Genomic DNA, 115,343 nt, shown 5'->3' with positions numbered 1-115,343 from the left:
AAGTGCGCGCCACCCAGGTCATGGGCGGCGTGCGCGCACGGACCTCGAATCTCAACCTGGAAACCAAATCATGAGCACCAGCACCATCGTCGTTCCTCCGGGCACGGCCGGCGGCCGCGCCGACATCGCCGACTGGCGTCCCGAGGACGAACAGTTCTGGGAAAGCACCGGCCGGCACGTGGCATGGCGCAACCTGTGGCTGTCGGTGCCTGCCCTTCTGTGCGCCTTCGCCGTCTGGGGCATGTGGGGAATCATCACCGTGCAGATGAACAACCTGGGCTTCCCCTTCACCCAGGCCGAACTGTTCACGCTCACCGCCATCGCGGGCCTGGCCGGCGCCACCATGCGCATCCCGGCCGCGTTCCTGATCCGGCTGGCGGGCGGCCGCAACACCATCTTCCTGACCACGGCGATGCTGCTCGCGCCGGCCATCGGCACCGGCATCGCGCTGCAGCACAAGGAGTGGCCGCTGTGGGTGTTCCAGCTCATGGCACTGTGGTCGGGCGTGGGCGGCGGCAACTTCGCCAGCTCGATGTCCAACATCAGCACCTTCTTTCCCAAGCGCCTGCAGGGCACCGCGCTGGGCCTTAACGCCGGCATCGGCAACTTCGGCGTCACCACCATGCAGATCGTCATCCCGCTGGTGATGACCGTGGGCCTGCTGGGCAGCATCGGCGGCGAGCCCATGACCCTGCTCAAGGACAGCGGCTGGATCCTGGGCAAGATCACCGCCGGCACGCCCACCTGGATCCAGAACGCGGGCTTCGCCTGGGTGCTGTCGCTGGTGCCGCTGTCGATCCTGTGCTGGTTCGGCATGAACAACCTGAACACCGTCTCGCCCGATACCGGCGGTGCGATCCGGGCCTTCATGAAGATCACCTGGCTCTACACGCTGTCGTTCGCCCCGGCGATCGCGGGCCTGTACCTGTACCTGCCGGCGCCCACGGGCCTGGGCCTGCTCAACATGTGGGTGGCCATGCCGCTGATCATCGTGGTCACGCTGTTCACCATGAAGCTCGCCGCGTTCGGCACGATGAAGGAAAACATCGCCAAGCAGTTCGAGATCTTCCGCGACAAGCACACGTGGTCGATGACGGCGTTGTACATCGTGACCTTCGGCTCCTTCATCGGCTTCTCGATGGCGCTGCCGCTGTCGATCGCGGTCATCTTCGGCATCAGCCACGTGCCCGACGCCGCCGGCGTGCTGCAGCACACGCTGAAGAACCCGAACGCGCCTTCGGCCTTCACCTACGCCTGGATCGGTCCCTTCGTCGGCGCGCTGATCCGCCCGGTGGGCGGCTGGATCTCGGACAAGGTGGGCGGCTCGATCGTCACGCAAGTGATCTCGGCGGTGATGGTGGTGGCCTCGGCCGCCGTGGGCTACGTGATGCTGCTGGCCTACAGCTCGCCGCAGCCGGAACAGTATTTCCTGCCCTTCATGCTGTTGTTCGTGCTGCTGTTCGCAGCCAGCGGCATCGGCAACGGCTCCACCTTCCGCACCATCGGCGTGATCTTCGACCGCGCCAAGGCCGGCCCCGTGCTGGGCTGGACCTCTGCCATCGCCGCCTACGGCGCATTCATCGCGCCGGTGGTCATCGGCGCCCAGATCAAGGCCGGCACGCCCCAGTACGCGATGTACGGCTTTGCCGTGTTCTACGCGCTGTGCCTCGTTCTCAACTGGTGGTTCTACCTGCGCCGCGGCGCCTACGTGAAGAACCCATGAGCCAGCCAATCGATTCAACGAAAGACAAACGATGAGCCACTTTCTCGACCGCCTGACCTACTTCGCGCAGGCGCGCGAATCCTTCGCCGACGGCCACGGCCAGGTCACCGGCGAAGACCGTACCTGGGAGGACGCCTACCGCACGCGCTGGGCGCACGACAAGATCGTCCGCAGCACGCACGGCGTGAACTGCACAGGCTCCTGCTCGTGGAAGATCTACGTCAAGGGCGGCATCGTCACCTGGGAAACGCAGCAGACCGACTATCCGCGCACCCGCTGGGACATGCCCAACCACGAGCCGCGCGGCTGCGCCCGCGGCGCCAGCTACAGCTGGTATCTGTACAGCGCCAACCGCGTCAAGTACCCGATGGTCCGCGGCGCCCTGCTCAAGGCCTGGCGCGAAGCGCGCAAGACGCTGGCGCCCGTCGAGGCCTGGGCCTCCATCGTGCAGGACGAGGCCACGCGCCACAGCTACCAGAGCGTGCGCGGCCTCGGCGGCTTCGCCCGCTCGGGCTGGGACGAGGTCAACGAGATCGTCGCGGCCAGCAACATCCACACGATCCGCCGCTACGGACCGGACCGCATCATCGGCTTCTCGCCGATTCCCGCCATGTCGATGGTGAGCTACGCCGCGGGCAGCCGCTACCTGAGCCTGATAGGCGGCGTGTGCATGAGCTTCTACGACTGGTACTGCGACCTGCCGCCGGCCAGCCCCCAGGTGTGGGGCGAGCAGACCGACGTGCCGGAATCGGCCGACTGGTACAACTCGAGCTACATCATCGCCTGGGGCTCCAACGTGCCGCAGACGCGCACGCCGGACGCGCACTTCTTCACAGAGGTGCGCTACAAGGGCGCCAAGACGGTCGCGATCACGCCCGACTACTCCGAAGTCGCCAAGCTGTCGGACCTGTGGATGCATCCGAAGCAGGGCACCGATGCCGCGGTCGCGATGGCCATGGGCCACGTGATCCTCAAGGAGTTCTACTTCGACAAGCGCACCGCGTACTTCGACGACTACGCGCGCCGCTACACCGACCTGCCGATGCTGGTCATGCTCAAGGAACACACCCTGCCCTCGGGCGAAAAGGTGATGGTGCCCGACCGCTACCTGCGGGCCTCCGACTTCGACGACCGGCTCGGGCAGCCGAACAACCCGGAATGGAAGACCGTCGCGCTGGCCGAGGACGGCCGCGTGGTGGTGCCGCAGGGCGCCATCGGCTTTCGCTGGGGCGCGGACGGCCGGGCCGATGCCGGGCAGTGGAACCTCGAGGCCAAGGAGGCGGAGCACGGCGGCGACGTAAAGCTCACGCTGTCGCTGCTCGACGATGCGGGCACGGCCGTCCAGCCGGCGCAGATCGGCTTCCCCTACTTCGGCGGCATCGAGAGCGCGCACTTTCCGAACAACGCGCAGAGCGACGTGCTGGTGCGCACGGTCCCGGTCCGGCGCATTGCGCTCGGTTCGGAAGGCCGGACCGCGCTGGTCGCCACGGTGTTCGACCTGCAGGCCGCCAACTACGGCGTGGCGCGCGGCCTGCCGGGCGAGATGGCGGCCGCCGGCTACGACGACGATGCGCCCTACACCCCGGCCTGGCAGGAAAAGATCACCGGCGTGCCGCGCGACCAGGTCATCACCGTGGCGCGCGAGTTCGCGGCCAACGCCGAGAAGACGCACGGCAAGTCGATGGTGATCATCGGCGCGGCCATGAACCACTGGTACCACAGCGACATGAACTACCGCGGCGTCATCAACATCCTGATGATGTGCGGCTGCATCGGCCAGAGCGGCGGCGGCTGGGCCCATTACGTGGGCCAGGAAAAGCTGCGCCCGCAGACCGGCTGGACCCCGCTGGCCTTCGCGCTCGACTGGATCCGCCCGCCGCGGCAGATGAACTCCACGAGCTTCTTCTACGCGCACACCGACCAGTGGCGCTACGAGAAGCTCGGCATGGAGGAAGTGCTGTCTCCGCTGGCCGACAAGGCTGCATTCGCCGGCACGATGATCGACTACAACGTGCGCGCCGAGCGCATGGGCTGGCTGCCGTCGGCGCCGCAGCTGCAGACCAACCCGCTGCAGGTGGCGCGCGACGCGCAGGCCGCCGGCCTCGACGGCGCGGCCTACACGGCCCGTGCGCTGAAGGACGGCACGCTGCGCATGAGCTGCGAAGACCCCGACCATCCGTCGAACTGGCCGCGCAACATGTTCGTGTGGCGTTCCAACATCCTGGGCTCCTCAGGCAAGGGGCACGAATACTTCCTCAAGCACCTGCTGGGCACCACGCACGGCGTGCAGGGCAAGGACCTCGGGCCCGACGACGCCAAGCCGACCGAAGTGGTCTGGCACGACAAGGCGCCCGAAGGCAAGCTCGACCTGCTGGTGACGCTCGACTTCCGCATGAGCACGACCTGCCTCTACTCGGACATCGTGCTGCCGACCGCCACCTGGTACGAGAAGAACGACCTCAACACCAGCGACATGCACCCCTTCATCCATCCGCTGTCGACCGCGGTCGATCCGGCCTGGCAGGCGCGCAGTGACTGGGAGATCTACAAGGGCTTCGCGCGCACCTTCAGCGCCATGTGCCCCGGCTATCTCGGCGTCGAGAAGGAAGTGGTGCTCACGCCGCTGATGCACGACTCGCCCGCAGAACTAGCCCAGCCCTTCGGCGTGGCCGACTGGAAGCGCGGCGAGTGCGAGCTCATCCCCGGCAAGACCGCGCCGCAGATAGCGGTGGTCGAGCGCGACTATCCGAACCTCTACAAACGCTTCACCGCCCTGGGCCCGCTGCTCAAGAAGATCGGCAACGGCGGCAAGGGCATCGGCTGGAACACGGACGTCGAGGTCGACGAACTCGGCAACCTCAACGGCCGCGTCACCGATGCCGGCGCCACGCAGGGCATGCCGTGCATCGACACCGACATCGACGCCTGCGAGGTCGTGCTGCAGCTGGCGCCCGAAACCAACGGCCACGTGGCCGTGAAGGCGTGGGAGGCGCTGGGCAAGCAGACTGGGCGCGACCACACGCACTTGGCGATCTACCGCGAGGACGAGAAGATCCGCTTCCGCGACATCCAGGCGCAGCCGCGCAAGATCATCTCCTCGCCCACCTGGAGCGGCATCGAGAGCGAGAAGGTCTCCTACAACGCGGGCTACACCAACGTCCACGAACTGATCCCATGGCGCACCCTGACCGGCCGCCAGCAGTTCTACCTGGACCATCCGTGGATGCGTGCCTTCGGCGAAAGCCTGGCGGTCTACCGCCCCCCGGTCGACCTGAAGACCACCAAGGACATCCACAACATCCGCAGCAACGGCAACAAGGAGATCCAGCTCAACTTCATCACGCCGCACCAGAAGTGGGGCATCCACTCCACGTACACCGACAACCTGCTGATGCTCACGCTGAACCGCGGCGGTCCGGTGGTGTGGCTGTCGGAGGACGACGCCAAGAGCGCCGGCATCGTCGACAACGACTGGGTGGAGCTGTTCAACATCAACGGCGCCATTGCGGCGCGCGCGGTGGTGAGCCAGCGCGTCAATCCGGGCATGGTGATGATGTACCACGCGCAAGAGAAGATCATCAACACGCCGGGCTCCGAGATCACCGGCACGCGCGGCGGCATCCACAACTCGGTGACCCGCATCGTGCTGAAGCCCACGCACATGATCGGCGGCTACGCGCAGCTGAGCTACGGCTTCAACTACTACGGGACCATCGGCACCAACCGCGACGAGTTCGTGGTGGTGCGCAAGATGAACAAGGTCGACTGGCTCGACACGCCCGCGGACGTGGCCGACGCGGCCACCGCAGCGGCGGCCTGAACGAGGTACCCACGATGAAAATACGCGCGCAAATCGGCATGGTCCTGAACCTGGACAAGTGCATCGGCTGCCACACCTGCTCGGTCACCTGCAAGAACGTCTGGACCAGCCGGCCCGGCGTCGAGTACGCCTGGTTCAACAACGTCGAGACCAAGCCCGGCATCGGCTACCCCAAGGAATGGGAGAACCAGGGCAAGTGGCAGGGAGGCTGGGTGCGCAAGCCCGACGGCTCGATCGAGCCGCGCCAGGGCGGCAAGTGGAGTTTGCTCATGCGCATTTTCTCCAACCCCAACCTGCCGCAGATCGACGACTACTACGAGCCCTTCACTTTCGACTACGAGCATCTCCAGTCGGCGCCCACCATGAAGGCGCCGCCGACGGCGCGCCCGCGCAGCCTGATCACCGGCAAGCGCATGGAGAAGATCGAGTGGGGCCCGAACTGGGAAGAGATCCTCGGCGGCGAGTTCGCCAAGCGCAGCAAGGACGCCAACCTCGACAGCTTCGACGCGGTGCAGAAGGAGATGGTCGGCCAGTTCGAGAACACCTTCATGATGTACCTGCCCAGGCTGTGCGAGCACTGCCTGAACCCGGCGTGCGTGGCCTCCTGCCCCTCGGGCTCGATCTACAAGCGCGAGGAAGACGGCATCGTGCTGATCGACCAGGACAAGTGCCGCGGCTGGCGCATGTGCGTCTCGGGCTGCCCCTACAAGAAGATCTACTACAACTGGCAAAGCGGCAAGGCCGAGAAGTGCATCTTCTGCTACCCGCGCATCGAGGCCGGCCAGCCCACCGTCTGCTCGGAAACCTGCGTCGGGCGCATCCGCTACCTGGGCGTGGTGCTGTACGACGCCGACCGCATCCAGGAAGCGGCCAGCGTGCCGGACGAGAAGGACCTCTACGAGGCCCAGCTCGGCATCTTCCTCGACCCGCACGATCCGGAAGTGATCGCGCAGGCCCGGCGCGACGGCATCCCCGAGGCCTGGCTCGAAGGCGCCCGGAACAGCCCGGTCTACAAGATGGCGATGGAGTGGAAGGTGGCGCTGCCGCTGCACCCCGAGTACCGCACGCTGCCGATGGTCTGGTACGTGCCGCCGCTGTCGCCCATCACCGCGGCCGCCAACGCCGGGCATGTGGGCGCCAAGGGCGCGATTCCCGACGTCACGCAGATGCGCATCCCGGTGCAGTACCTGGCCAACCTGCTGACCGCGGGCGCCACCGAGCCGGTCATCCGTGCGCTCGAGCGCATGCTGGCCATGCGCACCTACCAGCGCGGCAAGCATGTCGACAACTTCGCGGACCCGGCCGTGCTGGCGCAGGTCGGCCTGAGCGCCGCGCAGGTGGAAGAGATGTACCAGGTGATGGCCATCGCCAACTACGAGGACCGCTTCGTCATCCCCACGACGCACCGCGAGTACGCCGAGAACACCTTCGACATGAAGGGCGGCTGCGGCTTCTCGTTCGGCAACGGCTGCTCCGACGGCAGCTCCGAGACCAGCCTGTTCGGCGCCGCCAAGCGCCGCACGATTCCCATCCATGCCAAGGTCTGACGCCGGGAGCGCCACGATGAAAACCCAACGCCACACCCTTCGCGCACTCGCGCTGCTGCTCGGCTATCCCGATGCGCAGGCGCGCGCCCTGATGCCGCAGCTGGCCGATGCGATGGACGCCGAGGCGGCGCTGTCGCCGGCGCGCCGAAAGGAGCTGCGGGCCCTGGCCCGCGCCCTGGTCTCGGTCGATCCGATCGAAGCCGAGACGCAGTTCGTGGAACTGTTCGACCGCGGCCGCAGCACCTCGCTGCACCTCTTCGAGCATGTGCACGGCGACTCGCGCGAGCGCGGCCCGGCGATGATCGACCTGGCCCAGACCTACGAGAAATGCGGGCTGCTGCTCGGTCCGCACGAAGTGCCCGACCACCTGTGCGTGGTGCTCGAGTTCGCTTCGACGCAGCCGCCGGCGGTGGCGCGTGCGTTCCTGGGCGAGATGGCGCACATCCTTGCGTCCATCTTCAGCGCGCTGCGCAAGCGCGAGAGCGCCTATGCGAGCGTGCTGGCGGCAGTCATCGAGCTGGCCGGCCACAAGGCCGAAGCGGTGGCGGTGGCCGACGACCAGCCGATCGACGAGAGCTGGGCCGAACCCATCGTCTTCGACGGCTGCAGCACGAAGGGCCAGGCCCGGCCCGGCGATGCGCAGCCCATCCACATCGTTCGCAAGGCGGCAGCGGCCGCCGCCAGTGGAGCCCCCGTATGAATGCGCTCAACAATTTTCTCTTCGGCATCTATCCGTACATCTGCCTGAGCGTCTTCTTCATCGGCAGTCTGATCCGGTTCGACCGCGACCAGTACACCTGGAAGAGCGACTCCTCGCAACTCTTGCGCGCCGGCCAGCTGCGCTGGGGCAGCAATCTGTTCCATGTGGGCGTGCTGTTCCTGTTCTTCGGCCACAGCGTCGGCATGCTGACGCCGCACTTCCTGTACGAGCCCTTCATCGGTGCCGGCAGCAAGCAGCTGATGGCGATGATCTCGGGCGGCATTGCCGGCCTGCTCGGCTTCATCGGCATCACGATCCTGCTGCACCGCCGGCTCGGCGACGAGCGCATCCGCCTCAACTCCAGGACCAGCGACATCGTGCTGCTGGTCCTGCTGTGGCTGCAGCTGGCGCTGGGCCTGGCCACCATTCCGCTGTCGGCCCGGCATCTGGACGGCAGCATGATGGTGCTGCTGGCCGAATGGGCGCAGCGCATCGTCACCTTCCGCGGCGGCGCGGTGGAACTGCTGGACGGCGCGAGCTGGGTGTTCAAGGCGCACATGTTCCTCGGCATGTCGATCTTCCTGATCTTCCCATTCACGCGGCTGGTGCACGTCTGGAGCGGCTTCGCCACGGTGGCGTACGTCTTCCGGCCCTACCAGGTGGTGCGCAGCCGCCGCACGCTGGCACCGCGCAAGCCGGCTTCGGCAGCCGCTCCGAGTGCCGCGCCTCATTCGCCGCCGAAGACGGCGCCGGCCGGGGCCGTGGCCAAGTCGACGGGGGTGGCATCGTGAGCGCCGGCGGATGCGGCGGCGGCGCCTGCCAGTGCCGCGAAACCGCGGCGCCCGTGCCGGCTTCAACCCCGGTGGCCGTCGAGGCGGCAGCGACCGAGGCTGCTGCGATCGAGACCGCATGCGCGGCGATCAACGGCGTCGCGCTGCACCTGCCGGGCGAACGTCCGGACGAATACAGCCTGCGCGAGCTGGCCTGGGCCGAGCTGCTGCGGCAGGAGGCCGTCGCACGCCGGCTGCTGCCGCCTTCGGATGCGCGCCTGGCACCACGGCTGGGCATCGGCGAGCAGGCGGTGATCCAGCAGATGCTCGACGACGAGATCGAAGTGCCCGCGGCCAGCGAGGACGAATGCCGCCGCTACTACACGGCGCGAAGCGCGCACTTCGCCATCGGCCGCCGCGTGCATGCATGCCACATCCTGTTTGCCGTGACGGACGGCATCAACGTCGCGGCGCTGGCCGCGCGCGCCGAGCAGGCCCTGCTCGAACTGCGCCACAGGGATGCCGCGCCCACCCGCTTCGCCGAACTCGCGCAGACGCTGTCGAACTGCCCGAGCGGCGCCGACGGCGGCGACCTCGGCTGGATCGGCCCGGACGATTGCGCCGACGAGCTCACGGCCGAGCTGTTCCACAACACCGAACGGCTCGACGCGCTGGGCCTGCATCCGCGCCTGGTCCACAGCCGCTACGGCTTCCACATCGTCGAAGTGCTCGCGCGCGACGCCGGGCGCCAGCAATCGTTCGAAGAGGTGAGCCAGCGCATCGCGGTGCAGCTCGCCCAGCAGTCGCGCGCCAAGGCCCTGCACCAGTACATGCAGCTGCTGGCCGGCCGCGCCGAGGTGAGCGGCCTGGTCCTCGAAGGCGCGGACTCCCCGCTGGTGCAATGACCGCACAGGAACCGGACGACCTGCTCTTGCGTCTGCGCAGGTTCCGGTCCGACTATTTCCCACGGCACCAGCAACGCTTCCAGGACCTGGTCGCCGAAGGCCAGCATCCGAAGACGCTCTTCATCGGCTGCTCGGACTCGCGGCTGATGCCTTACCTGCTGACCGGCACCGGCCCTGGCGAACTCTTCATCATCCGCAACGTCGGCGCCTTCGTGCCGCCCTGCGACGGAACGCACGGGCTGCATGGCACGGTGGCCGCGATCGAATTCGCGCTGCTCGAACTGAAGGTCGAGCGCATCGTCGTGTGCGGCCACAGCCACTGCGGCGCGATCCGCGCGGCTTACGAAGGCGTGGCGGACGAAGCGGTGGCGCTCAAGTCATGGCTGCGGCTGGCCGACGAGGCCCTGCTGCCGGTGCGTCCCAGCCCCGCGGCGCTGCGCCGCAGCGAACAGCGCGCAGTCGTGCTGCAGCTCGAGCGCCTGATGGACTACCCGATGGTGCGCAGCCGCGTCGAGCGCAACGCGCTCACGCTGCATGGCTGGCACTACGTGATCGAGGAAGGCGAAGTCCATGTGTTCGACGCACAGGCGGGCGACTTCCTGCCGGCCTCGCTCGCCTCCAACGCCGGTACCGGCCCCTATCAACCTTATGTGGAACATGATGGATCGATCCTCTGACGAGACAGCAACCGCCCTGCAAGCGCTTTCGCGCGATTCGGGCCTGCGCAACTGGCGCCTCAAGGGCGTCGAACGCCTCCCCGTCATCCAGGGCGGCATGGGTGTCGGCGTGTCGGCCGGCGGGCTCGCCGGCACGGTCGCCGGGCTGGGCGGCATGGGCACGATCTCCGCCGTCGACCTGCGCCGGCTGCATCCCGACCTGATGGCGCTCACGGCCCACCTGAATGCGGAGCCGGACGCCGGGCAGCGCATCGATGCCGCCAACCTGGAGGCGCTGGGCCGCGAGATTGCGCGTGCCCGCGAGCTCTCTGGCGGGCGCGGCCTCGTGGCCGTGAACGTGATGAAGGCGCTGACCGCCTACGAGGCCTACCTGCGCCATGCCATGGCTTGCGGCATCGATGCGCTGGTGGTGGGCGCGGGCCTGCCGCTGGACCTGCCCGAGATCGCGCGCGACCATCCCGAGGTGGCGCTGATCCCCATCCTCTCGGACGCGCGCGGCGTGCAGCTGGTGGTGCGCAAGTGGGAGAAGAAGGGGCGCCTGCCCGACGCCATCGTGATCGAGCATCCCCGGCTCGCGGGCGGCCACCTGGGCGCCGCCAAGGTCGCCGACCTGCAGGACCCGCGCTTCGACTTCGACGTCGCCATTCCGCAGGTGCTCGAGTTCTTCAGGACGGCCGGCATCGAGGGCCGCATTCCCCTCATTGCGGCCGGCGGCATCGGCAGCCTGGAAGACATCCGGCGCCTGCAGGGCATCGGCGCTTCGGCGGTGCAGCTGGGCACCGCCTTCGCTGTGACCACCGAATGCGATGCGAACCCGGCCTTCAAGAAGGTGCTGGCCGACGCCCAGCCCGCCGACATCGTCGAGTTCGTCAGCACGGCGGGCCTGCCGGCACGCGCGGTGCGCACGCCGTGGCTCGACAAGTACCTTCGGCTGGAGCCGCGGCTGCAGCACAAGGCGCACAAGAAGGAAAGCTGCACCATGCGCTTCGACTGCCTGGCGCACTGCGGCCTGCGCGACGGCACCCCGAGCTGGGGCCAGTTCTGCATCGACAAGACACTGGGGCACGCACTGGAAGGCCACCTCGACCGCGGCCTGTTCTTCCGCGGCGCGGGGGCGCTGCCGTTCGGCAGCGAGATCCGCCCGGTGCGCGACCTGATGCGATGGCTGCTCGGCGGCATCCGCCCCGCCGTTCCGACGGTGGGAGCCGCGGCATGAAGCGCGAGGACGCCAGGATGGAACCGCTCGCCGTGCAACCCATCAGCCGCGACGTGCTGCGGGAAAAATACCTGAAGCCCGGCGAAGCCGATGTCGAGGATCTGTTCGCGCGCGTGGCGCGTGCGCTGGCCTCGGTCGAGGCCGAAGGCGAGCGCGCTCAGTGGGAAGCGCGCTTTCTCGGCAACCTGCGCGCCGGCGCGATCGGCGCCGGCCGCATCATGAACGCCGCAGGCACCGAGCTGGAGGCCACGCTGATCAACTGCTTCGTGCAGCCGGTGGGCGACTGCATCCAGGGCCAGGACGCCGGCGGCTATGCGGGCATCTACGAGGCGCTGCGCGAAGCCGCCGAAACCATGCGCCGCGGCGGCGGCGTCGGCTACGACTTCTCGCGCATCCGGCCGCGCGGCGCGCAGGTGCGGACCACTGCGTCCACGGCATCCGGCCCGTGCAGCTACATCGACGTGTTCGACCGCTCCTGCGCCACGGTGGAGAGCGCGGGCGCGCGGCGCGGCGCGCAGATGGGCGTGCTGCGCATCGACCACCCCGACGTGCTGGACTTCATCACGGCCAAGCGCACCCCCGGGCGCTGGAACAACTTCAATGTGTCGGTGGCGGTGACCGACAAGTTCATGCACGCCCTCGCGAACGACGAGGAATGGCCGCTGGTGCACAGCGCCAGGCCGGGCGCCGAACTGATCGCGCGCGGCGCGGCCCAGGCCAGCGATGGCAGCTGGGTCTACCGCAGCCTGCCGGCGCGGGATCTGTGGGACCTGGTGATGCGCTCGACCTACGACTTCGCCGAGCCCGGGATCCTGTTCACCGACACCATCAACAACGACAACAACCTGCGCTACTGCGAGCACATCGAGGCGACCAACCCCTGCGGCGAGCAGCCGCTGCCGCCGTACGGATGCTGCGACCTCGGGCCGATCGTGCTGACGCGCTTCGTGGACCATCCCTTCGGCATCGGCGGTGCGGCGCAGTTCGATTTCGCGCGCTTCGGCGAAGCCGCGGCGCTGCAGGTGCGGGCGCTCGACAACGTGCTGGACCTCACCTTCTGGCCCCTGCCCCAGCAGCGCGCCGAGGCCATGGCCAAGCGCCGCATCGGCGTGGGCTTCACGGGCCTGGGCGACACGCTTGCCATGCTGTGCCTGCGCTACGACCAGCTCGAGGGCCGGGCCATGGCGGTGCGCATCGCGCGCTGCCTGCGGGACGCCGCCTACGCCGCCTCGGTGGCGCTGGCGCGCGAGAAAGGCGCCTTCCCGCTGTTCGACGCGGAGCGCTACCTGGCGCGTGGCACCTTCGCCAGCCGCCTGGACCCGGCACTGCAGGAACAGATCCGCATGCACGGCATCCGCAACAGCCACCTGGTCTCGATCGCGCCGACGGGCACCGTGAGCCTGGCCTTCGCCGACAACGCCTCGAACGGCATCGAGCCGGCGTTCTCCTGGACCTACCGGCGCAAGAAGCGCGAGGCCGACGGCAGCACCTCCGAGTACGACGTCGAGGACCACGCCTGGCGGCTGTACCGCTTCCTGGGCGGGGATACCGGGCAGTTGCCGGCGTACTTCGTCTCGGCCCAGTCGATGCCCGCGGCCGGCCACCTGGCCATGATGGAGGCGGTGCAGCCCTTCGTCGACACCGCCATCTCGAAGACGGTGAACGTGCCCGCCGACTATCCCTACGAGGATTTCAAGGGCCTCTACCAGCAGGCCTGGACTGCCCGCCTGAAGGGGCTGGCCACCTACCGGCCCAACAGCATCCTGGGATCCGTGCTGGAGCTCGCGCCGGCCGCGCAGCCACAGGCCCGCCCAGCCGCAGAGGGCATCGCGGCCGATCCGATGCGCGCGATGATCGAGAGCCGCCCCAAGGGCGCGCTGGATGCCGTCGCCGAGAAGATCGAGTACTGGACGCAGCAGGGGCGGCAGACGCTCTACCTGGTGGTGTCGTTCCTGCCGCTGGCCGACGGCCGCGAGCGGGCCGTGGAATTCTTCATGCCCGTGGGCCAGAGCGGCGAATCCCAGCAATGGATCACCGCGAGCATGCGGCTGCTGTCGCTGGCCGCGCGCGGCGGCTTTCTCGAACGCGCGCTGGCCGACATGCGCAAGGTCGCGTGGGACCGCGGGCCGGTGCGCCTGGGCCATCACGTGAAGGCCGACGGCACCCAGGTGCCCATGTGGCACGACTCCGAAGTGGGCGCCATCGCCTATGCGATCCAGCAGCTGATCGCGCGCCGCAGCGGCCAGGCGAGCGCGGCGCCGGACGCGCCGGCACCCTCCGTGGCCGCCCCTGTCCCGATGGTGGGGGCCAAGTGCCCCGAATGCGGCGCCCACGCCATGATCCGCAAGGATGGCTGCGACTACTGCACGCAGTGCGGACACCTGGGAAGCTGCGGATGAGCCCGGCCGCCGGCGTTCCGGCCGATTCGCCCATGACCGCGAGGCAGCTGGCCGCGCTCCTGCACGCGCGCCGCACCGTGCTGCCCAAGCGGCTCGGTGCGCCGGGGCCCGATGGTGCCGAGCTCGAGCAGATCCTCGGCGCCGCCGCCTCGGCCCCGGACCATGGCGGCCTGGTGCCATGGCGCTTCGTCATCGTTCCGCCGCCGCAGCGCGAACGGCTCGCCGACGTGTTCGCGCAGGCCCTGCTGCAGCGCGACGCCGCTGCCACGCCCGCGCAGCAGGGCCAGGCGCGCGAGAAGGCCTTCCGCGCGCCGCTGCTGATGCTCGCGGTCGCACGGATGGGCCCCGGCAACGAGGAGATCCCGGCCGCCGAGCGCATCCTGTCGGCCGGATGCGCCATCCAGAACATGCTGCTGGCCGCCACCGCCCTGGGCTACGGCTCGGCGCTGACCACCGGCAAGGCGCTGCAGTCGGACGAACTGCGCGCCCTGTTCGCGCTCGACCGGCACGACGAGCCGCTGTGCTTCATCAGCGTGGGCTCGGTGACGGTCCAGAAGGCCGGTCCCGCGCGGCCCGCGCTCGAGCGCTATGTCAGCGAACTGAGCTGCGTGCCACAGCTTCCTCCGTGCGACTGATGCATTCCGTGCGCGGTGCGCTCAACGGGCTGCTGCTCGGCCTGAACACGCTGCTCGCATTCACGCTGATGGTGCCGCCGGCATTGGTCAAGCTGCTGGTGCCGGCCGACCGCGTGCGCACCGGCTGCGACCGGGTGCTGAACGGGCTGGCCGGCGGCTGGGTCGCCGTCAACAACGCCTGGATCGCACGCGCGTGCCCCGCGCCATGGCAGATCCGGGGCATCGAGGGCCTCAACCCCCGCGGCTGGTACCTGGTGTCGAGCAACCACCAGAGCTGGGTCGACATCCTGGTGCTGCAGCGCGTCTTCCACGGGCGCATTCCCTTCCTCAAGTTCTTCCTCAAGCGCGAGCTCATCTGGGTGCCGGTGATCGGGCTGGCCTGGTGGGCGCTCGACTTTCCGTTCATGAAGCGCGGCCGCGGCACCGGTCGCGCCGACCTTGCGACCACCCGGCGTTCCTGCGAGAAGTTCAGGCGCGTGCCGACAGCCGTCATCAACTTCGTCGAGGGCACGCGCTTCACTACGGCCAAGCATGCCGCGCAGAACAGCAGCTACCGCCATCTGCTCGAGCCCCGCTCCGGCGGCCTTGGCGTGGCGCTGGCCACGATGGGCGAGCAGTTCGAGGCGATGCTCGACGTGACCATCGTCTACCCCGAGGGGACGCCGAGCTTCTGGGCGCTCTTGTGCGGCGGCGTGCGGGCCGTGGCGGTCGATGTCCGCCAGCGCGCCATACCACCCCATCTGCTGGGCACGGATCCGTCGGGCGACAAGGCGCGCCGCGCGCACACCCGCAAGTGGATCGAGGCCCAGTGGCAGGACAAGGACCGCCTGATCCAGGAGCGGCTGGCGGCGCGCCGCGGCGTTCGAAAGTAGCCGGGGGGCACCTCAGCCGAATCGCAGCGGCCGGCCCTCGGTGTCGAGCGCGAGATAGCCGCCGAAGGCACCGCTTCGCACGCCCTCGACCATGGCCTCGAGCGCGCTGTCGATGCGTTCGGGCGAGGGCGGCTGGCCGTTGGCGCCCGACAGGCCGGCCGCGAACATCACGCGCCAGAGCAGGCTTGCGCGGCGCGATTCGGCCACCAGCGCGGCAAAGGTGCTGAGCTCCGGCAGGCTTTTTTCAACGCAGGCCACGGGCGTCAGCGAACCGCCCTGCCCCGCCTCGAAGCGGGCGCGCTGCGCCGCATCGGCATCGCCGGGCAAATCGGCTTCGGCGAACACGAACAGCAGACGCTGGGGCTCTGGCTGGGCCGCCGCGGCCTGCAGCAGCTGGTCGAAAAGAGAGGATGAGGAAGAAGGCATGCCGCGAGCGTCGCCGCTGCCTTCGCTCCCGATGTTGATGCAGATCAAGCTGCGCCGCACACGCCTTCCTAGCATAGGTGCATCTGAAATACACCTTTCGAGCCTCGTCGCTCCCAGCAGGAAAAACCCATGAAATCTGCAGCCTCCTCCTCGTCCGTGATCGATGTCCGCAGGCTCGAGCCGCGCTTTCGCCACGCGCACATCTTCTCCACCTTTGCCGCCCTGGACGTCGGCCACGCGATCGAACTGGTGAACGATCACGATCCCCAGCCGCTGTATGCGCAGTTCCAGTCGCAATGGCCCGACCGGTTCGCATGGAACTACCTCGAGGCGGGCCCCTCGGTCTGGCGCGTGGCCATCACCAAGGTGCCGGCTTTCGACGCACACGCGAGCGGCGGCTGCTGCGGCGGATGCGGCGGCGCCTGAGCACCATCGATCCGGATTCCGAAGAAGGAAACATCATGAGCAACAACAACCGGCTGTGGCGCTGGCTGGCCTTCATCTTCGTGCTGTCGTTCGGCGCACTCGGCTACCTGGGCGTGCAGATCTACCTGACCGCGCCACCAATCCCGAGCGCGGTCACCAGTTCCGACGGCGAGGTCGTCTTCACCGGCGAGCAGATCCAGCGCGGCCAGCAGGTCTGGCTGTCGACCGGCGGGCAGCAGCTGGGCTCCGTGTGGGGCCACGGCAGCTACGTCGCGCCCGACTGGTCCGCCGACTGGCTGCACCGCGAGGCCGTGGCGCTGCGCAACCGCCACGCCCAGGCCTTTCGCAAGGACTTCGATGCGCTGAGCCCGGCGGACCGCGGCGCGCTTGCGGCCACCGTGGTCGAGCAGATTCGGCGCAACACCTACGACGCCGCCAGCGGCGTGATCACCGTTCCGGCCGACCGCGCGCAGGCGATCCGGGAGGTGGCGGCCCACTACGAGGCGCTGTTCGGCGACGACCGCGCGCTCGCCGCGCTGCGCAGCCAGTACGCGATGACGGTGGGCACGCTGCCCGAGCGCGCCGACCGCCAGGCGCTCACCGCCTTCTTCTTCTGGACCTCCTGGGCCGCGGCCACCGACCGCCCCGGGGAAACGGGCCTGAGCTACACCAGCAACTGGCCGCACGAGCCGCTGGTGGGCAACACCATGACCAGCTCGGCCGCCGTCTGGTCGATGGCCAGCATCTGCCTGCTGCTCGCAGCGATCGCGGCCATGCTGTGGCTGCACGGCAGCCAGCGGCACGAAGCCGAGGCGCAGCCGCCCCAGGCGGACCCGCTGCTGGGTGCCGTCGCAACGCCCTCGATGAAGGCCACGCGCAAGTACTTCTTCGCGGTGATCGGCCTCATGCTGCTGCAGATCGCGATGGGCATTGTCACGGCGCACTACGCGGTCGAGGGCGAGTCCTTTTTCGGCCTCCCGCTGGCCGAACTGCTGCCCTATGTCGTGAGCCGCACGGTGCACACGCAGATCGGCATCTTCTGGATCGCCACCGCATGGCTGGCCACGGGCCTGTACATCGCGCCGCTGCTGTCGGGGCGCGAACCCAGGCTGCAGAAGCTCGGGGTGGACGTGCTGTTCTGGGCCCTGATCGCCATCGTGGTCGGCTCCACGCTGACCGGCTGGCTCGGCACGCTGCAGCACCGCGGCGTCGACTTCAGCTTCTGGCTGGGCAACCAGGGCCTCGAATACACCAGCATGGGCCGCTTCTGGCAGGTGCTGCTGTTCGTCGGCCTGCTGTTCTGGGTCTTCCTGCTGGGCCGCGCGCTGTGGCCCGCACTGGTCAAGCCTTCGGCATCGCGCGGCCTGATCGCGATGGTGTTCCTGTCGGCCACCTGCATCGGCGGCTTCTACTCGACCTCGCTGGTCTGGGGACAGCACACCCACTACTCGATGATCGAGTACTGGCGCTGGTGGCTGGTCCACCTCTGGGTGGAAGGCTTCTTCGAGGTGTTCGCCACCGCCGTCGTCGCGCTGATCTTCACGCGCCTGGGGCTGGTGCGCACCGAGAGCGCCAACCGCGCCATCATCGCCGAGACCATCGTGTTCCTGTTCGGCGGCATCCTCGGCACGCTGCACCACCTCTACTTCACCGGCACGCCGACCTCGGTGATCGCCGTGGGCGCCGTGTTCTCGGCGCTCGAAGTGGTGCCGCTGACGCTGATCGGCCTGGAGGCCCTGCAGACCTGGCGCCGCTCGCAGGCGATGCCCTGGCTCGCCGCCTACAAGTGGATCGTCATGTGCTTCGTGGCCGTCGGCTTCTGGAACACGATCGGCGCCGGCGTGCTCGGCTTCGCGATCAATCCGCCGGCCTCGCTCTACTACGTGCAGGGGCTCAACATGACGGCCGCCCATGGCCATGCCGCGCTCTTCGGCGTCTACGGCATGCTGGGCATCGGGCTGATGCTGTTCTGCCTGCGCGGCCTGTATGACCGCCAGCTGCACGCCGACCGGCTGCTCAGGCCCGCGTTCTGGAGCCTCAACATCGGCCTCGCGATGATGGTGTTCCTGTCGCTGCTGCCCGCCGGCATCTACCAGGCCTGGGCCAGTGTCACGCAGGGCCTGTGGTACGCGCGCTCGGCCGAGATCGTGCATTCCCGCGTGATGGAGACACTGGTGTGGATGCGGGTGCCGGGCGACATCGTCTTCGCCGTGGGCGCGGTGCTGCTCGCAGCCTATGCGCTGCGCCTGCTGCGCCATCCGGCGGCGCAAGCCGCGCCGCAGCCATCGGTGCGCGGCAAGGGCCGAAAGGGCCCGGCCCTCCAGGCCGGCCACGTGGGCCACGCGGCCGAACAGTGACACGACGCCATTGCAGCCATGAAGCTCACCGCCTTCACCGACTACAGCCTGCGCGTGCTGATCTACCTGGCCGCGCAGCCCGAGCGCCGCGCCACCATCGGCGAGATCGCCACCGCTTTCGCGGTGTCCGAGCATCACCTGACCAAGGTGGTGCACTTCCTGGGCAAGGAGGGGTGCCTGGCCAACGTCCGCGGCAAGGGAGGCGGCCTGGCGCTCGCGAAGCCGCCCGAGGCGATCAACATCGGCGACGTGGTGCGCCACACCGAGGGCGGTGCCATCGTGGAATGTTTCGGGGAAGGCGGCGGCGCGTGCCGCATCACAGGCCTGTGCCGCCTGCAGGGCGTGCTGGGCGAAGCCGTGGCGGCATTCCACGCGGTGCTGCAGCGCTACACGCTGGCCGACCTCGTTCACAACCGGGAGGCGCTGGCCACGGTGTTCCTGGCAGGCCGCATCGGCATGGCGCAAGCCGAACGGGAGGGTGCGTGAACTCGCCGGCGGACACGGCGCCGGCCGCGGCCCGCTTTCCGTACGACGGGCCGGAACATCTGCGCGCGCCGCTGGCCGCGGCGCTGTCGCGCGTCGTCGATCCGGAGATCTCGATGAACATCGTCGATGTCGGCCTGGTCTACGGCGTCATGGTGGACGCCGCGACGGCGCATGTGCGCATCACGATGACCTCCGCGGCCTGCCCGGTGATCGAGCTCATCATGGAAGAGGCGGAAGCCGAGCTGGACAAGGTCGTCCCGCCCGAGCTGCAGATCCGCGTCGAGCTGGTGTGGGAGCCGCCGTGGAGCCCGGAGCGCATGAGTCCCGGCGCCAAGCGGTTCATGGGATGGTAGGCGCTGCAAGCCCCGCCGCCCGTACGGGACGGCCAGCAAAGACATCGCCGGCGCGCCGCTGGATTCCGGCGCGTGCGCTGTTCGGCGCGCTGGCCGGCGTGTCGCTGGTGGCAGGCATGGCGGGCGGGCTCTGGCGGCTCGGTGTCGCCGTGCCGGACCCGCATTCCTTCACCTGGACAGGCCAGGTGCTGCTGGTGCACGCCGCATTGATGGTCTGCGGCTTCCTGGGCACCGTCATCGGCATCGAGCGCGCCGTGGCCGTCAAGCATCGCTGGGCATTCGTGGCGCCGCTGGCGTCGGGCACCGGTGCCCTCTGCCTGGCCTTCGGGCCGCAGGCCGCCGGCGCGTGGCTCGGCGTGGCGGCGGCGGTGTCCTTCCTGGCGGTCAACGCGTTGGTCGTGTGGCGCCAGCGCGCGGCGCACACGCTGCTGCTCGCGGTCGGCGCGGCCGCGTGGGTGGTGGGCAACCTTCTGTTCGCCGCCGGCCGCGACGGCAGCGCCGTCTTTCCGTGGTGGTTCGCCTTTCTGGTCATGACCATCGCGGCCGAACGGCTCGAGATGACGCGGCTCATGCGGCGGCGCCCGGCCGCCACCGTGACGCTGCATGCCGTGCTGGCGCTGCTGCTGGCAGGCGCCGCGTGCTCGGGCACGGCCCCGCGCGCCGGCGGACTCGTCTACGGTGCGGCGCTTGCGCTGCTGGCCGCGTGGCTTGCGGTGTTCGACGTCGCGCGGCGCACGGTGTTCACGCACGGCATCAGCCGCTACATGGCGGTCTGCCTGCTGGGCGGCTATGCCTGGCTCGGGATCGCGGGCGTGGCGTGGGCCGCGACCGCGCTCGGATGGCCCGCGCGCGACGCCGCGCTGCACGCGCTGGGGCTGGGCTTCGTCATCAGCATGGTGATGGGGCACGCACCCGTCATGCTGCCGGCCATCGCGCGCATCAAGCTGCGCTTCGGCGCCTTCTTCTACCTGCCGCTGGCGGCGCTGCACCTGTCGCTTGTCGTGCGGCTCGCGCTGGGAAGCTTCAGCGATCCGCTGCGCGCCGCCGGCGCTTCGCTCAACACGGCCGCGATCGTCTTCTTTGCCGTCACCGTGGCCGGCGCGGCCGTCGCGTGGCGCATTCAACATGGCGCCGAGGGCGCCCGAAAGGCCAGATGATGGCAACCTTCATTCCACTCGAACCTGCACGACCCCCGTCGATCCAGCCTCCGGCCTTTGCGCTGTGGCAGCTCGGCTTCCGCCCCTTCTACCTGCTCGCCAGCGGCTTCGCGGCACTGTCCATCGCGCTGTGGGCCATGCAGTTCGCCGGCTGGCTGCCGCGCGCCTACCTGCAGGGGCCGATGTGGCATGCACACGAGATGCTGTTCGGCTTCGCGCTGGCGGTGATCGTCGGATTCCTCTTCACCGCGGGCCGCAACTGGTCGGGCCAGCCCACGCCCGCGGGACTGCCGTTGGCGGCGCTGGCGTTGCTCTGGGTGGTGGGCCGGGTGCTCGTCCTCACGCCCTTCGCCTGGTCGGCCGCGGTGGCCAACGCGGCCTTTCCGCTGGCCTGCGCGCTGGCGCTGGCGCGCCCGCTGCTGGCCGCGCGCAACCGCCGCAACTACTTCTTCGTCGGCCTGCTGCTGTTGCTCGCGGGCGCCGCGCTCGCCTTTCACCTGTCGGCGCTCGGCGTGATCGAGGTGCCGGCGTGGCTGGGCATCCAGGTGGCGCTGGACGTGCTGCTGTTCATCATGGCCGTCATGGCGGGCCGGGTGGTGCCGATGTTCACCAACAACGGCATCTCGGACGCTGGCGCCACGCGGCACGCCCTGGTCGAAAAGGCCGCGCTGGGGCTGGTGCTCGCGCTGCTGCTGGCCGACGCTACAGGCCTGCCACCGATGGTCGGGGCCGCCGTCGCGTTGGCGGCGTCACTAGCGCATCTGGTGCGCTGGCTGCTCTGGCGGCCGTGGAAGGCGCCCGCCAACACGCTGGTGCTGGTGCTGCATGTGGCCTATGCGTGGATTCCGGCGCACCTCGCACTGCGGGCACTGGCGCTGCACGGCGCGGTGCCGGCATCGCTCGCCACCCATGCACTGACCGTGGGCGCCGCGGGCGGGCTCATCATCGGCATGATGGTCCGCACATCGCGCGGCCACACGGGCCGGGTGCTGCGCGCCGACCAGGTCGACACGGCCTGCTTCGTGCTGGTGCTGCTCGCCGCGCTGGTGCGGATACTCGTGCCGCTGGCCGCGCCGGCCCACACGGTCGGCGCGGTCCTCGTTTCCGCGGCGTTCTGGAGCCTGGGTTTCGGCCTGTTTGCCGTGCGCTACTGGCCCGTGCTGACGCGGGCCCGGGTGGACGGCAGGCCCGGCTGAGGCACCTCGCCGCCGCTCAGCCCTGCGCGCGCCAGCGCGCCTCGAGCGAGGCGATGTCCACCGCGTCCTCGGTGAAGACTTCGATGGCCAGCGCGCGCTCGTCGAGCGCCAGCGGCTCGTGCGACGCGAGCTGGCGCTCCAGCACCTCGAGGCTGGCCTCCGACGCGTCCGTGCCCGAGGTGCTGCGCTCGGCCACGCGGCGGCGCAGCACGGCCTCGGCGGTGCGGCAGTCCAGGATCGCGAAAGGCAGGTCGAGCTCGGCCGCCAGCCCCTGGAAGCTGCGCCGCTCGGCGCTGCGCAGGAAGGCCGCATCCACGATCACCGGATAGCCCGCCAACAGCGCGTCGCGCGCGCAGGCGCGCAAGCGCTCGAAGGTCCGTCGCGTGGCCTCCGCGCCGTAGATGGCCAGGCCCCGCTCGGCGGAGCGGGCGAGCGGATCGAGGCCGAACAGGCGCTTGCGCTCCACGTCCGAACGGATGCGCACCGCGCCCGCGGCGCACAGCAGCTGCGAGGCGATGGTCGACTTGCCGGAACCCGAGAAGCCGTGCGTGATCAGCAGGCGCGCGCGCCCCCGCGGGCTGTGCGCCAACTGCACGGCGCACGCCAGGTAATCGGGCTTCGATACGGCGGCCGAGGCCGGCGCGGCCTGCGGCCCCAGGCCCGCGGCCATGGCACGCACCAGCGCCCGGTACACCTCGTAGAAGCCGAGCACCCGCAGGCCCGCATGATCGCCGCTGTGCTGCAGCCACGCATCCAGGAATCGGAACGCGAGATCGGGGCGGCCCTGCGCCTTCAGGTCCATGGTGAGGAAGGCGATGTCATTCATCACGTCGATCCAGCGCATCATCGGGTCGAACTCGATGCAGTCGAAGGCGGCGAGTTCGCCGTCCACTAGGACCACATTGGCCATGTGCAGGTCGCCGTGGCATTCGCGTACCGCGCCACCCTGCTGGCGCACGGTCCAGGCCATGTGCAGCACCTGCGTCTGTTCGCCGATCCATGCAGCCAGTGCCGCGAGACGGCCGTCGCTGCGCTGTGCGAGCAACTGGTTCACGACATCGGTGGCCGCACGGGCGATGGACTCCGGGGCGCCGAACGCGGACGGCGGCACGACGCGTTCGGCCGCGCCCTGCAGCGCCGCCAGCCGCCGCGCGAAGCCGTCGAGCCAGGCCGACTCCAGCCGGCCGGCCGCCAGCAGGTCGCACAACAGGGACGCCTGCGGAAAGCGCCGCATGCGCACCACGTGGTCGATCGGCACGCCGTCGCCGCCCAGTCGCGGTGCCTCGCGCGTGCCGCACACCGGCACCACGTCCAGGTACAGCGACGGCGCGAAGCGCCGGTTGAGGCGCAGTTCTTCCTCGCAGAAATGCTTGCGCGCCGCGATGCTTGCGAAGTCGACGAAGGGAAAGTGCACCGGCTTCTTGAGCTTGTAGGCGAGCGTCGCCGTCAGCAGCACCCACGAGATGTGCGTCTCGACCAGCTCGACGCGCGCACCGGTCTCCCGCTGCAATGATTCGCGCAGTGCCTGCACCAGTGTCGTGTCCATCTGTCTCGCCTTATCCGGCGGCGATGCGCAGCAGCGAAGACGCCACCGCGCCGCCGGCCGCCTCAATGCGCCATCAGCACCGGCACGGTCATCTGCGCGAGGATCTGCCGCGTGACGCCGCCCAGCACCCGTTCGCGAAACCGCGAATGGCCATAGCCGCCCATCACGAGCAGGTCGGCACCGAGGTCGGAGATGCGCGACAGCAGCGCATCCGCGATGTCGATCTCGGTCACCTCCCGCTCCGCCCTCGCCTGGATGCCGTGCCGCAGCAGGAACTGGATCATCTCCGGCATGAGGAGCCGCTGCTCGTCGTCCTCCTCGTCCGGATGCCGATACGAAACCAGCGTCACGCGCGATGCGCGCCGCAGCGCCGGCAAGGCCGCGTGGATGGCGATGGTGGATTCCCGCGAACCGTCCCAGGTGACCACGGCGTTCTTCGCGGGGGCGCCGAAATCGCTGGCGCAGGGCACGACCAGCAGCGGGCGCCCGGCTTCCATCAGCACCTGCTGGGCCAGGCTGCGCACAGCGGCGTGCCCCGCATCCGATTCGTCGTCCTGGCCGAGCACCAGCAGATCGCTCGCGCGGCCGTGCCGGACCACGGCGTCGACGGCCGCGCCATCGACGAGGCGAAGCTCGTATGACAGGTGGCCCGATGCATGGATGCCTTGCCTGAACTTCCGGCTGATCGCCTCCGCGCGCAGCCGCAGGCGGCTGGCCGCATCGGCGATGTAGTCGGTCACGCCCGTGGCGACGGCATCGGCCGGAACCGCGCCGCCGTACGGGCCCGTGGGTACCAGTCCGACCAGGTGGCTTTCGTGGGCCTTCGCCCACTGGGCCGCCAGCGCGGCGCGCACCGGACTGCGGCCGGAGCTGTCCAGGTGAACGAGGATGGTTCTGTAGTTCATGGGACAGCCTGCTCGGTGATGCGCGGCGCCCGGCGCGGGATGGGGGCGGTGCGCGGATCTTCGGGCGCGCACCGGACGGGCACCTTGATGCCGATCAAGCCGGCGCCGCGGCGCCTGCGCCTTGGCATCGCCACAACCCGGATGAAGCCCCGCACTTGCGCTCGATCAAAACCGCGGACCGAGCGCTGGCAATACATCGGACGAACCGATGAACCAAAGGCGAACGCTGGAGATTCAAAGGTGGCCGCGGACGAAGCCGATGCCCGCGTGGCTCCAACGCATGCGCCAGCTTCCGGTGCCGCGATTCGCCCAGCATGCCTTCGTCCTTGCCCAGCCAGGGCTCGACGGTCTTCAGGGCGCTCGCTTGTTCCGGCGACAGGCGGCGCAGGCGGCCGAGTTCCACGGCGCAGGTCTTCTTCAGCGAGCGCGTGTAGTTCGACAGCACGTCGTAGTGGTGGCGGATGACCGCCTGCACGGTATCGAGATCGACGTTCGCCTTGGGCGCGGCCAGGCGCGGGGTCGGCGCCACGTGCTTCACCTTCGCCAGGCCCAGCGCCTGCAGCGTGCGGATGTAAAGCCAGCCGATGTCGAACTCGAACCACTTGCTCGAGAGCCTGGCCGAGGTGGGAAAGGCGTGGTGGTTGTTGTGCAGTTCCTCCCCGCCGATCAGGATGCCGATCGGCGAGATGTTGGTGCTGGCGTCCCGGGCGGGCCAGTTGCGGTAGCCCCAGTAGTGGCCGATGCCGTTGACCACGCCGGCGGCCCAGAACGGGATCCAGGCGATCTGCGTGAGCAGGATCAGGCCGCCGGGCAGCGCGCCGAACAGCACCATGTCCACGACGCCCATCAGCACGATGCCCAGGATCCTGTGCTTCGAATAGAGCCTCCGCTCGATCCAGTCATCGGGCGTGCCGTGGCCGTAGCGCTCCAGGGTCTGTGCGTTCGCGGCTTCGCGCACGTAGAGGAACACGCCGCCCCACAGCACCCGGTTGAGCCCGTACACCTGCGGGCTGTGCGGGTCTTGCGGGGTCTCGCATCTGGGGTGGTGCTTGCGGTGCACCGCAGCCCACTCCTTCGTCGACCTGGCGCTGACTTTGCCGGATTCGACGCGCTCGACGCCCGCGCGGGTCGAGACGGACGGCGATGGCCAGGGGCGTCATGGCTTCTTTCGGGCCGGCGTGGCCGACAGCGCCGCATTCAAGGTGTGTAAGGCGTCGGCCACCACGGCGCGCCGGTCGACGGGGCCGACAATGGAGCGCGCCGCGGCGCTCGGCGCATCATCGACGGCCGGAAAGCAGGACGCGAGGGCCGTCGCCGACCGGGCCGCGGCAGTGCGCCAGAAGGCGTTCACCGGCGCCGCGGCCAGGGCCTGCCAGTCCTCGGCCTGCCGGATCGCGTCCACCTCGGCGCGGGTCTCGGCCGCACCGTCGCGCAGCGCCTGCGATCCGAGCGTCAGGCATTGCGCCGCGCTGGTCTCGAACATCTCGAGCGCATGCAGCCAGACGCTCCACTGCGCCTTGCAAAGCGCCAAGGGAAAGGTGAATTCGGTGCTCATGGCGATGTGTCCTTCGGGAACTGCGGTTCGCATGACGGATGCTGACGACATGGAGCCCCGGATGCCTTGCGCGGGATCAAGTGCGCACCCGAGCGGATCGCCGGCGGGCCGGCCAAGACCACTGCACGCCCCGCGGAAGGGAAGCCCTGCGCACGAACGAACAAGGTCGGGAATGAAATGCCACCGATACCGACCATTGACACAGTGTTTCCGACTGACGCCCGGCATTGATGGTGCGGCCAAGCGCGAGTTCTAAATTGCAATGGCGCGATTCGTCTTCCGATTGCAATGACCGATGCAAGCGCACAAGGAGACCCAGATGGACACACCCCATGCATCCAGCGGCTACGAACTGCGGTTTCGTCCCCTGCTCGCCAATCACCGCGCCTTCGCCTTTCCCTGTGACGCGGTCGGCCATGTCGACATGGACGCGCTCAGCGAGCCGATGCTCAACAACTACCTGTACGCACGTGCGATGATGGGGCTGGAGCTTTCCTGGCCCGAAGTGCGCCTGAGCCCGTCGCACTGACGCCGGGCGGCATCGGCCGTCTCGTGCCCGTCCGCCCTGCGGCCGATGAACAAGCAACGAGCGGCCGGCAGCAGTCAGGCGGCGGTCGCCAGCTGTGCCGCGCCGCGCGCCGAGCGGCGGCGAATCCACTTCTCGGCCTCCACCGCGCCCCGCACGCCGGCATTCACCTTGATTCAACGCAAGGCAGCACCTCTCTCCAAGGCAAGGAGTTGACGGCCATCAAGGGGCGCGATGCTTTGGCAGATAGCCTCCCCTCATGACGCATTCGCTGCAGCTTTCCTCGACCATTTCCGGTCCGCGGCCGGGCGACACGTTCCTGGCCGGCGACCTGTCGTCCGTCCTGTCGCATGCATCCCGGCTGAAGGCTGCATCGCGCGCGGGCAGCACCGGCGAGCGGCCGCTGCTCGGCAGGAACATTGCCTTGCTGCGCCCGCGGCCACCCGAACCGGAGATGCCGTTGCTTCAGCGCGCCGCGCTGGACCTGGGCGCGCGGGTGGCGCATGTGCGGCTCGGTCCCGCCAGCGAGCCGGTGGGCACCAAGTTCCGCGGGCTGGCGCAGATGCTCGGCCGGCTGTACGACGCGATCGACTGCTCGGAACTCGCGCCTGCCGAGGTGCGGTTGATCGAGCAGTACGCGGGCGTGCCGGTCTACGACGACCTCGAAGGCCCGGCCCATCCCGCGCGGGCGCTGGCGGACCTGATGACCCTGCGCGACCATGGCTGCGTGCCGGGGACGAACACGCAGATCGCCTTTCTGGGCGACCCGCTGTCCGTGCGCGCGAGGAACTTCTTCGAGCTCGCCCGCCGGGAAGGTCTGTGTCTGCGCATGCTTGATCTTTCCGGCGCAGCGGGCGACGCGGTCTTTTCGGTCGACGCCGTCGACCCGGACCATTGGGTGCTTCATGCGCCTTCGGGCCCGATCGGCGCGGCGCAGTGCGCGCAGAACCACCGCTTCGCGCTCCAGGCGATGCTCCTGGCCACGATGCCGGCCTGAGCGCGACGGTGCATCGTCGCCGGGCGTCGCCGGAAAGAGCGTTCCATGCGATCGGCCGTGCCGGCCGGCCAGGCGATGGCGCGGGCGCTCACGCCGCGCCGGTACGCCGAACCGGCAGCGCGTTGAGCGGAATGCGCAGGTAGGACACGCCGTTGTCGTCGGCCGGCGGCAGCCGGCCCGCGCGCACGTTGACCTGGATCGACGGCAGGATGAGTGTCGGCACATCGAGCGTGGCGTCGCGCGCGCGCCGCATGGCCACGAACGCGTCCTCGGCGATGTCGTCGCGCACATGGATGTTGCGCGCGCGCTGCTCGGCCACCGTGGTCTGCCATTGCGCCGGCCGCGATGGCGGCGGGTAATCGTGGCAGACATACATCGAGGTCTCGGGCGGCAGTTCCAGCAGCCGGCGCATCGACGCATACAGCTGGCGCGCATCGCCCCCGGGGAAGTCGGCGCGCGCGCTGCCGAGATCCGGCATGAAGAGCGTGTCGCCGACGAACACCGCCCCGCCGATCAGGTAGGCCATGTCGGCAGGCGTGTGGCCGGGCACCAGGAGGGCGGTGGCCTCTATGGCGCCGATGCGGAAGCTCTCGCCGTCCCTGAACAGGTGGTCGAACTGGCTGCCGTCGGGCAGGAAGCCGCGCTCCAGGTTGAAGAGCTCCTTGAAGGTGGCCTGCACCGTGCGGATGTGCTCGCCGATGGCAACGCGCCCGCCGACCCGCTCTTGAAGATAGGCAGCTGCAGAAAGGTGATCGGCGTGGGCATGGGTCTCCAGGATCCAGTCGACCTGCAGCCCGTGCTCGGCCACGCAGGCCAGCACCCGGTCCACGGATGCGGTGCCGGTGTGGCCCGACTTGAAGTCGTAGTCGAGCACCGGATCGATCACGGCGGCGCGCAGCGTGGCCGGATCCCACACGAGGTAGGACACGGTGCCCGTCTGGGGATCGAAGAAGGCCTGGACCGAGGTTGGGGTGTTGTTCATGGCGAGCTCCGATGCCGATCGATAATCTACCGACAAATAATATATATTTTTATATAATGTAGTCAACCATGAAATCAAAGCGCCACCCCGTCTTCGATCCCGAGATCCTGCGCGGCGCGGCTGCCCGCGCGGTCGGCATGCTCAAGGTCCTGGCCAACGAGGACCGCATGCTGCTGCTGTGCCAGCTCTCCCAGGGCGAGATGTGCGTGAGCGAACTCGAGGCGCAGCTCGACATCCGCCAGCCGACGCTGTCCCAGCAGCTCGGCGTGCTGCGCAACGAAGGCGTGGTCACCACGCGCCGCCAGGGCAAGAACGTCTTCTACGCGGTGGCGGACCCGGCGCTGCTGGAGATCCTCGCCCTGCTCTACCGCATCTACTGCCCGAAGGAAAAATGACCATGACCATCGACTGGCCTGCATTCACGCCCTGGGCCGCGCTGGCCGGCGGTGCGCTCGTCGGCGCGGCCGCCGCGATGTTCGTGCTGCTCAACGGCCGCATCGCCGGCATCAGCGGCATCGTCGGCGGCCTGCTGCGGCCGGTCGGCGGCGACGTGGCCTGGCGCCTCGCGTTCGTGGCCGGCCTCGTCGCAGCGCCGGCGGCCTACGCGGTCTTCGCGGACTGGCCCGCGCCCCGCATCGATGCCGGCTACGGGCCGCTCGCCGTGGCCGGCCTCCTGGTCGGCGTGGGCACGCGCTACGCGTCGGGCTGCACGAGCGGCCACGGCGTCTGCGGCCTGTCGCGGCTGTCGCCGCGCTCCATGGCGGCGACCGCGCTCTTCATGGGTGCCGGTTTCTTGACCGTGCTCCTGACGCGCCATCTGCCGGGCCTCTGAGGAGAACCGCCATGATCGTCTTCACTTCGTTTCTTGCCGGGCTGGTGTTCGGCTTGGGGCTGATCGTCTCCGGCATGGCCAACCCGGCCAAGGTGCTCGGCTTCCTGGACGTTGGCGGACGCTGGGACCCGTCGCTCGCCTTCGTGATGGGCGGTGCGATCGCCGTGGGAGCCATCGCGTTCGCGGTGGCCAGGCGACGCACACGCTCCTTCCTCGGCGCGGCGATGCGGCTGCCTGCCTCGCGCGCGATCGATCGCCGCCTGGTCCTCGGCAGCGTGCTGTTCGGCATCGGCTGGGGCGTGGCCGGCTTCTGCCCGGGTCCGGGACTGGTGGCCGCGGGCATGGGGGAGGTGAAGGCGCTGGTCTTCGTCGCCGCGATGCTCGCGGGCATGGCGGGGTACGAGCTGATCGAGCGCAGGAGATCCGCCACTGCGGCGGCGGGCACGGTGCAATGAACCTTGCCTCGGCGCGTCTGCGCCGCCGCAGTGCTCACTGCAGCATGGCGGGCGCGGGCACGGGCGCAAGGCAGCGCTGCACGAAGGCCGACAAGGCCCCCACGTCCGGAATCTGCACGTCGCGGCGCCCCTTCTCCACGAACTCGATCACCTTGTCGCGCGCCAGCCTGGACAGCGCCCGGCTCACGCTCTCGAGCGTCATGCCCAGGTAGTTGCCGATCTCGGCGCGCGTCATGCGCAGCGTGATCTGGTCGGTGCGCATGCCGCGCTCGGCGAGCGACTCGGCCCAGTAGCGCAGGAAGTCGGCCACGCGGGCGTCGGCCGGCAGCGTGCACACCGACATCAGCGAATCCCGGTCATGGGCAATCTCGCGGCTCATCGCAGTGTGGAACACCTGCAGCAACGCGGGCTCGGCCAGGCAGGCGGCCAGCAGCGCCTCGTAGGAGACGACCCAGACCTCGCCCGTGTCCATCGCCACGGCGTCGCAGGAATAGTGGTTGGCGGCGATGCCGTCGAAGCCGAGCCAGTCGCCGCGGAACTTCAGGCCCACCACCTGTTCGCGTCCATCCGCGGACAGGTTCACGATCTTGAAGAAGCCCGAGTTCAGGATGTAGAGATTGCCGAACGGCTCGCCGGCCTGGTAGATCACGTCGCCCGCATGCACGACGCGGCGCTGCGGGTTGAGGCGCTCCTTCAGCAGCTGCTGCGTCTCCACCAGCTTCTGGCTGGCCCGTTCATGGACCGCCAGGCCGGCTTTCGGCACGGCGCGTGCAGCCAGGAATCCGTTCATCGCGGGTGCGGCAGCTTGGGTCAGGGACGGGTTGAACATTTGAAGAGCTCCTGGTGTTCTGTGTGGGTCGCGGGTCGATGGACGAATGCTAGAAAGCGCCCGGCAACACAGTGACAACGGCCGGAATCGGTGGGTAACGCTCGGTGAATGCTTTGTGTCCGGCGTGTATCAATGCCGGCGCGGCCGGGCTTGATCTGTATCAAGCCCGGCCTGCCCCCGCCCGGCTAGCCTCTGCGCACTCACACCCAGGGGGTTCATGCTCTTTCCCTTCGAGAACCACAATGTCTCGGCATTCCATGCGCTGTCGCCCGCGGAGGAGACGGCGCTGGTGGGCCGTGCGCGCCTGCTGCAGGCGGCATTCCTGCGGGGCGCCCTGTCGCCGCAGCTCAAGGGAAAGAAGCTCGGGATCCTCTGCGACGAAGGCGCCGACGGCACCGAAAGCCGGCTGCTGTTCCAGCACGCGGCCGAGGAGCTGGGCGCGCACGTGGCACGCATCCGCCCCGCGCTCTCGAACCTCGGCAGCCCCGGCGAAGTCCGGCACACCGCGCGCATCCTCGGCCGCTTCTACGACGCGCTGGAGTGCCAGGGCATGGCGCCCGAGGTCGTGCGGCAGATCGGCCTGGAGGCGGGCATTCCCGTCTACGACGGCCTCGCATGCGTAAGCCACTCCACGGCGCGGCTCGCCGAGCTGCTCGACGAGCGGACCTCGCCGGCCGACAACCGGCGCTTCGTGCTGCAGGCGCTGCTGCTGGGCAGCGTCGCCTGAGCCGGCGCGTGAATTGATCCAGCGCAATACCCCGGGCTCGCAGCGTTCCTAGAGTGGCTGCACGGTCGTCGACGGCTTCCCGCGGGACCGTTCGAACTTCATCCACTGCAAGGAAACCTCATGAAAACCGATGCGCAATTGCGAGACGACATCCAGGCGGAACTGGCCTGGGACCCGTCGTTCAAGGCCTCCGATGTCGGCGTGATCGTCAAGGACGGCGTGGCCACCCTGACCGGCCACCTAGCGAGCTTTGCCGAGAAGCACGCCGTCGAACGCGCGGTGCAGCGCGTGCACGGCGTGAAGGCCGTGGCCGTCGAGATCACGGTCAAGGTTCCGTTCGACAACGAGCGCACCGACGCCGACATTGCGATGGCCGCCGAGCGGGCACTCGAATGGAACGTGCTGGTGCCGGACGGCAAGATCCGCCCGATGGTGGAAAAAGGCTGGCTCACGCTGAACGGCGAGGTCGAGTGGGAGTACCAGCGCCGGGCCGCGGAAAGTGCCGTGCGCAACCTGATGGGCGTGCGGGGCGTGTCCAACCTCGTCAACGTCACGCCCAAGGTCAGGCCGGCCGACGTCGAGAAGAAGATCCACGAAGCGCTCGCGCGCCAGGCCGACCGCGAAGCCAGGCACCTGGCCATCACGGTGAACGGCTCGCAGGTCACGCTGCGCGGCAAGGTCCATTCCTGGGCCGAGCGCAATGCGGTGCAGGGCGCGGCCTGGGCGGCGCCCGGCGTTTCGCTGGTCGTGAACGATCTCGCGGTGGACAATTGAGCCGCGTCGCACTGGTCACCGGCGAACCTCCGGCATCGGAGCGGCCACGACCACTCAGCGCACCAGCAGCACGGGCACCGTGCAACGGGCCAGCACCTTCATCGCCACCGAGCCGAGCACGAGGTTCGCCAGTGCGCCGTGACCGCGCGACCCCATGATCACGAGGTCGAACTTTCCATGCGTCGCAAAGGCGGCGATCTCGTCCGCCGGATGGCCCACCTTGTGGGCGAACGCCGCCTCGATGCCATACACGGCGAGCGCCGCACGCACGGGATCGAGAACGTCGCGCGCCTCGCCGTCGTAGAAGTTGTGCACGAGGTCCGGGCCGGCAAATGCCGCGGCGCGATGCGGCACTGGAAGCACCGCATTGAAGACCGTGAACGCATGGCCCGCGTTCGACCACTCCTTGTGCGCGGCCAGGTAGTCGAGCATGCGGGCCGTGTATTCGCTGCCGTCGACGGCGAGAAGGATTTTCATGGTGCTCCTTTGCGGATCCTGTTCGAGATGGCCGGAATCTTCGCCGCCGGCGCGGCAAGCGGGCTTGCTCCAGATCAAGGCCGCGGTGCCGCGCGCGGCCTACATTGGCCTTTCCTAAACACACACCAAGGACCGCCATGAACCAGATCCTCCGCCGGCGCCCCGCGATCCGCGACCAGGGTCCGGAGACAGCGGAGTTCGATGCCGTGGGTGCCGGTGTCGCCGATCCGGGACCAGCGCCTGGCCGGTCCCAAGCGCAGCTTCGTGGCCGAGATCGGCCGCCTGCTCGGACGCACTCCCATCCTCGACACCGCGTTCACCACGTGCGAAGTCGACAGCGGCAGTTTCGCCGCGCGGCTGCAGGGCTTCGGCACGGCGGTGCGCGCCGCCGAAGGCACGCAGCCGGCGGTCCGGCCCGCCACCCTCTCGCCCCAGGCTTCCTGACCAGGTATTCCGTGCCATCGATCCCCCGCTTCATCCTCGCCCCGGCGTGTGCCGGCCTGTTCGCGCTGCTCGCGGCCTGCGCCACGGCGCCCTTGCCGGTCGCGGCGCCGGCGTCCGTCGCCGCGCGGTCCGGCGGGGCGCCGCCGGCACCGGCCTTCTCCTCGCTGGTGGCCAGCCGAAGCGCCTCGGTGGTCGACATCAGCACGCTGCGCATCGGACGCGACCAGAATCCGGAGGACATCGAGCTCGAGATCGCGCCCGAGCGCGACTTTGCCGACCGCCTCGCCTGGCCGCTGCCGGCCAGCGTGCACATCAGCCAGATCCGCGACCTGGCCTCCGGCGTGATCATCAGCAGCGACGGCCTGATCCTCACGAGCGCGCACGTGGTCGCGGACATCGACGAAGCCCAGGTCCGGCTCGACGACGGCCGGCGCTTTGCGGCGCGCGTGGTCGGCGCCGACAAGCGCACCGATGTGGGCCTGCTGAAGATCGATGCCGGCGGCCTGTCCGCCGCCGTCATCGGAGACTCCTCGCGGCTCGCGCCCGGCGACTGGGTGGCCGCCATCAGCGCGCCGTTCGGCTTCCATGGCAGCGTCACCGCGGGGGTGGTCAGCGCCGTCGACCGCCTCGTGGGCGGGGCCGGCGACGTGCCCTTCATCCAGACCGATGTCGCCATCAATCCGGGCAGTTCCGGCAGTCCGCTCTTCGACAGCCGCGGCGAGGTCGTCGGCATGAATTCGATGATCTACAGCGGCAGCGGCGGCTACATGGGCCTGTCGTTCGCGGTGCCCATCAACCTCGCGATGCGCATCGCCACGCAGCTGCGCGCGGGCGGCACGGTCCGGCGCGCCCACCTGGGCGCGGAGTTCCAGGAGATGACGCCCGAGCTGGCCCAGTCCTTCGCGCTGCCCGCGGCTTCGGGGGCGCTGGTGGTCCGCGTCGATGCGGACAGCCCGGCGCAGGCTGCCGGCCTGCTGCAGGGCGACATCGTCACGGCCTTCGACGGCATTGCGGTCTCGCGCCTGACGGACCTGCTGCGCCAGATCGAGGACCGCATTCCGGGCGACCGCAGCCGCATGGAGATCTGGCGGCACGGCGCGCAGCACACCGTCTGGGTCACGCCTTCGCAACAGCGCGTGGCCCGGACCGCCTTTGCGCCTGCGGCCCCGCCCGAATGGAACGACGGCCTGGGCCTGAGCCTGGGCGAGGTGTCTGCGGCACAGATGGCGCAGTTGCGCATCGGCAGCGGCCTGCTGGTGCGCGACGCCACCGGGCTCGCGCGCAGCGAAGGCATCCGCGCCGGCGATTTCATCGTCGCCGTCAACGACATGCGCCTCGATCGCGTCGATCAGTTCAGGCAGGCACTGGCGCGCGCGCCGGCCGGCCGGCCGATCGCATTGCTGGTGCTGCGCGACGGACGGCAGGCGTATGTCGCCGTGCGCATGCCGCAGCAGCGGGCGGCCGCGGCCTCCTCTTTTCCTCGACCGCCGATTTCAACGAGAACGCCATGAAACACCTGAACGCAAGCGACCGCGACATGCTGGCCCGGAAGCTCGAATTCCTGAAGAGCCAGGCACTGGATGATCTGCGCGCAAGCGCCCCCGGCGTTCCGCCAGCCGCGGCCGACGACGCGCACGAGGTCCGAAGCCATGCCGACGAGGCCGAGACCGAGCGCCAGGACGACGTGCGCTTCGCGGAGATCGAGGTCGACCGCCGGCGGCTGAGCGAGATCGAGCAAGCGCAGCAACGCATGTCCGAAGGCCGCTACGGCATCTGCACCGACTGCGGCGAAGACATTCCGCGCGAACGGCTGCTGGCGCAGCCGATGGCCATCCGCTGCGCCGCCTGCCAGGCCGCGGCCGAGCGGGCCCGGCACCGCTGAGCGCCATCCGGCACCGACCGCCGCCCGGTTCCCTGCCGCTGGCTTGACATGGCGCAAGTCCGCGCGCGCGGGCCGGCCGAAGAATCGACGTGTCCGCCAATCGGCCGGTGGCGGACGCCCCTTCAGTCCGGCCGAGAGGAAGACAGCGCCATGTACCACCGCATTCTTGTTCCCATCGATGGCAGCCCCACGGCGGAACGCGGCTTGCGCGAGGCCATCCGCCTGGCGGCCGAGCAGAAAGGAAAACTGCGCCTGCTTCACGTCATCGACGACTTTCCGATGCTGATGGAGATGTCGACCATCTCCAGCTTCGACGCCGGCCTGCAGAAGATGCGGGCCTACGGGGAATCCGTGCTGGCAGCCGGCAAGGCCGCCGCATCGCACTCCGAAGTGGAAGCCGACACCGTCCTGCGCGAGGTCACGCGGGGGCGGATCGCCGACGTCGTGATCGAAGAGGCCAAGACCGCCGCATGCGACCTGGTCGTGATGGGCACCCATGGGCGGCGCGGCTTCAGCCGCCTCGCGCTCGGCAGCGACGCCGACCTCGTCGTGCACGGCAGCCCGGTGTCCGTGCTGCTGGTGCGCCAGGAAGCAGGCGGCTGAGCGCCCCGGTGCCGCAGCCCCCTCCATCTACAGGAATCCAATGAAATCCGATACACAACTCAGGGCAGACATCCAGGCCGAACTGGCATGGGATCCGGCCGTCTCCGCGGCCGGCTTGGGCGTCATCGTCAACCACGGCGTGGTCACGCTGACGGGCCATCTCGGCAGCTACGCCGAAAAGCTCGCGGCAGAACAGGCCGTGCTGCGCGTCGGCGGCGTGAAGGCGCTGGCCGTCGAGACCTCGGTGAAGCTGGCCGCCGGCCTCGAGCGCACCGACGCCGACATCGCGCAGGCCGTCGGCCACGCACTCGAATGGAATGTGCAGGTGCCCCGCGACGCGGTCCGGCCGATGGTCGAGGGCGGATGGGTCACGCTGACCGGCGAAGTCGACTGGGACTACCAGCGCCGGGCCGCCGAATCGACGGTCCGCAACCTGCTGGGCGTCACCGGCCTCACGAACCTGGTGAAGATCAGGCTGCAGGTGTGCTCCGCGGACGTGGAGCGGCAGGTGCAGGACGCGCTCGTGCGCGTGTTCCACGACGCGCCGCGGCAAGTCGCGGTCGACGTGAACGGCTCGCAGGTCGTGCTGCGCGGCAAGGTGCGCTCCTGGGCGGAGCTCGAGGCGGTCCGCGGCGCCGCATGGTCCGCGCCCGGCGTGGTTTCGGTGGTCAACGAACTGGCCGTGGAGGCCTGAGGAACAGAAGCGATGCAAACCATGAAAGCCGCCGTCGTACGGGAATTCGGCCGCCCCCTGCAGATCGAGGACGTACCCGTTCCCGAGGTCGCGCCCGGCCAGGTGCTCGTGAAAGTGGTCGCGTCGGGCGTGTGCCACACCGACCTGCACGCCGCCGACGGCGACTGGCCCGTGAAGCCTTCGCTGCCCTTCATTCCCGGCCACGAAGGTGTCGGCTTCGTCGCGGCCGTCGGTGCCGGCGTGAAGGACGTGAAGGAAGGCGACCGCGTGGGCGTGCCCTGGCTGCACACGGCCTGCGGGCACTGCGAACACTGCATCACCGGCTGGGAAACGCTGTGCGACCACCAGCAGATGACCGGCTACACCGTCAATGGCGGCTACGCCGAGTACGTGCTCGCCGACCCCGGCTACGTCGGGCGGCTGCCTGCCAACGTGGGCTTCACCGAGATCGCGCCGGTGCTGTGCGCCGGCGTCACGGTCTACAAGGGCCTGAAGATGCTCGACTGCAAGCCGGGCGACTGGGTGGTGATCTCGGGCGTCGGGGGGCTCGGGCATCTTGCGGTGCAGTACGCGAAGGCCATGGGCTTTCACGTGGTGGGCGTCGACATCCACGACGGCCAGCTGCAGCTGGCGAAGGCGCTCGGCGCGGACATGGTCATCAACGCCGCCACCGAGGACCCGGTGGCGCAGTTGCAGCGCACCTTGCGCGGCGCGCACGGCGTGTTGGTCACCGCGGTGTCGCGCAGCGCCTTCGGCCAGGCCCTGGGCATGCTGCACAAGCGCGGCACCATGGCCCTCGTCGGCCTGCCGCCCGGCGACTTTCCGCTGCCGATCTTCGACATGGTGCTCAACGCCAAGACGGTGCGAGGCTCGATCGTCGGCACGCGCAAGGACCTGCAGGAAGCACTGGAATTCGCCGGCGAAGGCAAGGTGCGGACCGTGTGCACCGAGGACAGCCTCGACAACATCAACACCGTGCTCGACCGCCTGCGGCAGGGCCGCGTCGAAGGACGCGTCGTCATGCGGATCACCGATGCGCCATAGGAGGGCCCGGCACTGGGCACGCTGACCGTGGCGGCAAGAATGGCGTGCCGCGCACCGGGCGGTGCGTGCTACGCTTGTACAGTTCTTAACATTGCTGTGACATTCGAATCCACGCCTTCCGAATGAAATCCGCCTTTCACATCGCGGTACTCGACGACGAGATCGACATCACGCAGCTGCTGGCCAACTACCTCCAAAGCCATGGTTTCCGCGTGACCCAGCTGCACGACGGCAGGTCCCTCATGACGCTGATGGACAGCGACCCGGCCGACCTCGTGCTGCTCGACCTCGGTCTGCCCGGCGAGGACGGCTTCTCCATCGCCCGGCGCATGCGCGAGAACTGGCGCTGCGGCCTGGTCATCGTCACCGGCCGCGGCGATGCGGTGGACAAGGTCGTCGGCCTGGAGGTCGGCGCGGACGACTACGTGACGAAGCCCTTCGACCTGCGCGAGCTGGTGGCGCGGGTCAAGGCCGTGCTCCGGCGCCTGGCGCCCGACGAGGCACCGGCGGCCGGCGTGCCCGCCCCGGCCGCGCCGGCCGGCCTTGCCTCGACCGACAGGCTGCGCTTTGCCGGCTGGCAGCTCGACCTCGCGGCCCGCAGCCTCACGAACCCGCAGGGACAGAGCGTGGCGCTCACCGGCGGCGAATTCGACCTGCTCAGCGCATTTGCGCGGCACCCCGGACGCGTGCTCTCGCGCGACTTCCTGCTCGAGCAGACGCGCGGACGCGAGGCCGCGCCCTTCGACCGCACGATCGACGTGCAGGTCGGCCGGCTGCGCAAGAAGATCGAGGCCGACCCGGACGATCCGCAGATCGTCAAGTCGGTGCGCGGCGCGGGCTACATCCTGGTTCCGCCCGTCGTCCAGGGCTGAGTCCATGAACACGCCCCCTTCTCCCCCGGCCGCCCCCACCCTGCCCGGGCTGCCTTCGGGCGTCGAGGAGAGCAGCGTCTTCCGTTCGCTCTTCATTTCCTACCCGGACTCGCTGCTGCTGGTCGACCAGGCCGGCCGCATCGTGCTGGCCAACCCCGCAGCAGCCACCCTGCTGGGCTACGCGGTCGACGAACTGGTGGGCCTGAACGTCGACGCGCTGGTGCCGGACAGCATCCGCCCGCGCCACGCCGCCTACCGGGAAGCCTACGGCCAGGCGCCGCGCCCCCGGCCCATGGGCACGCAGATGGAGCTGGTCGCCAAGCGCAAGGACGGCAGCGAGGTGATGGTGGAGATCGCGCTCAGCCCGCTGCAGAGCCAGGGCTTGCCCTTCGTGGTGGCCGCCATCCGCGACATCGGCGCCTATCCCCGCGTGAAGCAGGCGCTGCAGCGGGCGCGCTACAGCGACCACCTCGCGCAGCTGGGCCGCCTGGCCGTGGACACCCGCGACCTGCAGGTGGTGCTCGAGCACGTGCCCGCCATGGCCGCCCAAGCGCTGGAGGTCGAGGTGGCCATGGTGCTGCTGCTGGACAGCAGCCGCCTCGAATTCCGTGTGGCCAGCGGTGTGGGCCTGGTGCCCGGGGAAGAAATCGGCGTGCGCATTCCCAGCCATGCGAACACGCCGCCCGGCTTCGTGTTTGCCGAGGGACGGCCGGTGGTGGTGCCCGACTACGGCAGTGAGCGGCGCTTCGCGGTGCCGCAGGCCTACCTCGATGCCGGGCTGGTCAGTGCGCTGGCCGTGCCCTTCTACGACCGCGGCCGTTTCATCGGCGTCCTGACCGTGCGATCGCGCGAAGCCAAGCGCTTCGGCGACGAGGAGCTGCGCTTCCTCGAATCGCTTTCGAACCTGCTGGCCACCAGCCTGCAGCGCGTGCAGACCGAAGAGGCGCTCAACCATGCCCAGCGGCTCGAAAGCGTCGGCCAGCTCACGGGCGGCATCGCGCACGACTTCAACAACCTGCTCACCGTCATCCAGGGCAACCTGCAGGTGCTCGAGGAACTGCCCGCCATCGCGCAGGACGGCTATGCCCAGCAGTTGGTGGGCGCCGCGGCGCGGGCCTCGCGGCGCGGCGCCGAGCTCACGGGCAAGCTGCTGGCCTTCTCGCGCCGGCAGATGCTGCAGCCCAACGCGGTGGACACGCATGCGATGCTGCACTCCCTGGCCGACATGCTGCGGCGCACGCTCGACCAGCGCATCGGCATCGCGATCGAGGCCGCGGCGGATTGCCCGCCAGTGCTCGCCGATCCGGGCCAGCTCGAATCGGCATTGCTGAACATCGCCATCAACGCCCGCGACGCCATGCCCGAGGGCGGCACGCTGCATTTCCGCGCCCAGGCCTGCGGTGCGCTGCCGCCGGAGGTGCACAACGAACTCAGCGACCACGACGCGCACGGCAGCTTCGTTGCCATCTCGGTGGCCGACAGCGGCACCGGCATGACCGAGGAAGTGAAGGAGCGCGCCTTCGAGCCCTTCTTCACCACCAAGGAGGCCGGCCGGGGCACCGGCCTGGGCCTGAGCACCGTGTACGGCTTCGTGAAGCAGTCCAAGGGCGCCGTGGCCATCGCGACGCGGCCGGGCGCGGGTACCACCGTGACGCTCTATCTTCCGCAGTTGTACGACCCGGCCCCTGCGGCCGCGGAGGAAGAAAACGGCGACCAGGCGATTCCTGCCGGCCTGCGGGTCCTGCTGGTCGAGGACGACGCCGAAGTGCGCAGGGTCGTCCACACCTTTCTCATGACGCTCGGCTGCAGCGTGGTGACCGCGGGCAATGCCGAACAGGCGCTGCTGAGCATGGAAACGGATGCGGATTCCTTCGACGTGCTGCTGAGCGACATCGCGCTCGGCCCCGGCATGCGCGGAACCCGGCTCGCGGCCGAGGCGCAGCAGCGCTTTCCGCGGCTCGCGATCCTTCTCATGTCCGGCTTCTCGTCGGAACTGCTCGACGCCGACCGGGACGTGCCGCAAAGCTGGGAGCTGCTGCGCAAGCCCTACACGCGCGGCGAACTCGCGCGCGCATTGGCCAGGGTGCTGGCGGCGGCCCGGCCCTAGCCGCCGGCCGGGCGTTCACAGCTCGCGCGACTCGCGGTAGTCGGGCACGGTGCACGGCCAGCCGTAGCGCTCCTCGATGGCCAGCCGCAGCGCGTCCGCGGCCACGGGCTCGCCGTGCGTCACGAACACGCGGCGCGGTGCCTTCTGGGACGAGAGCCATGCCAGCAGCTGCTCGCGGTCGGCATGGGCGGACAGGGTCTCGAGGTTGGCGACCTCGGCCCGCACCGGCACATAGGCGCCATGGATCTTCACCGCGTCCGCGCCGCCCACCAGCGCCGCGCCGCGGGTGCCGGCGGCCTGGAAGCCCGCGAACAGGATCGTGTTGCGCGCATCGGGCGCGTAGGCCTTCAGATGATGCAGCACCCGCCCGCCCGTCGCCATGCCGCTGGCCGACACGATGATCGACGGATAGCTCAGCCTGTTGAGGCGCTTGGACTCCTCCAGCGTGTTGACGATGATCGTCTTCCCGCTCATGTCGGCGCATTGCGCGGCGCTCATGCGGTGCTCGTCCAGGTGCGCCTTGTAGAGGCGCGTGGCATCCGCGGCCATCGGACTGTTGAGGTACACCGGCATGTCCGGAATGCGGCCTTCGCGCTTGAGCATCTGGATGCAGTACAGCAGGGTCTGCGCGCGTCCCACCGCGAACGCCGGCACGACCAGCACGCCGCCGCGTGCGGCAGTGCGGTTGATCACGCCCGCGAGTTCGCCGAGGGTGTCCGCGTCCAGGTGCCGCCTGTTGCCATAGGTGGACTCCACCACCACGTAGTCGGCCGGCACGGCCTCCTGGGGCGGCCGCATCACCAGGTCGTCGCTGCGGCCCAGGTCGCCCGAGAACAGGATGCTGCCTTCCTTCCATTCCACACGCAGGCTGCCCGCGCCGAGGATGTGGCCGGCCCGCGAGAGCTGCCACGACCAGCCGGGCCAGGGCGAACATTCCTCGTCGAAGGCCACGCACTCGAACCGCTTCAGCGCGGCGCGTGCTTCCTGCTCGGTGTACAGCGGCAGCGCCGGCGTGTGCTTCGAACGGCCGTGCCGGTTGGCGAAGTCGGCCTCCTCCTCCTGCAGCCGGCCGGAATCGGGCAGCAGCAGTTCGCACAGGTCGCGCGTGGCGGCCGTGCAATACACCCGTCCCTTGAAGCCGAGCTTCACGAGCCGCGGCACGAACCCGCTGTGGTCCATGTGGGCATGCGTCAGCAGCACGGCATCGACGGCCGATGCGTCGAAGGGCAGAGCGTCCCAGTTGCGCAGCCGCAGCTGCTTCAGCCCCTGGAACAGCCCGCAGTCCACCAGCAGCCGCCGGCCTTCGTGCGTCAGCAGGTACTTGGAACCGGTCACGGTGCCGGTTCCGCCCAGAAAATCGATGCGCATGGCTGCTCCTGCGTGGGGGGTCGGTGCGTCGTCAGTGCGACATCAGCACGGGCAGCGTCATCGACGCGAGCATCGTGCGCGTGGCGCCGCCCAGGATCCATTCGCGCGCCCGGCCGTGGCCGTAGCAGCCCATCACGAGCAGGTCCGCGCCCAGGTCCGCGGCCATCGACAGCAGCCTGTTGCCGGCATCCCCCTCGCCGGTGCCGTCCGCATGCAGCGAGACGTCGGCAATCCCCTGAGCGGCAAGATAGCGCTGCAGTTGTTTCAAGGATGCTTCGGCGCCTTCGCCATAGCAGGCTGCATGCACCTTCGAGGCGGCGCGCAGCCAGGGCAGCGCGGCCGACACCGCGCGCGCGGCCTCTGGGGTTTCCTTCCATGCCAGCAGCACGGTGCCGGGCACCGCAACCAGCGGACCCGCATAGGGCAGCACCAGCGCGGGCCGCCCGCTTTCCACCAGCAGGTGCGGCAGGAAGTCACCGGGCAATTCGGAGGCCATGGGGTCTTCGGGATTGCGCTGCCCCAGGATCACCAGGTCGGCGTAGAGCGCACGGCGAGCGAAACCCCATGGCGCGTCGCGCTCCTGTTCGGTCCAGTGCATGCGGGGCGAGCCGGCGGCCTGGGCCGTGAAGCTCGCGTACATCCTCTGCCACGCGGCCTTGTCGCCCTCCCGCATGATCGCCACGGCCTCTGCGGCGCCTTCCAGCGCAAACGGATAGCGCATGAGCGTGGACAGGGTGCACGGCGCGCCGGTCACCTGCGCATCGAAGGCCTCGGCCAGGCGGCGCGCAAGCGCGATGCGTTCCGCCGTGCGGGCCGAGCCGTCGAGGTGCAGGAGGATCGATTTCGGGGTCTGCATGGCGGAAGCTCCTTCGGAAATACGGCCCACGTGCGGGCGTATTCGCAGACCTTAGGCCCCGCGGACGGCGCGGGCCTTGCGCCATATCAATCCGAGCGACGGCAGGGTCGTCTGGATTGCCGGAAAATGGCTTCCTCCAGGCATTTTGTCCATTTTTGCTATTTTTGCCATAATGGCACTCAAAGGAGCACACCATGGCCGCCATCCTGCCCAACCTCGATGAACTGCCCCGCCAGAACGCATCCCACGTCAAGAACCGCTGGGGCGACGTGGTCCGCCAGGTCCAGAAGACCGGCAGCCTGGCCGTGACCAACCATTCGACGGTGGAGATGGTGCTGCTGACCGCGGCCACCTACAACCAGCTGGTGGAAGACGCGCAGGCGCTCAAGGCACGCGAGCAGTCGGTGCTCGACGAACTCGGGCGCCGCTTCGACGTGCGACTGGGCGTGCTGCAGCAGCCGGAAGCGGCGGCGCAGATGGGCAAGCTGTTTGCCGCCAAGGGCAAGCTCGGGCGCCGCCCGAAGGCGGGCGACACCTTCTGATGACGGCGGCCACGCGCCCATTCATCCTGGTGCTGGCCGGCGTCAACGGCGCGGGCAAGAGCTCGGTCGGCGGCGCCCTGCTCGCCGAGCATGGCCTGACCTGGTTCAACCCGGACACCTGCGCGCGGGAGCTCATCGCGCAGCTCGGGATCACGCCCGAAGAGGCGAACGCCCGCGCATGGAACCTCGGCCGCGAACGGCTGGAAGCGGCCATCGCGCAAGGCTCCAACTATGCCTTCGAGACCACGCTGGGCGCGAGCACCATTCCCGCGCTGCTCGCCCGCGCCGCATCGAGCCACGACGTGGTCATGATCTTCTGCGGGCTGTCCTCGCCCGAGCAGCACATCGCCCGCGTGCGGGCGCGCGTGGCGCGCGGCGGCCACGACATCCCCGAGGCCAAGATCCGCGAGCGCTGGATCGCATCGCGCGCCAACCTCATCAAGCTGCTGCCCAAGCTCACGCGGCTGCAGGTCTTCGACAACAGCGCGGAGGCGCCGCCCGGCGGCGACATCGCAGACCCGGTGCTGGTGCTGGAGCTGAGCGCGGGCGAGCCCGTCTTTCCGCAGCCGGGCGACCTGGCCGCGCTCGCGGCCACGCCGGCCTGGGCGCGGCCGATCGTCCAGGCAGCGATCGAACTGCTGGGCTGACGAATCACCGCGGTGTGTCCGGTCTTTCGGAAGTTGGTGGACATGCGCATGGGCTTGGTTTTTGACTCGATATCGATGCCCGGGAGCATCGACGGTCGCGAAGGTGCGGGAACGAATGCGACCACCAATCCGGCGGCTCTCAGAATCCTGACCTTGTCGATGTCTTGGGCGAGGTGATCGACTTCGGCAGGCGGGTCGACGCGATGCTTCGGAGCTGGTCCAGTGATCGCCCCGATGTGCGATCGATGAGATGCCGCCGGCCTCGAGGACCCCCACTGCAGGTGGGTGCCAAAGGCAACCTCTACCAGCGCCGACGAGCATCTTCTGCAGTATTGCTCCCCGACGTGAAAGGTCGATGACGGTGCGATGAGCGGCCAGGCTTGGCGGCGCAACGACGCAAAACTCGCCCGGCCCATTGCGGCGTGCATTTGTTCACGCATGGCGCACCCAGTCGCATGCATTGCTACTTTCGGGTGCTTAAGCGGCCTCGAACAGGACGTACATAATCAAACGACGGACCGCCTGCCGCAGAGACGGTCATCCACGGGAGGGCCCATGTCAATTCACGGTGGCGCGCGCACGCGCGCAGGCTTGTCGCATGGACAGCCAGCAGCAGCCAATGTGCAGTGGAAGACCATGGACAATGCTCCGCGCGTCATGGTCTCGTCCGGCGATCTGTTCATGCCAGTTGATGGCGCCTGAGTTCTCTTTTCCATCATGAGTTCCCAAAAAATCATCATCGACCACGACCTCTGGCGCAAAGGCGCGGGAGGCGCGCCCGCGGGGCTGGTCGGGCAGGCCGACAGCCTGGCCTATGCCGGCCTCGATCTCGACCTGGCCCAGTTCGCCCATTCCACTTTCGCTGGCAGCAGCTTCGCGGCCACGACCTTCAAGCAGGCCGTCTGGCGCTCGTGCGGCTTCACGGGCTGCAACTTCACCGGCTGCGACTTCGAAGGCATCGCGCTCACCGACTGCGTCTTCACCGGCTGCGTGTTTTCTCGATCCCAGCTGCGGCACAGCCGGCTCAGCGGCTGCCGGTTCAGCAACTGCCAGTGGGATGCCCTGAACTTCGACAGCAGCCACTGGACCCGGGTCGCCATCCTGGGCTGCACCGGAACCAGCGTGCAGGCCGACGGTCTGTCCGGCGAGCAGGTCGACTTCACGGGCAGCCATTTCGAGCAGCTGGAGTTCCGCAACGCGCGGATCAACTGACGCGCCTTCTTTCCAAGGTGCGGGGCGCTATATTGCGAACAGCCCGTGCCCGCCGGCACGGGGCAGGATCATTCGCTCGAGGGGCTGGCGCCATGCGTCGCGCAAGGGCAAACCAGGAGACATTTTGGATCTGCGCGATCTGCAGTATTTCGAGGTCATTGCCGAACTCGAGCACATGGGCCGCGCGTCCGAGCGGCTGCACCGGACCCAGCCCGCGCTGACGAGCTGCGTCAAGCGTCTCGAGGAGGCCTGTGGCGCGGCACTGTTCGAGCGAACGGGGCGTGGCATCCGCCTCACGGCCGCGGGCAAGGCCCTGCTCAAGTGGGCGCAGCGCACGCGCTTCGACGTGGAGAGCGCGCGCCGCGAGATCGGCGACATCGGCCGCGGCCTGGCCGGCAACATCCGCATCGGCATCGTGCCCACGGCCGCGCAGTTTCTGCTGCCGCCGGCGGCACGAGAACTGATTGGCGAGGCGCCGGGCATCACGCTTCGCACGACAGTCGCCCTGGGCGACATCCTGACGCCGCTGCTGCGGGCCGGCGAGATCGACCTGATGGTCGGCACCGAGGGCACGCAGGAGCCGGGCTTCACCTCGAAGCTGCTTGCCGAAGACCCGATCGTCGTGGCCGCAATCAGTTCGCACGAGATCTTCAAGAAGACAAGGCCGACGCTCAAGGACCTGGCGGGCTACCGCTGGGTGCTGCAGCCGCCCGGTGCGCCGACGCGCGACTGGCTGGACCAGACCTTCGACCGCAGCCACCTGCCGCGGCCCCAGGTGCAGGTGGAAAGCACGATGCTGCTGATGCTGCCGAGCCTGATCGCCGAGACCGGCCTGCTGAGCTTCATCTCGCGGCTGCACCTGCAGGAAGGCCGCTCGGGCGCGGCGCTGCGAGAGGTGAAGGTCCGGGGCGTGACCATGCGCCGCCGCATGGTGGTCACCTACCGCGAGAGCGGGTACCTCTCGCCGGCGGCGCAGCGCCTGGTGGTGCTGCTGTCCAAGCACGGTCGCTTCCGTTCCCGCTGATACCCCAAGCGGCATTTATCGATTCCAAGAAATTATCGATTGGACCGTTGAAGCTCCAGCGCGAATACTTGCCTCCATCGAACGCACCGGACCCGCTTCACAGGGCCGGGCAGTTCGGCCACTGGAGACAAGTTCATGCCCTCTTTCCCGCTTCGTGCCGGCGCTTCGCGTCGTCTCGCCATCGCCGCCGCAAGCCTGGTTGCCGGCGCCACCCTCCTCGCGCCCGCCGGGGTTCTTGCGCAGGCCTCGTATCCGTCGCGGCCGATCCGGCTGATCGTGCCCTTCCCGGCCGGCGGCGGCACCGACCTGATCGCGCGTGAGGTCGCCAACAAGGTCGCCACCAGCAACGGCTGGTCGATCGTCATCGACAACAAGCCCGGCTCGGGCGGCAACCTCGGGGTCGATGCGGCCGCCAAGGCCGCGCCCGACGGCTACACGCTGGTGCTCGGCCAGACCAGCAACCTGGCGATCAATCCCACGCTCTACGCCAAGCTGCCCTACAACCCCGAAAAGGACCTGACACCGGTCGGCCTCGTTGCCAGCGCGCCGCTGGTGCTGGTGGTGGCGGCCGACTCGCCGTACAAGACGCTGGCCGACGTGGTGGCCGCGGCCAAGGCCAGGCCCGAGACGCTCAACTATGCGAGCTCGGGCAGCGGCACGGTGGCGCACCTGGCGACCGAGCTGTTCCAGAAGACCGCCAACGTCCGGTTCACCCATGTGCCCTACAAGGGCGCCGCGCAAGGATCGACCGACCTGATCGGCGGCCAGATCCAGATGTACATGTCCTCGGTGCCCACGCTGATCGGGCACATCAAGAGCGGCAAGATGCGCCCGATCGTCGTCACCTCGCGCAAGCGCACGACCGATCTCCCGGATACGCCGACGGTGGACGAGTCGGGCTACAAGGGCTTCGAGGCCGCCACATGGTTCGGCATCGCAGGCCCGGCCGGCCTGCCCAAGGACGTGGTCGCCAAGCTCAACGCGGCGTTCAACAAGGCGCTGCAGGACCCCGAGGTCAAGCGCAAGCTCGCGAGCCAGGGTGCCGAGGTGAAGGGCAGCACGCCGGAAGAGTTCGGCGCCTACATCCGCGAAGAAACCGTGCGCTGGGGCAAGGTCGTCAAGGACTCGGGCGCCAAGGTCGATTGACCACAAGTCGCCGCGGATCGAGACTCGCCATGCAGACGCTGGATGAAGAGAAGGTGACGGCACCGTTCTCTGCGGGACAAGGCCGCACGCAGGTCCGCGTGCCCGCTGGTGCATGCGATTGCCACGTGCACGTGTACGACGGGCGCGTTCCCGCCGTGCCGGGCGCGCGACTCATGCCGCCGGACGCGAGCGTCGCGGACTATCGGCAACTGCAGCAGCGCACCGGGACCGAACGGGTGGTATTCGTGACGCCATCGACCTACGGCACCGACAACCGCCCGATGTGCCAGGCGCTGGCCGGCTACGGCGAAGGTTCGCGTGGCGTCGCCGTGATCGACGAATTCGCCGGTGATGCGGAACTCCAGATGCTGCATGCCGCGGGTGTGCGCGGCATTCGCCTCAACCTCTCGCTGGGGGTCGCGAATTCGCCGCGGCAACTCGAAGCGCTGGCGGCGCGTGCAGCGCCGTACGGATGGCACCTCCAACTGCTGGCTGCGCCGGATGCGCTGGCTGCACTCGAAAGCCGGCTCTTGCAATTGCCGGTCCACCTCGTCTTCGACCATCTGGGGCGCATCCCGCCGTCGCTTGCACGACGGCATCCGGCCCATCGGCTGATCCATCGCCTGCTCGACGCAGGCCGCGCCTGGGTGAAGCTGTCGGGCGGCTACATCGTGAGCGAAGCCGGCCCGCCAGCCTATGCCGACGTCGCGCCGCTGGCGCGCGGCTACCTGCAGGCCGCTCCCGAGCGCGTCGTATGGGGAAGCGACTGGCCCCATGCGTCGGCCACTGCGGGTCACCAACCGCTGCCCGACGACGCCCAGCAGATGGAACTGCTCGCGCAGTGGGCCGGCGACGCAGCTGCCCTGCGGCGCGTGCTGGTCGACAACCCGGCCGTGCTCTACGGCTTCGATCGCGCTCCCCGCAAAGGACAATCATGACTCTGTACCCCCTGTTCCGCCGGCGCGCACTTGCCGCCATCGCCCTGTCGCCTCTGGCCATTGCAACAGCCCCTGCCAAGGCGCAGGGCGATTGGCCAGCTGGCCGGCCCTTGACATGGGTGGTGCCCTATCCGCCGGGGGGCACGACGGATATCCTGGGCCGCGCGATTGCCTTGCGCCTGGGCGCGTCGCTCGGCGCAACGCTGGTCGTCGACAACAAGGCTGGTGCCACGGGCACCATCGGTTCCGCCTTCGTCGCAAGGGCCGCGCCCGACGGCTACACCCTGCTCGGAACCTCGATCGGACCGCAGGCCATCGTGCCCAACCTGGTGCCGAAGATGCAGTACGACCCGATCAAGGCCTTCGAGCCTGTCGCGCTGATCGGAACGATCCCGCACGTGCTGGTGGTTGGCAGCAGCCAGCCATTCCGCACGGCGAGCGAACTCGTGGCGCAGGCCAAGGCCCGGCCCGACGCATTGACTTTCGCCTCGGGCGGCACCGGCACCATCTTGCAGATGCAGGGCGAACTGCTGCGTTTGCAGACCGGCGCACGCATGACGCATGTGCCCTACAAGGGCGATACGCCAGCCCTCCAGGACGTTCTCGCGGGCCACGCGAGCTTCATGTTCGCGCCAGTGGCCGCGGCGCTGCCGCACATCCAGGGCGGCCGGCTCCGTGCACTGGCCGTGACCTCGGCGGCGCGGCTCAAGGCCCTGCCCGACGTGCCGACCATGGGCCAGGCGGGCTTCAAGGACTTCGTGGTGGAGCAGTGGCAGGCAGTCTATGCCCCCGCTGGCACGCCCGCAGCGGTGGTGCAGCGCCTCAACAAGGAGATCGTGCACGTCCTGAAAGACGCCGAGCTTGCCGCCATGGCCGACCGGCTCGGCATCACGCTGGTCGGCAGCACGCCGCAGCAGCTTGCCGATACGCAGAAATCCGACCTCGCCAAGTGGGGCCGGGTCATCAAGGACGCCGACGTCCGGATGGACTGAGTCCGTCCACCCCTACCTGTTCCATCCCCGAAAGAAAGCCCATGTCCTCCAACCCTCCCGACATCATTCGCAATTTCGAGCGCGTACCCGCGCACATCGTGGCGCAAGCCGCGCAATTCCAGCCTGCCATCCTGGCCGACGTGGCCGGCCGCCGAGGCGCGATGCACGGCCGCATCAAGGCGCTGCGCCCCCGCATGAAACTCGCCGGCCCCGCCTTCACGGTCGAGGTGCGTCCCGGCGACAACCTGATGATCCATGCCGCCATCGCGATGGCCAGGCCCGGCGACGTGCTGGTGATCGACGGCAAGGGCGACCAGGGCTCGGCGCTCATGGGCACCATCATGATGACGGCCTGCCAGAAGCTCGGCATCGCTGGCGTGGTGATGGACGGCGCCTGCCGCGACAGCCTCGAGATCGACGAGATGAACTACCCGGTGTTCTGCGTGGGCACCAACCCGAACGGCCCGACCAAGAACATCGCCGGGCGCATCGGGCATCCCGTCTCGGTCGGCGATGTCACGGTGCGCGCGGGCGACTTCGTGATCGCCGACGGCGACGGCGTGGTGGTGGTGGAGCGCGAGAAGATCGAGGCGCTGCTGCCCGCGGCGGCCCGGAAGGTCAGCGACGAGGCCGCGCGCATTGCCGCGATCAAGGAAGGCGACACCGCGGCCAAGTGGCTGAACGGCGCGCTGCGCACGGCCGGCGTGCTCAAGGAAGGAGAGGTCCTGTGAGCACCATCCTCGTGACCGGCGCCGACCTGGCGCCGCAGGCCGTCGCGCTGCTCGAGGGCCACGAGATCGTCTATGCCGGCAAGGCCCCGACCGAGGACGACCTGGTGGCGCTGTGCCGCGCGCATGATCCGGTGGCCATCATCGCGCGCTACGGCAAGGTCGGCGCCGCGGTGATGGACGCGGCGCCCTCGCTGCGCGTGATCTCCAAGCATGGCAGCGGCACCGACACCATCGACAAGGCCGCGGCCCAGGCGCGCGGCATCGAGGTGGTCGCGGCCGTGGGCGCGAACGCCGCCGCGGTGGCCGAGCAGGCGCTGGCCCTGCTGCTGGCCTGCGCCAAGTCAGTGGTGCAGCTCGATGCCCGCATGCATGCCGGCCACTGGGACAAGGCCACGCACAAGAGCCTCGAGCTTGGCGGCCGAACCATCGGGCTGGTCGGCCTGGGTGCGATCGGACTGCGCTTTGCCCGCATGGCCGATGCGCTGGGCATGCGCGTGATCGGCTTCGATCCCTATGCCGGGAATCTTCCGCCCCATGTCACGGCCGTCGACCTGCCGACGATCTGGCGCGAGTCCGATGCGATCTCGCTGCACTGCCCGCTGACGGAAGACAACCGCGGCCTGGTCAACGCCGACACGCTGGCCCGGTGCAGGCGCGGCGTGATCCTGGTCAACACCGCGCGCGGCGGCCTCGTCGACGAGGCGGCGCTGCTGGCCGCTGTGCGTTCGGGCCAGGTGGGCATGGCGGGCCTGGACAGCTTCGCGGTGGAGCCGATGGCCGCGGGCCACCCTTTCCAGGGCGAGAAGAACTTCGTGCTGAGCCCGCACATCGGCGGCGTGACCGGTGACGCTTATGTGAACATGGGCATCGGCGCGGCGAAGAACGTGCTGCAGGTGCTCGCCCGGCAGCCGGTCGCGGGCTGAACCGCCGCGGCGCCGCGTCCGCCGAATGGCGTGCCTGGCAAACGCGCCGCAGCTTCCAACAACGAGAGACAAGCCATGAAGATCTATTTGATGACGGTGTCGCTGGCCGTTTCGGTGGGGCTGTGCACGGCACTGCCCGCCGCTGCACAGACCGCCTGGCCCGCCAAGCCGGTCCGAATCCTCGTGGGCTTTTCCGCGGGGGGCCCGACCGACACCGTGGCGCGTGCATTCGCCGAGCATGCCGCACGCGCGCTCGGCCAGCCTTTCGTGGTCGACAACAAGCCGGGCGCCAACACGATCCTGGCGGCGGAAGCCGTGGCCGGCGCCGCACCGGACGGCTACACATTGCTGCTGGGCGCGACCAACCACACGATGATCCCGGCGCTCTACAGCCATCGGGTGAAGTTCGACACGGTCCGCTCGTTCGCCCCGGTGTGTTCGCTGGCAGTAAGCCCGACGGTGCTGGTGGTCGGGCCGTCGATGGCCGCCCACACGGTCGGCGAGTTCCTGCAGGAGGTGAAGGCAGCGCCCGGCAAGCGCACCTATGCCACGCCGGGAAGCGGCAGCTCCGGCCATTTCGCGAGCGAGCAGTTCACGCGACTGACCGGCACGTCGATGAACCACATTCCCTACAAGGGCGCGGCCCAGGCCACGACCGACCTGATGGGCGGACAGGTGGACAGTTCCTTCGCAACCCTGGGGTCGGTCCTCCCGCAGGTGCAGGCCGGCAAGCTGCGCGCACTCGCCGTCGCCGCGCCCAGGCGTTCGGCACTGCTGCCGGGCGTGCCGACCTTCGAGGAGGCCGGCATCCAGGGCTACGCCGCCGACGCCTGGTACGGCTTGCTGGCGCCGGCGCAGACGCCGCCCCAGGTCCTGGCCGCGCTGCGGCGCGTGGCGACCGAATTTGCCGGCGCGCCCGCAACGGTGGAGAAGTTCCGGATGCTCGGAATGGAAGCGCGCAGCACCTGCGCCGACGCGTTCGGCGCGCAGCTCGCCCGCGAAGTGAAAGCCTACGACGAGCTCGCGCGCGCCCTCGACCTGAAAGCAGAGTGAGCGGATGCGCTGCGCTCTTTTCCACCCGATCATTCATCGAGACCACACATGAAAACCTTCATCCGCCGCGTGCTGGCGATCTGCGTCCTGGCCGCAGGCTCGGCCCATGCCGCCTTTCCCGAACGTCCGATCACCCTGGTCGTCCCCTACGCGCCCGGCGGTTCGGCCGATGCGCTGGCGCGCGTGCTCGCCGTGCGCATGGGCGCGAAGCTGGGCACGAGCGTGATCGTCGACAACCGCCCCGGCGCGAGCGGGACCATCGGCGCGAGCTTCGCCGCCAAGGCCCCGGCCGACGGCTACACCGTGCTCTACGACGCCACGCCCTACTCCATCAATCCGCACCTGTTCCCGCGCATGCCGTATGCGAGCAATGCGCTGCAGCCGCTGGCGCTGGTCTCGCTGGCGCCGAACCTCCTCATCGTCAGGGCCGAATCGCCGATCAGGGACGTGAAGGACCTGGTCGCCAGGGCCAAGGCCGCGCCGGGCAAGCTGAACTTCGCCTCCGGCGGCAGCGGCACGGTGCAGCGGCTGGCGGCGGAGCTGTTGCGCCAGCGGCTCGACCTCGACATGGTGCACGTCGGCTACAAGAGCGGCGGCCCCGCGATCGTCGATGTGACCGGCGGCCAGGTCGACTTCATGTTCAGCACCATCGCGGCGTCCTATCCGCTGGTCTCCTCGGGCAAGCTGCGGGCTCTCGCAGTCTCGTCGCCCGAGCGCTCCAAGCGCCTGCCGGACGTGCCGACGGTGGCCGAATCGGTCGTGCCGGGCTACGAGGCCTTCGAATGGAACGGGCTGCTGCTGCCGGCCGGCACGCCCGAACCGGTGGCCGCGAAGCTGCACAAGGCGCTGGTCGACGTACTGAAGGAAGACGAGGTGAAGCAGCGCTTCGCCGACGTCGGCGTGCAGGCCGTCGGTTCCACACCGGCCGAGTTCGCGGCCTTCCTGAAGAAGGAAGACGCGAAATGGGCCGAGGTGATCCGCAAGGGCAACATCAAGCTCGACTGACACGCCGATGGCCGATCTCCCGCTCACGCATCCCGTGCCGCATTCGGTCGGGCTCGAGCGCCCTTCGCGCGCGCTGCCCGCGGGTGCCTGCGACAGCCACATGCACATCTTCGATCCGCGCTTCGCGCCCTCGCGGCACTGGAAGCGGCAGCCACCGCGCGCCGAGGTCGCCGCCTATCGCCAGCTCCAGGAGCGGCTGGGCACGTCGCGCACTGTCGTGGTGAACCCGTCGACCTATGGCACCGACAACGCCTGCATGCTCGACGCGCTGGCGCAGCTCGGCACGAGCGCGCGCGGCGTCGCGGTGGTCGGCGCCGAGGTGGACGACGCGCAGCTCGAGCGCCTCGCGGCGCAGCGCGTGTGCGGATTGCGCGTGAACTTCGTGACGCCGCAATCCTGGGGCGCCACCACGCCGGACATGCTGACGGCGCTCGCGCGCAAGGCGGCGCGCCTGGGATGGCACATCCAGGTCTTCGTCCACCCCGGGCAGCTGGTCGAACTGGCGCCGCTACTCGAGGCCCTGCCCGCCCCGCTCGTGGTCGACCACATGGCGCGCATCGATCCCGCCGAAGGGCCGGCCGGCGCCGCCTTCGCCACGCTGCGCCGGCTGCTCGACAGGGGCAACACCTGGGTCAAGCTGTCCGGCGTCTACATGCGCTCGCGAGAAGGCGCCCCGGCCTACGGCGACGCGCAGGCACTGGCCCGTGCGCTGGTCCGGGCTGCGCCGGAGCGCATGCTCTGGGGCAGCGACTGGCCCCACACCACCGAGGCGCCGGGCACGGTCGACGACGCCGGCCTGCTGAACGTGCTGCGCGCCTGGTGCGGCGACGATGGCGTGATGGACCGTATCCTCGTCGACAACCCGGCGAGGCTCTACGGCTTCGGCCAACCCTGATTGCGGCCCGTGCCGCGACGGAGACTCCCTTGTTCCTTCTTCAGCCCCCCGAAGTTCGAGACCTCGAAGTGTTCACGCGCATGCCTGATGACTTGCGCCGGCGCGAACCCAGCGCCTGGGCCGACGCCAACCGGGGCGGCCAGGCCACCGACTCATTTCTCGAAGGGCCGGTGTTCGACGATGCCGGCAACCTGTACGTGGCCGACATCCCGTTCGGACGCATCCTTCGCATCGACCCGGCCGGCGCATGGACGCTCGTGGCCGAATACGACGGCGAGCCCAACGGCATGAAGTTCCTGGACGCGCACACGCTGCTCGTCACCGACTACAAGAACGGCCTGATGCGCGTCGACGCGCGCACCGGTGCCGTCACGCCTCACCTGCAGCGGCGCAACACCGAGCGCTTCAAGGGCGTGAACGACCTGGTGCTGGACGCGCAGGGAAACATCTACTTCACCGACCAGGGCCAGACCGGGCTGCACGATCCCACGGGCCGCCTCTACCGGCTGCGGCCCGACGGCCAGCTCGACCTGCTGCTGGGCAACGTGCCCAGCCCGAACGGCGTGGCGCTCTCGCCCGACGGCAGGCTGCTCTACCTCGCGGTGACGCGCGGCAACGGCGTCTGGCGCGTGCCGCTGCTGGCCGACGGCAGCGTCGCCAAGGTGAGCCAGTTCTTCACCTCGTACGGCCCGAGCGGCCCTGATGGCCTGGCGGTCGATGCAAAAGGGCGCGTGATCGTCGCCAACCCGGGCCTGGGCTACGTCTGGCTGCTGAACGCCCGTGCCGAGCCGGTCGTCGTGCTTCGGGGACCGGCGGGGGCTTCCACGACCAACCTTGCCTTCGGGGGCAAGGACCGCAGCACGCTCTACGTGACCGATTCCACGCACGGGAACATCCTGACGGCGCAGCTCGATGCGCCGGGATTGATGCTGCACCGCGGACGGCCCGAGGCCTGAGGCCTTCGAAACGTCACGCGCCTTCGTCGAAACGGCGAAACGAACCGCGCCTTCGCCGTTCTGCTCTCTACCGCCTGCCAGCCTTCGCTTCTACATTTTCTCCATGGAGCCTGAGCTCCTTTCTGGAGAAACAAAATGTCGAAGCTGCAAGTCAAGAATGTTCTGGTGCTGGGTGCGGGCAAGGTGGGCAGCACGGTGGCGGACATGATCGCCGAATACCACCGCATCCCGGTGACGCTGGCCGACCAGCGCACCGGCACGCCGTCCAATGATCCGCTGGTGCGGCAGATCACGCTGAACGTCGAGGACGAGGCGGCGCTGGCCGGCGAACTGGCCTCGCACACCGTGGTCATCAACGCGCTGCCGTTCTTCCTGGCGGCGCGCGTGGCCACGCAGGCGGCGCGACTGGGCGTGCACTACTTCGACCTCACGGAAGACGTGGCGGCCACGCATGCGATCCGCCAGCTGTCCCATGAAGCCACGTCGGTGCTGATGCCGCAAAGCGGCCTGGCGCCCGGCGTGATCGGCATGCTCGGCGGCCACCTGGCGGGGCACTTCGACGAGCTCTACGACCTGCGCCTGCGCGTCGGCGCGCTCACGCGCAATGCCACCAACAGCCTGCGCTACAACTTCACCTGGAGCATCGACGGCGTCATCAACGAATACTGCAACGCCTGCGATGCGATCGTGAACGGCCAGGTCGTGTCGGTGCAGCCGCTGGAGGGCCATGAGACCTTCACGCTCGATGCGGAAGCCTTCGAAGCCTTCAACACCTCGGGCGGACTGGGCACCCTCTGCGAGACGCTGCGCGGCAAGGTGCGCAACCTCGACTACAAGACCATCCGCTATCCGGGCCACCGCGATGCGATGAACTTCCTCTTGCACGACCTGCGCCTGATCGAGCGCCGCGACCTGCTGCGCCAGGTGCTCGAACATGCGGTGCCGCACAGCCGCGAAGACGTGGTCATCGTGTTCGCCTCGGCCTCGGGCATGCGCGGCGGCCGGTTCGAACAGGAAACCCGCCTGGGCCGCGTGTTCGGCGCCAGGCTTCGCGGCAAGGACCGCACCGCCATCGAGCTCACGACGGCCGCCGGCGTGGTCGGCGTGTTCGAGCTACTGCAGCAGGGCACGCTGCCCCGCGCCGGCTTCGTCGGGCAGGAGCAGGTGCCGCTCGAGGCCTTTCTCTCGACCCGCGTGGGCCACTACTACCAGGGACTCGGCGTGAGCGCCTCCAGCCCTTCGCGGCCGGAACTCGCCGAAGCCTGAGCGCTTCGCGCAAGCCGAGGCCGGGGCGCGCAAGGCCCCCGCCCGGCCCTGTCTCTCTTTCCTTTTGAACCCGGACTGGAGTTTTGCCATGCGTGGTGCAGACGTGCTCGTGCAGATGTTGATCAACTACGGCGTCGACGTGCTCTTTGGTGTGCCCGGCGACACCAACGTGCCGTTCTACGAGGCGCTGCAGCGCCGCCAGGGCGACATCGAGCATGTCATGGCCCGCGACGAGCGCTCGGCCGGCTACATGGCCGACGCCTACGCGCGGCTGACCGACAAGCCCGGCATTTTCGAATGCCCCTCGGGCGCCGGCGCGATGTATTCGCTGCCCCCGCTGGCCGAATCGAATGCGTCTTCGGTGCCGGTCATCCTGCTGACCATCGACCTGCCCTTGCCGGGCGAGGGCCGCGGCATGATCACCGAGCTCGACTGCGCCAGGCTGTTCGAGCCCGTCACGAAAATGTCGGTGCAGGTGAAGTCGCCCGAGAAGCTCCCCGAGATCGTTCGCCGCGCATTCCGCGTGGCCTGCTCCGGCACGCCCGGCGCCGTGCACCTGCAGATTCCGGAAGACATGCTGCTGGCGGAGATCGACCCCGATGCCATCTCGCTGCACGCCGAGCCCGAATGCAGGACCTTCCCGGCCTTTCCGATGGCGCCCGCGCCCGGCAAGGTGGGCGAGCTTTTCGCCCTGCTGCGGAAAGCCTCGAAGCCGCTGTTCGTCGCGGGCGGCGGCGTGAACCGCTCCTGCGCCGGCAGTGCGCTCACCGAGGTGGCCGCGAAGCTCAACGTGCCCGTGGTCAACACGATCACGGGCCAGGGCGCGCTGCCCGACGACCACCTCCTGGCCATCGGCGTCATCGGCGACAACGGCTTTCATCCGCATGCCAACCGCGCGCTCGAGGAATCGGACCTGGTGATCTTCGTCGGCTCGCGCATGGGCTCCGTCGTCACCGTGGGCTGGACCTTCCCCAAGTCGACGCTCAACAAGCGCGTCGTGCAGATCGACATCAACCCCGAGCGCCTCGCCAACAACTACGAGAACCTGCTGTCGATCGCCGCGGACGCGCGGCTGGTCCTCACGCAGATCCTGAGCGAAGCGCCCGTCGATTTCGATGGATCGAAGCACACGCCCTGGGTCGACCACCTGAATGCCTACCGCGCAAACTTCTGGGACCACGCCGAGGGCGTGCTCTCGCTGGACGACGTGCCGCTGCGGCCCGAGCGCGTGGTGCGCGAGTTCGGCAGGCAGCTCGAGAAGTACGGCCAGGCCGTGCACATTCTTTCGGATGCCGGCACGCCCACTCCCTACATGACGCGCTTCCTGCGCATCGGCGACCGCCGCACGCGCTTCGTGATACCGCGCGCCTTCGGCGGCCTGGGCTCGGCGATTCCCGCGGTGGTCGGCGCCTGGTATGCCGACAAGACGCGCCGGCCGATCGGCATGTTCGGCGACGGCTCTTTCAACATGGCCGTCGGCGAGTTCGAGACGCTGGTTCGCAAGAAGGTGCCGGCGCTGCTGATGCTCTTCAACAACGGCTGCTTCGGCTGGATCAAGGGGTTGCACCGGCTCAAGGGCCACGATGAATGCTTCGGCGTGGACTTCCTGCCGCCGCGCGGCCAGGCCATTGCCGAGGCCTTCGACATCAAGGCCTGGACGGCCGCCACGCCCGGCGAACTGATGCAGGCGCTCGATGAAGCCTTCGCCTACGACGGCCCCTGCCTCATCGACATCCACATCGAATCGCTCGCGGACCGCGTGCCGCCCGTGTATTCCTGGCTCGCGAAAAAGAAGCTCGATCCGCTGGCACTCGCGCCGGAAGACGTGGCCTATCTGTAGATCGGATCGCGGCGCCAACGGTTCACGATAGACTTTTCGGCGAATGAACCGATTGGCCTGAATGAAGAACACTGTTGCCGTGCTCGGCGCCGGAATCGTCGGCGTGTCGTGTGCCCTCGAGCTCCAGCGGCGGGGTTTCGACGTGACGGTCTTCGACCGCGCCGCGCCGGGCCGCGAAACCTCCTACGGCAATGCCGGCGTGATCGCTCGCAGCTCGCTGATGCCGTTCAACCATCCGGGGTTGTGGTCCTCGCTTCCCAGGCTGCTGAAGAACAACGCCGCGGGCTTTCGCTACAACCCGCTTTTCCTCGCGAAGAACCTGCCGTGGGCGCTGAAGTTCCTGGCCAACACGCGCGCGGCAGTCTTTCATGAAACGACCGCGGCGCTCGATGCACTGATCCGGCTTTCGACAGCGCAGCACCTGCGGCTGCTGGGCGAAGCGGGCGCGGCGCACCGCCTGCGCACGAACGGGTGGCTCTTTCTCTATCGCAGCGAGGAAGGCTTTCTCGGCAGCCAACTCTCGCGGGACACCTTCAAGAAGTTCGGCATCGCCACGCAGCTGCTCGATGCGCAAGAACTCGCGCAGCTGGAGCCGCATCTGAAGCCGCTGTTCCCGCGCGCGCTCTGGATCCAGGACACGGCGTCGGTGGACAGCCCGGGCCAGGTGGTCGAAGCCTATGCCAGGCTTTTTGTTGCGCGCGGCGGCCGCATCCGGCAGGCATCGATCGGCGGACTGCGCCGCTCGGAAGCAGGCGATGCCTGGCAGCTGAGCGAAGACGGCGGCACGCGCCACGAGGCCTCGCGCATCGTGCTCGCGCTGGGGCCGTGGACCCGGGAGTTCGCGAAGAAGGCCCTGGGCCTGTCGGTGCCGATGGCGTACGAGCGCGGCTACCACATGCACTACCGCGCTGCCGGCGGGGCCATGCTCGGTCGGCCGGTCTACGACACCGGCGGCGGCTATGTGCTGTCGCCGATGGAACAGGGCCTGCGCCTGTCCACCGGCGTGCAGCTGGCCGACCGCGAGGCACCCAAAAACCTCGCGCAGCTCGATCTGGCGGAGCGCGCCGCACGCGAGGCGTTTCCGCTCGAGGCGCGCCTTGACAAGGAAGCCTGGCTCGGCAGCCGCCCCACGCTGCCGGACAGCCGGCCGGTCATCGGCGAATGCCCGGGCCGCCCAGGCCTTTGGCTCGCATTCGGCCACCAGCACATCGGCTTCAACACCGCCCCGGGCACGGCCGCGCTCCTTGGCGCGATGATGGCCGGCGAAGCCTGCGCCTTCGATCCCGCGCCGTTCCGGCCTTCACGCTTCCTGGGCTGAAGCCGCCAGCGCATCCGCACCCGAACAAGACGGAGTGCACCGATCTGGCACCCCGGTCGTGCCCATGTGCGACCAGGACATTCAGGCGCCGCCCAACGGAAATGGTCGTTTCGCATGCCCGCGGTGACGGTATGACGAAAACTTCGCGCGATCCTGACGAACTGCCGCATTGCTCGTGACTATCATGGCTCCTAGACTTCATTCGCGAGTCGAAGCCTTCCTTCCTATTCAAATGGCGAGCTTTTTGCTTGGAGACCCCATGACTACAAAACGAGCGATCCTTCGCACCCTCCTCGCGCTGACGAGCGCATGCACCCTCACCCTCAGCCTCGCCCAGGAGCCGGAAAGCTCGATGACCCGCGTCCAACGGACCAAGGTCCTGCGGGTGGGCGCGATCGCCGGGGCCATTCCGTACTTCAGCAAGGATCTGGTCACGGGCAAGTGGGAAGGCTTCGGGCCCGACTTCTCCGAGAGCCTGGCCAGGAAGTTCGGCGCCAAGGTCGAATACGTGGAAACGACCTGGGGCAACGCGGTGCTCGACCTGCAGTCGAACAAGATCGACGCGATGTTCGGCATGGCGCCGACGCCGGCGCGCAAGGAGGTCGTGAACTTCTCCGACACGCTGTTCGACAACACCTACACCGCCGTGTGCAAGAAGGGCTTTCCGACCAAGACCTGGGAGCAGCTGAACGCGCCCGAGAACAAGATCGTGGTCGACGTGGGCTCGAGCCATGACCAGCTCGCCACGCGCATCCTCCCGAAGGCCGACGTCCAGCGGCTGGAGAACTCGGGCTCCGCAACGCTCGCGCTGCAGGCCGGCCGCGCCGACTGCCAGATCCTGGTGATCCTGCTGGCGCAGCCGCTGCTGGCCAAGCGCGCCAACGTGGGCGTGATGCAGATCCCCACCCCGATCTACACCGCTCCCGTGAGCATCGGCCTGCGCAAGGAAGCCGATCCGGCCATGCAGGCGGCCGTCAATGCCTGGCTGGGCGAAGTTCGCGCCAAGGGCGAGGTCCGCAGCGTGATCCTGAAGAACATGGAAAAACTCGCCGGCGTTCCCGCCAGCGCCTTCCCTTCCGAAATCAAGTTCTGAGCCCGGGCCATGGAATACGCCGAATCGCAGGGGGCGCCCCGCTCGCGCTCTCGCCTGGGCATGGCCCTGATGGTGGTTCTCGCGCTGGCCGGTGCCTGGGCGCTGGTCAAGCACTTCGCCGGCGCAAGCGCGGCCTCCGCCGGCTACGACTGGGACTTCGCGGTGCTCTGGAAGTACCGCTCGCTGCTCATCAGCGGATTGCTCTATACGCTGCTCTTCACGGTGGTCTGCGTGGTGCTCGGGCTGCTGGTGGGCGTGGTCACTGGCCTGGGGCGCCTGTCCACCAACCCGTACATCACCGCGCCGCTGCGCGCCTACATCGAGGTGTTCCGGTGCACACCGGTGCTGGTGCAGCTCGTGTGGTTCTACTACGCGCTGCCCGTGCTCACCGGTCTCGAGCTCTCGGCCACGGCCGCCGCCACCCTGTGCCTGACGCTCTATGGCGGCGCGTTCTATTCCGAGATCGTGCGCGGCGGGATCATCTCGATCGAGTCCGGCCAGACCGAAGCCGGCAAGGCGCTGGGCATGACGCGCCTGCAGCTGCTTCGCCGCATCCTGCTGCCGCAGGCGTTCAAGAAGATGGTGCCGCCGCTGATGAGCCAGTCGATCATGCAGCTGAAGAACACTTCGCTGCTCTCGGTGCTGGCCGTGCCCGACCTGCTGTACCAGGGCCAGGTGATCGCGCACGACACCTACCGACCGCTGGAGCTCTACACTTTCATCGCGATTGCCTATTTCGCCGTGCTGCTGCCCATCACGATCTGGGCCAAGCGCATGGAATACGGCGTTGCCAGGGAAGCCTGACATGACGACACCCACCGTGATCGAGATCGCAGGCCTTCGAAAGTCCTTCGGCGCCCACGTGGTCCTCAAGGACATCTCGCTGAAGATCGAACGTGGCCAGGTTGTCGCGATGATCGGGCCTTCGGGCTCCGGCAAATCCACGCTGCTTCGCTGCATCAACCTGCTGACGGTCCCGGACGGCGGACGCATCGCCGTGGGCGACCAGGCGATCCAGTTCAGCGGACGCGACACCGCGCTGCCGAGCGAGCGCAAGCTCGCGAAGTTCCGCGCCTCCACCGGGATGGTGTTCCAGCACTTCAACCTGTTCCCCCACATGACCGCGCTGCAGAACGTCATGGAAGGCCCGGTCACGGTGCTCAAGACGCCGAAGGCGCAGGCCGCGGCCGAGGCCCGGGCGCTGCTGCAGAAGGTGGGCTTGCTCGAGCGCGCCGACTACTACCCCGACAAGCTCTCGGGCGGGCAGAAGCAGCGCGTGGCCATTGCCCGCGCACTGGCCATGAAACCGAGCGTCATGCTGTTCGACGAGGCCACCTCGGCGCTCGACCCCGAGCTCGTCGGAGAAGTGCTGACCGTCATCAAGGGCCTCGCGAAGGAAGGCATGACCATGATCCTGGTCACCCATGAGATCGGCTTTGCGCGCGAAGTGGCGGACCAGGTGATCTTCATGCGCGACGGCGTCGTCGCGGAGTGCGGGCCGCCCGGCATCGTCATCGACAACCCGCAGCAGGAGTCGACGCGCGCGTTCCTCGGCCGCTTCAAGGCGTCCGCCGGCGCGTCCGAGCCCGCCGTTGCCGCCGCCGTCATCGCCTAGTGGGCGGCGAGGCTGCTCCCGCAGAAGCCGGTGCATGGCAGCAGGGGCACTGCCACTGCGGCGCGGTGCGCTTCGAATTCTTGCTGGCTTCGCACAAGGGCGTGAGCTGCAACTGCAGCTATTGCGTGCGCAAGGCGGCACTGCACCACCGCGTGCCGGCCGGGAACTTCCACCTGCTCGCGGGCGCGCAGCAGCTGTCGAGCTACCGCTTCGGGACGATGCGCGCACGCCATCTCTTCTGCAGCATGTGCGGCATTCATACGCACTGCCATCCGCGATCGGCCCCCGAGGAGGTCAATGTCAACCTGCATTGCGTCGACGCGCTGCTGGATGCGCACATCGAGCTTTCCCTGCACGACGGCCGCGGCTGGGCCGCACTGCCGTAGCATGCCGGTGAAACTCCAGAACTTCATGAGACAACGCGATGGACGGAAGACTTGACGACCTCGACCGGCACCTGCTGAGCCTGCTCCAGGCCAATGCCAGGGAGCCCGCCGCCAATCTGGCGCGAAAACTCAAGATCGCGCGCACCACTGTGGTCGCGCGCATTGCGCGGCTCGAGCGCGAAGGCATCGTGGCCGGCTACGGCGTGCGCCTGGGCCACAAGCTCGAGCATGCGGCCGTTCGCGCGATCTGCGGGCTCAGCGTCAACGCCAAGAATGCGCCCGCGGTGATCCGGGCGCTCGAGCGCGTGCCCGAAGTCGAGGAGCTTTCGGCCGTGAGCGGCCAGTTCGACTACATGGTGTTCCTGCGCTGCGACACGCCGGAAAAGCTCGATGTCCTGCTCGACCAGCTCGGCCAACTGGACGGCATCAACCAGACGCAGACCTCGATCGTCCTGAGCCGGAAGATCGACCGGCGCAGCGCCCTTCCCTCGGTCTCCTGAGTTTTGTTTGACATGAATGCCGCTGCGCCTGGTTTTCTTGGTGTGCTGATGCTCGACACGCGCTTTCCGCGGCCGCCGGGCGATGTCGGCAATCCGCAGACCTATGCGCGCGCCGGCATCCCGGTGCGCTTTCTCGCGGTGGAAGGTGCGTCACCCAGGCGCATCGTCGAAGAAGCCGATCCACGCCTGGTCCAGCCCTTCGTCGACGCCGCGGTGCGGCTGGTGGCGGAAGGTGCGTCGATGATCACCACCAGCTGCGGTTTCCTGGCCGCCTACCAGGACGTTCTTTCCCAGGCGGTGCCCGTGCCGGTGCTGACCTCGAGCCTGCTGCAGGTGCGGCACTGCGTCCAGCCGGGCATCGTCACCTTCGACGCGCAATCGCTGACGCCGCAGATCCTGCAGGCTGCCGGCGTGCCCGCGGGAACGCCGGTCATGGGCGTGCGCCCGGGCTGCGAATTCCATCGCCGCATCCTGGACAACGACACCGTGCTCGACCTGGCCGAGGCGCAGCGCAATGTCGTCGAAGCGGCCGTGCATCTGGTGCAGGCCTTCCCCTGCGTCGAGCGCATCGTGCTCGAATGCACGAACATGCCGCCGTACCGGGAAGCCGTGGCTGCGGCGGTCGGGCGCGAAGTGCATGACATCGAGACGATGATCCTGAAGGCGTGGCGCGACCGGTCACCGGAGTGATTCACGCCTTCCCCAGCGCCGCAATCGGCGCATGGCGCGCCATCAGCTCGTCGATCCAGTCGATGAACACCCGCAGCTTCGCGCTGGGCCACGTGGGGCGCGGCCATGTCATGCGGCAGCCAGAGGATGCCCATGCCCGCCACGCCGGCCGCGAGGTAGGCATTGCCGTCGTCGACCGCGACCACATGGCGGCCCTGCAGTTCGATGTGCTTGGCGCCCCGCTGCGTGCGCAGTGCGGCGACCTTGCCGCTGCGCGTGCTCAGGTAGCCCGCGATGCGGTGGCGGGCGTCTTCGATCTCGCTCTGGTGCACGGGCGTTCCGGCGCGCTCCAGGTAGCACGGCGCCGCGTAGACGCCGAGCCGCAGCTCGCCCACGCGGCGCGCCGTCAGCGATGAATCGGTGAGCCCGCCGCCGCGCGGCACGCAACCGACGTTGTCGCCGATCACGTCGACCAACCTGTCCCTCACGCTCGTTCCGCGTTCGGTGCTCCTCATCCCAAGGCTTCGGCGCAATACCCGATCCGCGCGCGGTGCCCATGATCATCCGCGATGCGGCAGGTGTAGCAGGGAGACCGAAAACAAATAGGGCCCCGCGAATCCGATCGGGCACGGCTGCCGTATGGACAGTTGCCGCCGCCATTCCGGCATCGGTTCAAACCACAGGAGCCTTCCATCATGCGCAACCAATTCCACCGCCTTGCCTCCATCACCCTGGCCGTTGCCATCGCGGCCGGGTCCACCCTTGTCTCCGCGCAGGTCATGGTCGGCGGTGCGCCGATGTTCGCGACCAAGGACATCATCGACAACGCCGTCAATTCGAAGGACCACACCACCTTGGTCGCCGCGGTCAAGGCAGCCGGCCTGGTCGAGACCCTTAAGGGCCCGGGTCCGTTCACGGTGTTCGCGCCGACGAACGCGGCCTTCGCTGCCCTGCCTGCCGGCACCGTCGACTCGCTGCTCAAACCCGAGAACAAGACCAAGCTGGCCGCCGTGCTGACCTACCACGTGGTGCCCGGCAAGCTCGACGCCGCCGCACTGGGCGGCCAGATCATGGACGGCAAGGGCTTGGCCACACTGAAGACCGCGGCCGGCGGCACGCTCACCGCCAAGGAAAGCGGCGGCAAGATCATGGTCGGCGACGAGAAGGGCGGCTGGGCCACCGTGAGCACCGCCGATGTCTACCAGTCGAACGGCGTGATCCACGTGGTCGACAAGGTACTGCTGCCCAAGTAAGCAAGGAGAGCCGGTGCAAGGACGAAGCGAAGTCGTCCTGCACCCGCAGCCTGCGCTGGGGGCTTGTTACATGGGCCGGTAGAAGATGTAGTCGGCCTGGTACTGGACCACCTGCTTCTGGCCCATTGAGGACGCGCCGCAGGCCATCGCCGGCGCGGTGCCGCCCCGCGTCGCGACGCGCTGGATGTAGCTGACGCCCTGCATGGCGCCGTTGCCCATGGCCGGGTTGGCCTTCACGAGCTGGTAGGGAATGTTGCCGTTGCCGTTCGGTGCGACGGCGACCTGCGCGCCCGTAAGCTTCGAGCCGTCCATGCTCTGCCAGGTGGCCGGCGGCCCGAAGTACTTGCCGATCTGCTTGCCGCTGCGGTCCATCAGCTTGGCATCGGGCCCCACGAAGACCCATTCGTGCTGTCCGGGTGCGTTCGCCTTGGCGCGGCATTCGTAGGTGATGTCGCCGGCGCCCACGGTTTCCAATGCGACGCGATGGCCGGCGGGCACCATGACCGCGTCCGGCAGGCCGGCTTGCGAATAGACCATCGACTTGTCCATGCCGGTGCCTGCGCATGCGGCCAGGCTGATGGCGGCGGCGAGAACGCCGAGGGTGTGAAGGATCGTCATGATTTGCCTTTCAGGGTTGTGATGCGGGATGACCCGGCGGTCGCTCTGGTTCGTTCGCGAACGCGCGGCCCCGTCCCTCTACGCAGCGCGGTCCCGATCGGATTCAACTTTCCGGTGCACGCTGAATCCGTTCGCCGTTCTGCGTCGTATGGCTCCTTGTGACAACCGATGCGCCACAATCCGCCCATGCCCGACTCCAGCCCCGACGCCGAACTGATGGCACTCATCGACCTTGTAGGCCGCCGGGACGAAAACGCGCTGCGCCTGCTCTACGAGCGGACCTCGCCCAAGCTATTCGGCTTGGCGATGCGCGTGCTGCGCCAGCGCGAATGGGCCGAGGACGTGCTGCAGGAGTCCTTCCTCACGATCTGGCGCGTAGCCGGCGACTACCGCAGCACGCTGAGCCCGCCGCTGGCCTGGATGGGACTGATCGTGCGCAGCCGATCGCTTGACTTGTTGAGGCGCCGCAGCGCCGACCGGGCGCATTTGACGCAGGAGTTCGACGAGCAGATGGCCGAGACATTCGAATCCAGCGCCGCGAACCCGATGGACACCACCGATGCCAGCGAACAGGCCTGGGCGCTGCACCAGTGCCTGAGCCGGCTCGAGGACGGCCAGCGCGAGGTGCTGAGCCTGGCCTACCTGCGCGAACTCAGCCACAGCGAGCTGGCCGGGCAACTCAAGCTGCCGCTGGGCACGGTCAAGACCTGGATCCGGCGCGGGCTCGAGAAGCTGCGCAGCTGCATGCAGCAGTTCACATGAGAGGGGCATCGCCATGAAGTTTTCCGCCCATCCCGAACTGCTGGAACTACTGGCCGCAAGCTATGCGCTGGGCACGCTGCGCGCTGCCGCGCGCCGCCGCTTCGAGACCTTGGCGCGCGAGCAGGCGCCGGTGCGCGCCGCCGCGCTGGCTTGGCAGAGCCGCCTGGCCAGCATGGCGGAATTGCAGCAACCCGTGGCGCCCGACCCTGTCGTCTGGACACGTATCCGCAATCTGATCGCGGCCGAGCAACAGCAGCAGGCCATCGGACGCCAGCGCATCGCCGCTGCGGCACCGGCACCGGAATCGGTACCGGCGCGCGGCGGCTGGCTGCGCAACCTCGCGCTGTGGCGTGGCGCGGCGGCCGCCGGCGTCGCGGCGGCCGTGATCGCCACGGTGGTCGGGCTCCGGTTTGGCGAGCAGCTGCGCAACGCGCCGGCCGAGCAGTACGTGGCAGTGCTGTCGGATGACTCCGCCAGCGCATCCATGCTGGTGACCTTCGATCCGAAGAAGCAGCGGCTGCTGCTGCAGCGCCTCGGCAACTACCGCGAGGGCGAGGACAAATCGCTGCAGCTGTGGGCCCTGCCCCCGGGCGGCGCGCCGCGCTCGCTCGGTGTGCTGGGCCGCGACCGGACCCTGAGCCTGCCTGCGCACGAGGCCGATATGCGTGCGGTGCCGGCACTGGCCGTGAGCCTCGAGCCGCGCGGCGGCGTGCCCGGCGAGGGCGGTCCGACCGGGCCGGTGCTCTTCAAGGGGGCGCTGATCGAGAAAACGCTGTGAGCCGAGCGCGGCGCTACGCTTCCGCGAGCGGCCGTATTACCGAGCACAGGCTGACGGCGTAGCGCATGCATATGCGCAGCCGCCGCTTGCCGAGGTCTGCTTCAGACTGAGGATTACGGTAGGGGCCTCCAGCAATGGGCGTCCCTACCGTGATCCTCGGCCAAATTCTGTCATCAGGTAATCGCTTGCGCTGGTTGCTTGACCGCGATGATTGAGGTCGGCTGCACCAGGCCCCCCCGTGAAGTGGTGTCCCATGTGCGCGGGAAACAGAGTTTCGGTCACCGTGACGCGCTTTCCCTTGAGGGTCTTGAATTTCGCCATCTTCTTTTGGTCCAGCGCCGTCTGCATCAGGACGTCGTTCGACTGGGTCGGGATCGGCACCGGCTCCTTGGACCGTGACCGGCTGAATTAACTGAAGAGCCGGTACGGCGACATCTCGACCGTCGACCTCTTCTCCATAGGCAGCGAGCAACCAGCTGCGGGGGCACAGAGGCAGGTTCGTAGCGAACAACCTTGCCAGCGCAGTGGGCCGTCTTCGCCGGGGCGGTAGTTGGCTTGGTGCTGTTGCAAGAGTGGGGGGCGCAGTCGCCCGCCGCCTCGCCGACCGTCACAGCGACAGCAAGCTTCGAGCGTGTGATCGCGTTGCCCTAAAAGTCCGTGACGTGCGCCACGTTGATCAAATGGCCGCACATGTGCACGGTCATTCCTGCTTCGAACTGGAACCGCCGGACCGGCTGCGATCTCGCGGGCGGCGGTGCGCACAATGGCCACCGCGACTCGAGACAGAAGCGCGGATGAATCGCCCAGACCTGCGCGCTCGAACGCAGCGGCCGTCGCTTGCCGGCTATTCGATGCGGAACACGAACTCCTGCGTCGCCAGCACCTCTGCGTCGCCCGTGGTCTGACATTCGTAGCGCATCACGGCCGCGCGCACGGCCGAGTGGTACACGCGCGGTCCCGACAGGAAGCGCACCTCCTGCACGTGGCCGCCCTTGATGCGCACCTCGGCCTTCACCACGCCGCCGATGCCTTCGTCCAGTGCCTTGCGCGGCATCTCGGGCTTGACCTGCCGCGGGCACGCCACCGCGATGTCGGTGGAGGTCGCCTTCGGCGGGGCCGGCGGCGTGGGCGGCGTGGGCGGTGCGGCCGGCGGCGGTGCCACCGGCTCGATGTTCTGCACGGCGGTGATCGCGGGCGTGGACGTGGCCGGCGGTGTCACCGCAGGCGGCGGCACGTAGGCCGGGCGCGACGGCGGCGGTGGCTTGAGCGTCTCCTGCCGCACGATCTTCTTGGGTGGCGGGGGCGGTGGTGGGGGGGGCGGCGGTGGCGGCTTGATCTCGCTGATGATGGTCGCCTCCATCGGCTTCTTGATCGCCTCCACCGTCTGGCGCGCGAGCCCCGACACGAGCGCATAGCCCACGCCGACATGGAACAGCACCATCACGGCGATGCCGACCGGCCCGAAGCGGGACTTGGGATTGAAATCCTTGCGGGAGCGCTTCATGGGATGAACTGCTCCGCGCCTACGATGCCCAGCTTGCTCACTCCCGTGCGCTGCGCCGAGGCCATCACACCGGCCACCACTTCGTATTTCGCGCGCCGGTCGGGGCGCAGGTGCACCTCGGGCTGCACGGCCTGCGCGGCGACCTGCTCGAAGCGCCGTTCCATCTCCGCGCGGTCGGCCAGCGGCTCGCCGTTCCATTGCACGACGCTGAGCGCATCGATGTCGATGCGCAGCACTTCGGGCTTGAGGTCGCTGGGCGGCGGGTTGCCCGTGGGCATGTTCAGGTTCACCGAATGCAGCTGGATCGGGATGGTGATGATCAGCATGATCAGCAGCACCAGCATCACGTCGATGAGCGGCGTGGTGTTGATGTCCATCAGGGGCCCGTCGGAGGGCGCGCTACTGCGCCGCCCCTGCTTTTCTTTTCTTGGCATGGCTTGTCTCGCTGTCTGCTCGTCAGTTCCGCGCCGGCGGCTCGGTGATGAAGCCCAACTTGGCGATCCCGGCCGCCTGGCAGGCGTAGATGATCCGGCCCACTGGCTCGTAGTCGGAATGCCAGTCGCCGCGGATGTGCACCTCGGGCTGCGGGTTCATCGCCGCCACCTTGGTGAGCCGCGCGACCAGCGCGGGGGTGTCGCGCACCGGCATGTCGTACCAGTAGGTGCGGCCGGCGGCGTCCACCGAGATCACGACGGTCTCGGGCTTGCTCTCGCGCACCTCGTTGCGCTCTTTCGGCACCGCGACGGGCACCGAGTAATTGACCACAGGGATAGTGATGAGGAAGATGATCAGCAGCACCAGCATCACGTCGACCAGCGGCGTGGTGTTGATGGCCGCAATGGCCTGTTCCTCGTCTCCCCCGGAAGCCGGGATGTTCATCGCCATGGCGCGATCCGCTTGCGTGTGCGCGGGCGTCAGACCGCGGCGCTGCCGGCCAGGATCACGGAGTGCAGCTCACCGCTGAACTCGCGCACGTCGTCCATCACGGTGATGTTGCGGCGCAGGAGCCAGTTGTAGCCCAGCACCGCGGGCACGGCCACCGCAAGGCCGATGGCGGTCATGATGAGCGCCTCGCCCACCGGGCCGGCGACCTTGTCGATCGATGCCTGTCCCGCCACGCCGATGGCGGTGAGCGCGTGGTAGATGCCCCAGACCGTGCCGAACAGGCCGACGAACGGTGCCGTCGAACCCACGGTGGCCAGCAGCGACATGCCGTTGCTCAGACGGCGCTGCACGCGCTCGGTGGCGCGGTGGATGCACAGGTCGACGAAGTCGGCGAAGTCGACCTTGCCGCGCAAGCCGTCGTGCTTCTGCGTGGCCTGCATGCCGGCGTCGGCAATGAAGCGGAACGGGCTGCCCTCGGCCAGCCGCGCGGTGCCGGCCTGCACGGTGCCCGCGTTCCAGAACTCGTTGTCGACCGCGCGCGCCTGGCGGCCCATGCGCATTTGCTCGAGCAGCTTGGTGACGATCACGTACCAACTGCCCATCGACATGATCGCCAGGATGGCGAGCACGGCCTTGGCGACTGCATCGCTCTGCGACCAGAGCGCGCCCACGCCGTAGGGGTTGTCCATCTTGGCCGCGGCAGAAGGTGCAGCGGCGGGCTTCTCGGGCACGGCCACCGGCGCCGGCGCGGCGGCAGCACTGGCCGCGGCCTGCGGTGCCGGCGGCGTCTGGGCGCCCGCGATTTGCGGCGCGCTGCCCAGGCCGAATGCCAGAACGAAAGGCGCGGCCACTGCCGCGAGCCGTGCAAGAAATGTCTTCGTCATCGTTGTCTTCTCCGAAAAAATTGGTTCTCTGCAGGCCGCGGTTCACCAGCCCCGCGCCTTGTCCCAAACCGCCTGCACCCCGCTGTCGGCGCCTTCGACCACGTGGTAGCGGTCGTAGGGCGCGGCGGTCATGCAGGCGTGGTGCGGCAGCACGCGCACGCGGGCGCCGACGGGCAGTGCGCGGAACATGGCCTGTGCATCGGGATTGCCCTCGCAGGCAATGAGCCCGTGTTCCTGGTGCAGCTCGGCCACGCACACCCCGGGCAGCGGCACGGTGTCCTCGGCCTGGCACACCAGCCCGAAGCCCAGGCCTCTGCGGAACTCGGCCGCAGACTGGTCCTTCGACAGCGCGAGCGCGCCGGCGTCGATGAGCACGCGGCGCGAGCGCAGGTTGTGGCCGATCACGGTGGCCAGCACCGACAGCGCGATATCTTCCACGCCGCAGATGCCGCGCGCCACCTGGTCGAGGTCGCAGAAGGTGTAGACGCCGGGGCGCATCTCGGTGACGCCTTCGAGCGTCAGCGCGCACACGGCCGTGGGCGTGGAGCCCACGCTCACCACCTCGACCGGAATGCCGACCGCGCGCAGCCGTTCGGCCGCATGCACGGCGCCGGCGCGCTCGGCCTCGGCAATGGCGCGGATCGCCGTGCCGCCCTGCACGTGGTAGCTGTGGCCCGCATGCGTGAGCACGCCGGCGAGTGTCAGCGATTCGCTGCGCTGCACTTCGCGTGCGAGCGAGAGCAGTTCGTCGTCGTCCGGCCCGACGCCGCCGCGACCGCCGCCCGTGTCGATCTCGAGCAGCATGCGGAAGCGGGCGCCCAGCGTTCGCGCGCGCGCGCCGGCCGCCTGCACGGCTTCAATCGAATCGGCCAGCAGCGTCACGCGCGCGCCGCTCGCGCGCTGGATGTCGTACAGCGCCTCGATCTTGTTCGCGTCGATGCCCACGGCGTATGTCAGGTCGGTGAAGCCGTGGCGCGCGAAGTACGCGACCTCGGCCACGGTCGACACCGTGAGGCCGCCGGCCTGCCCGCGCGTGGCGCGCCGCGCCACTTCCACCGACTTGGCGGTCTTCAGGTGCGGACGCAGCGACACGCCGTGGCGCGCCGCGCGCTGCGCCATCGCCTCGCAGTTGCGTTCGAGCACGCCGACGTCGAGCACCAGCGCGGGCGTGGTGAGTTCGCCCAGCGGCGTCATCGGCCGTTTCCGGACGCGATCTGCGCCATCACGCGATCGATTTCCTCGGCCACGCGCTGCACCAGCGGTGGCAGCAGCACCAGCGTCATGTGCGCGGCACCTTCGATGCAGGCCAGGCGGCGTTGCGTCGACAGCGCCGCATTCGATTCCTGGAACTCGGGCCAGCGCTGTTGCACCGCGGCGATCGCCGGGTCGGCACCGGCCGGCAGCGGCTGCTGCTTGGCCCACAGCACGGCGAGCGGACGCGCGCCGAAGTCGGGCGACGCAGCCGCCTGGCGCGCGACGTGCGGCAGGCCGCGCACTTCGGCCAGCATGGCGTCGAGCGCTTCGGGCGTGTAGGTCGCCTTCATCTGGCGCAGCACTTGCGGCATGTCGGCGAACAGGGCCTCGATGGGCGCCTGCTCCGGCGGCGGCGGGCCGCCGGCCTGGAAGTTCGCGCGCTTGTCGCGCTCGGCCGCGAACTGCGTTTCGGGCGGGTGCTCGTACATCGCGAACTGGTCGGGGTGGCTGGCGTCGAGCATCACCACACCGGCCACCTGCTGCGGATACAGGCCCGCGTAGACCCGGTTCAGCAGGCCGCCGAGCGAATGGCCGACCAGCACGATCGGGCCCGTCACGCCGGCCGCTTCAAGCAGCGCATGCAGGCGGTGCGCGTTGCGCTCGCCGTCGAAGGGCGCGTCGTCGGCCTCGCTCCAGCCCATGCCGGCGCGGTCGTAGCTGATCACCGGATGCTTCGTCGCCAGCGCCTGCTGCAGCCGTGCGTAGGTCGGCGAGGCGCAGCCGCCGCCGGCTTCGATCACGAGCGTGGGCTGCGACGCACTGGCGGGCGCGGGGCCGCTGCGCTGCAGGTGCATGCGCAGGCCGTCGACGGTATAGACCTCTCCGGGCGCGGCCATGTGGTACGGGCGGCCGGGCTGTTCCAAGCGCGGCCAGTAGTCGAGGTCGCGCACGCGGTACGGCAGGTTGGCGAAGTCGGTGCTCAGCGAGGCCGGCGTCGACACGTACAGCACCGACTTGGCAATGGGGGCGAACTCCGCATGAAAGTGCTGCGCCGACTTCACGATGACCAGCTTCTTGGCCGTGAGGTCGATGCCCAGGCCCGTGAAGAGGTCGACGCCGATGACCTGGTTGCGCTTGCTGATGAGCACGATATCCACACCGTCGGCGGCCTGCACCCACACGCACGGGCCCATGGGCGTGCGCACGCCCGAGAGGCCGCCCTGCGAGTGAGCCTCCACCACGTTCTTCACGGTCACGTGCAGATCGATCGGGGCGCCCGAGGCCGGGCCGCACTTGCCGCCCAGGCGCAGCTCAAAGCTCGCGCCCACGCCGGCGTCGCGGCACAGCTGCACGGCGCCCAGGTCCCACACGCCGCCGAAGGCCACGTCGCCGATGCCGCGCTCGACCACCGCGCGCAGCACGAAGGTGCTGTCGCTGGTGGCGCCGCCGCCGGGGTTGTCGGCGGTGTCGGCAATGACAATAGGGCCGTCTGGCGTGGCCATGGCGCGGGCGAGCGTCTCCTCGATCGAGAGCGAGGGCACGCCGGTCGCGTGGCGCAGGTCCCAAAAGGCGCGACCCAGTTCTTCGGCGAGCTTCGCGGCGAGTGCAGGGTCGTTGTCGGTCACCACCCAGAGCTTGGCGCCCGACTCGGGCACGTCGGCCCATGGGAAGCCATGGCCCAGCGATACCGAGAGCACGCCCGGCTGCTGTTCGGCGGACTGCATGCGGCGCACGAAGCCGGCCATCGGTTCGCGCGTGGTGTGCCACTTGCCGACCATGCGGCAGTCGTGCACGGCCGTCACGGGCCGCACGCGGCCTTCAGCGGTATCGACCACGATGCGGATCAGTTCGCGCAGGCGGTCGAACGCGTCGGTGTGCGGATATTCCTTGTAGCAAATGATCGCGTCGGCCGCGTTCAGCATCTTCTGCGTGAAGTGGCAGTGCAGGTCGAGCGACACGCCGATGGGCACGTTCGGCCCGACGATGTCGCGCACGCGCGAGATCACGTCGCCTTCGCAATCGTCGTAGCCGTCGGCCACCATCGCGCCGTGCAGCACGAGGATCACGCCGTCGACCGGAACGGCCTTGCGCAGGTCCTCCAGAATTTCGTCGCGCAGGCGCTCATACACGCTGCGCACGGTACGACCGAGCGGCTGGGCAAAGGCCAGCAGGCTCTCGACCGTTTCATGGCCTTCGGCGGCCAGTTGCCTGCGCACCTCGACCGCGTACAGGCCGTAGCCGGTCGCATCGCGCGTGCTCGCGTCGCCGCGGAAGATGCCGTATTCCTCGTAGCTGCCCAGACCGGTGGGGGCCGAGACGAAGGTGTTGGTCTCGGTGGCGAACAGGGTGGTGAAGAACTTCATGCGCGGGGCTCCTGGCGGGCGAGGTGGATGTTTCGGGTGCGCATCGTGTCCAGCCGCAATCCCACGACCCGGCCGGCCTTGCGCTCCACGTTGAGGATCGATTTGCCCAGCTGCGCCAGCACCGGGTCGGCCGAAGCCAACACCATCACGTCGGCCGACAGCGGTGTCAGTGCGCACACGTGCTGGCCGTGGCGGCCCTGCACCGTGAGCAGCAACTTGCCTTCGGCCAGCGCCATCTGCGCGGTGGCGTCGAGATCGGGACTGGTGTAGTCGCCGCACAGCTGGTCGGCCAGCGTCGCGGCATCGGGTGCGGTCTCGGGCAGGCGCTCGAAGCGGCGCGGCTGGCCGCCTTCGTGCAGCACGAGCGCGTCGGGCGCGCGCCGCGGGTCGATGTCGCCGGCCTCGATCACGAGATCGTTCACAGGGATGTCCTGCAGGCCCAGCCAGAGCTTGCCGTCGCCCTGGTGCATCGCCTGCGCGCCGCTGGCCTGCCACGACATGCCCAGCTTGCCGCCCACATCAGCGAAGCTCAGCACGCTGCCCGTCGACGGTGCGTGGTAGCGCTGGCCGACCAGCGCGGGGAAGTCGCTGGCCAGCGGCCGCACTTCCGGCGGCGCGAGCGTGTCGCCCAGCAGCGCCTCGACCACCTTGAGGACCAGCGACCCCGGCGACACCGGCGCGCCGTTCACCATGGCGATGATGTGCAGCCCGTGGCTCGGCACGCTGAGCATCTGCGACTGCGCGCCGAGCACGGCGCCCGCGTGGTGGACGATCTCGACGCCGCGGTAGGGGTGGCGCGCGAGGCCGAAGCCATAGGTCACCTTCGAGCCCGACGACAGCGTGGTGGGTTCGGACAACAGGGCCCAGCTCTTTGCGCTGCCCACGATCTTTTCGCTGCCGTGCATGTGCGCGAGCCAGCGCAGCATGTCGTCCGCCGTCGACACCAGCGAACCGCCACCGTCGAGTTCGCACGGGTACATGCCGCGGCGCCACCCGCCGCCGGGCGCGGGCATGTACAGGCCGGCCATGTGCGGCACCACGTCGAGGTCGGTCTGCACCGACGACGTGTCGGCCATGCCCAGCGGGGCGAAGAGGCGTGCCTTCAGGAAGTCGTTGAAGCTCTGGCCGCTCACGCGCTCGACGATCTTCGCCAGCAGGAAGTAGCCGCCGTTGCTGTAGACCATGTGCGTGCCGGGCTCGAAGTTGAGCTCGCGCTGGCGCGCCATGGCCGGCAGGCCCGGGCCGGGCAAGGTGAACGTGAGGCCGTGCGCGATGGCCCACAGCTCGTCGTGGCCGCGCCAGCCGCTGGTGTGAGTGAGCAGCTGACGCAGTGTGGGGCCGTTGGCGCTCAGCTGCGGCAGCTCGGGCAGGTATTTCTGCACCGGGTCTTCCACGTCGAGCAGGCCGTCTTCGGCCAGCAGCAGCACGGCCATCGCAGTGAAGTGCTTGCTGGTGGAGGCGATGCGCATGCGAGAGGTCGGGGTGAGGGCCACGCCCATCTCCAGGCTGGCCATGCCGACGGCGCGGCGGTACAGCAGCCGCCCGTGCTGCGCGATGCCCAGCACCAGGCCGGGCGCGTCGCTGCGGTTCAGGGGCGCCACCAGCGCGTCGATGGCAGCCAGTGCGGAAGCGGTATCAGGAAGGGAAGCGGAGGATTCGGGTTGTGACATGGAAGGACGACAAGCGATGAAAGATCGGAGCGGGAAGAAAAGTCAGGTCGGCTGCGCTTCGCGCATCAGGCGAACGAACGGGCCTTCGGTGGCGCGCAGCACCATGGCGCCCAGGCAGCCGCCGACCAGCGTGGTCGCGACGATGGACACCGCCAGCCCGTTGGGCATTGACTTGAGGGCATCCGACAACATGCCGACCATCAGCGGACCCACCACGCCGAAGGGCAGGCTGGCCAGCGTGAGCATCGCGATGGTGCGGGCGCGCAGGTGCGGCGGCGCCGCGTCCTGCAGCACGTTGGGCAGCAGCACCGCGCTGCCGATGAGCGGCACCACCAGCAGCCCCAGCAGCATGAAGTTGTGGTTGGCCGAACTCGTGAACAGCAGCAGCGTCGACATCAGCGCCGCCGAGAGGTTGCCCAGCATGATCAGGCGCAGCGCAGCGGCCGGCCCCATGCGCGGCTGCACGTAGCGCATCGACAGCACGCCCAGCAGGCCCCCGGCCACCGTGCCGCAAAGGAAGGCCACGCCCATGCCCTGCCCCATCTGCACCGGCGTGACGCCGTAGGTGCGTGCCGTGACGATCGGCAGCCAGGTGCCCAGCGAGCTCAGGCCCACGCTGGTCAGGCCCACGCCAGTCACCAGGCCCGCGAAGGTGCGCCAGTGCAGGCGCAGGTGCTCGCGCAGGGTCGTGATGCCCGCCGCCTCGGCGGTCGGGACGGCCGGCTTAGCTTCCTGCGCGCCGCCGCGCGAGGTGCGCCGGATCGACAGCACCAGCAGCGTCACCGGAATGCCGGCCGACGCCAGCACGAAAAAGGTCAGGCGCCAGGCCTCGAGCTGCTGCATCGACACGGGCAGCCAGGGCCGCAGGTCGTCGGTGAGGTGCACGATGGTGCCGCCCAGCAGCGCACCCAGTGCACTGCCGAAAATGGCCGACAACGCGAACACCGCATTCGCCAGCACCCGCTGCGCACGCGGGAACAGGTCGGGGATCATGCTGTTGGTGATGGGCGTGAGGCCCGCCTCGCCCACGCCCAGGCCGACGGAGGCGACGAACAGCACGCCGTAGTCCATGGCCGTGCCGCGCATGGCGGTGGCGGCGCTCCATAGCACCACGCAGGCCGCGAGCACCACGCGCCGGTCGTAGCGGTCGCTGAGCCAACCCAGCGGCAAAGTGGCGATGCCCGTGAACAGCACGATACCCGCGCCCTGCAGCAGCCCGAGCTGCGTGTCGGAGAGCGACAGCGTCTGGCGGATCGGCTCCGTCAGCAGCGTGAGGATGACCTTGTCGATCGACCCCAGCACGGTGGCGATGATGAGCACCGACAGCGCATACCAGGCGCTGGTGGGCGCCTTCCGGTTCGTTTCGAGGGCCGCAGGGGCGGCCGTATCCAGCGGCACCGGTGCCGCGAACGGTGAGAGGCCCGCCATGTCAGAACGGAACGTTGACGTTCACGCCTATAGTGCGCGCCGGCACGAGTGCCGCGGTCACCAGGTTCGGGTTCGCGTTGAGTCCGGTTTCGATCGACACGATGCCGCGCCGGTTCGTCAGGTTGCGCACATAGGCCGAGACGCTGAAGCGCTTGAAGTCGATACCTGCCTGCAGGTCGACCAGCGTGTAGGCCGGCATCATGATGCTCGGCAACGCCGTGCTGCCGCGGTAGCCCGCATCGCGCTTGCCGGTGTAGCGCGCGCTGATGCCGACGTAGGCCGGGTGATCGGCGAGGCTGAAGTTGCGCGTCACGCCCAGCGTGGTGGCGAAGCGCGGCGTGTGCGGCAGGCGCGTGCCGGCCTTGGCGCCCAGGCCCGTGGCGTCCTCGGTCAGGCGCGCGTCGATGGCGGCGGCATTGGCGGTGAAGCGCCATTCCTTGCTGGGCTTCCAGTTGAGCGTGAGCTCGCCACCCTTGATGCGGGCCGCACCCGCATTGGTCACGAAAGTGAAGCCGCCGCTGCGCGTGGGCTGCTGAACACCGCTCCACTCGATGTCGTACAGCGCGGCTTCCAGCGACAGCGTACGGTCGAGCAAGTCGGCCTTGTAGCCCAGCTCGTAGCTCCACAGCGAGTCGGAGTTGTACATCGGCTGTACCACGTTACGGTCGGTGCTGGCCTTGAGCACGTTGGGACCGCCGGGGCGGTAGCCGCTGGCCGCGCGGAAGTACACGGTGCTCGTGTCCGATAGCGTGTACTTGGCCGCAGCCAGATAGGTGGTCGGGCTTTCCGACGAGGTTCCGGCGGCATTGGCGGCGACCGAGCCGATCAGCTGACCGGTCTGGCGGCTGGCGTACTTCTGGTGGTTGCGCGCCAGGCGCACGCCACCGGTGAGCGAGAACGCTGGCGTCACGTTCCAGGTGATGTCGCCATAGGCCGCTTCCTCGCGGTAGCGCGACGACTGCGTCGATGTCAGCAGGCCGAGGCTGCCCCGGCCTCCGATCAGGTCGGCGTCCATGCTGCCGTTGTTGCTGCCGCGTTCACGGTTCAGGTACAGGCCCGCCAGCCACTCGATGGTGGTGCCCGAGCGCGAGGTCAGGCGGAACTCCTGGCTGACGCGATGCTGCTCCACAGTGCTGATGATCGGCACCGAGGCCACCGGCACCCGCATAGCGCTCAGCAGCGGCCCGTACAGGCCGGTGACGTCGACGCTGTTGTTGATCTTCACGTCCTGCGCGGAGGTGATCGAGTTCAGGCGGGCCCAGCCGAAGTCGTACTCCACGTCCAGCCCGAACAGCTGCGTGAGGTTGCGGTACGACTCGCTGGCCGACAGCTGGCGCGAGCGCTCCCGGTTCCAGGGGCGCAGCGTGCGCTTGTCCATCTCCTCGAAGCCCAGGCCCTTGCGATGCACGTCCTGCACGGTGCCCGTGAGGCGCACCGTGAGTTCGCGCGTGGGCGTGAGCAGCAGCGAGACCCGTCCGCCGTCGGTGTGGCCGCGGTCGATGTTGCGGCCGCTCGCAAGGCCCGTGGCGTCGTAGCTGCCGCCGATCTGGTCGGTGAAGGCGGCGAAGCGGATGGCCGCCACGTCTTCCTTGAGCGGCACGTTGAGCACCGCGCCGGTCATGAAGCCGGGGCCGCCGCCCTGCGTCCACGAGGTGCCGAACCGCACCGAGCCCGCGAGCTCCATGGTGTCGGGCTGGTTGGTCACGTACTTGAGCACGCCGCTCATGGCGCCGGCGCCGTACAGCGTGCCCTGCGGGCCGCGCAGCACCTCGATGTGGCTGAGGTCGAGCATGCCCATGTCCAGCGGCGTGTTGCCGCCGTTCGCGCCGGCCGAGCTCAGGCCGGTGGCCACGTCATCCACGTACACACCCACGGTTGCGATGCCCTGCACCGGGCCCATGGTCAGTCCGCGCATGGTGAGCGTGCCGCCCACGCTGCCGCTGCTCGTGAGGTTCACACCCGGTTGTTCGGCCACGTAGTCGGCCAGGTTCTTGGCGCCGGCGCGTTCCAGCGCCTGCGCCTTCATCACGTTGACCTGCATCGGAATCTCGCGCACCGGCTCGCGGCGGCGCGTGGCCGTGATCGTGACGCTGTCGAGCGACTGCGGTGCTTCGTCGGCCAGCGGCTTGGCAGCCGCAGCGGCCGTGTAGATCACGATGGCGCCGTCGTCACCGCGACGCGTGCGCAGCTGCGTGCCTTCGAGCAGCTGCGCCAGCGCATCCTGCGGCGAAAGCGCCCCCTTCACGCCACGCGTGGCCACGCCCTTCACGTCGTCGACCTTGTACAGCAGTTGCACGCCGCCCTGCGCGATGTAGGCATCGAGCGCGGTCTTGAGATCGCCACCGCCCACGTCGAAGCTATGTGCCGGCATCTGCGTCTGTGCCTGTGTCTGCGCGTGTGCGGGCATGCCGCTCGCCAGCGCCCACGCACCGCCGATGACCCATGGGCGCAGCGCAACAGCCGCGTACGTTCGCTTCTTCTTGGACGGCATACCGGGGCGAGGTGCGATGCGATTCATGGGGTATCTCTCCAGCGTGGTTATTTGTCGGGATACCCACTGAGACGAACGCCCCGTCACATTCCGGTAATTTGTTAATTCGAAATTCTGATCTCGTTGCCGCGCTCATGCGCCGCAAGGCCGAAGCCCTGCTTGAGCAACGCTACGAAGCCGCTCATGTTGTTGGCATCGAAGCTGCCGCCGATGCGCACCTGCGCGATCGCCGGATCGACGATCACGAGCTGGCGCGTGTTGTATCGGTTGAACTGCGCGGCCGCGTCGGCCAGCGTGGTCTGGTCGAACACCAGCTTGCCTTCGCGCCAACTCAGTTCGTCGTCGACCTGCTTGGGCGCCTTCGAGATCACCAGCACGTTGTCCGCGTGCGTGACGGCCGCCTGGTTGCGCGTGAGCACGGTGGGCTCGGCGCTCTTGGCGCCCGGCTGGGCCGATGCAATCTGCACGCGACCTTCTTCCACCGTCACGTTCACCTGTTCGCCCTGGCGTCGCACGAGGAAGCGCGTGCCCAGCACGGTGATGCGGCGGTCGCCGGCGATGACGACAAAGGGCCGCTTCTTGTCGTGGGCGATGTCGAAGTAGGCTTCGCCTGCATCGAGCCAGACCTTGCGCCCGCTGTCATTCACAGCGGTGCGCACCTGCGTGGCGGTGTTCAGCGTGAGCCTGGAGCCGTCGGCCAGCGCCACCGACTGGCGCGCGCCGACGGCCGTGGCGTACTGCCGGCCCTGTTCTTCCTGCATGTACTGCCAGCCGAACCAGGCGGTGCCCGCCGCGGCCACCAGAATGCCGGCGGCAATACGTTGCAGCGAGAAGCGCGACAGGCGTGAGACCGGGCGTGCAGCCTGCTGCTGCGATGCCGGAGCCGGCGTGGGGACAGGAATCGGGATCGCCGGTGTGCGCAGTGCGCCCAGCCGGTCGCCGCGCTCCCAGGCACTGGACAACCGGAGCCACGCCACGCGGTGAGCAACCGACGCGGCGATCCAGGCGTCCAGCAGCTGCTGGTCGGCGTCGGTCCATGCGCCGCTGTCGCGGCGGGCCAGCCAGTCGGCAGCCACGGATTCGGTGCGCTGCGCTTCGCTCATTGGTTTAGCTCCATGCTTCGCATTGCGGTGCGCGCTTGCTTGAGGCAGCCCGACACGGCGCTCATGTCGAAAGCCTCCGCTCGTTCTGCGCTCGCCCGAAGGCCTTGGTGTCCAGCTGCACGCCGCCCGAGAGCAGCGCGTCGGCCAAGGCGCGCACGCCGCGCGAGACCTGCCGCTCGACCGTGTCCTCGGTGATGCCCAGTTGCGCGGCAACCTCGCGCTGCGAGAGCCCGTCGATCTTGCGCATCTCCACCACGCGGCGGCACTTGGCCGGCAGCGCATCGAGCGCCGATTGCAACAGTCGCAGCTCGCCGCGGCCGGCGGCATGGCGTTCGGGCGTGAGCTCGTCGGCCGAGAAATCGAGCGCGTCGAGGTCGGCAATGATCTCGATGGAGACGATCTGCGCGCGCCGGGCGCGGTCGATCAGCAGGTTGCGCGCGGTGGCGAAGACGAAGGGCTTGACTTGATCGGGCATGGATCTGGAGGCGGATTCGTAGATGCGCACATAGACGTCCTGCCGCAGGTCGGGCACTTCGGCCTCGTCGCGCCAGTTGCGGCGAAGGAAACGCGTGAGCGCGGCTTCCATCGGCAGCACCTCGCTGACGAACCAGGCGTCCAAGTCACTGAGAACCACTAAGCGCTCCTGGAAAGTGAAGGGCCGAAACGAAAGGGCGGCAGCCGCCGGGATTGGCGACAGACAGTGAGACGAACGGCTCGAGGATTTCCGGTAACGCGCGAAGACACGACGGGCGAATTTGCCGAAATTCCTGCGAATTCCGGTGCCCGCAACGGCCCCTGAAATTCTAGAAGGTCCGGGCCGCAGGCTTTTCCGCCTTGCCCCTTTACCGGAAAGTGCGCCCGAACTCGTCTTACCGGGGCACAAGAAAAACCAATTCGCGGAAAACAGACCGACATGATTCCAAACTGGAGGCAGCCCCCCACCCTCTTCGCCCTCTTGAAACGCACTCGCCTTGCCCCCGCTGCCGCAGCCGGCCTGCTTCTGGCGGGCCCGGCCTTTGCCCATGTCATGGAGTTCGATGTGAAGGGCGGCGAACTGCGACCGGCGCTCGATGCCTACATCGCGCAGTCGGGCGTACAGCTCATCTACAAGGTGGAAGACATCAAGGACCTCTCGACCCGGGGCTTCAAAGGAAAAATCGCCGCCGACGCGGCGCTGGATCGCCTGCTCGAAGGCACCCGCCTGCGGGTGCGGCGCGGCCAGGACGGCGCGATGGTGCTCATTGCGCCGTCCCCGGCACGCGCGCCTGTGCGCATCGAGTAAGACGATCGACCACAGCTGCACGCGCAGCGCTTGCTGAACGCGGCGCAGGGAAGATACCGCGGTTCACCGCCGTCCGACACCGCACCTGGCCATCGGCCCTTCTGTTTGAAGATGTCTTCGGCCAAGTCGTTGACCTCCAGCAGGTGGTGTACTTCACGCAACAGTTCTTCACCATCGACGACAATGACTTTCGAGGCTGGCCTTGAGTCAATCAGTTCGACAACTATGGGCCGAGGCGGCCGACGGCATCCTCTGAGCTCAACTTGCGGTCGGCGCCAACACCGGACGACGTTCAGTAGCCGCGGTCGGCGAGGCTTAGCCACCCGATTGGATGGACCCGAAGTGGGCGCGCAGACATTCCTGCAGGGCCTCTTCACTGGAAAGCTCTCGCACCTGGGCGTTATTCAAGAACTCGCGCTTCAACTGCTCCAGCGCCGCAGTGCCGTAAACGATCTGGCGGCACTCCTTGGTCTCCCCAACTTCACTTTCGCGCCTGATCAGAAAGCCCTTGCGGGCTTCTCTGCTGGGGGCAGCCTGCATTGGCAGCATGAGCGAGAGGTGCCCATGCGCCCAACAATTTGCTCGAGACTAATTGATGCGTGGTCATGAAAGTTGGGACTGAAAAAATAGTTAACAGGGTCCTGATCTCACGGATGAACGATTTGTTCGCAAGGCGCGCAGGCATCTTGATGATCAATGTAGCGGGCGGCACCCTTCTTCAAAACCTCCACACCACAGTACTTGAGAATTGGTGTTAGTGGTATGTGGAGAAGTGCGCAAGCTGAATGGCTGCGAGCGATTGCTCAACACCAGCCTGCAATTCATCCATCTCGCATTCATGGCTCTCTTGCTTAGAAGATCGTAAGCACGTTCTAAGGGCTGTCTGTCAGCCTTCTTAGCGCATCCCGATCGAGGACTGTGATCGCGTTGTAGTTCAAGCTGATCGCGCCATGTGCCACCAACACGCGGAGCGCCTGGTTGACTGTCTGCCTGGTGACCTGCAGGAGGGCCGCAAGATCCTTCTGTGTCAAGCGCAGGCGCAGGTTGATTCCCTTTCCGTCATTGCCCCCGTACAGCACCGCCAGACGTTCGATCGTCGCGACCAACCGCTGCTGAAACGAGCCGACGCTCTGGCTGAGCAACGAATCGAGCACGACCCTGTGCTGTTTCATCAGCATTTTTGCCATTCCCATCCAGAGGACAGGCTCGTCGTCGAGGATTTTCTGAACCAGCAGGGTTGGCATCCGGACGACCGTGACCTCGTTCAGCGCGCAGAAGTCGTAGATGATGCGACTCTCCTCCTCCTCACCCGCTTTTGGGTCAATGGTCCGGGTGAACCCGGCCACATAGCTGGGCCCGAGGACTGCCACCGGAGTCCGACGTCCTCCAGGTGGAATGTGACCGACAAGCAGATGTCCCGACACGATCACAAACGTCTCAGGCATTCCCTGCTCGATCGACACCATCTCGCCCCTGGCGTATCTGCCGAGGCGCGCGTTCACGAGAAGCTTGCTCATCGCCGAGGCGGGCCACCGTGCGAAGCCCTGCGTGAGACGCAGCGTGCGTTCCACCAACGCGGCGTCCTCCAAAGTCGCTGCGGTCACTTCCCCGCTGCCTGCCCCAGGATGTCCACCACCACGCGGCGATCCGGCTGCAAGCAAGCCACCAGCCGCGCCGAGCGCTGCAAGCCCTGGCAATCGCGCGTCACCGGCTCGCGCTCGCCCATCGAGCGCACCTCCATGGGCGCGCGCACCCCGGCATCCTTGAGGTAGTCGCGCACCGTGTTGGCACGCCGCAGCGCCAGTTGGTCGTTGTAGGCCGCATCGCCCAGCCGGTCCGTGTGCCCGGTGATCGTCAGGCTCTGCACCTGCATCTCCTGACTCTGCAGCCCGCGGGCCAGCGCATCCAGCTCGGCGCGGCCCTGGGGCAGCATGTCCGCCGCACTGGAGCGGTCGAACTTGAACATCGCGTCGGCGCTCAGGTTCACCCGCCGCGTCGTCGGCTGGGCCGGGGCCGGTTGCGGAGCGGGGGCGGACGCCGGCGTCACCACCGGCGTGAGCGCGCAGTTCTGACCCTGGCACCAGTTGTAGCGCTCGTCGTGCAGGCTGCCGCAGCCGGCCAGCGTGAGGGCGGCGACGGCGGCCGCGAGCAGGTTCAAAGTGTTTTTCGATTGCATGGTGTGTTGTTTCCTTCCAGCGGTCAGTGGTGCGGGTGCGGTTGCATTTCCAGCGGCGCTCACCACGCCACCCGCACGCCCAACTGCCCCGAGACGCCTTCGCGGCTCTTGCCGCTGAGCGAGCGCTGGTACTGCAATCCGCCGTACAGGTAGGCCGCCTTGCTCAACGGCAGCTGCGCCCCCACGCCCAGCTCGGCCCAGGTCTGCTTGGCCCATTCCTCGCTCACCGTGGTGGCATCAATGGTCACGCCCTTGGGGTCCTTGAACTCGTGCAGCACATTGGCCGTCACATAGAAGGTGTTGGTGCGCGTGAGCTTGTCGGCGCGCTCGGCCTTGTCGTTCCAGGCCAGCCGCGCGCCCAGGCGACCGCGCAGGCTCTGGCTGGTGAAGCCGTCCACCCAGGAGATGTTGTCGGCAAAGCCGCGGTAGCGAGTGACCTGGTAGCTCAGTTGCGCCTGCGGCTCGATCAGCCACTGGCTTTCGCCGATCTGCCAGGGGCGGCCCACTTCCACGCTCAAACCGCCGCCGGCGCCCTTTTGCGTGCCCTCGCCGCCGTACTTGTCGGTGTACTTGTTCTGCACCGCATGCAGCTGGCCGACCAGGTCGAAGTAGCTGCCGTTGTCGGCATAGCGCGTGTGGTACGCGCCCAGGGTGAGCATCTGGCCCTTCATCTTGCCGGTGTCGTAGCCCATGCCCGCGTCGCCGCGGCGGCGGTCGTTGAAGTTGGTGTTGGTGCGCCCGTAGCCCACGCTGATGCCGGTGTGGCTGCGCGACTTGTCGCCGGCGTCGCCGCTGTAGCGGATGGCCAGGTCCTTGCCGATCTGGAAGTACTGCAGCTCCTGCTCGAAGCCGAACTGGCGCTTGCCGTCCAGGTCCAGGCGCTGCGCATGCAGGCGCATCCACGCCTGGTCGGCGGGCGCCTTGTCGTCGCAGCCGCAGTGGTCCCACTTGAGGGTCTGCTGCTCGCCCACGCGCTGGTGCAGCGTACCCAAGAGGCCCAGGGCCAGTTCCTGGGTGGCGACCTGGCCCATCACATAGCCGGCCACGGCAGGGCGCAGCACCTCGGGCGCCGGGATCGGCGCAGGAGCAGGCGCAGGAGCGCCGGGCACCGGGACGGGCGCTGGCGCCGGCGTGTTGTAGAAGCTGCCCAAGTAGAAGCTGTTGGCGTCGCCGTCGGTACGGCCGCCGCGGTGCAGGCCGTATTCGTAGGCGCCGGCCTGCACTGGGGAGGCCAGGGTGAAGTTGCCTTCGCTCGAGGTGCCGGACACCTGCACCACCTGGATGCCGTTGATGGTGGCCGCGCCGGCACCGCCGGCGTTGGTCACCAGCACGCGCGTGGTGCCGCTGGTGTTGCCGTTGACCACCAGCTTGTCGGTGGCGCTGGCATCGCCGCCCAGGGCGGTGTTGATCCTCAGCAGGCCGTTGGTGCCCGCGTAGTTGCCGTTGACCGTGAGCGCGTTGCCGGGCACGCCGGCAGCGCTGCGCAGGTCGATGAGGCCGGCGTTGTGCACGTCGCCGGTGACGGTGAAGGCCGGCTGCCCCATGAAGACGCTGCTGGTCGGCTGGATGAACAGGCCCATCGGGGCGCCGGTGCCGTCCACGCCCGCGCCCACGGTGAGCGGGCTGCCGGCCAGGGTCAGGCGGGTGTTGTCCAGGGTGATGGACTCCCAGTTGGGCAGTTGGGCGCCGCCGGCCGTCGCGGTCACGCCCTGCAGGGTGAGCTTGTCGACCCAGCCGTCTGCGGCCGACACGTCGTCGCCGCCGTCCAGCACCTGGCTGCCGTTGTAGGCGGGGGCGGCCACGAGGGCGGTGTCCGAGCCGTTCTGCCCGTAGAAGCCACCCGCGAGGGTGCCGCCGGTCCAAGTGAAGATGTCGTTGTCGGCACCGGCGTCGACCTTGCCCTGGACCGAGCCGCCGATCAGGTTGATCGAATCGGCTCCGGCGTTGGTGAGGATGTCTCCGGTCAGGGTGCCCGATGTCGTCACCGCGACCGCACCGGCTTCATCCAGCACGGCAATGCCGGAGCGCGAGCCGTCGAGCACGGCGGTCGAGGCGATGTCGATGGTGCCGCCGCCGGCACCGGAGGTGTGTACCGCCGCGGCGGTGCTTCCGGAGCCGCCGATCGCCAATCCGGCCGCCGAGACCGCGTAGCGTCCGGTTCCCCTCGCATAGGCCGCAATACCGTTGCTTCCGGCTCCCGTCGCTGACGCTGTGAGTCCGGCAGCCTGTACGGCTGTTGCCGTGCCCGCACCGTCAGTGACAGCACCGATGCCGGTTGCACTGCTCCCGTTGGCGGTGACGCTGCCACCGCTTTGCTCCGCCGTGGCGTTGCCGCTGCCGCTTGCCACGGCACTGATCGCGCCGCCTGACCCGTTGGTGACGATGGTGCCGCCGCTTTGTGCCGCGCGCGCATCGCCACTGCCCAGGGTCTGGGCGACGATGCCGGCGTTGGTGAATGTGGTGGACAAACCGGTGATCGACCCGCCCGTTTGCGTTGCCGTGGCGCTGCCGTTGCCGCGCGCCAACGCATAGACGGCATGGGATCCGTTGGTGGTGATCGAGCCGCCGTTCTGGGTGGCGATGGCCGCGCCCGTGCTGTAGGTCTCGACGAGCATCGCCACGCCATTCCCGCCCGTGCCGTTGGTCGAGATCGACCCCCCGTTCTGGATCCCGGTCGCGGTGCCACTGCCGTCTGTGCGCACGGCGATGCCGAAGGCGTTCTGGCCGTTCGCCGTGATCGTGCCGCCGTTCTGAACCACCAGGGCGTTGCCGCCCTGCTGCTGATAGGCCTGCGCGCCGATGGTCGGACCGCCGGCCGTGCCCGCCATCGTGGTGATGCGTACGTCGCCGTTGATCTGCACCTCGCGCGTGCCGACCCCGGCGCCGCCGCGGTTGGCCACGGCAATCACCGGTGTGGCGGGCTGCACGGTCAAGGTCCCGGCGGTCCCGTCGACGGCCAGCCTCACATCGGGCGTCGAATAGAAGATGCCGCTTGCATAGGGCGCCGCATCGGTTGCGGGGGTTCCATCACCGTTGCAGGTGACGGTGCCGCCCGCCGCCACGGCGCCGCATTCGTTGGCCGCCCAAGCGGAAGAAGCGCCACCGAAAGCCGCCGCCGCCAAAAGGGCCGCGCCGATCGTGACGCTTGAAGATTTCTTGCCGCGCGCGCTGCAAACCTCGCTGGCTGCCACCCACGCGCCGAGCGCCTCACTCCAGATGCTGCGAAATGACTTGTTCACATTTTCCCCTCGTGCTCGATAGAAATAGATCGCCGAATACTTGTGCTGGTTGAGTTGCTTCAATGGCTGAAGCACTGCACTTCGAACCTCCGGCCGATCGCGCTTTCGGAGGCCGAGCGACCGTGCAAGACCTCGAAGTGGGCGGAATCTATCGCTGTGAAACGTCGAGGTGCGAACCGATTGAGCGCGTGTGTCGGCTACCCGACATTGGCGATATTCATTTGTTTTCAATTGTGAAAAATGTCCAAGGCCGCAGGAGAAGCTGGAGCGATCCATGCGTCCTTCGCCGAATCACCTCCTGCCTCGCGTCAGGCGATAGCCCGGCTTTTCCCGCTCGGACCGTCCAGCCGATATCCCATGCCGTGGACCGCCCGGAGGTCCCAGCCATTGGCCTCAAGATTCAGAACGCGCCGCAAACGGGAAATGCTGACGTCGAGGGTCCGTGACTGCGTGTCTTCGCGTTTGTCCCAGACGGTCGAGTACAACCACTCGCGCGTGAGCGTGTGGCCCGCATGAGAGAACAGTTCGAACGCAACGTCGAAGTCGATCGCACGAAGGTGAACCCTCTCGCCCGCAACCTCCACGGTATCGCTCGTCAGGGAAAAGCGATAGCAATCCCACACCGGATCGGATTCGGACACACTCACACCGAAGCGCCGCATGAACATGCGCGCGACACAGCAGAATTCGACGAATGAAACCGGGCTCACGATCACTTCGTTCGTCGCATTCCAATGCAGATCCGATAGCACCGGCACTTGGTTTCGCGAAGCCAGGCACAGCACTGGCGTCCAATGCCCGACCAGTGCCTTGACCTCCTTGAGTTGCATGAGGGACGACTCGGCGTCGCCCTCTACTGCCAGGAAGACCATGTCGAATTTCGACGCGGTCGCGGCGCCGCAGCGAGCAATCTCGGCAGTGCTCGCGAATGCCTGGGGCTGATGCCCGAGTCTTCGAACGGCTCGGCGTGCGTACTCGCGAGTGCGCATCGCCGGGTCGAGCACCGCGATGCGCGCGCCTTCGGATCTTACGAAACTCATCGGTCGCACCGCCCTTCGATTCCACGCTGGTGTAGACCGTGCATCCGATTCGCTGCGGTCGTCGACGGCTCTTGGCAAAAGGTTGCTCATGCTCAGTTCACCTTGACAGTGAAGAGGGCTGTGCCCGACGCGCCAGGGTCCAGCGGCCCCGTGAACTTCCAGCTCAGCGCACCCGTTCCACCCTCCGTTTGCACGGCACTGCAATCCACGGCCGGAGCCGGGGCCGGGTTGGCGGGCGTGTTCTTCTGGCAGCTCGCGAGCGTGGCCGGCGTCGTGTCCGCCTGCGCTGCAATGAACGCCGTGTACTGCGGCGTCGTGTCGTTGACCGTCAAGCCGCTGATCGGCGTCGTGCCGTTGTTGGTGTAGGTGATGCGGTACTCCAGCGTCTCGCCGGGCTTGGCCTGGTTGTTGATGCCGAAGCTGCCGCCCTGAGTCACGTTGCGCACTTCCTTCCGGAGCTCCAGCGCGCTGGTCGACACGGTGGTGACATCGGTCACCGTGTAGGTGGCGTTCAGACCTGGTCTGGCGTTGGTAAAGACGAAGCTGGCCTGCACGGTGCTGGCGTTGCTGTTGCCGCTCATTGCGTTGGCGGGAATGAACTCCTGCATCACGAGGCACACGTTTTGCCCCGCGGACACCGTCACCGGCACGGCCGGCGGGTAGAGCAGCGCCGCGCCGGCCTGCAGCGCGCCGGTGCAGCCGGTGTCGGCAAAGATCTTGCCGCTCCAGCCGCTGAGCGCCGGCGTGTCCACGGAGTTCGAGATGTCGAAGCTCACTTCGCCGCCGGTGCGGGCGGTGAAGGTGTGCGGATAGCTCACCGTGCTGCCCGGAAGACCGTTCTTGGCGCCGTCCGTGGCAAGCGTGTTGCGGTCCACGTCGCCGAAGTTCAAATCCGCGTGGCCGCTGCTGTTCCAGGCAAAGGCGATGCGGTCCGGCGTGCCATCGCGGGTGTAGGTGTAGGCGATGCCCGCGTTGGTCACGGCCTGGCCGGATGGCAGCTGCACGACGCCCAGCGAGGCGCCGGTGGAGATGCGCGACACCGTGTTGGTTTCTTCCACGCACAGCGCGTCACCGGTGCCGATGGTGAAAGGAACGGCCAGCGCGTACTTGCCCGTACCGTCGGTGACGGCGGTCGACAAGATCGTTGCCGCGCAGTCGGTCAGGCGCACGCCAATGCCGCTGAGCCCGATTTCGCCGCCATTGATGAGTCCGTCGTTCGCGATGCCGCCCGCCGTGCCGTTGTCGAGGAACACCCGGCCTGTCACGTTCTTCGGATAGCCGTTCACGAACGTGCATGTGATGGCCGCCCCAGCGACCATGTTGCTCGCGGGAATGGCTAGCTGATTGCCCGTCAGCGCGCCGAACGTGGCGGCCGGGGTGGCGCTGTTCAAGTCCACGCAGCTGGCGCTCACCGGGTTGGCCGGCCAGCCCTCGGGCGAGGTTTCGCTGATCGTGACACCGACACCGGCCGTGCCAGTGATGTTGGCTGCACCCTCCACGGTGTCCTCACCCACCACCGTGATGCTGTCGCTTGCCGTTGAAAGTCCGCTGAGCGCGAAGCGGAACAGGTTGCTGCCGGTGCCGCCGATGGTGGTCTTGACGATCTGCACCCGTGGATACGGCGGCGTGTAGGTGTTGGTGAAGGTACACGCAATGTTGCTGCCCGGCGCCGTGGCGGCCGCATCCAGCGTCACCTTGCGGTTCGGCAGGTCGGCCGTTGCCGTGCCGCCCGCGCCCAGGCCGGTACAGCTGACGCCGGTCAGCGCGTAGTCGGCGGGCAGCGGGTCTTCGGTGATGGTCGTCGCCGTGCTCGGCACCGCCACGGTCTGGATGGCGCCTGCCACCGGCGTGCCGAGCGCGGTGGTGGTGAGGCTCTGCGCACTCAGGCCGTTGTTCCCGCTGAAGCCGAAGGTGCCGGTCGCGCCCAGCGACACCTTGCGGATGGTCACGGTGGCCGAAGCGGAGTTCGTGAACACGCATTGCAGCGACTTGCCCAGCTGCACACTGGCCGCGGGAATGGTGTAGGTGCGCCCGCTCGCGCCGGTGCCCAGGCTGCCGACCGGCACCCCGGCGTCGGTACAGCTCGCCCCTGTCAGATGCCAGCCGGGCACCGCGGGTTCGGTGATGCTGATGACCTTGTTGCTCGCAGTGGCGCTGAAGGTCTGCACGCCCGCAGCGGCCGTGTTGCCGTCCACTTGTGCCGGCGTACCGACTGCGATGGTACTGACCGTGCCGCTGGCCTGCGTGGTGTTTGTCAGGTTGAAGCCGAAGGGTCCGCCGGCACCGTTGAGGGTGGTTTTCTGCAGGTTGACCGTCGCAGGCGCACACAGCGCACTGGTGGTGGCCTGGGCCAGGAAGCCCTGCGCGGGGGCGCCGCTCTTGACGTGGACGACGACGGTGTTCGAACCCGACTGCCAGTTGTTGACCAGCGTGGTGCTGGCGCCGGTGCCTGCCTGGAAACCTGCGTACGTGTAGGGCGTGGCACCACCCTGCGGCACACCCGGAAGGCTCTGCAGAACCCCGTTGATGTAGACCCCCGCGACCGAGTTGTCGGAATAGAAGTCCAGCTTCAGCGCGAAGCTCGCCGGGTTGACCGACGGCGCCATGTTGAAGGTGAACCGGTGGTAGACGTCGACGTTGCCTGTATGGGTCGTCGGGTATTGCGAGATCCAGTTCGCATTGCCGAAGGGGGACGCGATCCAGTTGCCCGGCGCCTTGTTCCCGACATATGAACGAGCCCACGCGGCAACGCTGCCGGGCCCGCCCGTGGCGGTGCCCACACCCGACTCCCACACCGGATCGCGCCCGGTGGCCACCGGCGGGCCGGCGGGGCCGTCGAAGCCTGTGTTGAACACGGCGGCATTCGTCGAGCACATCACAGTCGGTGCAACCGGCGGGGGCGGCGGGTTCGCATCGTATGCATTGGTGAAGGTACAGACGATGTTGCTGCCGGGCGCGGTGGCCGCTGCATCGAGCGTAAGCACGCGTCCATTGCGCGAAGCCGATCCGCCGGCGCCCAGGCCGGTGCAGGAGGCATCGATCAGCGCATAGCCGGCCGGCGGTGCGCCTTCGGTGATGGTGGTGGCGATATTCGCCGCCGTGAGCGTCTGCACCGCCGTTGCGACCGGCGTACCGGCCACGGTGGTCGTGATGTTCCGTGCCACGAGGCCGTTGCTTCCGGTGAAGCTGAACGTGCCGATCCCTCCGAGCGAGGTCTTGCGGATGGTCACGGTCGGCCGGCTGCCGAACCGGTAGGGCTGCGGACTCGGCAGGTAGCTGTCTTCGCCGACGCTGAAGTTGCCGCTCAGCACCGCGCCGCCGACCGTGACCTGCGTGGTGCTGTAGACCGCGGCCACGGTGCTGGTTGCCCTCACCTGGCACAGGCCCGCCGCCGTGGTGGTGCAGCTACCGGCCGCGCCGACCGCGCCGCCGTTGAAGGCGACGTCCGGCGTGGCGCCGAAGGTCACCACCGTGCCGGCCTGGACCGGATTGCCGGACTCGTCGCGGATGAACGCTTCAAGCACGTCCTGCGCGGTGCCGTTGGCCAGCTGGTTGTCCGTGACGATGCGCACGCCCGATTGGCTGCCGGCCGCGGGGCCGACCACGATGGTGGTCTGTGCGTTGGCGCAGCTCACCGTGCCGCTGGAGAAGCAGCCGGCGCCGGCGGCCGTGACCGGCAGGCCCGCGCCGCTCACATTGGTGCTGGCGTAGTTGGTCAGCACGGTACCCGTGTCGACGATCGGCGCGGTCGCGTTCAGGGTGAAGCCGCGCACCCCGGTGCTTGCCGGAATGCCGCCGGCGGGCAGCGTCATGGTGCAGTTGAGCAGCGCACCGGCAGCGCTCGGCAGCGAGCCGCAGCTCACCGACGTGACACCCGTGCCGGGCACCACCGAATTGGCCACCACGCCAGGCGGCAATTGCTCGCTCACCACCAGCGAAGTGCCGGTGGCCACCGGGCCGGTGTTGGCAAAGCTCAGGCCGTAGACGATGCTGCCGCCGGCTCCGGCGGTCGCGGACGCGGTCTTGTTCACCGCGACGCGCGCGGTGGCCGTGTTGGTGAAGGTACAGGCAATGGCCGCCGCGGGCCGCATCACGCTCGCCGGCAGGGTTGCGGTGTTGCCGTTGAGTATGGCCAGCTGCGTGGTCGAATTGCCGCTCGTTGCGGCTGCGGAGTCCAGGCAGGACACCGACACCGGGTTGGCCGGCCAGCCCGCGGGCACGCCCGACTCCTGCACCGTGGCCTCGACGCCCGGCGTGCCCACGTGCACCGTGGTGGAGGCCTGCGGCGTGGCCAGCGCGGTCACGGCGATGCTGTCCGTCGGGTTGGTCACGCCGGTCAGCGTGAAGCCGAAGGTGTGCGTGCCCGTGATGTTGGTCTTGGTCTTGCGCAGGGTGATGCGGGGCTCTCCCAGCACCGGCGTGGTCGCGCTGCTCGTGCAGTTGCCGGTCGCATTGCACAACGGGTCGCCACCGCCCGTGGCCGTCGCGGTGTTGGCCACGCTCGGCGAGGCGCCCGGCAACGGCGTGACCGGAATGACGAAGGCGGCCGAACCGGTGGTGGCGGCAAGCCCCGCGGGCACGGTACAGCTCACGACCTGCCCGCTTGCGCTGCAGCCGGCGGGCATGGTGCCGAGCGCCAGCGTGGCGGGCACGGTGTCGCTGATCGTCGCGGGAGCGGTGGTTGCGACCGGACCGATGTTGTTCAGCGTGAGCGTGTAGCTCGAAGGCACACCAACCGCGAAGCTCGCAGCGCCGGCGGTCTTCACCAGCTTGAGCTGCGGCTGGACCGTGTTGGTGAAAGTGCAGTTGATGTCGCTGCCCGGTGCGGTGGCCGCGGCGTTCAGCGCGACGGTGCGCGTCGCCAGGTTCGCCGTGGCCGTGCCTCCCGGGCTCATGCCCGTGCAGCTGATGCCGGTCAACGCATAGGGGACCGGCGGCACGCTTTCGGTGATGCTGGTGGCGGTATTCGCGGCCGTGAGCACCTGTTCCGCTGCGGCGATGGCAACGCCGTCGTCTTCCGTCGTCACGTTGGTGGCGGTGAAGCCGTTGGTGCCGGTGAAGGCAAAGCTGTCCGTGCCGCCGATCGAAACCTTGCTGACCGTCATCGTCGGCAGCTTGGTGTTGGTGAAGGTACAGGCAATGTTGCTGCCGGCCGCCGTGGCCGCCGCGTTCAGCGTGACGGCACGCGCCGCGAGATTCACGGTGGCCGCGCCGCCCGCGCCCATGCCCGTGCAGGCGATGCCCTTGAGCCGCCAGCCGACGGGCGGCACGCCTTCGGTGACGGTGGTCGCGGCGCCCACGGTGGTCAGGCCCGACGGATCGCCTTCCTCCGGCGTGTTGGCCGCGGAGGTGGTGATGCTCTGCGCGGCGAAGCCGTTCGAGCCGGTGAAGGAGAAGCTGCCCGTTCCGCCCTCGGTCACCTTGCTGACGGTCACGACCACGCGGGTGTTGGTGAAGGTACAGGCAATGTTGGCGCCGTAGTCAGTGGCGGCCGCATCCAGGGTCACGCGCCGCAGCGCGAGGTCGTAGGTGGCGGTGCCACCCGCAGCCATGCCGGTGCACGAGATGGCGCGCAGCGCAAAGCCCGCAGGCGGCGCCGCCTGCTGCAGGAGCGTCGCGCTCCGCGTGACCGCCAGTTCCCTGGTCGGCCCCGACTCCCCCTGTCCAGCCACCGTCGTGACGATGGGGCTGACAGGCGCCGCGTCGTTCGTGCCCGTGAACGCGAAGGAACCCACGCCGCCATTCGAGACGACGGTGGTCGTGACGCGCGGCGGCATCAGCGGCGGCGTGAGATAGGCGAGGACGATGGTGTCGGTTTCATCCACCGCGATGCCGTCGTCGTTGTTCACGGTTGCATCGTTGGGCACCGTGCAGTAGTGCGGGTTGCCCGGCGATGCCGCTTGAACGCAAACCCGCGCGCCATTGACGACCGGGTAGCTGCCGGCCGCCACGGTGGGCTGGGGAAACACGGGGATGTCGAAACTGGCTTCGCCGCCGTCGGTCATGCCCGGTCCGCTCGAACCCTCGAGCGGCGTGGGGTTGAGCTGGCACGTCACCACCACCGGCGAGCCGGCCTTTGCGCAATTGGCGGGCAAGGTGCCGGTGTTCCAGCCGGCGGGAAGGGCCAGCACCGCCGTCGCGTTGTCCGTGGCCGTGGTGCGCCCCGGGCCGAAGTTCTTGGCCGTGAGCCTGACGTTGCGTTCCTGCCCATGGCTGGTCCAGGCGTCGGGCGGCACGGAGACTCGCACCTGCAGGTCGGGCCGGCCGGTGATGATGTTCGTGCACGTATAGTCCTCCTGCGTCGCGAGCGTGTGCGCGGTGGTGCAGGTGCCGGTCCTGACGAAGTTGTAGGCGCTGACCCCGCTGGGTGCCAGGGCGCCGCCGCTGTAGCTGGTGCCTGCCGACGCATAGGTCTCGTAGTTGTCCTGGTAGCGAGCGGTGTTGTTGGCCACCGTCGGCGGGTAGAACGGCAAGCGGCCAGCGGTCGGGCGCCACGTGGCCGTGTTGGTGCTGGGGCCGAGCGCCTGGCTCCAGGCGTAGTTGACGAAGCTGATGCGCTGCGACACGCGTGCGTCCGGGAACTCGCTTCGCACGCCGGAGAAGCCGTCGATCAGCTCCCCGCCGCCAAGGTCTTCCAGGCCGTTGCAGGTGTTGGTGGCCGAATAGGGGCAAACAGTGCGCGGCGCGCGCAGGGGTCCCGGCACTGCAGAGCCGGGACCGGTGCCGCCGTCGTTCGTGGTGATGCCCAGCGTGTAGCTTGCTCCGCCGGTCGCGGCCACGCGGAACCAGTCGCCTGCCACCACGGTGACCGGCCGGCAGGTGAATGTGATCTGCGTCGGGTAAATGTTGCCCGAGGCGCCGTTGAACATGCGGTCGACGCCGCCGAGCACCGCGATCACCGTGCCGGCCGGGCACGCCTGCGGGCCGCGCCGCGTCATGCCATCGATGGGACGGCCTGCAACCCCGCGCTGGGTCGCCGCGCCCCAGGTGATGGTCGCGGCGGCCGCGCCCTCGGTGACGGTGAACGGAGAGCAGCGCAGTTCGTATGCGCGCAAGCCGCCGGTGAGGTTGGCAAAAGTGCCGTTGACCACGGCGCTGTGATAACGCTCCCACATCGTCAAGCCGGTTGGGAAACCGCTGATGCAGGAAGTCCTCCACGATCCACCCGCATTGACGCCCACGATCGTGCCGTTGATCAGCGTGCCGGTCTGCGGCGTGAGCACCTGCTGCGCATGCCCGGAAAACGGCACGGCCGCGAGCCATGCCCCGCACAGGAGCCACCACCATGCCATGCCCGCGATGGAGCGCAGCGTGTTCTTGAGTCTTTGCATGTTCATTTTTCTGAACCGGTTTTTTCTTCTGGCGATACGGGCGCAGCCGCAGGCGCCGCAGCGGCACCGGCCGAGGGAAAGCCCAGCCCCGTTTCGTCGAACTTGAAGCGCAGCCGGATGTAGGCACCCTTGCTGGTGTATTCGTTGGCCGTCAGCTCGCGGTCGTTGAGGCCTACGAAGTTGTAGCCGGCGGAAATCCACAGGTCCTTCGCCACCTGGTAGCCGAGCTCCACGCCCGCGGTCTTCTGCAGCGAGCCGCCCTTGCCGTAGAGCAGGCCGGCCTGGATGCCGAAGTCCCAGTCCTTGTTGAGGTCGCGGGTGTAGCGCGCGTGCAGCAGGTGCGCCCAGTAGGTGCTGGCCAGGAAGCCGTCGTCGACGCGCGAGATCTTTCCCGCGTAGCGTGCGCTCAGCACGCTGCCGCGCTGCGGGTTGTAGTTCAGGTGCGCCGAGAGAATGTCCGCGCTGGTACTGCCCGGCAGGCTGGCGTTGCCGAACCCGCTGCCGAAGGCGCTGCCGCCGGTCAGCGCGCCGGCAGCATTGCCGTGGCCCACGATACGCTCCGAGCGGCGCTCGTAGCGCAGCAATGCATTCCACGTGTCGCTGTCCACCGGACGATAGGCCATGCCGATCTGGTGGCGCTGCAGGTGGCGCTCGTTGCCGCCGTTCGCGCCCTGCCCTTCGCTGTCGCTCACCACGCTGCGCGCCAGCAGGCTCCACGCCGGGCTGATCTTGTAGCCGAAACCGGCGCTGAAGAGGCGCGTGTTCGCGTCGTCGCCCTTGCGACCTTCGAGAATGCCGCTGAGCTTGTAGTTGTCCGTCAGGTACTCGACGCCCGCCGTGACGGCGGTGGATTCGCCCAGCCCGCCCGCGTAGCCGGTGCCGCTGTTGGCGCTGTTGGTGTAGCCGCCCATCTGGCGGGTGTGCTCCAGGCCGCCGGTCAGGCTGAAGCGGTCGGTGAGCTTGAAGGTGTTGCGCACGCCCATGGCAGCCTGCGCGGCGCGCCCGTCGATGCTGTCGGACAGCCGGTACTCGTTGTAGATGCGCCCGCCGTCCATGTAGTTGCTCTCGATGCCGAGGACGCCGACGTTGTTGGACTGGGTCGCGTCCAGCCGTGCATCGCCGTACAGGCTGGAGATGAGCTCGTAGCGCGCGTAGGCTCGCGTCTTGTCGGTGATCGCGTAGTTGCCCCCGACGGCCAGCGTGTGGCGATCGGAATGCTTCAGGTCCTGCTCGCCCTCGACGAAGACCTGGGCCAGCGGCACGCCGGGCACCTGCGCCGAGAGGCGTGCGCGCACGGTGGTCAGGCTTTCGCGTTCAGCGCTGCTGTTGGCCGTGGCCGCGGCGCCCAGCGCCGTGACGCTGGCGGCGCCGACACGGCTGCCGAGATTGCCGTTGTAGGTGGAGATCTCGCCGTAATCGAACCCGGACCCCGAGGCCAGGCCGCTGTTGCCCTGGCCGTGGCGCACGCCGACCTCCGCAACCACGTTGTCGTCCAGCTTCTTGCGCAGGCTCGCGCTCGCGCCCTTGCGGTCGCCTTCGAGCAGCGCATCCTTGCTGTAGAGCACTTCGGCGCGTGCCGCCGTGTTGTCGTCGATCTTGTATTCGGCACGGCCCGACACTTCGGTGCGGCCCGCCGAGAAACTCGCGCCCGGGTTGTCGAAGCCGGTGCTGGTCTTGCTGGCCAGCGCCACCACGGCGAGCTTCTCGTCCTGGTGGCGCACTTCGATGCGACCGCCCTCGCCCTTGCCCTTCTCGTCCGATTCGGTGCGCACCAGTTCGGCCGCGGCCGTGGTGTTATCGCCAAGGCGGGCCACGGCCGTCAGCGCGCGCAGCTTGCGGTGGTTTTCCGGGTTCTGGTCGGTGCTGGCGACCACGCCCACCTGCAGGCGCTCGCCCACCTTGACCTGCACGTCGGTCCCGGCCACGGTGAACTTCGGCCCGCCGCTGTCGACCTCGTAGGTGACGCGGATCGATTGCGGGTTGAGATTGGCGTCCACCGACGCGATGGCGCGCGTGAACAGCACGCGGCGCGTGAGCGGCTCGACCGTGTAGTCCACGAAGCGCGTGACCGCCGTGCGCTGCAGCACGATGTCGGGCTGGTTGCGGTCGCGCACCACCACCTCGATCTGCTCGCTGTTGTCGACGAACTCGCCGCCGATCGCGCTCAGGTAATAGGGGCCGGAGGTGCCCACGGCGCGAAACTCCTCCACTTGCTGCGTCTGGGCGGTGCGGGACGCATAGCTGGTGGCGCGCACGTTGGCGGTCTCGTACACGTGCTTCAGGCCGGTGAGCGCGCGATTGCTCTGGCTCAGGTTGCGCACCTCGGTGCTGCTGCTGGTGGTGAAGTCGCCGTACAGCAGGAACGAACGGTTCTTGTCGATGCGCACGTAGAGCTTTTGCGTGCTCTGCGCATCGAAGCCCTTGACGGACGAGTCGCCGTACACGGGGTAGAACTCGTCGGGCCGGATGTCGCGGAACAGGCGGTCCTTGCGCGCCTTGTCGGAGTCGAAGGCGGCAGTGAGCAGGTACTCGCCCTTGACCGTGCCCTTGAAGAAGAAGGCGGCGCGGGCGCCCGCGCGCCGGTTCTCGCGCTCGTCGGTCAGCCCCGTCAGCTCGGCCTCGAACGCCGCGCCCGCGGGCATGGCGCCGAGCGGCACGCTGCCGCGCTTGGTGAAGTCGAGCACGCCTTCGACGATGCCCACGCCGATCATCGGTCGCATCTCGGGCAGCAGCGCGAGCCGCACTTCCTTGACGAAGCTGCCGGCGGTCACGCGAATCCGCACATCGCCCGCCTCGCCCGGCGGCAGCAGCCGGAACTCGGCGGCCCCGCCTTCCATGAACACCTGGGTGCCGGGCTCGGCCGGATTCAGGTCTTCGTCGAACCACCGGCCGCGGTCGGCTTCCAGCGTGAGCTGCGTGCGCGCGGTCACCGGCACACCTGCGGCGTCGACCAGCCGCACCTTGACGGCCACGGGCGTGCGCAGGTCGGCATAGGCGGTTTCGGGCAGGTCGATTTGGATGCCGCCCAGCTTGTCGGGCGCGACGATGCCGATCTGCTCGCTGCCGCGCACATTGCCGAAATCGTCCACCGCATCGAGCTGCAGGCGATTGATACCGGGCTGCAGCACCACGCCGATGTATTCCCAGGCGCCGATGCTCTTCGATGGCAACTGGGTTTTCTTGCCGACACGCCGACCGTCGATGGCCTGGCCGTTGACCATGAGGCGCAGCGTCATGCCAGCCTCGCCCTTGACGCGCACGTTGATCGACTGGCCAGGAACGGTGTCGCCGTCCTTCAGGCCGAGGAAGCCGAGCGCATTGCTTTCGATCTGCGGCAGCAGCGCCTCCAACTCGATGGGGCTGGGCACCGCCTCGGGCAGCAGCGGCGCGCTGCGCGGCTCCAGCATGGCGGCGGAAGTGTTGACCGGCCGGCTCGCAAACGCGCCGACGCCGCTCGCCGCGCCGCCCGCGGCCGATGCACCCTGCGCCGCCGTCGGCAGGCCGTTGAGCGCCGCGAAGAGGCTGCCGGCGGGCGTCGGCGAGGCCGATGCGGCAGTCCCGAGCGTGCCGCTCATGCTGCCCGATGCAGCGCCGACGAAGCTGCTGGCATTGGCCGGCGCATCGGGCATGGCGATCAGCGGTGCGGACGTGGTCATGGTCGAGCCGGTGCTGCCGCTGGCGAGCGCCTGGCCGCTGGCGGGCAGCGAACGCAGGTCGCCCACGGGAACGATCTGCCCTTCGGGGTTCAGGCGCATGCGCACCTGGGCTTCGGCCTCGGTGTCCGGAATCGCGGCGATGGCCGCGCGGCGCGCGACCACGTCCGCCAGCGTCGCCTGGCTGTCGCAGTTGCCGATGATGAAGTTGGCCTTGTGGAACTCGCCCTTCTTCAAGTCGACGAAGCGGCTCTCGGGGCTGCCGGCGTTGCGGTTGTCGAGTATTTCAAGCCGGGCGCCGGGCGGCAGCGTCGTCTGGTCCACGCGCAGCACGTGGGTGAGCGGCTTGAGTCCGTAGAGGCTCCACTTGCCCTCCACATCGGTGACCACGTTGGTACCGTCTTCCATGAACAGCCGCACGCCAGGCACGCCGATCTCATCGCTGCCCTCCTGCCTGCCGTCGGCCTTGCAGTCCATGTAGACCTTGCCGAACATGAAGGCCTCGTCCGAGAACACGCCGCCCGTGACGCGCACGGTCCAGTTCGCGAGGTTGGACTGCAGCGGGCCCGAATAGGCACGCGCGCGGTTGATCGCGTCTGCGTTGGTTGGGGCGCCCACGCCGACGCGCACGCGGTAGCGCATCATGGCCATCTGGTCGACGCCCAGGGTCAGCGTCGGGTAGTTGAACACCAGCTTCGGGCCCGCGCCGCCGACGGGGTTGGCAGTGGCCGCGCCGTTCAGGCGCGCGCTGTTGCTCACGTAGGCAAAGCCCGGCGGCAGGCTGTCGCTGATCGAGATGCCGGTCACCGGCGTACCCGTCTTGTTGCTCACGGTCAGCGCGTAGTCCATGAAGTCGCCGAACTCGACCTGCCGCTTGCTGCCTTCCTTGCGCAGCACCAGGCCGAGCACATTGCCCGGGTCCAGCGGGATGTGGTTGTGCACCACGTCGCACGCTTCGTTCGAAGCGTTGAAGCCGGACGTGACCGAGAAATAGTGCGTGGTCGGATCCGCGCCCTTGGGCGGCAGGGCGCTGGACACGACCGGGCCGCAACTGCCGAAGGTGCCGGCCGTCACGGGGATCAATTGCGACGGGTAGACATAGCCGCTGCCGGCCGGCGGAACCACGTGCAGCGAGTACGTGCACAGGCCCGCGGCCGGCGGCGACTGCAGGTAGAACTGGTAGCTGCCGTCGGCGCCGGTGGTCATCGACACGCTGCCGTCGGCATTGAAGGTGTAGGTGTCCGAGGAGCCGCCGTAGATTTCTGCCGCGGTCATCGGCGTGACCGACCCGCTGCTGCACGACTGCCGGGTGAACGTGACCACCGCGCCGGGAACAGGCGCCCGCGTGACGGCGTTGTAGACCGTGCCGGCCGGGTCCGCCAGCAGCGATTGCACCGAGTTGGCAGTGGCCGCGACCAGCATCGCGGGCGTGACGTTGATGGTGTTCTGGTCGAACGCCGCCGCCCACGCCTTGTTGTGGATGGCCACGCGGCGGTCGCCTGCGCCTGGCTTCTGGGTCAGGCGAACGGTGAAGCCGATTTCCTCGCTCTGCCCCGGCTCCAGCCCGCGGCTGCCGTCGGTGAGGCTGAGCACTGCCTCGGTCGGCAGCCGGAAGGCATCGGCGCTCGCGAGCGCCTCGCGGTCGCAGGCGGCGCGGCCGGTAAAGCTGCCCGCGGGATTGAGCAGCCCGCTGCGGACCTTGGGCGCGCCGACCAGCTCCCAAGAGGCGACCGGCCCCTCGGGCTTGTCCATGTCGAAGGTGCAGTTCAGGTTGTCGATCACGCGCACGTGGGGCGCCGGGGCGACACCGGTGTTCGTGACGAGCAGCCGGTAGTCGATTTCGTAGACGCCCTGCGCCACGCGCCGCGGCAGCGACGCGCTCTTGGCAAGCGACAGCGATGGAAGCTGCATCGAGACCGGTGTGGGCGCGGTGTTGTTGTTCGGGTTGCCGTCGCCGTCCGGATCGGGGGTGGTGCCGTCGACCGAATCGTCGAAAGCCACCGGCGCGCCGCCAGGCGTGAGCGCGCCCTGCGCACGCACGCTGTTGAGAAGCGTGCCGGTGCGGCCGTTGACGTTGATGCGAACATCGAACTGCACCGTGACCTGCGCGCCGACCGGCAGCACGGCACCCGGCGCCAGCAGGTTTTGCGCGGCGGCGGTGCCGGTGAACGCGTTGTTGGCCGCGGCCACGGTGCCGCCCGTGCCGCTGCCCTGGTTGCCCGCAATGGCGATCGAGCCAGGCACGACGGTGTATTGATTGGGGCCGGGCACGGCCGCGCTGGTGTAGCTGCCGAACTGGGTGGCGCCGCTGCCTTCGAGCAGGTCGGTCGCCTGCACGCCGTAGAGCCACACGGCCCCGTAGTTGCGCACGTCGACGCTGAAGCGCACGGTCGCGGTTCCGTCGAGCAGGCCGTCGGCGCCGCGGTTGGCGCGGGGTGTCGAGGCGGCCTTGGCCACCCCGATGCGGCTCTGGCTGGTGGTGATGAGTACGGTGTTGGACGGCGACACCACCGGTGCGGTGCCGTCGTTGTAGTAGCTCTGCGCGGTGTTGCGGATGTCGCCGGTCTGGTCCGCCCGCACCAGCACCGCGAACTGCATTGCGATGGATGCGTTGCGCGACACGGCCGCGGGCACGCCGATTGCCACTTCGACGGCTGCGGCGTCGTCCGCCGTGCGGTAGCTGAAGGCCGGATCGCCCGGCATGCGGAACAGCCGCACCGCGCCCGCGGCCGTGCTCTGCAGCGTGCCGGCGATGTACTGCGTGCCGGCGGGAATGAGGTCGCGCACCAGCACCAGGCTGGTGGGCGCGCCGTTCACCAGCACGGGCGTGCCTGTCGGCGCGGCGACGTTGGCGGGTTGTGCATCGCGCGCGCCGATGTTGGTGCCCGAGACCGCAAAGTCGATGCGGGTCTGCCCCGGGATGATGACGCCCGGGTAGCTCGCACTCTTGGTGATGGCGATGACCGCCATGTCGCCGACCGTCACGGTGTCGCGGTTGGTGGCGCTCAGGTTCTGCAACGCGGTGGTCGCCGTCAACGCCGTGCAGGCAACACCGGCACCGGTGGCCGGAACCGTTCCCTGCACCAGCAGCGAGGCCGTTTCGCCGGGCCGCAGCGTCAGCGCGCCGGGCACGCCGAGCGGCAGCACCGGATCGCCGGGGTCAGCCACGCCGTTGTTGTTGATGTCGCGCACGACCCGCAGGGTCGAAAGGTCGAGTGTGTCGGCCGCGCAGCCGCCCACGTTGTTGGCAAAGGCCAGCGCATAGCTCGACGGCACATTGCCGGTGTTGGTGAGCAGGTGGTTCAGCGTGACCACCGTGGCGGGCGGCCGGTTGACGGCCTGGTCTTGCGTCAGCACCAGCGCCTCGACCGCAAGGACATTCGCCACCACGCTGTTGGAACTGGAGGTTTCGGTCTGCGCAAAGCCGGCCGGCACATAGCTGGCCTTTGCCACGTTGCGGATGACGCTGCCGCCGGGCGCGGGTGCCGCATGCACCGCGGCGGACGCCAGGAACAGCGTCAGGAAGAGCGCCAGGAACAGCGCCAGGCCGATCGCGAGCGTGGCGCCGGCTTGGCGCCATCGCTGCGAGCGACAGCCCATCAATGAGTCAGACAAGAATTGCACTCCGCTTAACCTTCCGTCGGCGCCTGCCGGTGCCGTGAATACCTGGGTCTTTTTCCTCTGCCGCTGCCATGCGCGCGTGCGAGTGCGCTCGCGCCAAAAAGCAGCAGGGGAAAAAGGCGAAACGCAGCCGTGAAGGCGGCGCCTCGCGTAAAGCCGGCAGTCCCGGAGAGGCCTGCCGGCGACTCAATCGCGCGTTACTGGTTGATCCGTACTGCGAAGGTCAGCGTGGCCGTGCCACCCGGGGCCACGGTGTTGGCCGCGCTGCCGCAGCTCACCGCTGTGGGGGTCTGGGCATAGGCCAGCGCGGTGCCAGTCACGCCGGTCGAGACGCACTGGTTGGCCGGCTGGGTGGCGCTCATTGCCGTGTACGCGGGCACTGCGTCGTTGATCGCGATGTTGGTGATCGGCGCGGTGCCTTCGTTGGTCGCAACGACCTGGTACACGATGCACTGGCCGGGCTTCAGCGACAGCGGCGTGGCGGCGAAGGCGCCGTCAGCCGTGCCGTCGCAGGCGATGTCGGCAGCCTGCGTCTTGAGGACGCGGATCTGGCCCGTGATCACGGTGCTGATGTCGTTGGCCGAGGGCGTGCCGCAGTTCGGCGCCGGATCGGTGAACGTGGCCGTCACGGTGGTCGTGTCGGTTGCGCCGGCGCTGGCGCCGCCCGGTGCGAACACGCGCACCAGCAGCTTCTGCGTTGCGCCTGCAGCCAGCGGTCCGGCGAGGGGGCCGGTAACCAGCGTGTCGCCCGCATCGATCTGCCCGTCGCCGTTGACGTCGAGGTAGATCGCGGTGGTCCAGCCCAGCGCCGCATCGGCGGCCGGTACGGTGGCCGTGAGGGTGTACGCGCCGCAGCTCTGGTTGCCGGTGTTGGTCAGCGTGTGCGCATAGACGACGGTGCCGCCCGGAGCGACCTGGCCGACGTTGTTGGGCGTCAGGGTGGCGCCCAGCGTTGCTGCCGTGGTCACGGTCACCGCGTCCTGCTTGGCGTCGGACACGAGCACGCCGGTCGATGCCACGGCGGTCGACTGCACGCGGAAGTAGATCGGCTGGGCCGTCACAGGCGTTTGCGTGGCGGGAGGCGTCACGCAGGCATCGACCTGCTGCTGCGCACCGGCAGCCACGGTCACGTTGGTGATGGCCGCGGCGGCACAGGTGCCGCCCGCTGCCACGAACTTCACCGTCCATCCCGCCGGCAGCGTGCCCGGAAAGCCGATGGACTGGCTGGCCGCCAGCGTGTAGGTCTGCGTTGCCGGGCCGGCCGCATCGTTGTTCTTGACGAACAGCGTGAAGATCGTGCCGGTGCCCGCAGGCGTGGTGTTGGTCGTGGTCGGCTGCGGACTCGGGCCTGGGCCCAAGTCACCGCCTGCCACCGAACCCGAGCCGGTACCGGCTGCGCTGTTGGTCAGGTCGACGAGCGAACCGACGACGATCGTGACCTGATCGAGCGTGGCGTCGAGCTTGGTCGGGTCGTTCGCCGAGCGGCCGGTCAGGATCGCGTTGAACGGACCCGAGCCCACGGTGGCGCTGGCCGGAACGTTGGCCTGCACCACGATGTTGGCGCTGCCGCCGACCGGAATCGGGCCGGTGTCGGGAACGCCGTCGCCGGTGGTGTCGAGCAGCGGCGTCACGCCGTCCGCCGCGAACAGCAGAAAGGTCGTGCCGGCCGGGAACGTGCCGTTGGCAATGCTCAGGTTGATGCTGTCGACGCCGCTGCCGGTGTTGAACACCGTCTGCGGGAACTTGACGCTGCCGCCGGCAACCACCGACGGCTGCGTGGTCGTGTCGGCCGCCGTGCCGTTGGGCGTGCCGGCCACCGTGTCAACTGCCGTTGCCGCGGTCGAGGGGTTGGTACCCACGACGAGGCCGTAGCTGGCGACGACGGCGTAGGCCGCCGGGTTGGTGGTCGAGCCCAAGGTGCCGATCGCCGCTGCGGTGGCGGTCGGGGAGTCCGTCGGGTTGTACTGGCCCACGTTGGTCGTGGTCGACGTACCGACCACGGCCGTGTTGTTCACCAGTACCACGAAGCTGATCGTCTGCGTGACGTTCTGGCCGAGCGAGTTCACGACGGCATTCAGCGTGTTGCCTGCCACCTGGAAATCGATACCCACCGGATCGCCACCGGCACCGTCGCCGAGCGCCACGCCCGGAGCGCTGCTCCAGACGGCGGAACCCGCGACATAGGTGAAGCCGGAAGGCAACGTGTCCGACAGGGCGAACTTGCCAGGCGCTCCGCCGGTGTTGTTGAAGGTGAGCGTGTAGACCGTGTACTTGCAGGTGTCGCTGGAAGCCAGGCCTGCCGCCCAGGTCGTCGAGCAGGAAGCCGACGACGAGCGCGGACCGCCGGTGCTCGCGAGCGGCCAGGCCGCGCCGCCGGGACCGGCCACTGCCGGAACGCCGATCGACTTGGTCGCGCCGAAGGCGGCCACGGTAGTCAGGTTGACCTGGTCCTTGTCCGCTGCCGATGTGTTCGGTGCCGTGTACAGCGCCGGCGTGCCCGGGGTGGCCGTGATGGTGGCGGTATCGAACGGCGTGGTCGGCGTGGTGGCGGTGCCGGGGATCGTGTAGGCCACGACAAACTGGAACGCGCCGTTGTTGCCGGGCACGGTCTGCGCGGGCACGCTGCAGACTGCGGCGGGCGCGGCGGTACACAGCGGCGTGGTGCTGTCGGGCATGCCGTCGCCGTTCGCGTCGGGATAGACCTCGACCTTGGAGAAGGCATCGTTGTCGGCGTCCACCGTGATGGTGAAGGTGTCCGAGCCGTTGCCGGTGTTGGTCAAGATGTGCGGTGCATACACCACTGAGCCTGCGGCGCCGAGCTTGGTGTTGACGATTGTCGTCGTGACTTGATTGAACGTATCCAGCGTGAACGAGCCGACCTGCTGCACCGTGGTTTGCACCAGGTTGGAGGTGGCCAGCTGCGTGGTGCCGGACGAATCCGAATAGGTGGCTGAAGCCTGGTTACCGATCACGGTATTGGCAGGCGGCGGCGCTGCAAGTGCGCTCGAGCTTCCAAACAGGAAGCCCAGCGAAAGAACTGCGGCGCCAGCCCATGTGGCTCTCGGCCTGAAGCCGATGCGCCGGGTTGGCAAGGTGGGACTCACGTGGTTTCTCCTCGGTTGTCAAAAAAGGAACAAAAAAAACCCGGCTCAGGCATTCCGCGAACGGAAGACAGCGGCCGGGTTGCGCGCAATAGCAAAGGAATCAAGGAAACAGAAAAACGGAAGCCAGGAGGCAAAACCACCGTCGACCGGTCAGCGCGAGGCAGCGCCTGCAGCGGACTGCACCATCACAGGTGGCGCCTGCGGCGCCGCGGCGGAGGTCTTCGGCTCTGGCGGAACGACGATCTCGACCTTGGCGCGCGCAGTCACGGCGGTCTCGCCGCCGGCGGGCAGCTGGCCGAGCGTCCAGCGCAATGCGCGGTAGTCGCCGTAGGGCACGGGCTCCGTCTTGTTGTTCGCGGCCTTCCGCGTCAGCGGCTCGGCGCCGTAAACGCCATCCTTGGTGGCCGCCTTGACCAATGCGGCACCGGGCTTGGCGCTGCGCGGCAGGTACTCGAGCCCCTCGGGGATCGGCAGATCGGCGACCAGGCCGGAAACCGCCTTGCCGGTCTTGTTGACGTAGGTTGCGCGATATTCCAGGATGTCGCCCGGCTTGACGGAGGAAGCATCCAGCAGCTGCTCCTTGCCGTCCGCAGCCTTCACCACCTTGAATTGCGTCAGGGCGACCGCAACGGTTTTCTCGGGAGCGAGCGCGGACGGAGTTGCGACAGTCTGCGCCGAGGCCGGCGCAGCCAGGCTGGCCACGGCGATCATTCCGGCGCCAAAGCTTGCAGCCAAAGCAGGGAGTCTGCCTGCGACGTGGAAAAAAGATTGAGTCAATTTTTGTATAAGCATGATTGCTCCAGTTCAAAGATCACGGCAATTCGGCACGAATCGCCAGCAGGGCCACAAATACCTGGAAATAAATCACATTGCAGCGAAACTTTTTTCTGCGGACGGATCCATCCGACGTGACCCCCTTATTCACAGCAATGTACGTTCGCTTTCACTTGTAACCTACATCGATTGTGCCTGCAGCGGTCAAAGGAAACGGGGTTCCAATCTTGAAAGTGGAGGTTTCAATTTTGGAACCTCTTTCGATTTGCCCGCTAAGACCGCGCACCATCCTGTCAATGCGTGGAACTGCCTGCGACAACGCAGGGGCGTGCGAAAGCCCGGCTGCATTGCCGTTGAAAAATGGAACGTGGGGAAACCGCCGGAACCACGAAGGCCTCCGATGCGGCGAAGGCGCAAATCAGGCTTGCTCTAGCGCCTTGGATATGAAGTCGACGAAGGCTCTGATTTTTCGAGTATTGCGCCGCGCGGGCAAATACGTCAGATTCACTTCTTCCGGCATCAGCTCGAATGACGGAAGGACAGTGACCAAGGAGCCGCTCTGGATCGCGGCTTTGGCACAAAGAAGAGGGACCAAGGCAACTCCGCCGGCCGAGCAGGCGAGTCTCAGCAGCAATTCCGGATCGTTGGCTCGGAATACGCCCGCAGCCCTGACGATGTACTCGCGGTCAAGACCCGGAACGACCATTTCCATGGCCTGCCGCTCCGGACCACAGGTCAAGAAATAGTGTCCCGCGAGATCGTCGACCGTCTCGATCACCGGATGGCGCTCGAGATACCAGGGTGCGGCGCACAGGACAAGGATCTGCCTCTTGATGCGTCTCGCGACGAGGTCTTCGCAGCCCTCGAGCCCCACCCGGATGGCCACATCGGCATCTTCGCGAAACAGATCCACGCGATCGGAGTTCACGTCGACGGTGAGTTTGAGCAGAGGATGCGCGGCCATGAAGCCCGACAGGTGCGAGGAGAGCAATTCGCGGCCGAGATAACCGGGAACCGAGATCCGCAGTTGGCCTGTCAGAGCTTCGTTGGTGTCGGAGAGCCGCGAGAGCGCCTGGTTCACCGCTTCCAGAACTTCCTTCGCCGTGGAAAGGAACTCGCGCCCTTCACCGGTAAGACCGAAACGACCTGCCCCCCGGTGCAGGAGCGTGTGGCCGACCAAGGCCTCCAGCCTCTTGAGTTGCCGGGACGCAGATGCCTTGGGCACGCTTAACGCGTCGGCCGCTTGCGTCAACCCTCCCACCTCGACGGCTTTCACAAAAAGCCGCACATCGGACATCAATAAATCCATGTTTCCTCGAACTTGAGTGCAACGCGTGCCCCCTCCGCACCTTTCTTCCGGGAAGAGGCATTGTTCAGCTCAACAAAAACCGCTTCTACGAGCGACGCACCATTCCCAGCTTGCATCCACAATCAATCAGGCAGCCAGTTTGATTTGTCCCCAACACCAAAGCGCTTCAATATCCGTTCAGCACTCAATTCAACTCATGGAATCTATTTGTTATTTGACTCACCCTTCATCAAATCGCAGCTGCGCAAACAGTTCATGCGCTTACCTGCAATGAGATGTCTCAGCGAATTCATCACCGGCGAACACAGTGAGCTGCGACCCTCCATAATTTCATCGCGCACCAAAATGGTGTCAACCGCTGGATTAAATATATGCAAATCTTAACCAATGTAACAATGTTGTATTGCGCGAATTTTGAGGAATTTTTGGCAATCCTGCGACATAAAGCGTGTGAGTTGCACCACTGTCGCTAGACAGTCACACGGCTCCGGCGATACGAATGTCGGGTTCCTGATGCAAGGAGAAACAGCACCTCCATGCCGATGCTCGCGTACGGAGTTGGGGGAATTGTTCATCGCCGGCTCCGCGCCGTTATCGCGGCGGTGGAATTGAGGAGAGAGAGATGAACTCCAAGCAGCCACTCCCCGAAGGCGGTAGGACGATTTCGAACCTGTGTGGTACTTATCCCGGACCGGGCGCCAACGCGGCAGGCCTCATCCAGGCCACGAACGCGTTCGGTGGCATCACACATCCTTTCGGTGCCCGGAATGACCCGCGCACACAACGTTCGGATCGAACTGGCGGACGCCGCAGCAGCTTGCGCTGCGCGACCAGTGCGCGCTCCTCGCGGCGGACATTTCGCAAATTTCGGACTTCGGAAGACGGGGAAACTTCTTCATGGCGCAAATGATTGACGCGCCGCACCATCGGGTCCAATACTGTTTTCTTGAAAAGGCTTATGCACAGCGTATGGCAGCACCTGACTTCAGGACGCTGCGCTACTTCGTGGCCGTGGCCGTGGCCGAGGAATGCAGCGTCGGAAAGGTGGCGCGCCGGCTCAACATGGCCCAGCGGCCGCTGTCGGTGCACATCAAAAATCTGGAGGCTGCGGTGGGCACGCCCTCTTTCGCAGGTCGGCGCGCGGCATGGAAATTACCGATGCCGGCAATGCGCTCTTCCAGCGCGCAAGAGAAGCGCTGCTCCTTGCCAACGAAGGGTTCGACGCCGCGCGTGCCATCGGGTCGGCAGCAGGGGCCGGCTCATGGTCGGAACCATGGTCGTGCTTTCCTACCTGGCGCTCCCCTGCCTCAAGAACGCGCTATCCGGGTGCGACTCTTTGGATGGCTTTTGGAAATCAATAGGTTAGCCGCGTTTGAGTCCAGTGGAATATTCCTCAGAGTCAGCCGCGCACTCTAGAGTCCACCGATCACAACCTCCCTTTTCAGGAAAGAAAGCCAATCCATGTCCGCACGCAACGTTGTCTTTCCCGCCGGCCGCCAGGCGCTCTACGAGCGCAACCGCTATTCGCCCGCCATCCGCTCCAACGGTTTTCTCTTCGTATCGGGGCAGGTCGGCAGCCGGCCCGACGGTTCGCCCGAGCCCGACCTGGAGGCGCAGGTCCGGCTCGCGTTCGAGAACCTCAACGCGATCCTCTCGGCCGCGGGCTGCAGCTTCGACGACGTGGTCGACGTGACGGTCTTCATCGTCGACCCCGAATCGAAGTTCGAGACCATCTGGAAGGTGGTCGCAGAATATTGGGGCGAAGCGCCGCACCCGACGCTGACGGGCATCGGCGTGACCTGGCTCTACGGCTTCCAGTTCGAGATCAAGGTGATCGCGAAGCTTCCGGACGAGTGCGCGGCCGGCTGAGAGCCCGCCCACCCAGGCCCGGCGTCCGAGTCCAGACCTCGTCGAAGGCCTCGCAGAAGGCGCGCTGCACGACCGACATCGGGCGGTACCGGTTGCGGATGACGTGGACGTCGAGCCGCTCGCTGCTGCTGAAGGGCCGCACCGCCAGGCCGTGGAAGGTCTGCCCCGCGATGGCGGCGCGGTCCACCACCGCGATGCCGACGCCGGCCTGCGCGAACCAGCAGGCGGTCGTCGACGAACGTACCTCGACATCCAGGTGGAGCTCCTCGGCTTCCTTGCCGTAGGCCCGGTGCAGGCTGCGGCCGTAGGCGCTGCTTTCGGGGGACGTGATGATGCGATGGCCTCGCAGGTCTGCCGAACGGACGATCTTGCGCGCCGTGACGGGATGGTCGCTGCGCATGACACAGGCAAGCGTGCACTGGTAGCGCTTGACGACAATGAGGTTCGGATGGTCGTTGGGCAGCAGGCCGATCGCCAGATCCATCGAGCGATCGAGCAGTGCATCGACCATGATCGGCGCGACGAGCACCTCGACCCGGCACTTGAGCCGCGGGTATTGCGCATGGAGAAGCGCCATGGCCTGTGGCACCAGGTAAGGCGCAAGACTTGCGGACACCGCGATGCGCAGCATGCCGGTGTCGGGCTGCGCCAGGCTGCGCGTGACGTCGCGCACCCGGTCCACGCCGCGCCACAGGATCTCGATCTCCTGGTGCAGCAGATGGGCCTCGGGGGTCGGGATCAGCCGGCCCTTGATCCGCTCGAACAGGGTCAGGCCGGTCTGGCGCGCGATCTGCCCGAGCAGCTTGCTTACGGCCGGCTGCGAAACATGCAGCAGTTCGGCGGCGCCGACGACGCCGCCCGTGAGCATCACAGCGCGAAAAACTTCCATGTGGCGCAGGTTCATGCCTGGATTCTCCATCGCATGCCGCCGGACGAGGATCGGCGGGTGCATAACCAAAAGTTAAGCCCTCGCCAATTCTTTTCATTTGCGGGGCCGAGCAGGCCTCACAACAATGAAGGCACTCCGACAAGACCAGAGACAAAGAAAGATGAATGCACACGAGGACGGACGGCTGTCTCGCCGGCGCCTGCTGCAGGCCGCATTGCTGGGCGCGCTGGCGCGGACCCGGGTGGCGCACGCCCAGGAGTTTCCGACCCGGCCCGTCAAGCTGATCGTTCCGCAGCCCCCGGGCGGTGCGGCCGACCGGCTGGCGCGGATCTTCGCGCAGGCGCTGGAAGCCCGGTGGAAGCAGTCCGTGGTGGTGGAGAACAAGCCGGGCGGCGGCGTGGTGATCGGAACGCTCGCGACCGCGCGTGCCGCGCCCGATGGCCACACCTTCGCCCTGCTCGGAAGCTCGCTCAGCATCAATGCCGCCCAGCGCAAGGACCTGCCCTACGACGCGGCCCGGGATCTCGGGCCGATCGCGCGTGTCGGCTATTTCACCGTCGTCCTCGTGGCGCCGGCCGACTTCGGCGCCGACAACGTGCGCGAACTGATCGCCATGGCAAGGAAGAACCCGGGGACGCTGTCGTTCGCATCGAACGGCATCGGCACCTCCGCGCAGCTGGCCGGCGAGATGCTCAACCACATGGCGGGCATCCAGCTTCAGCACGTGCCCTACAACGGCGCGGCCAAGATGTACACCGACATGATCGGCAAGCAGATCCCGCTCGGCTTCTCGGTGGCGTCCTCCGCGGAAAGCTTCATCCGGTCGGGGCAGCTCAAGGTGCTGGGCGTGACCAGCAAGGAACGCAGCCCACTCTATCCGCAGTGGCCTGCCATCGCCGAGACGCTGCCGGGTTTCGAAGCCGTGAACTGGGCCGGCTTTGCCGCGCCGGCCGGCGTGCCGCGCGCGGTGACGGCCAGGCTGGCCGACGACATCCTTGCCGTGCTGGCGACCGCCGACGTGGCCAAGGCGATGGCCGACATGGGCATCGAGGTCAGGCCGCAAGGGCCGGACGAGTTCCAGGCCTTCATCCAGTCCGAGATGCGGCGCTTTGCCGAGATCTCCAGGCCGCTCAACAAGCCATCCAACTGAGCCCACAGAATTCCTCCAGCGATGACCCAGCCCATGATCTCTCCGTCCGAATATTCCTTCAGCCGCACCATCCCCGTGGATGACAGCTACGACCTGGTGGTGGCCGGCGGCGGCCCCGCCGGCACGGCCGCGGCCGTGTGCGCGGCCCGGCTGGGCCTGAAGACCCTGCTGGTCGAGGCCACCGGCTGCCTGGGCGGCATGGGCACGTCGGGCCTGGTCGCGTCCTTCGGCCCGGTGTCCGACGGCGAGCGCATGCTGGTCGGCGGCTTCATGAAGGAGCTGCTGGAGACGATGTGGCGCCAGAAGGCCTTCGGCCCGCACGTGGTTCGCGAATTCCTGGACGGCCAGCTCAATCGCTGGGTGCCCTTCAAGCCCGAGCACCTGAAGCGCATCCTCGACGACTTCGCGGTCGAGGCCGGTGTCGAGCTGCGCTTCTTCACGCGGCTGATCGAAGCGGACGTGCAGGACGGGCGCGTGCGCGGCGTGGTGCTCAGCAATGTCGAGGGCCTGCGCTACGTGCGGGCGCGGACCTTCGTGGACGCAACCGGCGACGCCGCGCTGGCCGCGCTCGCGGGCGCCGAATGCAAGGTCGTGCTGCGCGACACGGACACCGTCGCGCCGAGCACGCTGTGCTCGCTCTTCGGCGGCATGCGCTGGGACGATCCGGCCTACGGCGACGACTGGCGCGGCATCGACGCGGCCAAGGCCCGCACCAAGACCGAGCTGCTGGAACGAGCCATCGCGGACGGCCACTTCACGCAGGCCGACCTCTTCATGCCAGGCATGAACAAGATCGGCGAGCGCACGGCCAGCCTGAATGCGGGCCATGTGTTCAACCTGAATCCGCTGTCCAACCGCAGCCTGTCGGACGGCATGGTTTTCGGGCGCAAGCTGGCGGTGGAATATCTGGAGTTCTTTCGCAAGTACGTGCCCGGCTGCGCCGACCTCGAGCTGCTGACCACCGCGCCGGTGATGGGCGTGCGCGATTCGCGGCGCATCGTCGGCGAGTTCGAGCTGGGCATCGAGGACTTCCGCAACCAGCGGCAGTTTCCAGACCAGATCGCGGTCTACAACCGGCCCACGGACGTCCACCCCACCGACACCTCCAAGGCCGAGTACGAGCGTTTCCTGCGCGACTTCGACGGCAAGGACAACCTGGGCCGCGGCAACAGCGTGGGCATTCCGTACAGCATCCTGGTGCCGCGCGGCTCGCAGAACCTGTGGGTGGCGGGGCGCTGCCACTCGAGCGACACCAAGGTGCATGGGTCGATCCGCGCCCAATCGGCCGCCTACATGATGGGACAGGCCGTGGGCACCGCCGCCGCGCAGTCGATCGCGAGTGGCGAGCCGGCCTGCGACCTCGACACGCAGGTGCTGGTCGAAAAGCTCCGGGCGCACGGCGCCTACCTGCCGCAGAAGACGCTGGCGAGAACGATGACGCGCTGAGCGGCTGCCCGGTTCGGAGGGCGGGCACCGGCATGGCAAAACAAGATGCCGCCACGGCACCGATTGCGGAATCACATGCCGATTCGCATGCCCACTTCGATCTGAAAGGGAACAGCGAGGCTCCTATGCTCGTGTGGAACGACATCCGTCGTCGTCTCTTCGCCGCTGCGCGCCTTTTCCATTTCGATTGGAGCTGTTCCCATGTCCCTGCAGGATTTCAAGGTTCTCACTTTCGACGTCGTCGGCACGTTGATCGATTTCGAGGTCGGCATGCTTGCCTACCTCCGCTCGGCGGTGCCCGATGCCCGCGTGAGCGACGACGAATTCCTGGCCGCCTACCGCCGGGCACGCGCCGACGGCCAGGCCGGCTGGTACCCCGACGACCTGGAGCGCTGCTGGCACGCCATCGCGCCCGCGCTGGGCCTGCCCGACAGCGATGCGCTGGCCCGCGGCCTGCGCGATTCGGTGGCGCAATGGCCAGCCTTCCCGGACTCGGTGGAGGCATTGAAGCGGCTGCGCACGCGTTTCAAGCTGGTCACGATGACCAACGCGCAGCAATGGGCGCTGGCCCATTTCGACCAGACGCTGGGCTCGCCCTTCGACATGCTGCTGAGCTGCGACGACGCCCTGTGCGAAAAGCCCGACGCGCGCTACTTCGCCTACGCGCGCGGCCGCTTCGAAGGCGCCTGGGGCTATAAACAGGCCGACAACCTGCACGTGGCGCAAAGCCAGTACCACGACATCGGCATCTCCAAACAGCTGGGCATCGCCACCTGCTGGATCGAGCGCCGCCATGCGCAGAAGGGGTCCGGCGGCACCATCGAATCGAAGCACACCGAGCCCGACTACCACTTCCGCACGCTGGCCGAACTGGCCGATGCCGTCGAGGCGGGCCGCTGACCATTGCGCCGCAGCGACCTCCTGCGGGGCATCACCGCTTTCCCAGGAGCGGCGAGCGGCCCATCTTTTCCCGCGGGGCCGATATCGCGGGCTTCGCATCCGAGAAACGCGCCCGCTTGATCGCGACGTCCAGCGACGGCAGGCTCCAGGTCCTCTGCAGGCGCAGGCTGTTCATTCCGGCGTTCCAGGCATGCAGCATCCGCTTGGCCGTCTCGCGGAATCCGGGATAGCGGCCGGCCGCCTCGACCACCTGCGGGGTCACGCGGACGATGGACTCGCAGAGGCGGTCCACACGCTCTTTGGTCTGCGCAGGCATCACGCCGCAGCGTGTCTGCAGAAACCGCTCCAGCGCCTTGCCCGGCATCCAGGTGCTGCGCCCTTCGACAGGCATACCCGGCGGATTCTTCGCATAGTCGTCGTAGACCGTCGTGGTCAACATGTCGTAGACGGGAGCCAAGGCAATGCTCTCGCGCGACGTGTAGAGCAGCGCGATGTTCTTGGTGTGGCAGTCCGCGTTGCGCAGCGCATAGGTCAGCAGCAACAGATCCGCCAGTTGCGACAACGCCGCATTCTGTTGTGCCGGCGAATCCACTACATCCTTGATGCGGCCGACCACACGCTCCCAGGTCGACTGGTACTTTTCTTCAGGCCGCAGCGACAGCAGGCTGCAAAGGTCTTCCATGCCTTTGCGCATGGTGCCGTCCTCGTCGAAGTCGAAGCGATGCACCACAAGCGCTTGGCCATCCTCGGAGACTTCGGTCATCGCGGCAGGAATGCCGGCCTGGCGCGACACTTCCATGCACAGGTGTTCATTGAGCGCAACGCCCGGGAGCCGGGCGGTGGCCCCCTTGATGATGTACCGATCGGTGGCCAGCGTCCCTTTGCCGTACTCGGTCAGTGCGTTCGGCGACAGGAACTTGGGGACGACGCCGGACACCCCGGACACGGCATATCGGCGCACCAGGTCGACAAAGGCCGCCTCGGAGTTGTCGCCGCGCAAGATTTCCCTCAATTCGAAGGGTACGGGCGGCTGGGTCGGATCGGCGCCGGGCATGGCGACCTTCACGCGCCCGATGGCGTTGCGCCCCACCACCGACAGCAGGTTGAGCGGCGATGCACCGACCTGCGGCCCCAGTTGCTCCTGCAGAATCGACAGCAGGAAGCCCTCCGGCAGGTTCATCCGAAAGACGGGATGAAGGTCGGGATAGGCATAGGACTCCGTCCGCGCAGGCATCAGCAGCGAAACGAGCTGCGTGGGTTCGACATCAGGGTGATAGGCCATGACGTGGCGGAAACCATCGGCAGACTCCAGGGTCGCCACCGGCTTGTCATGAACGAAGACGTGCAGCTTCATCGGCGCGCTTCACTGTCCTGCGCGAAGGCGCGTTGCCGCTCCGCCAGCGCGTCATCGAGCGTGAAGCTGCGCTTCATCGGCATGTAGCTCATCTCGTGGCCGAGCACTTCCAGCAGACGCAGCAGTTTGCGTGAGCCGAACTCGGCGACACCGCCCGTCTCGAAGCGTGCAAGGGTGGATTGGCCCAGGCCGCTCAAGGCGGCGAGTTCCTTTTGGGTCATGCCACGCTCTTTGCGCAGTTGCGCGAGTGCGCGGCCAAGATCAGGCAGACTGTTCATATGCTTTATTTGCTATAAAAACTCATGTGAAATTTCTAACGGCGCCCTGGCTGACGCATTGCCTACACCTGCACAAATTATAGCAAATAGAGCACTATTTTGCG

At 68.2% G+C, this 115,343-nt stretch carries 99 protein-coding genes and 3 pseudogenes (1 of these 102 cut by a window edge); 65 read left to right on the top strand and 37 right to left on the bottom strand.

Features of this window, described 5'->3' with window-relative positions; genetic code table 11:
• The 12 genes in view from FB547_RS17170 to FB547_RS17115 are tightly spaced (at most 31 nt apart) and all read left to right on the top strand, a layout consistent with a single transcriptional unit that may run on beyond the window.
• A protein-coding gene (locus FB547_RS17170) for an MFS transporter (protein WP_145744565.1) crosses the window boundary here: on the top strand, window positions 1–74 show its 3' end. It extends 1,192 nt beyond the left edge of the window; 74 of the gene's 1,266 nt are visible here — the last part of the coding sequence; the start codon falls outside the window, past its left edge; the stop codon is at window positions 72–74.
• The gene (locus tag FB547_RS17165; RefSeq protein WP_145744237.1) at window positions 71–1,723 is read left to right on the top strand and encodes an MFS transporter; all 1,653 of its coding nucleotides are present in this window, start codon (window positions 71–73) and stop codon (window positions 1,721–1,723) included. The genes FB547_RS17170 and FB547_RS17165 overlap by 4 nt, the downstream gene beginning before the upstream one ends.
• Before the next feature lie 31 nt (window positions 1,724–1,754).
• Window positions 1,755–5,543: a nitrate reductase subunit alpha gene (locus FB547_RS17160; protein WP_145744235.1), complete on the top strand. Its 3,789-nt coding sequence runs from the start codon at window positions 1,755–1,757 to the stop codon at window positions 5,541–5,543.
• 14 nt (window positions 5,544–5,557) lie between these two features.
• A complete protein-coding gene (gene narH, locus FB547_RS17155) occupies window positions 5,558–7,090 on the top strand; it encodes a nitrate reductase subunit beta (protein WP_145744233.1) in 1,533 nt (510 codons plus the stop codon).
• A gap of 16 nt (window positions 7,091–7,106) precedes the next feature.
• Window positions 7,107–7,790: a nitrate reductase molybdenum cofactor assembly chaperone gene (narJ, locus tag FB547_RS17150; RefSeq protein WP_145744231.1), complete on the top strand. Its 684-nt coding sequence runs from the start codon at window positions 7,107–7,109 to the stop codon at window positions 7,788–7,790.
• Window positions 7,787–8,581 carry a respiratory nitrate reductase subunit gamma gene (narI, locus tag FB547_RS17145; protein ID WP_145744229.1) on the top strand — a complete coding sequence of 265 codons (795 nt, stop codon included), beginning with the start codon at window positions 7,787–7,789 and terminating at the stop codon, window positions 8,579–8,581. The genes narJ and narI overlap by 4 nt, the downstream gene beginning before the upstream one ends.
• Window positions 8,578–9,465, top strand: a complete 888-nt coding sequence (locus tag FB547_RS17140) for a peptidylprolyl isomerase (RefSeq protein ID WP_261380315.1) — start codon at window positions 8,578–8,580, stop codon at window positions 9,463–9,465. The genes narI and FB547_RS17140 overlap by 4 nt, the downstream gene beginning before the upstream one ends.
• Window positions 9,462–10,142, top strand: coding sequence for a carbonic anhydrase (locus FB547_RS17135; protein WP_145744227.1), 681 nt, complete (start codon window positions 9,462–9,464; stop codon window positions 10,140–10,142). Before FB547_RS17140 ends, FB547_RS17135 begins: the two co-directional genes overlap by 4 nt.
• Window positions 10,126–11,358, top strand: coding sequence for an NAD(P)H-dependent flavin oxidoreductase (locus FB547_RS17130; protein ID WP_145744225.1), 1,233 nt, complete (start codon window positions 10,126–10,128; stop codon window positions 11,356–11,358). Before FB547_RS17135 ends, FB547_RS17130 begins: the two co-directional genes overlap by 17 nt.
• Complete coding sequence (locus FB547_RS17125) at window positions 11,355–13,757, top strand: adenosylcobalamin-dependent ribonucleoside-diphosphate reductase (RefSeq protein WP_145744224.1); 2,403 nt, start codon at window positions 11,355–11,357, stop codon at window positions 13,755–13,757. The genes FB547_RS17130 and FB547_RS17125 overlap by 4 nt, the downstream gene beginning before the upstream one ends.
• A complete protein-coding gene (locus tag FB547_RS17120; RefSeq protein ID WP_186454186.1) occupies window positions 13,754–14,392 on the top strand; it encodes a nitroreductase in 639 nt (212 codons plus the stop codon). The genes FB547_RS17125 and FB547_RS17120 overlap by 4 nt, the downstream gene beginning before the upstream one ends.
• Window positions 14,392–15,264, top strand: a complete 873-nt coding sequence (locus tag FB547_RS17115; protein ID WP_145744560.1) for an acyltransferase — start codon at window positions 14,392–14,394, stop codon at window positions 15,262–15,264. The genes FB547_RS17120 and FB547_RS17115 overlap by 1 nt, the downstream gene beginning before the upstream one ends.
• A gap of 12 nt (window positions 15,265–15,276) precedes the next feature.
• Here FB547_RS17115 and FB547_RS17110 read toward each other — a convergent pair whose 3' ends face one another.
• On the bottom strand, window positions 15,277–15,690 hold the full coding sequence (locus tag FB547_RS17110; protein ID WP_145744222.1) for a ribonucleotide reductase subunit alpha: 414 nt from the start codon (window positions 15,688–15,690) through the stop codon (window positions 15,277–15,279).
• A 129-nt stretch (window positions 15,691–15,819) separates the two neighbouring features.
• On the opposite strand from FB547_RS17110, the gene FB547_RS17105 reads away from it, so the two are divergent.
• From FB547_RS17105 to FB547_RS17080, 6 genes are read left to right on the top strand one after another with little or no spacing between them, the layout of a single operon-like run.
• Window positions 15,820–16,116 carry a DUF2249 domain-containing protein gene (locus tag FB547_RS17105; RefSeq protein WP_145744220.1) on the top strand — a complete coding sequence of 99 codons (297 nt, stop codon included), beginning with the start codon at window positions 15,820–15,822 and terminating at the stop codon, window positions 16,114–16,116.
• Between the two features lie 35 nt (window positions 16,117–16,151).
• Window positions 16,152–18,473 (top strand): nitric-oxide reductase large subunit, encoded by a 2,322-nt coding sequence (locus tag FB547_RS17100; RefSeq protein WP_145744218.1) that lies wholly within the window; start codon window positions 16,152–16,154, stop codon window positions 18,471–18,473.
• A gap of 18 nt (window positions 18,474–18,491) precedes the next feature.
• Window positions 18,492–18,959: an Rrf2 family transcriptional regulator gene (locus FB547_RS17095; RefSeq protein ID WP_145744216.1), complete on the top strand. Its 468-nt coding sequence runs from the start codon at window positions 18,492–18,494 to the stop codon at window positions 18,957–18,959.
• Window positions 18,956–19,312 carry a metal-sulfur cluster assembly factor gene (locus FB547_RS17090; protein ID WP_145744214.1) on the top strand — a complete coding sequence of 119 codons (357 nt, stop codon included), beginning with the start codon at window positions 18,956–18,958 and terminating at the stop codon, window positions 19,310–19,312. The genes FB547_RS17095 and FB547_RS17090 overlap by 4 nt, the downstream gene beginning before the upstream one ends.
• Window positions 19,306–20,469, top strand: a complete 1,164-nt coding sequence (locus FB547_RS17085) for a hypothetical protein (RefSeq protein WP_261380314.1) — start codon at window positions 19,306–19,308, stop codon at window positions 20,467–20,469. The genes FB547_RS17090 and FB547_RS17085 overlap by 7 nt, the downstream gene beginning before the upstream one ends.
• Window positions 20,469–21,665, top strand: a complete 1,197-nt coding sequence (locus FB547_RS17080; RefSeq protein ID WP_145744212.1) for an NnrS family protein — start codon at window positions 20,469–20,471, stop codon at window positions 21,663–21,665. Before FB547_RS17085 ends, FB547_RS17080 begins: the two co-directional genes overlap by 1 nt.
• Before the next feature lie 16 nt (window positions 21,666–21,681).
• Here FB547_RS17080 and FB547_RS17075 read toward each other — a convergent pair whose 3' ends face one another.
• The 4 genes and pseudogenes from FB547_RS17075 to FB547_RS17060 all read right to left on the bottom strand — a co-directional run bounded on the left by FB547_RS17075 (window position 21,682) and on the right by FB547_RS17060 (window position 25,671).
• Window positions 21,682–23,211, bottom strand: a complete 1,530-nt coding sequence (locus tag FB547_RS17075; protein WP_145744210.1) for an AAA family ATPase — start codon at window positions 23,209–23,211, stop codon at window positions 21,682–21,684.
• A gap of 62 nt (window positions 23,212–23,273) precedes the next feature.
• Window positions 23,274–24,116 (bottom strand): universal stress protein, encoded by an 843-nt coding sequence (locus tag FB547_RS17070; protein ID WP_145744208.1) that lies wholly within the window; start codon window positions 24,114–24,116, stop codon window positions 23,274–23,276.
• A 94-nt stretch (window positions 24,117–24,210) separates the two neighbouring features.
• A pseudogene (locus tag FB547_RS17065) lies at window positions 24,211–25,185 on the bottom strand (fatty acid desaturase); the annotation flags it as partial.
• 87 nt (window positions 25,186–25,272) lie between these two features.
• Window positions 25,273–25,671 (bottom strand): hypothetical protein, encoded by a 399-nt coding sequence (locus tag FB547_RS17060; RefSeq protein WP_145744206.1) that lies wholly within the window; start codon window positions 25,669–25,671, stop codon window positions 25,273–25,275.
• Window positions 25,672–25,990: 319 nt separating this feature from the next.
• On the opposite strand from FB547_RS17060, the gene FB547_RS17055 reads away from it, so the two are divergent.
• A complete protein-coding gene (locus FB547_RS17055) occupies window positions 25,991–26,200 on the top strand; it encodes a hypothetical protein (protein ID WP_145744204.1) in 210 nt (69 codons plus the stop codon).
• Window positions 26,201–26,456: 256 nt separating this feature from the next.
• Entirely contained in the window at window positions 26,457–27,194 is a 738-nt protein-coding gene (locus FB547_RS17050) for a hypothetical protein (protein ID WP_145744202.1), read from the top strand.
• Window positions 27,195–27,282: 88 nt separating this feature from the next.
• On the opposite strand, the gene FB547_RS17045 is transcribed toward FB547_RS17050, so the two are convergent.
• Window positions 27,283–28,176, bottom strand: coding sequence for an MBL fold metallo-hydrolase (locus tag FB547_RS17045; RefSeq protein WP_145744200.1), 894 nt, complete (start codon window positions 28,174–28,176; stop codon window positions 27,283–27,285).
• Between the two features lie 68 nt (window positions 28,177–28,244).
• Between FB547_RS17045 and FB547_RS17040 the strand changes: the two genes are divergently transcribed.
• Genes FB547_RS17040 through FB547_RS17030 form a run of 3 tightly spaced genes read left to right on the top strand, consistent with a single transcriptional unit; the run spans window position 28,245 to window position 29,463 of the window.
• Window positions 28,245–28,571, top strand: coding sequence for an ArsR/SmtB family transcription factor (locus FB547_RS17040; protein ID WP_145744198.1), 327 nt, complete (start codon window positions 28,245–28,247; stop codon window positions 28,569–28,571).
• Window positions 28,572–28,573: 2 nt separating this feature from the next.
• Entirely contained in the window at window positions 28,574–29,008 is a 435-nt protein-coding gene (locus FB547_RS17035) for a YeeE/YedE family protein (RefSeq protein ID WP_145744196.1), read from the top strand.
• An 11-nt stretch (window positions 29,009–29,019) separates the two neighbouring features.
• Entirely contained in the window at window positions 29,020–29,463 is a 444-nt protein-coding gene (locus FB547_RS17030) for a YeeE/YedE family protein (protein ID WP_145744194.1), read from the top strand.
• A gap of 34 nt (window positions 29,464–29,497) precedes the next feature.
• Here the strand turns inward: FB547_RS17030 and FB547_RS17025 are convergent, their stop codons facing one another.
• Window positions 29,498–30,292, bottom strand: a complete 795-nt coding sequence (locus tag FB547_RS17025; RefSeq protein ID WP_145744192.1) for a Crp/Fnr family transcriptional regulator — start codon at window positions 30,290–30,292, stop codon at window positions 29,498–29,500.
• Between the two features lie 217 nt (window positions 30,293–30,509).
• Between FB547_RS17025 and FB547_RS17020 the strand changes: the two genes are divergently transcribed.
• Window positions 30,510–31,019 carry an ornithine carbamoyltransferase gene (locus tag FB547_RS17020; RefSeq protein WP_145744191.1) on the top strand — a complete coding sequence of 170 codons (510 nt, stop codon included), beginning with the start codon at window positions 30,510–30,512 and terminating at the stop codon, window positions 31,017–31,019.
• 120 nt (window positions 31,020–31,139) lie between these two features.
• A complete protein-coding gene (locus tag FB547_RS17015; protein ID WP_145744189.1) occupies window positions 31,140–31,793 on the top strand; it encodes a BON domain-containing protein in 654 nt (217 codons plus the stop codon).
• 54 nt (window positions 31,794–31,847) lie between these two features.
• On the opposite strand, the gene FB547_RS17010 is transcribed toward FB547_RS17015, so the two are convergent.
• Complete coding sequence (locus FB547_RS17010) at window positions 31,848–32,270, bottom strand: universal stress protein (protein ID WP_145744188.1); 423 nt, start codon at window positions 32,268–32,270, stop codon at window positions 31,848–31,850.
• A 201-nt stretch (window positions 32,271–32,471) separates the two neighbouring features.
• On the opposite strand from FB547_RS17010, the gene FB547_RS17005 reads away from it, so the two are divergent.
• The 8 genes from FB547_RS17005 to FB547_RS16970 all read left to right on the top strand — a co-directional run bounded on the left by FB547_RS17005 (window position 32,472) and on the right by FB547_RS16970 (window position 39,916).
• Window positions 32,472–32,714, top strand: a complete 243-nt coding sequence (locus FB547_RS17005) for a hypothetical protein (RefSeq protein ID WP_186454185.1) — start codon at window positions 32,472–32,474, stop codon at window positions 32,712–32,714.
• Between the two features lie 11 nt (window positions 32,715–32,725).
• Window positions 32,726–34,225, top strand: coding sequence for a trypsin-like peptidase domain-containing protein (locus FB547_RS17000; protein WP_261380313.1), 1,500 nt, complete (start codon window positions 32,726–32,728; stop codon window positions 34,223–34,225).
• Entirely contained in the window at window positions 34,222–34,596 is a 375-nt protein-coding gene (locus FB547_RS16995) for a TraR/DksA family transcriptional regulator (RefSeq protein ID WP_145744186.1), read from the top strand. The genes FB547_RS17000 and FB547_RS16995 overlap by 4 nt, the downstream gene beginning before the upstream one ends.
• 150 nt (window positions 34,597–34,746) lie before the next feature.
• On the top strand, window positions 34,747–35,199 hold the full coding sequence (locus tag FB547_RS16990) for a universal stress protein (protein ID WP_145744184.1): 453 nt from the start codon (window positions 34,747–34,749) through the stop codon (window positions 35,197–35,199).
• A 40-nt stretch (window positions 35,200–35,239) separates the two neighbouring features.
• Window positions 35,240–35,893 (top strand): BON domain-containing protein, encoded by a 654-nt coding sequence (locus FB547_RS16985; protein WP_145744182.1) that lies wholly within the window; start codon window positions 35,240–35,242, stop codon window positions 35,891–35,893.
• Window positions 35,894–35,905: 12 nt separating this feature from the next.
• The gene (gene adhP, locus FB547_RS16980) at window positions 35,906–36,937 is read left to right on the top strand and encodes an alcohol dehydrogenase AdhP (protein ID WP_145744179.1); all 1,032 of its coding nucleotides are present in this window, start codon (window positions 35,906–35,908) and stop codon (window positions 36,935–36,937) included.
• 122 nt (window positions 36,938–37,059) lie between these two features.
• On the top strand, window positions 37,060–37,809 hold the full coding sequence (locus FB547_RS16975; protein ID WP_145744178.1) for a response regulator: 750 nt from the start codon (window positions 37,060–37,062) through the stop codon (window positions 37,807–37,809).
• 4 nt (window positions 37,810–37,813) lie between these two features.
• Window positions 37,814–39,916, top strand: a complete 2,103-nt coding sequence (locus tag FB547_RS16970) for a PAS domain S-box protein (protein WP_145744176.1) — start codon at window positions 37,814–37,816, stop codon at window positions 39,914–39,916.
• 15 nt (window positions 39,917–39,931) lie between these two features.
• Here FB547_RS16970 and FB547_RS16965 read toward each other — a convergent pair whose 3' ends face one another.
• On the bottom strand, window positions 39,932–41,284 hold the full coding sequence (locus tag FB547_RS16965) for an MBL fold metallo-hydrolase RNA specificity domain-containing protein (protein ID WP_145744174.1): 1,353 nt from the start codon (window positions 41,282–41,284) through the stop codon (window positions 39,932–39,934).
• Window positions 41,285–41,315: 31 nt separating this feature from the next.
• Complete coding sequence (locus FB547_RS16960) at window positions 41,316–42,140, bottom strand: universal stress protein (protein WP_145744173.1); 825 nt, start codon at window positions 42,138–42,140, stop codon at window positions 41,316–41,318.
• Window positions 42,141–42,334: 194 nt separating this feature from the next.
• On the opposite strand from FB547_RS16960, the gene FB547_RS16955 reads away from it, so the two are divergent.
• The 22 genes from FB547_RS16955 (at window position 42,335) to FB547_RS16850 (ending at window position 62,912) form a co-directional block, all read left to right on the top strand.
• On the top strand, window positions 42,335–42,682 hold the full coding sequence (locus FB547_RS16955) for a type II toxin-antitoxin system prevent-host-death family antitoxin (protein WP_145744171.1): 348 nt from the start codon (window positions 42,335–42,337) through the stop codon (window positions 42,680–42,682).
• Complete coding sequence (locus FB547_RS16950; RefSeq protein ID WP_145744169.1) at window positions 42,682–43,329, top strand: AAA family ATPase; 648 nt, start codon at window positions 42,682–42,684, stop codon at window positions 43,327–43,329. Before FB547_RS16955 ends, FB547_RS16950 begins: the two co-directional genes overlap by 1 nt.
• Window positions 43,330–44,046: 717 nt before the next feature.
• Complete coding sequence (locus FB547_RS16945; RefSeq protein ID WP_145744167.1) at window positions 44,047–44,541, top strand: pentapeptide repeat-containing protein; 495 nt, start codon at window positions 44,047–44,049, stop codon at window positions 44,539–44,541.
• Between the two features lie 124 nt (window positions 44,542–44,665).
• Entirely contained in the window at window positions 44,666–45,565 is a 900-nt protein-coding gene (locus FB547_RS16940; protein WP_145744165.1) for a LysR family transcriptional regulator, read from the top strand.
• A 135-nt stretch (window positions 45,566–45,700) separates the two neighbouring features.
• A complete protein-coding gene (locus FB547_RS16935) occupies window positions 45,701–46,711 on the top strand; it encodes a Bug family tripartite tricarboxylate transporter substrate binding protein (protein WP_145744163.1) in 1,011 nt (336 codons plus the stop codon).
• Window positions 46,712–46,740: 29 nt separating this feature from the next.
• Window positions 46,741–47,649 (top strand): amidohydrolase family protein, encoded by a 909-nt coding sequence (locus tag FB547_RS16930; protein WP_145744162.1) that lies wholly within the window; start codon window positions 46,741–46,743, stop codon window positions 47,647–47,649.
• Window positions 47,646–48,641 carry a Bug family tripartite tricarboxylate transporter substrate binding protein gene (locus tag FB547_RS16925; RefSeq protein WP_145744160.1) on the top strand — a complete coding sequence of 332 codons (996 nt, stop codon included), beginning with the start codon at window positions 47,646–47,648 and terminating at the stop codon, window positions 48,639–48,641. Before FB547_RS16930 ends, FB547_RS16925 begins: the two co-directional genes overlap by 4 nt.
• 41 nt (window positions 48,642–48,682) lie before the next feature.
• Window positions 48,683–49,372, top strand: coding sequence for an RraA family protein (locus FB547_RS16920; protein WP_145744159.1), 690 nt, complete (start codon window positions 48,683–48,685; stop codon window positions 49,370–49,372).
• A complete protein-coding gene (locus tag FB547_RS16915) occupies window positions 49,369–50,295 on the top strand; it encodes an NAD(P)-dependent oxidoreductase (RefSeq protein ID WP_145744157.1) in 927 nt (308 codons plus the stop codon). Before FB547_RS16920 ends, FB547_RS16915 begins: the two co-directional genes overlap by 4 nt.
• 75 nt (window positions 50,296–50,370) lie before the next feature.
• The gene (locus FB547_RS16910; protein WP_145744155.1) at window positions 50,371–51,348 is read left to right on the top strand and encodes a Bug family tripartite tricarboxylate transporter substrate binding protein; all 978 of its coding nucleotides are present in this window, start codon (window positions 50,371–50,373) and stop codon (window positions 51,346–51,348) included.
• Between the two features lie 48 nt (window positions 51,349–51,396).
• Window positions 51,397–52,353, top strand: a complete 957-nt coding sequence (locus FB547_RS16905; protein WP_145744153.1) for a Bug family tripartite tricarboxylate transporter substrate binding protein — start codon at window positions 51,397–51,399, stop codon at window positions 52,351–52,353.
• Window positions 52,354–52,360: 7 nt separating this feature from the next.
• A complete protein-coding gene (locus FB547_RS16900) occupies window positions 52,361–53,248 on the top strand; it encodes an amidohydrolase family protein (protein ID WP_145744152.1) in 888 nt (295 codons plus the stop codon).
• A 29-nt stretch (window positions 53,249–53,277) separates the two neighbouring features.
• Window positions 53,278–54,204 carry an SMP-30/gluconolactonase/LRE family protein gene (locus tag FB547_RS16895; protein WP_145744150.1) on the top strand — a complete coding sequence of 309 codons (927 nt, stop codon included), beginning with the start codon at window positions 53,278–53,280 and terminating at the stop codon, window positions 54,202–54,204.
• A gap of 135 nt (window positions 54,205–54,339) precedes the next feature.
• A complete protein-coding gene (locus tag FB547_RS16890) occupies window positions 54,340–55,470 on the top strand; it encodes a saccharopine dehydrogenase family protein (RefSeq protein ID WP_145744148.1) in 1,131 nt (376 codons plus the stop codon).
• Between the two features lie 88 nt (window positions 55,471–55,558).
• Window positions 55,559–57,310 carry a thiamine pyrophosphate-binding protein gene (locus FB547_RS16885; RefSeq protein ID WP_145744146.1) on the top strand — a complete coding sequence of 584 codons (1,752 nt, stop codon included), beginning with the start codon at window positions 55,559–55,561 and terminating at the stop codon, window positions 57,308–57,310.
• Window positions 57,311–57,371: 61 nt separating this feature from the next.
• Window positions 57,372–58,628, top strand: coding sequence for an NAD(P)/FAD-dependent oxidoreductase (locus FB547_RS16880; RefSeq protein WP_145744144.1), 1,257 nt, complete (start codon window positions 57,372–57,374; stop codon window positions 58,626–58,628).
• Window positions 58,629–58,887: 259 nt separating this feature from the next.
• A complete protein-coding gene (locus tag FB547_RS16875; RefSeq protein WP_145744142.1) occupies window positions 58,888–59,721 on the top strand; it encodes a transporter substrate-binding domain-containing protein in 834 nt (277 codons plus the stop codon).
• A 9-nt stretch (window positions 59,722–59,730) separates the two neighbouring features.
• A complete protein-coding gene (locus tag FB547_RS16870) occupies window positions 59,731–60,525 on the top strand; it encodes an amino acid ABC transporter permease (protein ID WP_145744140.1) in 795 nt (264 codons plus the stop codon).
• Between the two features lies 1 nt (window position 60,526).
• Entirely contained in the window at window positions 60,527–61,336 is an 810-nt protein-coding gene (locus FB547_RS16865) for an amino acid ABC transporter ATP-binding protein (protein WP_145744138.1), read from the top strand.
• 65 nt (window positions 61,337–61,401) lie between these two features.
• Window positions 61,402–61,722, top strand: coding sequence for a GFA family protein (locus FB547_RS16860; RefSeq protein ID WP_261380312.1), 321 nt, complete (start codon window positions 61,402–61,404; stop codon window positions 61,720–61,722).
• 38 nt (window positions 61,723–61,760) lie between these two features.
• On the top strand, window positions 61,761–62,222 hold the full coding sequence (locus tag FB547_RS16855) for an Lrp/AsnC family transcriptional regulator (protein WP_047787395.1): 462 nt from the start codon (window positions 61,761–61,763) through the stop codon (window positions 62,220–62,222).
• 12 nt (window positions 62,223–62,234) lie between these two features.
• Window positions 62,235–62,912, top strand: coding sequence for an aspartate/glutamate racemase family protein (locus FB547_RS16850; RefSeq protein ID WP_145744135.1), 678 nt, complete (start codon window positions 62,235–62,237; stop codon window positions 62,910–62,912).
• 1 nt (window position 62,913) lies between these two features.
• On the opposite strand, the pseudogene FB547_RS16845 reads toward FB547_RS16850, so the two are convergent.
• Window positions 62,914–63,379: pseudogene (locus tag FB547_RS16845) on the bottom strand (LysR substrate-binding domain-containing protein); the annotation flags it as partial.
• 207 nt (window positions 63,380–63,586) lie between these two features.
• Between FB547_RS16845 and FB547_RS16840 the strand changes: the two are divergent.
• Entirely contained in the window at window positions 63,587–64,144 is a 558-nt protein-coding gene (locus FB547_RS16840; protein ID WP_145744133.1) for a fasciclin domain-containing protein, read from the top strand.
• 66 nt (window positions 64,145–64,210) lie between these two features.
• On the opposite strand, the gene FB547_RS16835 is transcribed toward FB547_RS16840, so the two are convergent.
• Window positions 64,211–64,762, bottom strand: coding sequence for a DUF3455 domain-containing protein (locus FB547_RS16835; RefSeq protein WP_145744131.1), 552 nt, complete (start codon window positions 64,760–64,762; stop codon window positions 64,211–64,213).
• Window positions 64,763–64,948: 186 nt separating this feature from the next.
• Here FB547_RS16835 and FB547_RS16830 point away from each other — a divergent pair, with 186 nt between their 5' ends.
• Together FB547_RS16830 and FB547_RS16825 are read left to right on the top strand one after the other, a co-directional pair.
• A complete protein-coding gene (locus FB547_RS16830; RefSeq protein ID WP_370878903.1) occupies window positions 64,949–65,524 on the top strand; it encodes an RNA polymerase sigma factor in 576 nt (191 codons plus the stop codon).
• 13 nt (window positions 65,525–65,537) lie between these two features.
• Window positions 65,538–66,302 carry an anti-sigma factor domain-containing protein gene (locus FB547_RS16825; protein WP_145744127.1) on the top strand — a complete coding sequence of 255 codons (765 nt, stop codon included), beginning with the start codon at window positions 65,538–65,540 and terminating at the stop codon, window positions 66,300–66,302.
• Window positions 66,303–66,446: 144 nt separating this feature from the next.
• Here the strand turns inward: FB547_RS16825 and FB547_RS16820 are convergent, their stop codons facing one another.
• The 12 genes from FB547_RS16820 to FB547_RS16760 form a co-directional block, all read right to left on the bottom strand.
• The gene (locus FB547_RS16820; RefSeq protein ID WP_145744126.1) at window positions 66,447–66,683 is read right to left on the bottom strand and encodes a DUF4431 domain-containing protein; all 237 of its coding nucleotides are present in this window, start codon (window positions 66,681–66,683) and stop codon (window positions 66,447–66,449) included.
• Between the two features lie 463 nt (window positions 66,684–67,146).
• Window positions 67,147–67,806, bottom strand: a complete 660-nt coding sequence (locus FB547_RS33340) for an energy transducer TonB (RefSeq protein WP_186454184.1) — start codon at window positions 67,804–67,806, stop codon at window positions 67,147–67,149.
• On the bottom strand, window positions 67,803–68,240 hold the full coding sequence (locus FB547_RS16805; protein ID WP_145744122.1) for an ExbD/TolR family protein: 438 nt from the start codon (window positions 68,238–68,240) through the stop codon (window positions 67,803–67,805). The genes FB547_RS33340 and FB547_RS16805 overlap by 4 nt, the downstream gene beginning before the upstream one ends.
• Window positions 68,241–68,262: 22 nt before the next feature.
• Complete coding sequence (locus FB547_RS16800; RefSeq protein WP_145744120.1) at window positions 68,263–68,691, bottom strand: ExbD/TolR family protein; 429 nt, start codon at window positions 68,689–68,691, stop codon at window positions 68,263–68,265.
• A 29-nt stretch (window positions 68,692–68,720) separates the two neighbouring features.
• Complete coding sequence (locus FB547_RS16795; RefSeq protein ID WP_145744118.1) at window positions 68,721–69,575, bottom strand: MotA/TolQ/ExbB proton channel family protein; 855 nt, start codon at window positions 69,573–69,575, stop codon at window positions 68,721–68,723.
• 42 nt (window positions 69,576–69,617) lie between these two features.
• A complete protein-coding gene (locus FB547_RS16790) occupies window positions 69,618–70,769 on the bottom strand; it encodes an alanine racemase (protein ID WP_145744117.1) in 1,152 nt (383 codons plus the stop codon).
• Window positions 70,766–73,132, bottom strand: coding sequence for an alpha/beta fold hydrolase (locus FB547_RS16785; protein WP_145744115.1), 2,367 nt, complete (start codon window positions 73,130–73,132; stop codon window positions 70,766–70,768). Before FB547_RS16785 ends, FB547_RS16790 begins: the two co-directional genes overlap by 4 nt.
• A complete protein-coding gene (locus FB547_RS16780; RefSeq protein ID WP_145744113.1) occupies window positions 73,129–74,802 on the bottom strand; it encodes a serine hydrolase domain-containing protein in 1,674 nt (557 codons plus the stop codon). The genes FB547_RS16785 and FB547_RS16780 overlap by 4 nt, the downstream gene beginning before the upstream one ends.
• A gap of 42 nt (window positions 74,803–74,844) precedes the next feature.
• Entirely contained in the window at window positions 74,845–76,230 is a 1,386-nt protein-coding gene (locus FB547_RS16775) for an MFS transporter (RefSeq protein WP_145744111.1), read from the bottom strand.
• Between the two features lies 1 nt (window position 76,231).
• On the bottom strand, window positions 76,232–78,748 hold the full coding sequence (locus FB547_RS16770) for a TonB-dependent receptor domain-containing protein (RefSeq protein WP_145744109.1): 2,517 nt from the start codon (window positions 78,746–78,748) through the stop codon (window positions 76,232–76,234).
• A gap of 74 nt (window positions 78,749–78,822) precedes the next feature.
• Window positions 78,823–79,824 carry a FecR family protein gene (locus tag FB547_RS16765; protein ID WP_145744107.1) on the bottom strand — a complete coding sequence of 334 codons (1,002 nt, stop codon included), beginning with the start codon at window positions 79,822–79,824 and terminating at the stop codon, window positions 78,823–78,825.
• 61 nt (window positions 79,825–79,885) lie between these two features.
• The gene (locus tag FB547_RS16760; protein WP_261380311.1) at window positions 79,886–80,458 is read right to left on the bottom strand and encodes an RNA polymerase sigma factor; all 573 of its coding nucleotides are present in this window, start codon (window positions 80,456–80,458) and stop codon (window positions 79,886–79,888) included.
• Window positions 80,459–80,779: 321 nt separating this feature from the next.
• On the opposite strand from FB547_RS16760, the gene FB547_RS16755 reads away from it, so the two are divergent.
• Entirely contained in the window at window positions 80,780–81,106 is a 327-nt protein-coding gene (locus tag FB547_RS16755; protein ID WP_145744105.1) for an STN domain-containing protein, read from the top strand.
• Window positions 81,107–81,421: 315 nt separating this feature from the next.
• On the opposite strand, the gene FB547_RS16750 is transcribed toward FB547_RS16755, so the two are convergent.
• Window positions 81,422–81,655 (bottom strand): hypothetical protein, encoded by a 234-nt coding sequence (locus tag FB547_RS16750; RefSeq protein WP_186454183.1) that lies wholly within the window; start codon window positions 81,653–81,655, stop codon window positions 81,422–81,424.
• Between the two features lie 226 nt (window positions 81,656–81,881).
• On the opposite strand from FB547_RS16750, the pseudogene FB547_RS16745 reads away from it, so the two are divergent.
• Window positions 81,882–81,971, top strand: a pseudogene (locus tag FB547_RS16745) (IS5/IS1182 family transposase); the annotation flags it as partial.
• Between the two features lie 7 nt (window positions 81,972–81,978).
• Here FB547_RS16745 and FB547_RS16740 read toward each other — a convergent pair.
• The 9 genes from FB547_RS16740 to FB547_RS16700 form a co-directional block, all read right to left on the bottom strand.
• Window positions 81,979–82,710, bottom strand: a complete 732-nt coding sequence (locus tag FB547_RS16740; protein ID WP_145744101.1) for a Crp/Fnr family transcriptional regulator — start codon at window positions 82,708–82,710, stop codon at window positions 81,979–81,981.
• Entirely contained in the window at window positions 82,707–83,282 is a 576-nt protein-coding gene (locus FB547_RS16735; protein WP_145744099.1) for an OmpA family protein, read from the bottom strand. The genes FB547_RS16740 and FB547_RS16735 overlap by 4 nt, the downstream gene beginning before the upstream one ends.
• Before the next feature lie 59 nt (window positions 83,283–83,341).
• Window positions 83,342–86,521: an autotransporter outer membrane beta-barrel domain-containing protein gene (locus tag FB547_RS16730; protein ID WP_186454182.1), complete on the bottom strand. Its 3,180-nt coding sequence runs from the start codon at window positions 86,519–86,521 to the stop codon at window positions 83,342–83,344.
• A 308-nt stretch (window positions 86,522–86,829) separates the two neighbouring features.
• A complete protein-coding gene (locus tag FB547_RS16725; protein WP_261380310.1) occupies window positions 86,830–87,651 on the bottom strand; it encodes a winged-helix domain-containing protein in 822 nt (273 codons plus the stop codon).
• Between the two features lie 2 nt (window positions 87,652–87,653).
• Entirely contained in the window at window positions 87,654–94,892 is a 7,239-nt protein-coding gene (locus FB547_RS16720; protein ID WP_261380309.1) for a hypothetical protein, read from the bottom strand.
• A gap of 2 nt (window positions 94,893–94,894) precedes the next feature.
• Window positions 94,895–102,160, bottom strand: coding sequence for a DUF11 domain-containing protein (locus FB547_RS16715; RefSeq protein ID WP_261380308.1), 7,266 nt, complete (start codon window positions 102,158–102,160; stop codon window positions 94,895–94,897).
• Between the two features lie 203 nt (window positions 102,161–102,363).
• A complete protein-coding gene (locus FB547_RS16710; protein ID WP_145744094.1) occupies window positions 102,364–105,270 on the bottom strand; it encodes a beta strand repeat-containing protein in 2,907 nt (968 codons plus the stop codon).
• A gap of 150 nt (window positions 105,271–105,420) precedes the next feature.
• Complete coding sequence (locus FB547_RS16705) at window positions 105,421–106,005, bottom strand: hypothetical protein (protein ID WP_261380307.1); 585 nt, start codon at window positions 106,003–106,005, stop codon at window positions 105,421–105,423.
• A gap of 457 nt (window positions 106,006–106,462) precedes the next feature.
• Complete coding sequence (locus FB547_RS16700; RefSeq protein ID WP_145744090.1) at window positions 106,463–107,353, bottom strand: LysR family transcriptional regulator; 891 nt, start codon at window positions 107,351–107,353, stop codon at window positions 106,463–106,465.
• Between the two features lie 897 nt (window positions 107,354–108,250).
• Between FB547_RS16700 and FB547_RS16695 the strand changes: the two genes are divergently transcribed.
• Both FB547_RS16695 and FB547_RS16690 read left to right on the top strand, forming a co-directional pair.
• Window positions 108,251–108,769 carry a LysR family transcriptional regulator gene (locus FB547_RS16695; RefSeq protein WP_261380306.1) on the top strand — a complete coding sequence of 173 codons (519 nt, stop codon included), beginning with the start codon at window positions 108,251–108,253 and terminating at the stop codon, window positions 108,767–108,769.
• Between the two features lie 45 nt (window positions 108,770–108,814).
• On the top strand, window positions 108,815–109,222 hold the full coding sequence (locus tag FB547_RS16690; protein WP_145744088.1) for a RidA family protein: 408 nt from the start codon (window positions 108,815–108,817) through the stop codon (window positions 109,220–109,222).
• Here FB547_RS16690 and FB547_RS16685 read toward each other — a convergent pair.
• Window positions 109,179–110,126, bottom strand: a complete 948-nt coding sequence (locus FB547_RS16685) for a LysR family transcriptional regulator (RefSeq protein WP_145744086.1) — start codon at window positions 110,124–110,126, stop codon at window positions 109,179–109,181. The genes FB547_RS16690 and FB547_RS16685 overlap by 44 nt on opposite strands.
• Before the next feature lie 145 nt (window positions 110,127–110,271).
• On the opposite strand from FB547_RS16685, the gene FB547_RS16680 reads away from it, so the two are divergent.
• The 3 genes from FB547_RS16680 (at window position 110,272) to FB547_RS16670 (ending at window position 113,607) form a co-directional block, all read left to right on the top strand.
• The gene (locus FB547_RS16680) at window positions 110,272–111,261 is read left to right on the top strand and encodes a tripartite tricarboxylate transporter substrate binding protein (protein WP_145744084.1); all 990 of its coding nucleotides are present in this window, start codon (window positions 110,272–110,274) and stop codon (window positions 111,259–111,261) included.
• Between the two features lie 33 nt (window positions 111,262–111,294).
• Window positions 111,295–112,707 (top strand): FAD-dependent oxidoreductase, encoded by a 1,413-nt coding sequence (locus tag FB547_RS16675; RefSeq protein WP_261380305.1) that lies wholly within the window; start codon window positions 111,295–111,297, stop codon window positions 112,705–112,707.
• Between the two features lie 201 nt (window positions 112,708–112,908).
• Window positions 112,909–113,607: an HAD-IA family hydrolase gene (locus tag FB547_RS16670; protein WP_145744080.1), complete on the top strand. Its 699-nt coding sequence runs from the start codon at window positions 112,909–112,911 to the stop codon at window positions 113,605–113,607.
• 31 nt (window positions 113,608–113,638) lie between these two features.
• On the opposite strand, the gene FB547_RS16665 is transcribed toward FB547_RS16670, so the two are convergent.
• Window positions 113,639–114,961 (bottom strand): type II toxin-antitoxin system HipA family toxin, encoded by a 1,323-nt coding sequence (locus FB547_RS16665; protein WP_145744078.1) that lies wholly within the window; start codon window positions 114,959–114,961, stop codon window positions 113,639–113,641.
• The gene (locus FB547_RS16660; protein WP_145744077.1) at window positions 114,958–115,239 is read right to left on the bottom strand and encodes a helix-turn-helix domain-containing protein; all 282 of its coding nucleotides are present in this window, start codon (window positions 115,237–115,239) and stop codon (window positions 114,958–114,960) included. Before FB547_RS16660 ends, FB547_RS16665 begins: the two co-directional genes overlap by 4 nt.
• Window positions 115,240–115,343: the final 104 nt, after the last annotated feature.

The organism is Variovorax beijingensis (assembly GCF_007828835.1).
Classification (GTDB): domain Bacteria; phylum Pseudomonadota; class Gammaproteobacteria; order Burkholderiales; family Burkholderiaceae_C; genus Variovorax; species Variovorax beijingensis_A.
The sequence above is the reverse complement of the archived record's forward strand: the minus strand, read 5'-3'. Positions and strand labels throughout refer to the sequence as shown.

Coding starts and splice junctions, on each gene's coding strand:
- FB547_RS17165 (WP_145744237.1), top strand. CDS start 71: ATGAGCACCAGCACCATCGTCGTTCCTCCGGGCACGGCCGGCGGCCGC.
- FB547_RS17160 (WP_145744235.1), top strand. CDS start 1,755: ATGAGCCACTTTCTCGACCGCCTGACCTACTTCGCGCAGGCGCGCGAA.
- narH (WP_145744233.1), top strand. CDS start 5,558: ATGAAAATACGCGCGCAAATCGGCATGGTCCTGAACCTGGACAAGTGC.
- narJ (WP_145744231.1), top strand. CDS start 7,107: ATGAAAACCCAACGCCACACCCTTCGCGCACTCGCGCTGCTGCTCGGC.
- narI (WP_145744229.1), top strand. CDS start 7,787: ATGAATGCGCTCAACAATTTTCTCTTCGGCATCTATCCGTACATCTGC.
- FB547_RS17135 (WP_145744227.1), top strand. CDS start 9,462: ATGACCGCACAGGAACCGGACGACCTGCTCTTGCGTCTGCGCAGGTTC.
- FB547_RS17130 (WP_145744225.1), top strand. CDS start 10,126: ATGGATCGATCCTCTGACGAGACAGCAACCGCCCTGCAAGCGCTTTCG.
- FB547_RS17125 (WP_145744224.1), top strand. CDS start 11,355: ATGAAGCGCGAGGACGCCAGGATGGAACCGCTCGCCGTGCAACCCATC.
- FB547_RS17120 (WP_186454186.1), top strand. CDS start 13,754: ATGAGCCCGGCCGCCGGCGTTCCGGCCGATTCGCCCATGACCGCGAGG.
- FB547_RS17115 (WP_145744560.1), top strand. CDS start 14,392: ATGCATTCCGTGCGCGGTGCGCTCAACGGGCTGCTGCTCGGCCTGAAC.
- FB547_RS17110 (WP_145744222.1), bottom strand. CDS start 15,690: ATGCCTTCTTCCTCATCCTCTCTTTTCGACCAGCTGCTGCAGGCCGCG.
- FB547_RS17105 (WP_145744220.1), top strand. CDS start 15,820: ATGAAATCTGCAGCCTCCTCCTCGTCCGTGATCGATGTCCGCAGGCTC.
- FB547_RS17100 (WP_145744218.1), top strand. CDS start 16,152: ATGAGCAACAACAACCGGCTGTGGCGCTGGCTGGCCTTCATCTTCGTG.
- FB547_RS17095 (WP_145744216.1), top strand. CDS start 18,492: ATGAAGCTCACCGCCTTCACCGACTACAGCCTGCGCGTGCTGATCTAC.
- FB547_RS17085 (WP_261380314.1), top strand. CDS start 19,306: ATGGTAGGCGCTGCAAGCCCCGCCGCCCGTACGGGACGGCCAGCAAAG.
- FB547_RS17080 (WP_145744212.1), top strand. CDS start 20,469: ATGGCAACCTTCATTCCACTCGAACCTGCACGACCCCCGTCGATCCAG.
- FB547_RS17075 (WP_145744210.1), bottom strand. CDS start 23,211: ATGGACACGACACTGGTGCAGGCACTGCGCGAATCATTGCAGCGGGAG.
- FB547_RS17070 (WP_145744208.1), bottom strand. CDS start 24,116: ATGAACTACAGAACCATCCTCGTTCACCTGGACAGCTCCGGCCGCAGT.
- FB547_RS17060 (WP_145744206.1), bottom strand. CDS start 25,671: ATGAGCACCGAATTCACCTTTCCCTTGGCGCTTTGCAAGGCGCAGTGG.
- FB547_RS17055 (WP_145744204.1), top strand. CDS start 25,991: ATGGACACACCCCATGCATCCAGCGGCTACGAACTGCGGTTTCGTCCC.
- FB547_RS17050 (WP_145744202.1), top strand. CDS start 26,457: ATGACGCATTCGCTGCAGCTTTCCTCGACCATTTCCGGTCCGCGGCCG.
- FB547_RS17045 (WP_145744200.1), bottom strand. CDS start 28,176: ATGAACAACACCCCAACCTCGGTCCAGGCCTTCTTCGATCCCCAGACG.
- FB547_RS17040 (WP_145744198.1), top strand. CDS start 28,245: ATGAAATCAAAGCGCCACCCCGTCTTCGATCCCGAGATCCTGCGCGGC.
- FB547_RS17035 (WP_145744196.1), top strand. CDS start 28,574: ATGACCATCGACTGGCCTGCATTCACGCCCTGGGCCGCGCTGGCCGGC.
- FB547_RS17030 (WP_145744194.1), top strand. CDS start 29,020: ATGATCGTCTTCACTTCGTTTCTTGCCGGGCTGGTGTTCGGCTTGGGG.
- FB547_RS17025 (WP_145744192.1), bottom strand. CDS start 30,292: ATGTTCAACCCGTCCCTGACCCAAGCTGCCGCACCCGCGATGAACGGA.
- FB547_RS17020 (WP_145744191.1), top strand. CDS start 30,510: ATGCTCTTTCCCTTCGAGAACCACAATGTCTCGGCATTCCATGCGCTG.
- FB547_RS17015 (WP_145744189.1), top strand. CDS start 31,140: ATGAAAACCGATGCGCAATTGCGAGACGACATCCAGGCGGAACTGGCC.
- FB547_RS17010 (WP_145744188.1), bottom strand. CDS start 32,270: ATGAAAATCCTTCTCGCCGTCGACGGCAGCGAATACACGGCCCGCATG.
- FB547_RS17005 (WP_186454185.1), top strand. CDS start 32,472: ATGCCGTGGGTGCCGGTGTCGCCGATCCGGGACCAGCGCCTGGCCGGT.
- FB547_RS16995 (WP_145744186.1), top strand. CDS start 34,222: ATGAAACACCTGAACGCAAGCGACCGCGACATGCTGGCCCGGAAGCTC.
- FB547_RS16990 (WP_145744184.1), top strand. CDS start 34,747: ATGTACCACCGCATTCTTGTTCCCATCGATGGCAGCCCCACGGCGGAA.
- FB547_RS16985 (WP_145744182.1), top strand. CDS start 35,240: ATGAAATCCGATACACAACTCAGGGCAGACATCCAGGCCGAACTGGCA.
- adhP (WP_145744179.1), top strand. CDS start 35,906: ATGCAAACCATGAAAGCCGCCGTCGTACGGGAATTCGGCCGCCCCCTG.
- FB547_RS16975 (WP_145744178.1), top strand. CDS start 37,060: ATGAAATCCGCCTTTCACATCGCGGTACTCGACGACGAGATCGACATC.
- FB547_RS16970 (WP_145744176.1), top strand. CDS start 37,814: ATGAACACGCCCCCTTCTCCCCCGGCCGCCCCCACCCTGCCCGGGCTG.
- FB547_RS16965 (WP_145744174.1), bottom strand. CDS start 41,284: ATGCGCATCGATTTTCTGGGCGGAACCGGCACCGTGACCGGTTCCAAG.
- FB547_RS16960 (WP_145744173.1), bottom strand. CDS start 42,140: ATGCAGACCCCGAAATCGATCCTCCTGCACCTCGACGGCTCGGCCCGC.
- FB547_RS16955 (WP_145744171.1), top strand. CDS start 42,335: ATGGCCGCCATCCTGCCCAACCTCGATGAACTGCCCCGCCAGAACGCA.
- FB547_RS16950 (WP_145744169.1), top strand. CDS start 42,682: ATGACGGCGGCCACGCGCCCATTCATCCTGGTGCTGGCCGGCGTCAAC.
- FB547_RS16945 (WP_145744167.1), top strand. CDS start 44,047: ATGAGTTCCCAAAAAATCATCATCGACCACGACCTCTGGCGCAAAGGC.
- FB547_RS16935 (WP_145744163.1), top strand. CDS start 45,701: ATGCCCTCTTTCCCGCTTCGTGCCGGCGCTTCGCGTCGTCTCGCCATC.
- FB547_RS16930 (WP_145744162.1), top strand. CDS start 46,741: ATGCAGACGCTGGATGAAGAGAAGGTGACGGCACCGTTCTCTGCGGGA.
- FB547_RS16925 (WP_145744160.1), top strand. CDS start 47,646: ATGACTCTGTACCCCCTGTTCCGCCGGCGCGCACTTGCCGCCATCGCC.
- FB547_RS16920 (WP_145744159.1), top strand. CDS start 48,683: ATGTCCTCCAACCCTCCCGACATCATTCGCAATTTCGAGCGCGTACCC.
- FB547_RS16910 (WP_145744155.1), top strand. CDS start 50,371: ATGAAGATCTATTTGATGACGGTGTCGCTGGCCGTTTCGGTGGGGCTG.
- FB547_RS16905 (WP_145744153.1), top strand. CDS start 51,397: ATGAAAACCTTCATCCGCCGCGTGCTGGCGATCTGCGTCCTGGCCGCA.
- FB547_RS16900 (WP_145744152.1), top strand. CDS start 52,361: ATGGCCGATCTCCCGCTCACGCATCCCGTGCCGCATTCGGTCGGGCTC.
- FB547_RS16890 (WP_145744148.1), top strand. CDS start 54,340: ATGTCGAAGCTGCAAGTCAAGAATGTTCTGGTGCTGGGTGCGGGCAAG.
- FB547_RS16885 (WP_145744146.1), top strand. CDS start 55,559: ATGCGTGGTGCAGACGTGCTCGTGCAGATGTTGATCAACTACGGCGTC.
- FB547_RS16880 (WP_145744144.1), top strand. CDS start 57,372: ATGAAGAACACTGTTGCCGTGCTCGGCGCCGGAATCGTCGGCGTGTCG.
- FB547_RS16875 (WP_145744142.1), top strand. CDS start 58,888: ATGACTACAAAACGAGCGATCCTTCGCACCCTCCTCGCGCTGACGAGC.
- FB547_RS16870 (WP_145744140.1), top strand. CDS start 59,731: ATGGAATACGCCGAATCGCAGGGGGCGCCCCGCTCGCGCTCTCGCCTG.
- FB547_RS16865 (WP_145744138.1), top strand. CDS start 60,527: ATGACGACACCCACCGTGATCGAGATCGCAGGCCTTCGAAAGTCCTTC.
- FB547_RS16855 (WP_047787395.1), top strand. CDS start 61,761: ATGGACGGAAGACTTGACGACCTCGACCGGCACCTGCTGAGCCTGCTC.
- FB547_RS16850 (WP_145744135.1), top strand. CDS start 62,235: ATGAATGCCGCTGCGCCTGGTTTTCTTGGTGTGCTGATGCTCGACACG.
- FB547_RS16840 (WP_145744133.1), top strand. CDS start 63,587: ATGCGCAACCAATTCCACCGCCTTGCCTCCATCACCCTGGCCGTTGCC.
- FB547_RS16835 (WP_145744131.1), bottom strand. CDS start 64,762: ATGACGATCCTTCACACCCTCGGCGTTCTCGCCGCCGCCATCAGCCTG.
- FB547_RS16830 (WP_370878903.1), top strand. CDS start 64,949: ATGCCCGACTCCAGCCCCGACGCCGAACTGATGGCACTCATCGACCTT.
- FB547_RS16825 (WP_145744127.1), top strand. CDS start 65,538: ATGAAGTTTTCCGCCCATCCCGAACTGCTGGAACTACTGGCCGCAAGC.
- FB547_RS33340 (WP_186454184.1), bottom strand. CDS start 67,806: ATGAAGCGCTCCCGCAAGGATTTCAATCCCAAGTCCCGCTTCGGGCCG.
- FB547_RS16805 (WP_145744122.1), bottom strand. CDS start 68,240: ATGCCAAGAAAAGAAAAGCAGGGGCGGCGCAGTAGCGCGCCCTCCGAC.
- FB547_RS16800 (WP_145744120.1), bottom strand. CDS start 68,691: ATGGCGATGAACATCCCGGCTTCCGGGGGAGACGAGGAACAGGCCATT.
- FB547_RS16795 (WP_145744118.1), bottom strand. CDS start 69,575: ATGACGAAGACATTTCTTGCACGGCTCGCGGCAGTGGCCGCGCCTTTC.
- FB547_RS16790 (WP_145744117.1), bottom strand. CDS start 70,769: ATGACGCCGCTGGGCGAACTCACCACGCCCGCGCTGGTGCTCGACGTC.
- FB547_RS16785 (WP_145744115.1), bottom strand. CDS start 73,132: ATGAAGTTCTTCACCACCCTGTTCGCCACCGAGACCAACACCTTCGTC.
- FB547_RS16780 (WP_145744113.1), bottom strand. CDS start 74,802: ATGTCACAACCCGAATCCTCCGCTTCCCTTCCTGATACCGCTTCCGCA.
- FB547_RS16775 (WP_145744111.1), bottom strand. CDS start 76,230: ATGGCGGGCCTCTCACCGTTCGCGGCACCGGTGCCGCTGGATACGGCC.
- FB547_RS16770 (WP_145744109.1), bottom strand. CDS start 78,748: ATGAATCGCATCGCACCTCGCCCCGGTATGCCGTCCAAGAAGAAGCGA.
- FB547_RS16765 (WP_145744107.1), bottom strand. CDS start 79,824: ATGAGCGAAGCGCAGCGCACCGAATCCGTGGCTGCCGACTGGCTGGCC.
- FB547_RS16750 (WP_186454183.1), bottom strand. CDS start 81,655: ATGCTGCCAATGCAGGCTGCCCCCAGCAGAGAAGCCCGCAAGGGCTTT.
- FB547_RS16735 (WP_145744099.1), bottom strand. CDS start 83,282: ATGCAATCGAAAAACACTTTGAACCTGCTCGCGGCCGCCGTCGCCGCC.
- FB547_RS16725 (WP_261380310.1), bottom strand. CDS start 87,651: ATGAGCAACCTTTTGCCAAGAGCCGTCGACGACCGCAGCGAATCGGAT.
- FB547_RS16720 (WP_261380309.1), bottom strand. CDS start 94,892: ATGCAAAGACTCAAGAACACGCTGCGCTCCATCGCGGGCATGGCATGG.
- FB547_RS16700 (WP_145744090.1), bottom strand. CDS start 107,353: ATGGATTTATTGATGTCCGATGTGCGGCTTTTTGTGAAAGCCGTCGAG.
- FB547_RS16695 (WP_261380306.1), top strand. CDS start 108,251: ATGGCGCAAATGATTGACGCGCCGCACCATCGGGTCCAATACTGTTTT.
- FB547_RS16690 (WP_145744088.1), top strand. CDS start 108,815: ATGTCCGCACGCAACGTTGTCTTTCCCGCCGGCCGCCAGGCGCTCTAC.
- FB547_RS16685 (WP_145744086.1), bottom strand. CDS start 110,126: ATGAACCTGCGCCACATGGAAGTTTTTCGCGCTGTGATGCTCACGGGC.
- FB547_RS16680 (WP_145744084.1), top strand. CDS start 110,272: ATGAATGCACACGAGGACGGACGGCTGTCTCGCCGGCGCCTGCTGCAG.
- FB547_RS16675 (WP_261380305.1), top strand. CDS start 111,295: ATGATCTCTCCGTCCGAATATTCCTTCAGCCGCACCATCCCCGTGGAT.
- FB547_RS16670 (WP_145744080.1), top strand. CDS start 112,909: ATGTCCCTGCAGGATTTCAAGGTTCTCACTTTCGACGTCGTCGGCACG.
- FB547_RS16665 (WP_145744078.1), bottom strand. CDS start 114,961: ATGAAGCTGCACGTCTTCGTTCATGACAAGCCGGTGGCGACCCTGGAG.
- FB547_RS16660 (WP_145744077.1), bottom strand. CDS start 115,239: ATGAACAGTCTGCCTGATCTTGGCCGCGCACTCGCGCAACTGCGCAAA.